Below are 105125 nucleotides of genomic sequence, written 5' to 3' on the forward strand. Positions count from 1 at the left end.
TGATCGAAGTGGCCGATCCGTCGGCGCGCCTCGAATTCGCCACGCGTGCCGAGCTGCATCTCGTCTGGCGCTATCGCAGCGAATCGGCGTATCGCGGCGACGCATTGCTGCAAGCGGTGCGCGAACTCTATCTGCCCGAAGACGGCGAAGGCTACGTGTGGGCCGCCGGAGAATCCGCGACGATGCGGGCGGTGCGTTACCACTTGTGCACCGAACGCGGCATCGAGAAGTCGCGCATTCGCGCGGCCAGCTACTGGAAACAGGGTGCAGAAGCGGTTCACGAGTCGCTCGACGATTGAAGCGCGCCCAGCCATAGCGCCGCAGGCTACGTGGACTGTCAGAGCGAACAGAAACAGGGATTTGACGATGTATTCGATTAGCACAAGGCACGAGCGCCGTTTGCTGTGGCTGCTTGCGCTGACGCAGTTCACCATCATCATGGACTTCATGGTGATGATGCCGCTCGGGCCGCAGATCATGCACGCCTTCAGCATCACGCCTGCCGCGTTTGCGACTGCCGTGTCCGCGTATTCATGGTGTTCCGGTCTGTCGGGGCTGTTTGCCGCGACTTACATCGACCATTTCGACCGGCGCCGTTTGCTGCTGACCGTGTATGCGCTATTCGCGCTGTCGAACCTTGCGTGCGCGTTGGCCGGCAGCTTTCCGCTCCTGCTTGCCGCGCGTGCTTTTGCCGGCATCACCGGAGGCGTGTTGGGTTCGGTGATCATGGCGATTGTGGGCGACGTGATTCCGGTGCAGCGCCGCGGCGCCGCGACCGGCACGATCATGACGGCGTTTTCGCTGGCGGCGATTGCCGGCGTACCGGCCGGCGTGATGCTGGGCGCGCATTTCAGCTGGGCCGCGCCGTTCGTGTTGCTGGTGGTGCTGTCCGCGATCGTCTGGTTTGCGGGATTGCAACTGGTGCCGTCGCTCGCGGAGCATCTGAGCCGCCGGCAGTCCGCGCTTGGTGAAGTGCTGCCTGATTTGTGGCGGATATTGAGCAACCCGCGTCATGTGAATGCGTTCGCGCTGACATTCATGATGATGGTGTCGCACATGCTCGTGATTCCTTTCATCTCGCCGATGCTGGTGGCTAATCACGGTGTGGCGCCTGCGCAGTTGTCATGGTTGTATATGGCCGGCGGGGCCGCGACGTTTTTTACTTCCCGGCGAGTTGGCCGGCTTGCAGACCGGTTTGGCACGCGGCGCGTGTTTCGGATCGCCGCGGTGCTATCGGTCGTGCCTGTGCTGTTTGTCACCCATCTGCCTGAGTTGCCGTTTTATGCGCTGGTATTGTTCTTTCCGTTTTTCATGGTGCTGATGTCCGGGCGGATGGTGCCGATGCAGGCACTGCTGACCACGGTGCCGGAACCCTCCCGGCGTGGCGCTTTTCTTAGCGCCAATAGCGCGTTGCAGGCGCTCGGTACGGGGTGCGGGGCATGGGTCGGAGGGCTCATGCTCAGCAATTCGCCCTCCGGGGAGATTTTGGGGTATGGGACGGTGGGGCTGGTCGCTGTCGCTATTGCCCTGGTCGGGGTTGCCTGGATTTCTCGCGTCCGCGGGGTTCACGTCGAGTTGCCTCGCGCAGAGGGTTTGCAGGCTGAGGTTGCGGGAGAAGGCTGAGGTTGTTGCCTGCGGCGCAGCGTCTATGGTGTGTTAGCCTGGACCGGACCTGACAGGTAGTCGGCGACGCGAAGATGACCACGGCATGACTTAAACCCCACCGCCAAAGGCAAAACTATCACGCCAGCGAAACCAGAGGATGCCCCTCCTTTTTCCACGGCGAAGCCAGAAACCACCGGACTCTTTCTGCGCGGACTTCCGCCAGCGAAGCCGGCGCCCACCTTGCGCGCCGGTCCTTATCGATCAACTGTGCCCTGACGCCCTCACAGAAATCCCCTTCCTCGATCACCCGCCTGACAATGCCCAGCTCCATCCGGAAGCACTCAGCCAGCGTCATCTGCCGCCCACGCAATAAAGCCTCACGCGTGACACACAACATCGTGGGCGAATGCCCCACCATTGCGTCATAAGTGGCCTGTAGCCACTGCCGCACCTCCCGCGGCGGCTCGCGCTCCAGATCATGCCGCAACGTCGCGACCATCCGCTCGACACTCGAGCGTCGATCGAAATGCCGCAAAATCAACTGCGTAAAAGGACCCAAGCCAGCATGCGGAATAATGTTGCACGGCGGCTCGAACACGCCTCGCAACGCCGCCAGCAAATCCCCCGCATGCGACATGCGCTGCAAGCGCTCCTCGAACGTAGCAAGCCACTCGGCCGGCACGCATAAATCAGCCAGTTGCAGCCGCAATGCATCAGCCCCGGAAAGCGTCACACCCGTCAGGCCGACATACAACTCGACCTCCGCCGGCATCACGCTCAAAAACCGCGTCGCTCCGACATCGGGCAAAAAACCAATGCGCGTCTCCGGCATCGCAAGCCGGCTGCGCTCTGTGACGACCCGCAGCCGCGCCGCCTGGCCGAGGCCCATGCCGCCTCCCATCGTAATGCCGTCGAGCAAAGCGACTACCGGCTTCGGAAAGGTATGCAGCGCGTAATCGAGCCGGTATTCATCGACGAAAAATGCCAGCCACCGGCTGTCGCCGCCGTTCGCCAGCCGGTGCACCTCGCGCACGTCGCCACCGGCACAAAAACCCTTGGCGCCCGCGCCTTTCAGCACGAGCGCGACAATACCGTCATCAGTGCGGCAATGTTCGACCAGCACGGCAAGCTCGCGCACCATCGCGTGCGACAACGCATTAAGCGCCGCCGGCCGGTTCAGCGTGATGATCGCCACACGGTTGACGACGCGAAACAGAATCTCCCGCTCCGCCTCCGCGCTCGCCTGCGCTGCCACGCTCTGTGCCGCGCTCATCGATGCGTCTCCTGCTCCATGTGTTCAGCCTGCATAACCTGCGAAAGCTGCCAGCGCGGTGCGCGCTTCTCGAGGAACGCGTTGACGCCTTCGCGCTGATCCACGCCGTCGAACAGATCGACGAAACGTTCGCGCTCCACGGCCAGCGCCGCCGAGCGCGGCACGCCGTCGCGCGCCTGATGAATCAGCGTCTTGCTGAAGCCGACCGCCTGCGGGCTCAGCGTCGCGACGCGCGCCGCCATCGTCAGTGCGGCCTCGCGCGAGGCGCCCTTGTCCACCACTTCTTCGACCAGACCGATGCGCAACGCAGTCGCCGCATCGACACGCTCGCCCGTCAGAATCATGCGTTTGGCCCAGCCCTCGCCGACCAGCCACGGCAGCGTCTGCGTGCCGCATCCGCATGGCAGCAAGCCGACCGCCGTTTCGGGCAAGGCGAGCAGCGCGTGCTGTTCGGCAATCCGGATATCGCAGGCCAGCGCGCATTCGAGACCGCCGCCCATCGCATAGCCGTTGATCGCCGCGATCACCACCGGCCGCGCATTCTGCAAGGCTTCGAACGCGCTGCCGAAACGCATCGCCACGCTGCGCGCGACTTCGCGATTGCCGTCGGCGAACGTGTTCAGGTCGGCGCCCGCGCTGAAGAACTTCGGGCCGTCGCCGGTAATCACGATGGCACGCACGCGCGCCTCGCCGTTCAGGCGCTCGACGGTTCGTTGCAACAGCAGCAGACCGTCCGGCGTGAATGCATTGGCCGGTGGCCGCTTGAGCGTCAGCAGGGCGACGGCGCCTTCGTGCGCGTAGTCGAGTTCGATCATTGCGCATCTCCGTTCTTGCCGTCGTTACGGTAAAGCTTGATCACCGCCGAAAAGTCCAGCCGTCCCGCGCCTTTGCTGCTCATCGTCTGATAGAGCTGCTGCGCCAGTGCGCCGAGATACACCGGCTGACGCGCGAATTTCGCGGCGTCGGTGGCGAGGCCGAGGTCCTTGAGCATCAGATCGGTGCCGAAGCCGCCGGTGTAGCCGCGCGTCGACGGCGCGGTGTCGATCACGCCGGGCATCGGGTTATACGTGTCCGAACTCCAGCAGCGTCCGGTCGAGGTATTGATGATGCCGCCGAGCACCTTCGTGTCGATGCCGAGCGCCTCGCCGAGCGACATGGCCTCGGCCACCCCCGCCATCGTGATGCCGAGCACGAGGTTGTTGCAGATCTTCGCGACCTGCCCGGTTCCGGTAGCGCCGCAATGCACGATGTTCTCGCCCATCGCCGACAGCACCGGCTTGACCTGTTCATACGCGCTCGCGCTGCCGCCGACCATGAATGTCAGCGTGCCCGCCGCCGCGCCGCCGGTGCCGCCCGACACGGGCGCATCGACAAACGTGTTGCCGTGTTGCGCGGCCAGTTCGGCGAATGCCTTGACGCTCGCCGGGTCGATCGTGCTCGAATCGATGATGGTCACGCCTTTGGCAATGCCGGCGAATACGCCGTCGTCCGCCGTCAGCACGCTGCGCACGTGGGCGGCGGCGGGCAGCATCGTGATCACGCATTCGACGTCGCTCGCCGCCGCTTTCGGCGAACCCGCCGCCTTGGCGCCCGCCTCGACGAGTGCCTGCACAGCCTGCGCGTTGAGGTCGAACACGTTGACCGCGTGGCCCGCCTTGAGCAGGTTGAGCGCCATCGGCGCGCCCATATTGCCGAGTCCGATAAAGCCTATTTTCATGGTGTCGTCTCCTGTGTCGATGGGAGTTAGTGCTTCAGCACTTACTCCCATCCCATGCAAAGCTCGATGGGAGTTAGTGCTTCAGCACTTACTCCCATCCCATGCAAAGCTCGATGGGGGTTAGCGCTTCAGCGCTTACTCCCATCTCATGCAAAGCTCGATGGGAGTTGGCGCTTCAGCGCGCTACTCCCATCCCATGCAAAGCATTAGACCTCCGTATTAGCGCAGGCTGATGGTCGTGTTGACGCCGTCGTTGACGGTGTCGTCGTCGAACCAGCGGGCGGTGACGGTCTTCGTCTGCGTATAGAACTGCACGACCTGCTTGCCATACGGCCCAAGGTCGCCGAGCTTCGAGCCGCGCGAGCCGGTAAAGCTGAAGAACGGCACGGGCACAGGAATCGGAATGTTGATGCCCACCTGGCCGATGTCGATCTCGCTCTGGAATTTGCGCGCCGCCGCGCCGCTCTGCGTGAACAGGCCGACGCCGTTGCCGAACGGATTGCGGTTGACGAGTTCGATCGCATCGTCGAGCGTGGCGGCGTTCAGAATCAGCAGCACCGGCCCGAAGATTTCGGTGCGGTAGATTTCCATCTCGCGGGTAACGCCGCTGAAAATCGTCGGGCCGATGAAGTTGCCTTGCTCGTAGCCCGGCACCTTCACGCCGCGGCCGTCGAGCGCGAGCGTGGCCCCCTCCTTCACGCCGGCGTCGATCAGGCCGAGAATGCGTTGCTTCGCCGCGCGTGAAACCACCGGGCCGATGTCCGTATTCGGTTCGTTGCCGGCGTTCACCTTCAGCGTCTTCGCCTTCGCGACCAGATCGGGCAACCATTGCTGGGCCGCGCCGACCAGCACCACCACCGAAGTCGCCATGCAGCGCTGCCCCGCCGCGCCGAAGCCCGCCCCGGCCAGCGCGTTCAAGGTCTGCTCGCGGTTCGCATCGGGCAAAACGACGGCATGATTCTTCGCGCCCATCATCGACTGCACGCGCTTGCCGTGTTCGCTGCCGAGGCGATAGACATGCGTGCCGACCGCCGTCGAACCGACGAACGAAATCGCTTTCACGAGTTCATGCGTGCAGAGCGCGTCGACGACGTCCTTGCCGCCGTGCACGACATTCAGCACGCCCTTCGGAACGCCGGCTTCGAGCGCCAGTTCGACCAGCTGCATCGTCGACAACGGATCCTGTTCGGACGGTTTCAGCACGAAGGTATTGCCGCACACGATCGCCATCGGGAACATCCACAGCGGAATCATCGCCGGGAAATTGAACGGCGTGATGCCGGCGCACACGCCGATCGGTTGGCGCAGCGTGTAGGTATCTACACCACCCGCCACGTTCTCCGCGAATTCCCCTTGCTGCAACGAGCCGATCGAACAGGCATGCTCGACCACTTCGAGACCGCGGAAGATATCGCCTTCGGCATCGGGAATCGTCTTGCCCTGCTCCGCGCTCAAGGTCTTCGCGATGCGTGGCATGTGCTCGCGAATCAGCGCCTGGTACTTCAGCATGATGCGCATGCGCGCACCGATCGGCGTGTCTTTCCAGGTGCTGAACGCAGCGTGCGCGCAGCGGATTGCTTCGTTGACTTCATCCGCGGTGGCGAACGGCACGCGGGCCAGCACCTCTTGCGTGGCCGGATTCACGATGTCGCGCCACTCGCGGGTCGTCGATTCGACGAACTCGCCGTTGATCAGCAGTTTGACGGTCGCGGTCTGATTGCTCTGATTGCCTTGATTCCCTGCGTGGTTCGAAGCAGTTGCGCTCATGTTGAAACTCCTGTGCAGTGGCCGCGGGGCGGCCGGACAGTGACTGAAAATTCGAAATGGAACAATCAACGCAGGTCCGGGAAGTCCTCTTCCCAGTACTCGCCCGGCAGACGCGCGGGCTCGGCCTCGCGTTCCATTTCGCGGCGCCGCAATTCGACGCGGCGGATCTTTCCGGAGATGGTTTTCGGCAGCTCGCTGAATTGCAGGCGGCGAATCCGCTTATACGGTGCGAGTTTTTCGCGCGAAAACGCGAACACGGCGCGCGCCAGTTCCGGACCGGCCTCGTAGCCTTGCCGCACGGTCACGAACGCCTTGGGCACTGACAAACGCAGCGCATCCGCACTCGGCACCACGGCCGCTTCGCCGATTGCCTCGTGTTCGATCAGCACGCTTTCGAGTTCGAACGGACTCAGCCGGTAATCGGACGATTTGAAGACGTCGTCGGCGCGGCCGACGTAGACGTAGTAGCCGTCGTCGCGGCGCAGCGCGACGTCCGACGTGCGGTACAAACCGTTGCGCATCGCCTGCGCGGTCGCATTGGCGTTATTCGCGTAGCCGGTCATCAGGCCGAGCGGTCGTGCGGTCAAAAGCAGCGCGATCTCGCCTTCGGTCACGGATTGATCGTCGGCATCGATCAGTTCGATCCTGTAGCCCGGCAACGGGCGCCCCATCGAACCCGGCACCACCGGCTGGCCCGGCGAATTGCCGATCTGGCAGGTGGTTTCGGTCTGGCCGAAACCGTCGCGGATCGTGATGCCCCACGCGTGCTTCACCCGCTCGATGACCTCGGGATTCAACGGCTCGCCCGCGCCGACGATCTCGCGCAGCTTCACCGGATAGTCGGCGAGATGCTCCTGCACCAGCATGCGCCAGACGGTCGGCGGCGCGCAGAGCGTGGTGACGTTGAAGCGCACCAGCACGTTGAGCGTATCTTTCGGCACGAAGCGCGGGAAGTTGAACACGAATACGCAGGCCTGCGCATTCCACGGCGCGAAAAAGCAGCTCCACGCGTGCTTGGCCCAGCCCGGTGAGCTGATATTCCAATGGATGTCGTTCGGTTGCAGGCCGATCCAGTACATCGTCGACAGATGACCGACCGGATAGCTCTGGTGCGTATGCTCGACCAGTTTCGGCTTGGACGTCGTGCCCGAGGTGAAGTACAGCAGCAGCGGATCGGTGGCGCGCGTGACGCCTTCGGGCGTGAATTGCGGCGATGCGTCATAGGCGGCGGCCAGGTCGATCCAGCCGTCGCGCGGCGCGCCCACTGAAAGACGGGTGAGCGGCACTTCGAGCGTGTCGAACTTGGCCAACTCCGCGCTATCCACCACGACGAATTTCGCGCCGCCGATCTGCACACGGTCGCGCACATCGTCGGCGGAAAGCTGGGTGGTGGCGGGCAACACGATCGCGCCGAGCTTCATGGCCGCAAGCATCACGTCCCATAGTTCGACGCGGTTCGGCAGCATCAGCAGCAGGCGGTCGCCTCGCCCCACGCCCACACCGCGCAGAAAGTTCGCCATGCGTGCCGAGCGCTCCGACATCTGCGCATAGGACAACCGCAGACCCTCGCTCGCCGGATCGTCGACGATCCAGAGCGCCGGATTGTCGTTGTTTCGCGCGACCACGTCGAAATAGTCGAGCGCCCAGTTGAACTCGTCCAGTACCGGCCACGCGAATTCGCGGTATGCACGGTCGTAGTCGGTTCGATGGCGCAACAACAGGTCACGCGCGTCGAAAAAGCTCTTCGCTGCAGTCATCGTCGTCTCCTTGTCGACCGGAGTTGGCGCTTTAGCGCCTACTCCGGTCCCATGCTGAGGCTGCCTGGAGTTAGTGCTTCAGCACTTACTCCAGGCCCGCAGCTGTCGACCGGAGTTGGCGCTTTAGCACCTACTCTGGTCCCATGCAAAGCTAGGCGCGGCGTGCGCACCGCTATTGCGTTATCTGGCAACCCATTCTGCGCTCAACGGCCCGTGTTTTCCTTCAAACGTGGCGCGCGATCACCATACGCTGGACTTCGCTGGTTCCTTCGTAAATCTGCGTAATGCGAGCGTCGCGGTAATGGCGCTCCACCGCATAATCCTCGAGATAGCCGTAACCGCCGTGAATCTGGATCGCGTTCGAGCAGATCTCCTCGGCCAGCTCCGACGCGAACAGCTTCGCCTGCGACGCCTCCGACAAGCACGGCCTACCTTCCGTGCGCAGCCGCGCCGCGTGATGCACGAGCAGCCGCGCGGCGTTCAAACGCGTTGCCATATCGGCGAGCATGTTGGCGATGGTCTGGTGATCCTTCAGCGCCTTGCCGAACTGGATGCGTTCGTTCGCATAGAGACGCGCGGCGTCGAACGCGGCCCGCGCAATGCCGACCGCCTGGGCGGCGATGCCGATGCGCCCGCCTTCGAGATTCGACAGCGCGATGCGCAAGCCCTCGCCCGGCTCGCCGAGCAGATTGGCTTCGGGCACGGTGCAGTCGTCGAGCGAAATCGGGCAAGTGTCGGACGCACGAATGCCGAGCTTGTGTTCCGGCTTGCCGACCTTGAAGCCCGGTGTATCGGTCGGCACGATAAAGGCCGACAAGCCACGCTTGCCGCGCTCCGGATCGGTGACGGCGAACACGATCGCAATGTCGGCGCGCGCGCCGTTGGTCACGAACTGCTTGCTGCCGTTGAGAATCCACTTGCCGTCGCGCAGCACGGCGCGGGTGCGCAGATTGTTCGCCTCCGAGCCGGCTTGCGGCTCGGTCAGGCAGAACGCGCCGATGCGGCGGCCGGCGGCGAGATCGTGCAGATAGCGGTCTTTCTGCGCATCCGTGCCGAAGTTCAGAATCGGCCCGCATCCGACCGAGTTGTGCACGCTCATCAGCGTCGCGCACGCGGCGCAGCCGGCGGCGATCTCTTCGAGCGCGAGTGCATAGGCCACGTAGTCGGTATAGGAGCCGCCCCATTCGGACGGCACGATCATGCCGAGAAAACCGAGCTCGCCCATTTGCGCAACGACCTCCGCGGGCAGCTTCGCGTCGCGGTCCCACTGCGCGGCGTTCGGTGCGAGGCGCTCGGAGGCGAAGTCGCGCGCGGCGTCGCGGATCATGCGTTGTTCGTCGGAGTAGAAATGGTCCATGGGCTCGATCCTGTCTTTTGCGTCTGCTCGCGCCTCCGGTGTGGCCTCCGGCTCGCGAAAAGGTTGAGGCAAGTGTAGGCAAGCGGCTGGACAGGTTCGATGCTCAGCCCGATCATTCTGGCTGAGCGCATTTGCCATACTGGTACTATGCAAGCCCGATTCGGGACGCCACTTCAACGGCCTGGCGACTCGCCACAGGGAAAACACTGAGCGCAATTGCCAGATATGCCGGATGCGCCAGACACGCCAGACCAGACACGCCGGACACTCATGAGAAACGATAAGGGCACGATTTCCGTCAGCCTGGTCGAGGAGACGCTGGCGCTGGCGCGCGCCCGCGGTCTCGATGCGCTGCCGATCGCCGAAGCCGCCGGCATCGCGCCGCCGATGCTGGCGTCGCCGAAGAGCCGGGTGTCGTCGGCGCAATACGGCGCGCTGTGGGCCGGCATCGCCCGCGCACTCGACGACGAATTCTTCGGCCAGGACTCGCATCCGATGAAAAGCGGCAGCTTCATCGCGATGACGCAGACCGCGCTCACCGCGCGTAACGGCGCGCAGGCGCTCGCGCGCACGGTCGGCTTCATGCGGCTGGTGCTGGACGACCTGGGCGCGCGGATCGAGACGAACGCGCAACGCGTGCGGCTCAGATTCACGGAACGCGAAGGTGCGCCGCCGCCCAGGATGTTCGCCTACGCGACCTACTTCATCGTCGTGTACGGCCTGTTGTGCTGGCTGGTCGGGCGGCGCATTCCGCTGCTCGAAGCGCGCTTTCGCTGCGCGGCGCCGCCCGCCGCGCATGAATACCGCCTGATGTTCTGCGACGACATGACGTTCGATCAGCCCGAATCCTATGTGGACCTGGCGCCGGCGTTTCTCGAACTGCCGGTTATCCAGACGGCGAAGTCGGTGAAGCCGTTCCTGCGCGACGCGCCCGGCAGTTTCATCGTCAAGTATCGCAATCCGGGTTCGGTCGCCGCGCGTGTACGCAAGCTGCTGCGCGCGCTGCCGATGGCCGGCTGGCCCGCCGCCGATCAGATGGCGCAGCGCCTGAACGTCGCCGAGGCCACGATGCGGCGGCGTCTGAAACAGGAGGGCTACACGTATCAATCGATCAAGGACGACTTGCGGCGCGACATCGCAATCGGCGAATTGCAGAGCACCGGCCGCACCATCGCCGACATCGCCGCCGCGGTCGGTTTTGCCGAACCGAGCGCGTTTCATCGCGCGTTTCGCAAGTGGACCGGCATGCGGCCGGCCGATTACCGGCCGGCGCGCACGGACTTCACGCGCCGCGCGGAATCGGACTAAGCTGTAAGAAGCAGGCCAGCCTTTTAGGGGTTCCGGCCCGCGCCGGTCGATACCCGTCGACGCGGCGTGACGGCCGTCAGCGATGAGCACGTATCAGCGTCTCCCGTTCCGGCAGTCCGGTCCACATCGTCCGCTTATCCGCGGCGCGATCGTGGGCCGGTTGGTGCGCGGCATCACCGCGTTCGGCGTACTGTTGGCGTTTGCAGCCGCGCTCCCCGTCGCCCACCCGCCGCTTCAGGCCGCCGCAGCGCCCAATGAAATCGTCGTGATTCCGGTGAACGGCGCGATCGGTCCGGCCAGCGCCGATTTCATCGTGCGCGGCCTGCAGCGGGCAGCCGACGAACACGCCCAGCTTGCCGTGCTGCAACTCGACACGCCAGGCGGGCTGGATACGTCGATGCGGCAGATCATCAAGGCCATTCTCGGCTCGCCGGTGCCGGTCGCGACCTTCATCAGCCCGAGCGGCGCGCGGGCGGCGAGCGCCGGCACCTACATCGTGTACGCCAGCCACATCGCGGCCATGGCGCCGGGCACCAATCTCGGCGCGGCGACGCCCGTGCAGTTGGGCATCGGCGGTGCGGAGCCGCCAGCCGGAGCACCGGGGACACCCGGCATGCCCGGCACACCCCGAACTGCGCCCGCGACGCCGGCCTCGACCAGTGCGGCAAGCTCGGCCGCGCCAGCCAGCGCCGCAAGCGGCGCGTTGCCGCTCGACACGCAATCGACCGAACTGCGCAAACAGGTCCACGACGCCGCCGCCTACATCCGCGGCCTCGCGCAAATGCGCGGGCGCAATACGGACTGGGCCGAACGCGCGGTGCGCGAAGCCGTCAGCCTGTCGGCGAGCGATGCGCTCGCGCTGCACGTCGTCGATCTGATTGCGCGCGACGTGCCCGACCTGCTGCACCAGGTCGACGGCCGCACGATCAACACGATCCGCGGCAACGTCAAACTCAGCACCACCGGCGCGCCGGTCGTCACGCTCGAAGCCGACTGGCGCAGCCACTTCCTCGCGGTCATCACCGACCCGAACGTCGCGCTGATTCTGCTGATGCTGGGCATGTACGGCCTGTTCTTCGAATTCGCCAACCCGGGCTTCGTGCTGCCCGGCGTGGTCGGCGCGATCAGTCTGCTGATCGGGCTCTTCGCGATGCAAATGCTGCCGATCAACTACGTCGGCTTGAGCCTGATCTTTCTCGGCATCGCGTTCCTGATCGCCGAAGCGTTTTTGCCGACCTTCGGCTCGCTGGGCTTCGGCGGCGTGGTGGCGTTCGTGATCGGCGCGATGATGCTGATCGATACCGATGTGCCCGGCTACGGCATTCCGCTGCCGATGATCGCCGCCGTCGTGGTGTTCAGCGTCGCCTTCGTGTTCGCGGTGTCGAGCGTCGCGTTGCGCGCGCGACGCCGGCCCGTGGTGACCGGCTCGGAAGCGATGGTCGGCAGTCTCGGCATTGTGCTCGACGGCGGCCTGCTGCCGGACGGCGGCACGGTGGCCGGCTGGGCGCGTGTGCACGGCGAACGCTGGCGGGTGTCCAGCGCGGCACCGCTCGCGGCGGGTCGGGCGGTGCGCGTCACCGCGCGGCACGGACTGACGCTGACCGTGGAGCCCGCGGAAGCAATACAACAAGGAGAACGCTCATGATCGGTTTCACATTCGGCTTCAGCAGCATTCTGATTCTGCTGGCGATCATCCTGATCGCTTCGGCGATACGGATTTTCAGGGAATACGAACGCGGCGTCGTCTTCATGCTCGGGCGCTTCTGGAAGGTCAAGGGGCCCGGGCTCGTGCTGATCATCCCGATCGTGCAACAGGTGGTGCGGATGGATCTGCGCACCGTCGTGTTCGATGTGCCGCCGCAAGACGTGATCACGCGCGACAACGTCTCGGTGAAGGTCAACGCGGTGGTGTATTTCCGCGTCGTCGATCCGGAGAAAGCGGTGATCCAGGTGGCGCGCTACTTCGAAGCGACCAGCCAGTTGTCGCAGACCACGCTGCGCGCGGTGCTCGGCAAGCACGAACTCGACGAACTGCTGGCCGAGCGCGAGCAGCTGAACGCCGACATCCAGAAAGTGCTCGACGCCCAGACCGACGCATGGGGCATCAAGGTGTCGATCGTCGAGATCAAGCACGTGGACATCAACGAAACCATGATTCGCGCGATTGCGCGCCAGGCCGAGGCCGAGCGCGAACGGCGCGCCAAGGTGATTCACGCGGAAGGCGAATTGCAGGCCTCGCAGCATTTGCTGGAAGCGGCGCAGACCCTCTCGAAGCAGCCGCAGGCGATGCAGTTGCGCTATCTGCAAACCCTCACGACGATTGCCGCCGACAAGAACTCGACCATCGTGTTTCCGCTGCCGGTCGATCTGCTGACTGCGGTGCTGGATCGCCTCGGCAAGCCGTCGCAGTCGTGAGCCGCGGGTCGCTTTGGGTCGCTTTGGATCGCTGGATGAAATAGTCCATTGCCTTGCATCGCCTTACTCGAAAGGCAGGTGAAAACTAGAATACGGGGGTCTTGGATAACCGCTCCACAGGAGCCAGTCATGAAAACCGTTTCTCGAGTTGGACTCGGCGCGCTGCTCGCCGCCGTTTTTATGAGCGCTGCGGTCGCGCAGACCTCGGCGCGGCCTTACGATCCGTCGGCGCCGAAAACACGTGCCGAAGTGAAAGCCGATCTGGCCGCATGGCGCGCCGCCGGCTACGATCCGCTCGACTGGATCAACTACCCGGACAACGCGCAACGCGCGGGCCGCATCGTCGCCGCGCGGCGGGCGCAGGGAGCAGGTGGGAGCATGACGCAGTAAATGAGGCTTGACCGCGGCATACCGGGCCGCCCGCGATTGCAATGACCGCGGGCGACATCGGCCTTGCGTGCCACGCGGATGAGTTTTCGTTTTGCGGCTTTCGTTGCCGTTCCGTTGCCGCTTTCCTTGCCGTTCCACTTCCGCTTTCCTTGCTGCTTGCCTGCCGTTCGATTGCCGCTTTCCCTGCCGTTCCGTTGCCGCTTTCTTGGCCGCCTCCCTGCCGTTTTCCCTTGTTTTCTCTCCCGCCTTCCCCGCCGCCTCTCCACTTGAATCCGTTTCTGCCCTAACGCCGCGCAACCGCTCCATCCGGCTTCATCTTTTGCCGCTCGTTTGAAAGCCGGCCGCGTCGCGCCGGAACATCGTAAATTTACTTGCCGCTCCGCCCGACGCGCTGGCAAGGTATCATCTCGCCCCTTTCACCCCGCAGCCGGAATCCGAACGATGCCAATCTGGGTAGACGCCGACGCCTGTCCGGTCGTGATCAAGGAGATGCTGTTTCGCGCGGCGCGTCGCACGGGCATGACACTCACGCTGGTCGCCAACTCCTTTTTGCGTGTGCCGCCGTCGCCGCTGATCCGCGCGATCCAGGTGCCGGCCGGTTTCGACGCCGCCGACGATCTGATCGCCGAGCGCGTCGCCGCCGGCGACCTCGTGATCACCGCCGATATTCCGCTGGCCGCCGCCGTGCTGGCCAAACACGCCCAGGCGCTCGACCCGCGCGGCAACTGGTTCACACCGGGCACGATCGAAGAACGGCTGCGCATGCGCTCGATGCTCGACCAGTTGCGAAGCAGCGGCGTCGATACCGGCGGCCCGCCTGCGTTCAGCCCGCGTGACAGCAAATGCTTCGCGGGCGAGCTGGATCGCTGGCTGGCGAGGCAAAAGCCGCAGACCGATGCGCCGCCCCCGCCCACCCGCGATTGATCCGCTATACATCGCACGCCCCAACAACAATCACTTTTGAAACGACGAGAGACGCGCCTCATGGACTCGATAAATCGCTACTTCGGGCTCGACGCCGCCGGCACCAACGTCCGCACTGAAGTGCTGGCCGGGCTGACCACCTTCCTGACGATGGCCTACATCATCTTCGTCAACCCGGCGATTCTCGGCGACGCCGGCATGCCGAAAGAAGCGGTGTTCGTCGCGACCTGCATCGTGGCCGCGCTGGCCTCGCTGATCATGGGCCTCTACGCGAACTATCCGATCGCGCTCGCGCCCGGCATGGGCCTGAACGCGTACTTTGCGTACACGGTGGTCAAAGGCATGGGCTTCCCCTGGCAAGCCGCGCTCGGCGCGGTGTTCATCTCCGGGTGCCTGTTCCTGATCGTCACGCTGATTCGCGTGCGCGAAGTGATCGTCAACGGGATTCCGCATTCGATCCGCATCGCGATCACGGGCGGCATCGGGCTCTTCCTGGCGATCATTTCGCTGAAGACGGCCGGCGTGGTGGTCGGCAATCCGGCCACACTCGTCACGCTCGGCGACCTGCACAACCCGCATGTGATTCTCGCCATCGTCGGCTTCTTCGCGATCGTCACGCTCGACTATCTGCGGGTGCGCGGCGCGATCCTGATCGGCATCGTCGGGGTGACGGTGCTGAGCTTTTTCTTCGGCGGCAATCAGTTTCACGGCGTCGTCTCCGTGCCGCCGTCGATCGCGCCGACGCTGTTCCAGCTCGACATTCGCGGCGCGCTCTCCACCGGCGTGCTGAACGTGATCCTCGTGTTCTTCCTCGTCGAGCTGTTCGACGCAACCGGTACGCTGATGGGCGTGGCCAACCGTGCCGGCCTGCTGGTCGAAGGCAAGATGCACCGGCTCAATCGCGCGCTGCTCGCCGACAGCACGGCGATTCTCGCCGGCTCGATGCTCGGCACCTCATCGACCACGGCATACATCGAAAGCGCGTCGGGCGTGCAGGCAGGCGGGCGCACCGGCGTGACGGCGATCACAGTCGCCGTGCTGTTTCTCGCGGCGCTGTTTTTCGCGCCGCTGGCGGGCGTGGTGCCCGGCTATGCGACGGCGCCGGCGCTGCTGTACGTGTCGTGCCTGATGCTGCGCGAAATGCTCGACCTGCCGTGGGACGACGCCACCGAAGTCGTGCCGGCCGCGCTCACCGCGCTGCTGATGCCGTTCACCTACTCGATCGCCAATGGCGTCGCGTTCGGCTTTATCTCCTACGCCGGGCTGAAACTGCTGACGGGGCAGGCGCGCAAGGTCAAGCTGGTGGTGTGGATCATCGCGGCGATCTTCCTGTTTCGCTATTTCTACCTCGGCAGCGAGTGAACGCGAGGGCTCGCGGCGCGGCACGAAGGCTCGCGACGCGGTGCGCAGGCTCGCGGCGCGGTGCAGAGGCTCGCAGCGCGATGCGCATTCCCGCGACGCGGCACGGAGGCTCGCAGCGCAGCGCGCAGGCTCGCAGCGTGGATCCGATTGCGCCGCCCTTGCCAAGAACAGCGCATGAGTGACTCGGCAACGCGTTTTATTGGGTGATCGGCGTGCATGCGCTTGCGGCGCTTGCGCATCACATGGCGTCCAAGTATCGGACGCTGCGGCGGATGGTTTGATGGTTTCTTCGCGCGTGTGCGTGACCACGCGAGGGTACGCGCGCAGCCGTGCGTGAACGGCCGCTGCAGCCTGGTTTTGCTGGCGCCGCGCCCTGGGTTTGCGTGAGTTGCCCTGGTTCGGTTAGCGCGGCTTTCTTCTCTGCTTTTCAGCCAGTCGGCGCGTCTTCCTTCAGTTGCGCCAGTTTGCTTCGTAAAAACGCACGTAGCCGCTGCGCAGGATCAGGCATTGCGCTCTCGTCTCCGACAGCAGACGCCGCGTGGCCGCCTCGATGCGGGCCCGGTGCGCGTCGAATGCGCCGATCATGTCCTCGATGCGCGGCGATGCGGCGCCGAAATGGTCCTCAAGTGCCTCGGCGGTGATCATGCACTCCACCCTCTCTCCATCGACCATCGCCGGGAACGCCAAGGTAAGTTCACGCCCTGAATATTCAGGGGATTCGTTCGGGAATAGGATCTGCATGGGAGGTCACCTAAATGGTTAGTGCCGCACATTCATGGTTGGGTGCTGCGCACGCTAGTCAGACGGAGTCGCGCTTTTTGCCTTGCTTTCCCTCCTTTTCGGATGCCGATGGCGCGGGCCTGTCACCCCCAAGCGTCAATGGCGCAGTTCGCGCCTCGCGGAGGTGATTGGATTCACTTTAGACGAGTTGTAGCGTGGTGCAAGTTTTTCCTTTTTTTGTCTGATTTTCCGGCTTTATAGGGCGGTTTTTGCTGCGCGTAACCCGGCTGTTTCTGGCCTTTCCTCGATTTGCGATTCGCCTATGAGCGTGCTGCCCCGTTATTTTTCCGCGCGGCGCGGTCGGCGCTTCGTCCTGCGCTTCGTCCTGTGTAATATCAGGGTTCAGCCATCGCAGCTTATGTTGCGCTGCGCAACGACAACGGCGGGCAACGTACCCGCCGTGTCCGTATAACCGGAGACATGCCTTGATCCATCGCCCTGCCTCGCCGCCCATTGCCGGTCGGCCGGATGTCATCGCGCAAGCTCACGCGCGCTCGATCGAACTCGGTCTGCGCGCGTCGGAAACGCCGGACTTTCATCCGCTGCGCCGGCCCGCGCTGCGTGAGCTCGTCGATCGGAACCAGTCACTCTATACCCACGCTCTCCCGGTCATGGAGACGCTCCACGCACAGATTGTCGATACCCAAAGCATGGTGGTCCTGACCGACAATCACGGGGTCATCCTGCACAGTCTCGGCGATAGCGACTTCGTCGAAAAAGCCAATCGCGTCGCCCTATGTCCCGGCGTTTCCTGGGCGGAGGCGGATCGCGGGACGAACGCCATCGGCACGGCGCTGGTCGACAGCCAACCCACCGTCGTGCATGCCGAGGAACACTTTCTGCATGCCAACCGGATTCTCACCTGCTCGTGCGCGCCCATCGCAGACCCATTCGGGCGCACCATCGGCGCACTCGACGTGAGCGGCGACACACGCGGCTTTCACAAGCACACGCTGGCGCTCGTGCGGATGTCGGCGCAGATGATCGAAAATCATCTGTTCTCCAATCAATTCGCGGACTCGATCCGTATCCACTTTCATGCGCGTGCGGAATTCATCGGCACGCTGTTTGAAGGGCTCGCCGCGTTCGCGCCGGATGGCACGTTTCTGTCGGCCAATCGCAGTGCGCTGTTTCAGTTCGGCCGGCCGCTCGCCGAGCTGCAACGGCAGCCGTTCGACGCGCTGTTCGGCATCGCCTTCGCCACGCCGCTGCAGCAGACAAGCCGCGCGCCGGGCGAGAGCATCGTACTCACGCTGCCAAGCGGCGTGCGCGTGGTGGCGCGCGGCGAATTTACGGCGCCGCGCTACTTCGCGCCGGCCGACGGCTTCGCGGCCTCGTCGCGTATCGCGGTTTCGGCCGCAACGCGATCCAGCGCCCGTCCGTGCGAACCCGCACCTCTGGCAACGCTCGAAACACTCGACACCGGCGACGCGCAAGTCGCCGCGATCTTGCGTCGGGTCGCGAAGCTGCGCGGTCGCGATATTCCGGTTCTGGTGCTCGGCAAGACCGGCACCGGCAAGGAATGGCTCGCCCGCGCGATCCATCACGATTCGCCGCGCCGGGCCGCGCCCTTCGTCGCGCTGAATTGCGCGTCGTTGCCGGAAACGCTGATCGAAGCGGAGTTGTTCGGTTATGAAGACGGGGCGTTCACCGGCGCCAAGAAACGCGGCAGCGTCGGCAAGATCGTGCAGGCCGATGGCGGCACGCTGTTTCTCGACGAGATCGGCGACATGCCTCTCGCGCAACAAGTGCGGCTGATGCGGGTGCTGCAGGAGCGCACCGTCGTGCCGCTCGGCGGCACGAGGGCGATTCCGGTCGACCTGCGCATCGTCTGCGCCACCCACCGCAACCTGCGCGCGATGATCGAAGCCGGCACCTTCCGCGAGGACCTGTATTACCGGATCAACGGACTCGTCGTGACCTTGCCGGCGCTGCGCGATCGCACCGATCTGGCGGCGCTCGTCACGCGCATGCTGGCGTTGCAGCCCGATCACGAACGCTTGCCGCGACGCGTATCCGAGGCCGTGCTCGCGCGCTTTGTGCAATGCCGCTGGCCGGGCAATCTGCGGCAACTGGCGAACGTGCTGCGCACCGCGAGCATCATGGCCGAAGGCGCACAGCAGATCGAACTCGAAGATTTGCCGGAAGACTTCCTGCAGGACTGCATCGAGGCCGAGCCCGACGGCATCTCGAAACCGCCCGCATCGGTTCCGTGCAACGGCATCAGCGAGCCTGCCGCGGCGACGCCCGCCCGCATGGAGGACTGGCAGGCCACGTTGATCGCGCAGACGCTCGCGCGGCTCGACGGCAACGTGTCGGCGGCAGCCCGTGAACTCGGGCTCGCGCGCAATACGGTATACCGCTACCTGAGGCGTGCCAGCACGCACTGAAAGCGCAACAGCGACGCGTGTGGATTGAGTGTGAGCGTGACGGGCGCAGGGTGAGCGTCGCTCGCACCGTGTAAAGTGTGGCGCAATCCGTCACCGCTCCACACGATGTCCGACCTTACCCGCCCGCATCTCGTTCGTGTCGAACCGCTCGGCCAGACCTTCGAAGCGCCCGACTCGCTGACGATCCTCGAAGCCGCCGGTTTCGCCAACCTGCGCCTGCCGCGCTCGTGCCGCAACGGAACTTGCCGCACGTGCCTCTGCAAAATGACCGCGGGACGTGTGCGCTACACGATCGAATGGCCGGGTCTAAGCCGCGAGGAAAAAGCGGAAGGCTATATCCTGCCGTGCGTGGCCATCGCGCAAACCGATGTGGTAATCGAAGCGCCCGACGCGGTCGAAACGCCGGCGCGCTAAAGACATGCGTCGCGCCGGCCCGCTCCCGCGGCACCGGCATCCACGAGCGCGACGGCGAAAGCCGGCGCCAACTCCAACGCTGGCCTTAACGCCGGCCGCCCATCGCCCGTTCGATTTTCTTGTCGGTGTTGTACTGGCTGAGCGCGTACACCGACCAGATTGCGGCCGGAATCCAGCCGATCAACGTGATCTGCAAGATCAGGCAGATGATCCCGGCAAACGGACGGCCGATCGTGAAGAACTGAAACCACGGCAGAATGATGGCGAGCAATAGACGCATTCAGATTTCCTGTTTTTTTATTCGACCCGGCACGCGCGTATTCGCGTGAGCAGACCTGTCAATCGATCGGCGCAAAGCGCGGCACCTTGCCGCCGTCGTGCTCGACCAGCTCGAAAAATACCGAAGCCGGACGCGTCCAGATCGTACCATTGCTGGCCTTGTAGACGATCATGGTGACCGTCGGGTCGGACTCCAGCGTAGCCTCGCAAAGCAGTTCGTAAATACCGCCTTTGTAGTGCCGGTAACGCGCCATTCGAATCCTCCTTGAATTGAAAACCTCGGCGCCTGCTTCAGCGTCTGCCGGCCGCAATTGCCGCTTGCGCCCAGCCCACTCAGCCGCCCTCTTTCATCTGCTTCAGAATCTTGTAGACGGTCGCGCGTCCCATTGTCAGCACCGCGGCCACGTAGTTCGCGGAACTGCGGCCACGAAACGCGCCTTGCGCGTGCAACGCCTCGACGATCTCCCGCTTGTGTTCGCGCGTGAGCGCATTGATGCCGATTTGCCGCTCGCGCAGCCAGCCGTGCAAAAACGTGTTGATGCGGTCCTGCCAGTCGTCGCGAAACAGCTCTTGCGCGGGCGCGTCCGTCAGATTGCCGCCCTTGATGAACAGATCGAGCGTCGAGCGCACGTCTTCGAACACGGCGATATTGAAGTTGACGCACAGCATGCCGGCAGGCTTGCCTTCGTCGTCGAACAGGATGTTGCTCACGCAGCGCATGCGCCGCCCGTCCCAATTGAGCTTTTCGTACGGCCCGATGGTCCGGCCGCGCGCCGCGAAGTGGATTTCTTCGAGCACCGAGGGGCCGCCGACTTCCAGCTTCGACAGATTGTTCACGAGGTAGGCGATGGTCTGGTCTTGCAGGTCGTGAATCACGACTTCGGCGCACGGATAGAACAGCGCGGCGATGCCGTCCGCGATGGGTGCGTAGCGGTCCAGCAGCAGGTCTTTCACAGCAGAGACTTTGGTCTTGCGCATTGGGAAATCGCGGTCGTCGAGGTAGGCGGCGCCGCTGCGCACCGGTGAGCCGATACGGGAGCGCCGAGGTTAAAGCCAGCAGACCGGCCCGGCCCGACAAGGTCGGCCGGCCCGGCACGTCAGCTCGCCATTGTAGCCACCCCGATCCGCGGCGGCGACCGCGGCGGTATTGCGCAAGCGCCGCGATCCGCGCTATCGCGGGCGATGGTTCGTGTCCGGCCACAATCCGGTGTGAGCGCGCCGGCACGCGGCGAATTTTGTCCGCTTGGCGGGCGATTTTTTTTCGTGCGATAAAAGAACCATCTATTTCACGGAGCAACAGATGGCCACGCTCGAAGCGTTCCGCGCCGTGCTCGATGACAAAGGCACGCCGGAAATCATTCGCAATCACATCATCGATTCGCTGCAATACACGCTGCGCAATCACGGGCAGATTTTTACGTCGAAGGAAGTCGAATGGCTGGCCGGCTGGGATGACGCGCGCATTCCGCTCGCGGCGTCGCGCGAGTTGCAGAAGCGCGTTGCCGAAACCTCCCGCTGAGCGCCGCCCTGCCGCTTCGTTGCCACCACCGCCCTGCCGCTTCATCGCCACTGCCGCCCGCCACCGCCTCAACCAGGCCACCAGGCCATGCCGCTGACGGCCTGCCGGCAAACCACCAGGCCATGCCGCTGTCGACCTGCCGGCAAACCACCATCCTGCTGACGGCCTGCCGGTGATCCGCCGGCGCGCCGCACGCGGACGGTCTTCCCCGCCCAAAGCCCCGTCGGCTGGGCGGCGTGCCCTTGCGCGGAACTTTTCGCTATCCAATTAGCCCCATTTAGGGCATCATATTGCAATAGCTGTATCCCGCATCTGTTGCACCGCAGTCTCAAATCGGCTTCTCCGCACCAGCCCCGACTGTTCGACCGCCGCCTGTCGGCGATCCCGTCACTCCGGCAATGCGCCGCATGCATTCGCCGTCGCGAGTTGTGCAGCTGAGTTGTTCAGCTTTTACGCGCCCGATGTCTGCGCGACATCAGCGTGTTTCTTCTCCATCGAATCCGCGATTTTGCGCGGCCGCGCTCAAGCCCTTGCCATCGGGCCTGTGCCAACTTTTTCCATGGCGGCGCGCCCCAGGGCGCAGCGCTGCCCGGCCTGCCGTACCGCACGTAACACGCGTGACACGGCAGCCACGTAATACAGGACATGTGCTTCATGAATTCAGCTGTCAAGACCTACAAGGGTTACGAAATTCACCCGCTCGTCTATCCGCGCCGCCCGACCGACGCGCAGACGGGCCGCAATCCGGACGCGGGCTACGACGCATCGGTGCGCATTTGCCGCGTCGGCGCCAATCCGGCAGCCGACGGCCGTGTGTTCCGCCTGCAGTATCTGTTTCCGTTCGACGGCACGGGCAAGGCACGCATTGCGTGCATGGCGCACGCCGAGCAGTTGATCGACGGCCGTATCGACGGCCAGTCGGTCGCCGATCTTTGAGCGGCAACGTCAGCGCCTTCGCTGCCGTTGCCGCACGGCGGGACGCTCACGAGCCTTCCGTCATACGAATTGAATGTTGTGCCGTCCGGCAACGCCGATCGGCCAACCCCCATTTATCCCATCGACCAGGAGTTATGCATGGCGAAAGAAGAACTGCTTGAACTTGACGGTATCGTCGACGAAGTACTTCCGGATAGCCGTTACCGCGTGACGCTCGACAACGGCGTCGTGGTTGGCGCTTACGCGTCCGGACGCATGCGCAAGAACCACATCCGTATCCTCGCGGGCGACCGCGTGACGCTGGAACTGTCGGTTTACGATCTGACCAAAGGCCGGATCAATTTCCGCCACAAGGACGAGCGCGCCAGCGGTGGCGGCGGCGCTGCCCGCAGTTCGCAATTCCGCCGTCGTTGATGTCGGCGGTACGCTGACCGCGCATTCCGACTGCTTTCTTATAGCTTTCAGATTTGTTTCCGACCGCTTTCCGAGCGGTTGCCGCGTGACGATTGCGCGGTGATTGCTGCCAGTTGTTCGCGAAGCCCTTCGCGCGCCTTCTCCGGCTTGGCTCGAGGATTTCGACTTCGATGAAGACTTCGAATCCGGCCTGAGCGGCGCGCCGCGGCATCGCGTGAGTTGCGTTTTTTTTACCTCTAGCGGGCGTTGCGCCCCCGTCCGCACTACCCCGCCTTTTTACACGCCGAATACCGCAACGGGATCCTCTCCTGCGGCGCTCCTGCGCGCCTGTTCGACCACGCGCTCGTCCAGTTTCGACAAGATGCCCATGCATTGCCCTCAGCGCCGCTTACAGGTCACTTGCGGCGAGCGCTTCGATGAATCGAGCTTGACCCGCTGTGCGTCCGACGCAAACGATGACTTGTTCGCCGTGGCGCAAGCGGCGCGCGTCGACCGCGGCGCGCTGTGACCGAGCACGTCGATAGCCTTACGCATTGAGTAAGTTATCCGACGAACAAATAGAGATCGCCGATTGCTTAAACCAGTCAGGCTATTTATTCTCTTATTAAAGTTACAAGCTACATACAACGATCACAAAGACGTAATGGGCTGACTCCCAACTGCGCAAGGCAACGCATTTCGCCGCTGTCGCGGATAGCTGTTAATTAGGATTCTTAAAACAACAGAAACATAGTCAGCGCCGAAAGAGTAAAGATTGGCGCGCGGATCACTATCGAGGCTGATGGCCGCACTACGACTACCAGATAAAAACAGGGGCAATCATTTCTATATGTCGTACAAGAAATATGCAAAAAGAGAGATGTCGGGGCACGCGGGATGATGCCTGCAAAGCCGGTACAGGAATCAGTGGGTTGCAGCCGAAAGTAACAGCGCGCCGCGTGCTTGCCGGCGCAGCCTGTCTATCCCTTTCGCTGGCGCTCGCAGCATGTGGTGGAGACATCGGCAGCGACACGGCTGCCGGAACAACGCCGACGGTTGAAAAGATGGCGGCATTGGCGGCGGCGTCGAGCACCGTTCCGCTGTCAATGTCGCTGAAAATGAATACGAGCGGTTTGTCACCGGATGCCTCCGTTGACCGCTTCATTATCAAGTACAGAAACGGCACGTCGGAACGCGGATCAACTTTATCGGTCCAGTCGAGACTCGACCGGCTGGCAGGTGCCTTTCCCGCGAAGGCTCGTCATGTCCGCCGAACGGGCGTCGGCTCCGACGTAGTGACGACTGAGCGCAAGCTGAACGGCAAGGACGCCAGGGCTTTCATGCGCGCTATCGCATCGGACCCGAACGTCGAATACGTGGAACCCGACACGGAAATGTCCGTCCTGATGGTTCCGAACGATCCGGAATACGGCATGCAGTGGGGCCTGACCTCCAACCTGAAACCCGGCACCACAACCGCAGGAATACGCGCGGAGGGCGCCTGGGATAACGCTAACGGTGCCGGCTCTGTAATCGCCGTGGTCGACAACGGTGTCACCAGCCACAGCGACCTGAATGCCAACTACCTGCCTGGGTACGACTTCACCACCAATCCCCGCGGCGGCAACGGCATGAACCCGGGCATCACCACGGAGAAATGCTCAGTCCTGTGGCACGGCACGCACGTAGCGGGCATTGCGGCAGCGCAGACGAATAACGGCGTCGGGATAGCCGGCGTGGCCCCCGCAGCGAAAATCGTCCCGGTTCGTGTCTTGAACGCCTGCGGACGAGGCTACACGTCCGATATTGCCGACGGCATTGTGTGGGCCGCCGGCGGGACTGTTCCGGGCGTCCCGGCGAATTCGTATCCGGCGAAGGTCATCAATATAAGTCTTGGCGGGTCCGGCTCCTGTGAAACGACTTTTCGGAACGCCATTGACTACGCAGTCCGTCGCGGCGCCGTTGTTACCGCGGCCGCGGGCAACGATCATGCTAGCGCAACGAATTTTTCACCAGCCAATTGCCCAGGCGTAATCAGTGTGGGCGCGACCCATCGCGGCGGTTTGAGGTGGGTTCGCTCGAACTTCGGTCCGATTGTCGACGTTGCCGCGCCCGGCGACTCGATCTGGTCTACCTACAACGACGGGACAGCAGCACCGGGCACCGAGCGCTATTCATACATGTCGGGCACGTCGATGGCGGCGCCGATGGTGAGCGGAGTCGCCGCGCTTGTTCAATCCGTGGCGCCCACGCCCCTGACCTCGGCGGAAATGCGGACGCTGCTCGCACAGCATGTTCAACCGTTTCCCAGCGGCCAGCCGGATCGCCCCATCGGTCCCGGCATTCTGGACGCTAACGCGGCTGTTGCTGCCGCCAGGTCCGGAAAGATTCCAGCGGCAGCGGATTTCAAATGCTCGCAAAGTCCGAACCTGATGCACATTTCATGCACGGACCTGTCGAGTGCCAGAGGCGCACCCATCAAGTCATGGGCATGGAATTACGGTAGCGGCAGTGGCGACGCGCTCTTCACGCAATCCGTCAATCCCGAGATCGACTTCGAACAGCCCGGGACCTATGAAGTTACCCTCACCGTGACCGATATCAATGGGGCCGTCAGCAAGGTGACACGCCCGGTTGAGGTCAAGCCCCTTCTTGTTACGGACATCAACGACTATCAGTATGGGCTGCGAATTGGACTGCAACCCTCCGAGGTTCTGTACTTCTCGGGCACGGTCGTACGAAGCCCGATTCATAGCCTGAAGGTCCCCACGAACGTGAAGTATCTGACGTTTACCCTTTCACCGGACGCACCCGGCCAGGTTGCAACGCTGTCTGTCAAAGGCGGCACGGCTTCCATGGTCCAGCCCGACTGTACATCCGTCATGTCGGCGGGCAGTGCCGCCATCTGCAAACTCATGTGGCCTGCCCCCGGGACTTATTACGCCATGGTGACCACCCGCACTCCGCTTAACGGCATTTCCATCAAGTACAAGGTGACCTGGCCGTACCAGGATCCAGACAGTTAGCCAGCGGTGTGCCCCCGTGCCGCAGCTACGGTCACAGGGGCACACTTTCCGGCGCCATCCACCGGCCGGAGCGCATCGACATTCAACGAATTCCTTGCAACGCCTATGTCACCTATCGATAGCGATGGCGCGAACGCGCTTGTTGCGCAGGCGGACGCGCATTTCTCCATTCAGCGCTTCAGCGACGCGATGAGCGGTTACCAGAACGTGTTGGCCTTGCGCCCGCGCGATGCGCACGCACTGCACCGGATTGGACTCGTCTGCGTCCATCAGAACGAATTCGAACAGGCACGCGAGTATCTGAAACTGGCGGTGCAAGCGGCCCCTGATCGGGCGGAACTGTATGAACACGCGGGACTGCTGGCAGCGCTAAAGCATGACTATGCAGAGGCCGAACGGTGCTATCGCTGCGCGATCGGACTGGCGGGCGGCACTGTCAGTCTGCACAGGAATCTCGCCGACTGCTTACGGCTGTCCGGCCGCCTGAGTGCGGCCATGGAGCACTATCGACACGCCGTTGAAATCGACCCGGCATTGCATCACGCCATTCGTGCAATGGCACGGATCAGCACGGAACTCGGGGCGATCGAAGACGCTGCGCACTATTGGCTACGCGCGTGGGAGCTCGCCCCGTCCAGCCTGCAAGACGGGCTCGATCTGATTGCGGCACTGGCAAAAGCCGGCCGCCCCAGTCAACTGGCGAGCACGCTCACAGAGATAAGAACCCGTTTTGCCGACAATGCTGCAGCACTCAAATCGCTGTCGTTCGTATTGAACACACACGACCGTTTCAGCGAGGCGCTCAGCGTAGCGAGGCAGGGACTCGCCATCGATCCACGCCATCCCCTCCTGTATCACAACGCGGCCCGGGCGCTTAGCATAAGCGGCAAAACCGCCGAAAGCCGACCATACAGCATGGAAGCCGCGCGGCTTCTGCCGGACAACCCTTACATGCAACTCCACCTCGCGGGCGTGCAACTTGCCCTCGGCGAATTCGAAGAAGGCTGGAAGCGATACAGATGGTTTTACGAACTCCTTGATAAGAGAACGGAACTAGTTTGTCCCAGCTTTCGCGAGTGGAAAGGCGAACCGGTTGCCGGCTGCCAATTCCTGCTGGTGGGCGAGCAAGGGCGCGGCGACGAAATACAGTTCATCAGATTCGCTGAATGGCTGCATCGGCAAGGCGCAACGGTGGATGTGCTGGTCAGCGAGCCAGTCGCAGAACTGGCCGCCAGCATGACAGGCGTGCGCAACGTATTGACCAGGTTGCCGTCCGGCCCCTATCACTACTGGTGTCATATGTTACGAATGCCTGAGCACATGAAACTCGATCTGCCGATGCTCCCCATCGTCATGCCCTATCTCGCCGCAAGGCCGGAAAAGATGCGGCATTGGGCGGCTTGCATCGACGCCATGTCGCCGCCCGGAATGCCTCGTCAACGCAGACGCATTGGTGTTGTTTGGGCGGGCGGCCCATACCACGTTCTGGACCGTTACCGGTCCATCCGCCTCGAAGCACTTAAGCCACTTTTTGCGCTCCATGAGGTGAGCTGGTATTCCGTGCAGAAGGGCGAGCATGAGCATGAAAGCAAAGGTCTGGCGAATGAATATGATTTGCACACGCTGGGACCCGCAATCAATGACTTCACGGATACGCTCGCGATTCTTCACTCACTCGATCTGCTCATCACGGTCGATACCTCAGTCGCTCATCTGGCGGGTGCGGCTGGACTGCCTGTTTGGGTACTCATCCCCGCCTGCTCGGATTGGCGATGGCTCACCGATAGAACCGACAGCCCCTGGTATCCGTCGATGCGGTTATTCCGGCAACAGGAACTGGGCAAGTGGGACCCGGTAATCGAAGAAGTCCGCAGTGAATTGTCGAAATGGTTTGACGCGTGATTCACCGGCACGCCGCGGTGCTTCTCGCCGCGCTTCCCGTCGTGCTTCTTGCCGTACTTCCCGCCGTGCCTCTCGCAGCGCTTCGCACTCTACTTCGTCATCGCATGGCGACTCACGCCATGCGCCGGTTCGGTGCATAGCGATGCCGTGCCCCGTCAGAGTGCAGCCGGTTCCGTACGCCGCTCCGGCAACGCTATGATTCGCCTAGCCTTTATCAGCCGCGCCTATTCTGGCACAGCCGTTGCTTAATCGTTTCGTCCTGCAACGAGGCAGGACACGATGAAGCCACGATTGTTCCGGCTTCTCCCTACGATACGATTCGCTGGCCCGCCACGCACACGCTTGCGCGCTTAAGCACATAATTTGTCGAACAACGACGTTCGACTTCGCCGTAGCGGGCCCCACACCTGCGGCGGTCCGATAAGCCACACTCATGCTGCGCGTCCTGCTCGTCACCGATACCGATAAGCCCATAGGCGATCTGCGCGATGCCCTCGCGCGGCTCGGCTACGACATGCTCGCCGGCACCGCGACGCCACAGGCGCTGCATCGCGTGGTCGAAAGCGAACGGCCCGATGTGATCATCATCGATACGGAATCGCCGTCGCGCGACACGCTCGAACAACTCGCCGTGATGAACGCCACCGCGCCGCGCCCGGTGCTGATGTTCAGTCACGACGCGAACCAGCAACTGATTCGCGATGCGGTCGGCGCGGGCGTGACCGCTTATCTCGTCGAAGGCCTCGAGACGGAGCGGCTCGCGCCGATTCTCGAAGTCGCGCTCGCGCGTTTCGCGCAGGAATCCCAGTTGCGCGAGCGTCTCGCGCAAGTCGAAAACGAACTCGCCGAACGCAAGCTGATCGACCGCGCCAAACGCCTGCTGATGGATCAGCAGAAAATCACCGAACACGCTGCCTACGCCAACCTGCGCAAGCGAGCGATGAACCAGGGTGTCAAACTCGCCGAGGTCGCGCGCGCCATCGTTGCAGCGGCAGACTCGCACAAATGAAGCGCTGCTCATGAACTCTCCTGCTCCCCTCACCTCGGCGTCCGCGCCTGCCCGGCTCGAGAAAACGCATTTGCGCCTCGGCTTCGTGTCGCTGTCCGATGCCGCGCCGCTCGTCGCCGCGAAGCTGCTCGAATTCGGTCACGCACATGGTTTGACGCTGGAGCTATGCCGTCAGCCATCGTGGGCCGCCGTGCGCGACAAGCTGCTCTCCGGCGACCTCGACGCCGCTCACGCGCTCTACGGTCTCGTCTACGGCGTGCAGCTAGGCCTGGGCGGTCCGCGAACGGACATGGCCGTGCTGATGGTGCTCAATCGCAACGGCCAGGCGATCACGCTGTCGAATGGTCTCGCGGATGCATTGGCGGAACATGGCACCTTGCCGAAGGCTTTGGCGACCCTCGGCCGCAAACCGGTGTTCGCGCAGACCTTCCCCACCGGCACGCATGCCATGTGGCTGTACCACTGGCTCGCCTCGCAAGACGTGCATCCGTTGCGCGACATCGAAAGCGTCGTGATTCCGCCGCCGCAAATGGTCGCCGCGCTCGCCGAAGACAAGCTCGACGGCTTGTGTGTCGGCGAGCCGTGGAATGCCATGGCCGAAGCCGAAGGCGTCGGCCGCACGGTCGCTTATACGAGCGAGGTTTGGCCCGACCATCCGGAGAAGGTGCTGGCATGCCGGCGCGATTTCGTCAGCGCCAATCCGAATGCAGCGAGAGCACTCGTGCAGACGATGCTGGAAGCGTGCCGCTGGCTCGACGGCGCCGGACATCGTGCGGAGATCGCGCGCTGGCTCGCACGGCCCGAATTCATCGGTATCGACGAGGCGTTGATTGCGGCACGGCTCGGCAATGAGATTGCAGCTGCAACACCGCGGCGTCTGCCGGTCCGGTTCTTCGACAACGGCACGGTGAATCATCCGCACGCGATAGAGGGCGCGTGGTTTCTCACGCAGTTCGAGCGCTGGGGAATGATCGATAGGCGCGCGGATTACGCGGAGATTGCGGCGAAGGTCAATCAGACGCAGTTGTATTGCGAGGCCGCCGCACGCGTCGGCGTAGCGGTGCCGGGCGAAGGGGTTGCGCCGAAACCCATCGACGGCCACGCGTAGCATGTGACGCCGCGCTCGATGGGCGCGGCGATCCTGGCGGGTCAGAAATTGAAGTTGTCGATGTTGCTCGCGTCGAACGTGGTGGGCGGTCCGAGAATGATTTCGCCTTGCGGCCCGATCGTGCGCTTGCCGAGCTTGCCGGCATCGAACGATTCACCTTCTTTGCCGCTTATCGCACCGGAAGACAGGTTCGCCGCAGCATAAGCAGCCAGATAACCGAGCTGGTTCGGATCCCACAGCTGGAACGCCTTGACCGTGCCGTTCTTGACGAACGCACGCATCTGGTTCGGTGTGCCCAGACCGGTTACCGCCACCTTACCCTTGCTCGACGAGCTCGATATATAACGCGCCGCCGCCGCAATGCCGACCGTAGTCGGCGCGACAATCGCCTTCAGATTCGGATATGCCTGCAACAAGCCCTGCGTTTCGACGAATGACTTCTGATCATCGTCGTTGCCATAGGCGATTTTGACGAGCTTGATCTTCGAGTACTCGGGCTTTTTCAGTTCCTCCTGCATCCATTTGATCCATGTGTTCTGATTGGTCGCGTTAGGCGTGGCCGACAGCACCGCGAACTCGCCCTCGCCGCCCATCAGCTTCGACACCAGTTGAATCTGGCCACGGCCGATGCCCTCCGCGTTCGCCTGGTTGACGAACAGTTGCCGGCCTTCGGGCGCCGTGTCCGAGTCGAAGGTCACGACCTTGATGCCCTGCGACATGGCTTTCTTCAGATACGGCACGACCGCGTTGGCATCGTTCGCGGCGATCACTATCGCGTCCTGCCGTTGCGTGATCAACGTATTGATGTACTGCACTTGCGACGAGGCACCCGCATCCGAGGGGCCCACTACCTTGCCCACGCCGCTGAATTCCTTGATCGCCGCCATGCCGCCGTCATCGGCGATCACTTCATAGGGGTTGTTGATCTGCTTCGGCACGAAAGCGATCTTGAGCCCGTTTTTCAGACCCGCAGCCGACGCCGCGCAACTGATAGTCACCAGAGCGACGCAGAGCGCGGCCGTGACGGTGTGACGTAGAGATTTGAACATGAAGTGTCTCCTGCTTTGTCGTTGGACGAGATGCTGTCCGGGTTGTCGGTAACTTCTCTTGCAGACAGTTTTTACGGGGAAGTTATAAGGAAGACGTGGACTTCGCGATGAAACGCCGGTCGCGCGCCGCGCGCCAGCGGGCGGCCAGATTGGGAATCAGCACCGATGCCAGCAGCAGCACGCCCGTGACGATCGTGAGCGTTTCGCTCGACACGTCGTCGAGCGTCAGTGCGTTTTTCAGCACGCCGATGATCAGCAGCGAGAGCAGGACGCCGATCATCGAGCCGCGTCCGCCGAAAATACTCACGCCGCCGAACAGCACGGCCGCGATCACCGACAACTCGAAGCCTTCGCCGTTGTCGCCGCGCGCACTGGTAAAGCGCAGCGTATAGACGACGCCCGCCAACGCGCTCATCGCGCCGGACAGCACGAACAGGCGCAGCCTGATCTTCGCCACTTCGATGCCCGAGAAAGCCGCGGCGATCGGATTCGCGCCGATGGCATACAGGCTGCGGCCAAACGCAGTGGATTGCAGCAGGACGGTAAACAGCACCGCCGCGGCGATCACGATCGAAAACGGCAACGGAATGAAGGTCGCGCCCACGGTATCCATGCCGAACGCCGTATAAGCCGCTGGAAAATCCGCGACCGCCTGGTCGCCGAGCAGCACATACGCAAGCCCGCGAAACAGCGCCAACGTGCCGATCGTGACCGCGAGCGAAGGCAGATTGAGCTTGACGATCACGAGGCCGTTGAGCAGGCCGGCAAGCGCGCCGGCAACCAATACGAGCACGATCACCACCGGCATCGGCAAGCCCATATGCCAGAGCACGCCCGTCAACGCACTGGATGCACCCAGCACCGACGCCACCGAAAGATCGACTTCCGCCGCGACGATAATCAGCGTCATCGGCAACGCCATCAGCGCGATCTCGGTCAGATCCGCCAAAACGTTGCTCAGATTGGCGCCGGTCAGAAACACGGGTGACAGGAACCTTCCAAGCGCGAGCGACAAAACCAGCACGATCACCAGCAATACTTCCCATTGCAGCGGCGTTTCGCGTTTGCGCGTGAGCCGCGCGGAATCGGGTTTAGCCATGATCGCGTTTCCTCATCATGCGTTTGGCGACGGAACGGGCCAGCAAGGTATCGGCGGCAATCGCGGCGACGATCAACGCGCCTTCGATCGCCTGCTCCCAGAATGGCGACACGTGCAAGACGACGAGCGCGATGCTGATCACGCCGAGTACGAGCGCGCCGAGCGTCGCGCCGAGAATCGTGCCAACGCCTCCGGTAATCGCCACGCTGCCCACCACCGCTGCCGCCACCACCTGCAATTCGATACCCTTCGCGGTGCTCGCATCGACGGTGCCGAAACGCGCAAGCCACAGCGCGCCCGCGAACCCGGCGATTGCGCCGGACAACAGAAAACCCGCCATCATGCGACGCTCGACGTTCACGCCGGCAAGCCGCGCAGCTTCGGGGTTCGAGCCGATTGCATAGTGTTCGCGGCCGCCGCGAAACTGTTTCAGATACACGGAGAGGCCGGCCAGCACGACGACGGCGATCAGCGCGAGCGTCGGTATGCCCAGAAAAGCGCCGGTCGCGAGACGGGAAAACGCGTCGGGCAAACTGGTCGCGTTGATCTGTCCGCCGTGCACCCACGCATAATCGGCGCCGCGAAAGATGTAGAGCGTGGAGAGCGTCGCCACCAGCGAGGGCACGCGTCCCACGGCAACCAGCAGCGCATTGATGCCGCCCGCCACCAAGCCGATCGCCAGGCCCGCAAGCAGAGCTACGATCACTGGCATATGGGGAAACGCGACATACAGACTGCCGACCGTATAGGCGCTGATGCCGACCGTCGATCCCACCGACAGATCGATATGCCGCATCAGGATCACCACCGTCATGCCTGCCGTCAGCAGACTGATGATCGACACGTTCAGCAGCACGTCACGCAGATTTTGCAGATTGAGGAACTGCGGCTTCGCTAGCCCGGTGCCGGCGATCAGCAGGATGAGCACGACGAACAGCGTCGTCTCGCGGCTCCTGGCGAGACTCGCGAGGAAGCCGCCGGCATTGCCGTTCGAGCGCTTCGCGACGCTCGCCTGGACCGGCACCGGATGGGTGGAGGAATGGCGCATCATGCGGCGCCCCCCAATCCCCCAAGGGGACGTCCTTCGGGGCGGGGGACTTCCTTCGGGGCGTGCCCCAAAGGCGGAAGCGGTTGGCCGAGCGCGGCGCCCATGACGCGCTCTTCGTCGGCCTCGGCGCGCGCTATATCCGCGCTGATACGTCCCTCGTGCATCACCAGCACGCGATCGGCCATGCCCAGCACCTCGGGCAATTCGCTCGAAATCATCAGCACCGCCATGCCGTCGCGCACCAGTTCGGCGAGCGCGCCATACACTTCGGCCTTGGCGCCGACGTCGATGCCGCGCGTGGGTTCGTCGATGATCAACACTTTCGGGTCAGTCGCGAGCCACTTGCCGAGCACGACCTTTTGCTGATTGCCGCCGGATAGCGTGCCGACCGGCGCATTCGGGTCACCGGCTTTGAGGCGCAAGCGCGTGCCCCATCGATCCGCCAGTTGCGTCTCGCTGCGCGCGGAGATGAGACCATGTTTGACGAGCCGCCCGAGCACTGTCATCGATGCATTGCGCGCGATGCTCAACTCCAGCGCGAGACCTTGCTGCCGGCGATCTTCCGGCACCAGCGCAAGACCGGCTCGCACGGCCTCGGCGGGCCGGCCCGCCGTAAGACGCTGGCCGCCGATCCAGATTTCGCCGGCGTCGAGCGAATCGATGCCGAAGATCGCCCGCGCCACTTCGCTGCGGCCTGCGCCCACCAGGCCCGCCAGCGCGACGATCTCGCCAGCGCGGACGTCGAACGAAATGTCCTTGAACACACCCACGCGCGTGAGGCCGCGCACCGACAAGCGCACTTCGCCAGGCGGACGATCCGCCTTCGGATAGAAAGTCTCCAGATCGCGGCCAACCATCTTCGCGACGATCGCCTCGGTCGTGAGGTCCGCCGTGAGCGCGTCGAACACTTTGGCGCCGTCGCGCATGATCGTCACGCGTTGCGTCAGCGTAAACACTTCATCGAGCCGATGCGTGATGAACAGAATCGCCACCTCGCGCTCGCGCAGCTTGCGCACGATCGCAAAGAGCCGCTCGACTTCCGGCAGCGATAACGCGGCGGTCGGCTCATCCATGATCAGCACGTTCGCGTTCAACGACAACGCCTTGGCAATTTCGATCACCTGCTGATCCGCAATCGACAAACCACGCACCAGTTGGTCGGCGCGCAAATCGACACCGAGCGAGCCCAGCAGGCCGTCCACCTCGCGGCGCATCGCGTCGTATTGAATGCGGCCGAGCCGATCGACCGGCTGCCGCCCCATAAAGATGTTTTCCGCAATCGACAGATCGAAGAACAGCGTCGGTTCCTGATAGATGACCGCGAGGCCTGCATCGCGCGCTTCAGCCGGCGTTGCAAAGCGGCGCGCAACGCCGTCGATCAGAAGCTCGCCGGTGTCCGGTTGATATACGCCCGCGAGAATCTTGACTACCGTCGATTTGCCCGCGCCGTTTTCGCCGAGCAGCGCATGCACTTCGCCCGGCCATAGCGCGAGATCGCCGTCGGATAGCGCGCGGACCCGGCCGAAAGATTTGCTCGCATGCCGCAGTTCGAGCCTGGGCACCGCGGATGTCGGTTGCTGCACTGCGTGTCTCCTTCTTTGTGCTCACTGGGTGAGGCTTTCTTCAGATGCTCGGATGCTCGGATGCTCAGATGCGATAGAAACGCTCCGCGTTCCGGCAGAACAGCGCGGCTTTCTCCGCTGCGCTCGCGCCGCCCACGATCGACGCATACGCGTGCCACAAATCCGCGTACGAACCGAACAGGCGATCGACCGGAAAGTTCGACGCGAACATCGCGCGTTCCACGCCGAACGTATCGATCGTTTCCAGCACATAAGGCCGCAAGCTTTCGACAGTCCACTGATGATCGAACATCGCCAGTCCGCTGATCTTCACCGCGACATTCCTGCAACCCGCCAGCAAACGCATGCCGTCACGCCATGCGCGATAACCGGCCACACTGTCGCGATCCACGAACATCCCCGCATGGTTGACGATAAAGAGCGTGTCGCCATGCGAGCGCGCCAACGCAGCCGCCTCTTCCATCTGCGACGGATACAGTTGCAGATCGAACGACATGTCGTGACGGCGCAGCAACCCAAAATGCGCGCGCCACTGCGGCTCGCGCATGAAATGACGGCCGACGTAATCGAACAGCTTGTTTTCGTGCACGTTCAGGATCTGCCGCACGCCGCGCGTATTGGCGAACGCCGCATGCGCTTCGAGCACCTGTGGCGCGTTCGGTGCCGCCAGGTCCACGGCCGCGACGATCGCATCCGGCATGCCGCGCGATTCGGCGCGATCCGCGATCGACTGCAACCAGCGCGTTTCCTCGACCGGAGCGGCGGGATCGTGATTCGCTTCGACGTGCACCAGTTTCAGCACGTCGATATCCCCTGCTTCGCTGAGCAAATCGGTAAGCAGATAGTCGTGCTTCAACTCGCGAGCGTCGCCCACGAACGACACGCCCGGATTCTCCAGCCAGGGATAGCGATGCGTTTTCAGATCCCACAGATGGACATGCGAATCGACGACCTGCATGCGACACCCTCCGCCTTCTGTTGGAAAAAGTCAGTAATCTCAGCTCAGCGAACTCAGATGAAAGACCAGCTCTAGCGGTTGTTGAAGCGGCGTGTGATCGGGGGCCGTCTGCATGATGTCGGCCATGTAGTCCCACCATTTACGCATCACGTCGAGTTGCGGCAGCTCGTCCATTCGATGATTCGTGTTGCGGGTCAGAACGGCGAAGAGATAGTGCGAGTCCGCGTCGAAGAAGATCCGATAGTCGCGCACGCCCGCGTTGTGCAATGCGTCAACCAGCTCGGGCCAGATTTGCGCGTGACGCCGTTCGTATTCCTCGCGCATGCCGGGGTTGAGCACCATCCGGAAAGCGATTGTTTCCATTGCGGCCTGTCTCCCATCGTCTTCGGGCGCTTTCCTGGCGAAGCGTCTGAAGCGACTATAATTCCTGCGTCGATAGCATCTCAATCCGTTGTTGGGATTGGGCGATCCAGAAACCGAATCGCACCGGAACCATGAGCCAACACTCAGCTGCCGTCGCCCTCGTCAATCGGCTCAAGTTCAAGCACCTCGCGCTGCTCGTCGCGCTCGACGACGCGCGCAATCTCCACCAGGCCGCCGAGGCGGTCAACGTCGCGCAACCCAGCGCGAGCCGCATGCTCGGCGATATCGAAGAAGCGCTCGGCTTCCTGCTGTTCGAGCGCAACGCGCGCGGCATGACACCTACTCCGCTCGGCGTCGTCACGCTCGCTTACGCAAGGCGCGCGCTGGCCGAATTGACCCGTTTCGCCGAAGACCTCGAGGTCAAACGTCGCGGCGGACACGGCCAGTTGACCGTCGGCGCGATCATGGGCGCCGCGCCCGATCTGCTGGCCATGGCGGTCGCCGCGCTGAAAACCGAAAGCCCGTTGCTGAACGTGCGCATTCTCGGCGAAACCAGCGATCAGGTCGTGCAATTGCTGCATCGCCGCGAAGTCGATCTGGCGCTTGGGCGCCTGACCAGTCCGCTGCAACACAACGATTTCGGTTTCGAGCCGCTCGCGCGCGAGACTTTGCTGCTGGTCGTGCGTTCGGTGCATCCGCTGGCGCAGCGCGCTTCCATCACCTTGCGTGAACTGATCGACTGGCCGTGGGTCGCGCAACCGCTCACCAGTCCGGCACGTGTTCTGTTCGAAGAGGAACTCGCGCGCGCGGGGCTCGCCACGCCCGTGAACCTGACCGAATGCGCATCGATCTTCGCTACCCTTCAGTTGCTGGAAAACTACGATGCCGTGGCGATGCTGCCGGAGTCGGTCGTGCGCGATCATCTGCGCGGCAAGCTGCTGGTTGCGCTGCCGCTCGAAATCGGCAAGAGCCTCGCCGGCTTCGGCATTCTCACGCGCAAGGAAGAAGCTCTTGCCGAACCGGCGCTGCGTTTCATCGATCTGTTGCGCGGTTTTTCGCGCAATCTCGCGCGCGACGGCTCCGCCTCCTCCTCGCCGGGTTCCGTCAGCGCGTTCGCACCGGTCAATTGACATTGGCATCGGCGTCGCGCGTCACTGCAAATTGACGAACAGACCGCCGTCCACCAGCAACGCGGCGCCGGTCACATAGCGCGCGCGATCGGACGCGAGGAACACCACGCAATCGGCGACGTCTTCCGGACGGCCCAATCTGCCGAGCGGGATGCGTTTCTCGAAGTAGGCTTTCTTCGCTTCGTCGGCGAGGTCTTCTGCGTTCAGGTCGGTCGCGATCGTGCCCGGCATCACCGAATTGCAGCGGATTCCGTATGGCCCCAAAGCGATCGCGCACGATTGCATCAACGAATGCACGCCTGCTTTGGTCGGCGTGTAGTGGGTTTGCATGCCGCCGCCCACCAATGCGCTAATCGAACTCGTCGCGACGATCGCGCCGCCCGTGCCTTGCGCTTTCATCTGCTGCGCCGCCGCCTGGGTGACATAAAACGCGCCGTTCAGATTGACCGCCACTGTCGACTCCAATACTTCAGGCGGCATGTCGAGAAACGTATGGAACGGACAGATGCCCGCGTTGCTGGCGAGCACGTCGACTTTGCCGAATGCTTCGACGGTACGGCGCACGAGTTGCTGACCGGTCTCGCGCGCGGCGACGTTGCCCTCGATCGCAATCACGCGCCGCCCTAGTGCCTCGATTTCGCCGACTACTTCTTCGACGGCGGAACGGCGCCCGTATGATGCGTCGTTGTCGCCCCAGTAGTTGATCGCCACATCCGCGCCTTCGCTTGCGCACGCAACGGCTATCGCGCGGCCGATGCCACGCGAGCCGCCGGTGACGATTACGACCTTGTCCTTGAGCAGCACGTCATTCTCCTTTGTCGACCGGAGTTAGCGCTTTAGCGCTTATTCCGGTCCCATGCAAAGCTGTCGACCGGAGTTAGCGCTTTAGCTGTCGGTCGGAGTTAGTGCTTTAGCACTTACTCCGGCCCCATGCAGAGCACTTACTCCGGTCCCATGCAAAGCTGTCGACCGGAGTTAGCGCTTTAGCTGTCGGTCGGAGTTAGCGCTTTAGCACTTACTCCGGCCCCATGCAGAGCACTTACTCCGATCCCATCGATCAACACGGTGCTTGACCGTTCATGAGCGATCAACGAACGATCAATCGGTATTCAACGCGGGTAAGGCCGCACCAGCGCGCATTCCGGATTCAGGCGCACGCCGAAACCCGGTGTGTCCGGCACTTTCATTCTTCCGTTGACCGGCACGGGTTCATCGAGCAGAAGCGGCGTGAACATCGGCACGACCTCGTCCGCTTTCGGCGCCATCATCAGAAACTCGGCGAATGGCGAGTTGTGCCGCGTAACGACGAAGTGATAGCTATACACCGACGAACCGTGCGGCACCACCATCACATTGTGCGCGTCGGCAAGCGCGGAAATCTTGATCAGCTCCGTCATGCCGCCGCACCAGCCCACATCCGGTTGAATCAGATCGCAGCACTGCATGTCCAGCAGCATGCGAAAGCCCCAACGCGTCGCTTCGTGTTCGCCGGTCGACACCATCATGCCGCGCGGCACGTTGCGGCGCAGTTCGGCGTAACCCCAGTAGTCGTCCGGCGGCAGGCATTCTTCGATCCACTTCAGGCCGTATTCGTGCGCCGCCTGGGCTAGCCGCGTTGCATACGGCACGTCGAGACTCATCCAGCAATCGAACATCAGCCAGAAGTCGTCGCCGACGCGGCTGCGCATGTCGGCCAGCCTGGCCAGATTCTGCTCGAGGCCCGCATCGCCTTCCGCGGGGCCGTGCTGCAGCGGCAACTTGCCGCCGATGAAACCCATGTCCTTCGCGAGGTCCGGGCGCGCGCCGGTCGCGTAGAACACGAGTTCGTCGCGCACCGGGCCGCCCAATAGCTGGTACACCGGCTCCTTGCGGACCTTGGCGAGCAGATCCCACAACGCGAGATCGACGCCGGAAATCGTATTCAGCACCACGCCCTTGCGGCCGTAATACAGCGTCGAGAAGTACATCTGATCCCACATCTTCTCGATGTCGGTGACGAGCTGGCCTTCGAGAAAGCGCGCCAGATGTTTCTCGACGATGAACGCGCCGATCTCGCCGCCCGTGGTCACCGCGAAACCGACGGTGCCGTCGCTCGCTTCGATCTCCACCACCAGCGTGCCGAGCACATTTATCCCGAATGACTGGCGGCTTTGCCGATACTCCGGGTAACGCGCCATCGGCGTTGAAATGTGATCGTCGATCCAGTGTCCGCCGGGTTGATCGTGATAATCCGCACCGCCTCCGCGGACGATGAAGGCACGCACGTGCCGGATGATAGGCATGGCCATGACGAGGACTCCGTTATGGATGCGCCGGGAGCGCAGCCGAAAACGCGCCTGGCGGGCGCGGTGCAGTAAATGATTCGTGCCTGTCGTGACTTCAGTACGTCGCGCGTCCGCCGGACAAATCGAACACCGCGCCGGTGCTGAACGCGCAATCTTCGGACGACAACCAGAGAATCAGCGACGCCGCTTCTTCGGGCAGCAGGAAACGGTTCATCGGGATCTTCGAGAGCATGTAGTCGATATGCTGCTGCGACATCGAATCGAAGATCTCGGTTTTGGCCGCAGCGGGCGTGACGGCATTGACGAGGATGTTCTTCGTCGCGAGTTCTTTGCCGAGGGATTTGGTCAAGCCGATCAGCCCGGCTTTCGACGCGCTGTAGTGCGACGCGTTCGGGTTGCCCTCCTTGCCGGCCACCGACGCGATATTGACGATCCGGCCATAGCCTTGCTTGAGCATGTGCGGCACGACCGCGCGGCAGGTGAGATACGGGCCGATCAGATTCACGTCGATCACGCGGCGCCAGATGTCGGGTTCCAGCTCCCATGTCGTGCCGTTACCGCCGGTGATGCCCGCGCAGTTGATCAGCACGTCGATCGCTCCATGAGCCGCGACGGTTTGCGCCACCGCCTGGGTGACCGCCGCTTCCTGAGTAAGTTCGACCGTGATGGCGGACACCTTGCCCAGTTCGCTCAATTCGCGTGCGCTGCGCGCGAGGCGCTCGGCGTCGATGTCCCACAGCGCGACCGAGGCGCCCGAGTTCAATGCCCGTTGCGCCACCGCGTAGCCGATACCGCGCGCACCGCCGGTAATGACGACGACGCGCCCCTCCAGATCGATTCGATTCATCGCTGTGCTCCTGTGGCACGCTTGAGCGGCGTGCTTTTCAGTTGTTGTATTTCTGCTGGCTCTGTCTTCTGTTCAGCAAATATACGAGCCGTACGATGCGCTAACAATCCGAGTATTGGAGGGGGCGATAACAAAAGTGGATCGGAGAGAGGAGTGAGGTGCGGCAACCGGTTCCCCCCGGTTCGTCGTAAATGAAACCCGTTGCGCCCAGCCGAACTTAAGCTCGATGACTGAGGCGCGCGGAACGCACCCCAGTCGACGATTCCTTAAACCCCCGACGCCGCTTTCCTCGGTTGGGTCAGCATGGCGGGCTGCAAAATCTCATCGAGCTGAGACTGACTCAATAGCCCTTTGCCAATCACTATCTCCGCCACGCTTCGACCGGATGCAAGGGCTTCCTGTGCAACCTCCGTCGCATTCGCATACCCAATGTATGGGTTAAGCGCTGTCACGATACCAATCGAATTTTCGACGATTGACCGCAGCCGGTCCCGATTGGCTGTGATTCCGTCGACACATCTGGACGCCAGCGTCAAGCATCCTGCCCGCAGATGGGCCACGCTCTTGAAGAGACTGTGCGCGATGATTGGCTCGAACGCGTTGAGTTGAAGCTGCCCGGCCTCCGCAGCAAAGCTGACGGTCACGTCATTACCGATGACCTCAAACGCGATCTGATTGACGACCTCCGGTATGACCGGGTTGACCTTGCCCGGCATGATGCTGGAGCCGGCCTGTACCGGCGGCAGATTGATTTCCCCGAGACCTGCGCGGGGGCCGCTCGAGAGAAGGCGGAGGTCATTGCACGTCTTGGAAAGCTTCACCGCGACTCGCTTCAACACACCGGACAACTGCACAAATGACCCGACATCCTGGGTCGCCTCTACCAGGTTGGGAGACGTCGTGAGCGGAATGCCGGTGACGTCGCTCAGGTGACGGCATACGAGTTGCGCATACTCGGGATGAGTGTTGATGCCCGTTCCAATGGCTGTTGCGCCCAGGTTAATCTCGCAGATCAACTTTGAGGCTTCCCTGAGACGCTCCTCGTCTTCACCGAGCATGACCGCAAACGTGCTGAACTCCTGCCCCAACGTCATCGGAACTGCATCCTGCAGCTGGGTTCGTCCCATCTTCAGGTCGCCCTTGAACTCTTCGGCCTTGCGTTCGAACGAGGCACGAAGCACGGCCATTGCGTCGATCAGCTGCTGGATTCCCGCGTACGTCGCGATTTTCAATGCAGTTGGGTAGACATCGTTCGTGCTTTGCCCAAGGTTGACGTCCTCATTGGGATGAAGGATGTGGTACTCGCCTCGTTCGTGCCCGAGGTGCTCAAGAGCAAGATTGGCAATCACCTCGTTGGCGTTCATGTTGGTTGAGGTGCCGGCGCCGCCCTGAATGACGTCGACGACGAAGTGCTCGTGTGCGACACCCGAGCGGACCTGCCTGCAGGCTTGCACGATAGCCGACATCTTGAGCTCGCTGAGAAGCCCAAGGTCGTAATTCGCTTGTGCAGCCGCCTCTTTAACACTCACAAGCGCGTTGATGAGATTCGGATAAACCGAAATAGGAATTCCCGTGATGGGAAAATTCTCGAGTGCGCGCAGCGTGTGGACGCCATAGTAGGCTGACGCCGGTACGGCGAGATCGCCGAGGAGGTCGTGTTCGATGCGTTCGATGGCCGTGAGCATAGCTTCCTTGATAGGTAAAAAATACGGGCGATGTTCGACATCCGACGCCCATGTACGTCACGGGGTCGGGGGAAGAATGATCTGGTCGGGCGCCTGGGGGCGCTGCGATTCCGCTGCCGCAGTGGCGTACGCCACGCACTGCCGGGCAAGTACGTCTGTGGGGTCCACCAGGCGGACGGACCTGCCACTCGAACCGACGAAATCCGCCTGCGGAAGTAGTAACGGCAGTTCGGTGCAGCCAAGGATGACGACTTCTACGCCTGCGGAAATGAGTCCATCGATCGCTGCAGCGATATCGGACTGGCACTGCCCGGTCGTGAACCCTGCTTTCACGCCTTCCTTGCCGTAAATTGCGTTCATAACTCGTGCCTGCAAAGCCGGGCCCGGAACGACCTGTTGCAACCCTTGTGCGGTGAGCGCCTTTTCGTAGACACCGCTTTCGACCGTACCCGAGGTCGCCAGCACGCCGACTGAACGCAGCGAAGGAAAGGTCTCGCGAAGGTAGCGCACAGTAACCGTCAGCATGTTCACGATAGGTATGCCGAGATACGGCTGGATACGCTCGACGAACGCGTGAGCGGTGTTACATGGGATAGCAATGATGTCCGCGTCGCCCGATTCGAGCTTCTTGCATGTCGCGTAAAGGGAGATGGTCGGGTCAGGTCCGTCGCCAATCAGGCTTTCCGTGCGGTCCGGAATCTGCGGGTTCTGCTCGACCAACAGTTTGATGTGGTCCTGGTCCCGTTTAGCGGGCGTGTTGCGCACTATCTTATGGATGAAATCGACGGTTGCCGCTGGTCCAACTCCGCCGACTACACCGACCTTGAACAGCGTTTCGGGCGAAGAATACTGACCCGATACGACGTATTGCGCATACGCGAGATTCGAATCGAGCAGCGGCACCCGCAGCGGACCCATCTCCTCGGCTACCAGAGCGATTTCGGTCAGACCCGGGACAATGATGTTGACGCCCTGGGAGATGAGGTCCTCACACGCCTCGCGCAAAAGCTTCACCGGTCGGCCACTCAGGTTCCCGCTCTTGACGCCCTCAGACCCATATACCGCTTCTGTGACGAGGTCCAGGTTCTCCCGCTGGCGGGGATAGACCACCTCAAACTCGGGCGGTGCGAAATACTTCTCAAACAAACCTTTCCTGCGCGTGTAATCGGACGCCAGCACGCCCACCCGACGCACGGTCGGAAATTTTCGCCGAACGTGGCTGCGCACAGCCTCAACCATGTTGACGATCTGCAGCGGCGAATTTGCCTTCAGCTCATCGATGAACGTGTGACTAAGGAAGCAAGGAAGCACGACCGTCGTCACGCCTTGCTTCTCGAAGCGGCTAATGAGGTCGAAGATATACAGCTTGCGTTGCGTCGTAGCCTCAGTCGCAGTACCCGAGCTGCCGAAAGGGTGCTGCTCGAACACCACGTCGAAGTGCTCCGCGTCGCTGGTTGCGGGAGTCGATTTGACGAGCTTGAAGAATACGTCCGCGCTTGCCAGAGGCCCCAGCCCGCCCACGACGCCGAACTTGCGCACGTTCGATTCCCGCGCGGCTGTCATTTCGTCTCGCCTTGCAGTTGAACAAAAGCATTGTCGCTGGTGCGTTGCGCATGCCTGGCTGTGCGCTTGGCCTCCCACTTTGCGATGGCGGCCGTTGCGATGCTGTTGCCAATCACGTTGGTGGCGGTTCGCCCCATGTCGAGGACCTGGTCGATGGCGAGGATGAGCACGACTCCGGACGGGGGCAGATGGAACATCGGTGCGACAGCGGCAACCACGACGACCGAGCCTCGGGCGACACCTGCCATCCCCTTGCTGCTGACCATGAGTACGAGCAACATCATGATTTGGGCGCCCAGTGGCATGTCAATGCCGAAAGCCTGTGCGATGAAAATCGCAGCGAACGCCTGGTACATCATCGAGCCGTCCAGATTGAACGCGTAGCCGAGCGGCAAGGTGAACCCAACCACCTTTTTGTCGACCCCGAACTCTTCAAGCTTTTCGGTCAGGCGGGGGTAAGCCGCCTCACTGCTTGCCGTCGAAAACGCGAGCATCGCGGGTTCGCGAATTGCCTTCAGCAGCGTCCAGATCGACTTCCCGAGAAAGAAATAGCCGACAAGGATGAGAAGCGTCCAAAGGAGCACGAGACCCACATAGAAGCTGCCGATGAGCTTGCCGTACGTGGTCAACACATCCAGCCCATGTACGGTAATCGCTGAGGCCAGCGCACCGAACACACCGATCGGCGCGAGACGCATCACATAGTCTGTCAGCTTCAACATGGCTGGGACGAGCGCATCGACGCCGGCGATCAGCGGCGCCACGCGTGGGTCGGTCTTGATGACACTCAGTACGACACCGAACAGCACGGAGAAAACGAGGATTTGCAGGATGTCGTTGCGGGCCATCGCGTCGATGATGCTGGTCGGAAACGCATGGGTCACGAAGTCTTTAAAGTTCAGGCCGGCGGTATTCAAACCGGTCGTCACGTCAGCGCTAGTCTGCACCATATGTAGCCCTGCGCCCGGTTGAAATACGTTAGCCAGCACAAGACCGAGGGCGAGGGAGCACAGAGACGCGCACAGGAACCATCCCACCGACCTGAACCCGATTCGGCGGACATCGCTGGTCCCCGCCATGCCTGCAAGTCCGGAGACCAGCGTCGCAAAGACCAGCGGCGCGATAATCATCTTCACGAGACGAAGAAAGATATCGGTGATGATCGAGAAGTAGCCGGCGATGGCTTGCGCTTGTGCCGCATCCGCAACTGACCGATGACAGATGTAGCCGACGAGCACGCCGAGCAGCATGCCGGCAAAAATATAGAGCGTGAGGCGATTCTTCATTGGGATCCGTCCAGGAATAGCAGACTGCGGTCGACTGCACCGCCGTGCGCATGAGTGGCAAAAACGTCGCTGAATCAGCAGGTTTTTGTGTTTGGACGGATATTAAGGAAGGTCAAAAATACGTTGATGCCAGTACTGCATGCGGCTATGCGAATTTCGCATAACCCGTGAAAACCCTACCGGGAGGGCTGCGAAGCGGCGCGAATATGTCCCCAGAGCGTCTCCAGAAACTCGCTGCGATTCGAGGCATCGCGGTACACGCGCAACTCGACCTCCAGATGCCATTCGGAGCGCCCGGCAGGCACCAGTTCGCCTGACTCGAGTTCGGCAATGATGGAACTTCTGGGTAGCCATGCGACCCCTTCGCCTTCCATCACGAGTTTCTTCAGCACTTCCGCCATGTCCGATTCGTAATGAAGCTGCAGCGCCGGGGCAGCCGTTGCTTGTCCAAGCAAAAGCGCAAGGCAGCGGCCGAAATAACTGGTTTCCGTATAGGAAATGAGCGGAAGCGGATGGTTCGCCGTCCCCGGCAACCGGAACGCCGGGGCTGAGCGTTCATTGGGGCGGCACACCGGCATAAACGTGTCGACGCCTACGGTCAGATGCTGGTATCGCGCCGGGTCCAGATGCAGCGGCAACTCGGGATGGTGATACGCGAACATCAGTTCGCAGTTACCGTTGACGAGCATCAGAATCGAATCGTGTACGTTCGTCGGAATGACCCGGGCGCGCACCTCGCCAAAATGCGCGCTGAGCGTCTTCAACCATGCAGGCAGAAAGCTCAGCGCGATTGTGTGGCCGGCCGCAATCTGCAAGCCTTTGCCGGCCATTCGTTGCTCGGTGCGGATGATGGCCCGCGTGTCGAAAAGCTTTTCGAGAATGTCTTCGGCTGCTTCCTGGAACAGTCGCCCTGCCGGCGTTAACGTCGGGGGAAAGCCGCTTCGGTCGATGAGGTCGGCGCCCACCCATTGCTCAAGCGACTGGATTCGCCGGCTAAAACCAGACTGCGTCACATTCCGAAATTCCGCTGCCCGTGAAAAGCTTTGATATCGGGCAAGCGCAATGAAGTCTTCAATCCACTTGATTTCCATATCGGGTCCTGGGACACGCCGTAGCGCCGGCGAGAGCGGGAGATTCTACGCCGGGCCACTTTGCCGGTAACGTCGGAGGACGCGGATGTCATCGCGCCGGGAAAGGCCGGCGCGCTCCAGCGATTCACGCCTTCAGGTACAGATATGGCGGGAGGTGCCGCAGCGCCCTCGCGCCTGGTTGTCGCTGCGATTTCCGTTTGACACACAGGTCAGCGCTGACCCGCGCTTACCTCGTCAGCTTCACGACGTTGGACACGCCGCGGCCAGCAGACGTACCGAAGCGGTATGTCGAGCGGCCCGCCTGCTTGGCGGCGTACATGGCCGTATCGGCGACGTCGAGCAATTGCGCGACGGAGTCGGCCCGGTCGGGACAGGTGGCAATGCCGATGCTGACGCCGATCTGGAAACGTCCGCCATATTCCTTGTCGCCGACCTCGCGAACGCGCGCAATCAGGCGGCCCGCCAGCTCACGCAATTGTTCGTCGTCGTCGCAATCGGCCGCGAGCAGCACGAATTCATCGCCGCCGACACGCGCCAGCATGTCCTGCTCCGGCGTCGCCGCGCGTAGCGCTTCAGCGAGCCGGCGCAACAACGCGTCGCCGGCGCTGTGACCGAGCGCGTCGTTGACGCTCTTGAAGCCATCGATATCGAGGTACAGCAGGCCGGTGCGCTGGAAGTCGTCCGGTGAGGAAGGCGCCAGCGCGTCGATCGCCGCCAGCAAGCGGCGACGGTTCGGCAAGCCGGTCAACGAATCCTGCGCGGCCTCCAGATCGAGCGCTGCGGAATACGCATGAACTCTCGCAAACGCGCGCCGCTGAATGAAGAGTGTGTAGACCAGCAGACAGCACACGAAAACGGCGACGGCCGCCAGCGCGGCCGTGCCATACACCAGCCGCACGTGCGCATCGCGCGTGGCGACCCGGCGCTTTTCCCGCCACGCATTCAACAACTGGCCGAGGTCGCCGCGAAGGCTGTCCATGTACTGCCTGCCTTCGTTGGTCTGCACCAGCGTGATGGCCGCGGCACGGTTACCCGAGTGCGCGAGTTCGATGCTGCGCGCCAGTTCCGTCACTTTGTCCGTCTTCGAGTGTTCGATTCGCTGGACCAATTCGACTGATTTCTCGTCGTTGGCGACGACCCGCTGCAGGTGCAGCACGGTATCGTCCAGATCATGCACGCCCTGACGATAAGGCAACAAATAGCTTTCATCGCCCGTCAGCAGATACCCCCGCTGTCCGGTCTCGGCGTTTTCGAGGTTGTGCAATACCCTGTTTGCCGCACCGAGCACGGCGAACGCTTCTTCGTCGCGCAAGCCGTCGTCCACGATGATGCGGGCTTCGTAGAGAAACATCCCCGCAGCGACGAGCAAGCCGACGACTATCGCAGCGTAAAGTGTGACAAAGCGATTACGGTCGGCATTCGCTGAGCGGGATAGGCGCGAAAGCAAGGGTTCTCCGTGAGGGCTGCCAGTCGAAAATGCTGTCAATGATAACCGCTCACAAAGTCCCTACACACCAGACTTCCATGGCCAGGAGGGATAAATACGCTCGCTGCTTTCAACACTCTCCCGCGGATCTTCGGTTCGCCCACCATTGCGTTCGACGTCGCCGGCGGCCTCCTCCTCGTTCAACTGCTCGCGTCCAGCGGCGGCTTCAGGTGAGTCCACCTCTACCTGTACATCCGCGCCGGCCTTCAAAGACGGCAGGCCCACGCCGAACCACGGAACTTCACCGCTCAATGCGGCGACATAAGCCCGCCATCCTTGCGTGTTGCCGGCAAACAGGTTCCGCTGGACCGTGGACGCGAGACGCTCGCGATTCAACTCGGGCTCGAGTAATTCCCCCGGCCATGCAAAGAAGGCGCTCGTCGCGCGTTGTACGAACTCCTTCGATGTCATCCGTCGCGAGACCTGGGTGAGTAGCGCCAGGCGGGCAAACGAAGCGTTGGCTGCCGCCAGTTCGTGCACGGTCTTCTCGCCGTCACATTTCAGGAGCCAGTTCACGGCCTCCAATACCTCTCCGAGGTGCAACAACAGGGCGCGGCGTTCGAATGCGTCTTTCATCTGCGTATTTCTTTGCGTAAGTTCGACGCACAATTCTAGCTTGCCGGCCGCGCGGCGCCACGAAAAGAACGGCGTGCGCGCCCTCGCGGGCGGACAGCGCGCGCTCCGTATCTGTAGCGGCAATGCCCAAGGAGTAAGAGGTGCAAGAGGTGTAAGAGGCAGGTGTAAGCAGCCAAAACTCAGTCGAAAGCCTTGTCGTTCGGCGTTGCATAGAGCTTCTGCATCGCGTCGCTCATCGGGAAATCGAAGTTGATATTTTTCGGCGGCACCGGCTTCATGAACCACTTGTCGTACAGGGTTTTGATTTCACCGCTCTTCACCACCTGGCTCATCGAGTCGTCAACCAGCGTCTTGAATTCGGGGTCATTCCTGCGAAGCATGAAACCGTACGCCTCCGACGACTGAGGCGCCCCCACGATCACCCAGTCGGCGGGCTGTGAGGTCAGCGAACGCGCGCCGGCAAGCAGAACGTCATCCATCATGTAGGCGACGGCGCGTCCTGTTTCGAGCGTGGCTCTTCCTTCGCCGTAGTCTTTCGCGCTGATGATCTGCATGTTCATCTTCTTCTCCTCGTTCATTTTCCTGAGGAGACGCTCTGACGTCGTGCCCTGATTGGTCACCACGGTTTTGCCGGCGAGGTCGGGAAAGTCCTTGATGCCGGAGTCTTTGCGCGTGAGCAGACGGGTTGTGGCAACAAAGAACGTATCGGAAAACGCGACCTGATTTTGCCGCGAGGTCAGGTTGGTCGTGACGCCGCACTCGAGGTCGACCGTCCCATGCCTGCGAGAAAATCGCAACCGTTGCGAGAGTCAATAGCGACGCGTATTTCATGACAATCCCCTATCTGTTTTGAAAAGCTATAGCTCGCGCCGCCCGTCCGCGCGCACTGGCGGGCTCTCGGGGTAAAGCGGCCTGGAACGGGGCGCGGACCGGAAGACGATGTTGACGAAACGGATCAACGCGGAAAGCGCAGATATCGCGCGGCCGGCCACGCCGACGTTTGAAACAGGAGAAGGGCGGCGGATGGCCAGGAGGAACCAGGCGGCTCGTGCCGTGGGGATGTGCCGCCCTCACCATCCCCACTCTGCCGCGGGGCATGGTTTGCCGGCGGATTATCTTCCATCGACATGGTATTGGTTGCGAGTAACCGAACAACGGGTGGGATTGCAATAGTTGCACCGGCCCCATCAAATCCGCAGCAATAGCCACAACAATAGCCACAATAAAAAAGCAGGCGATAAACTGCCTGCCTGTGACTATGGGTTTAAAACTCACCCAGTGAAAACCTAAGCCGGATACACCACAACATCGTATTAAATCGCTCGCCGACGAGCCGATAAAATTGGACTCGCGGGCGTGGGTATTCGATTGCCTTAAGTGTCATTGACCAAAATAGATCCTGCATTGAGGATTGGCCTCGCACGACCGGCCTTGCCGGCTCCCTGCCTGCGAGCGGCTGTCCGCCACGCCGCCGTAGGCGGCGTCCTGTCCAGTTTCACCGAGCGATATGTCGGTGGTGGATTGCGCTGTTTCGTTCGCGTCATGCTGCATGAGTGCACGGCCCTGCTGGCTGTCCAGCGCGGCGGCTGTCATCGGCGCAAAAAACAGAACCAGAACCGCGCCCGCCAAAGGCACCACTAAACGTAATTTCATGTCCAGACTCCTCGAATGCGGCGCAGCAGCGTAGGCACCATCGGAAGAATTTTCATATTCCAATGTCCTATCCGCGAAAAAACGCCTTGTAGCCAAATCGAGCTGACGGACGAACGAATGCCCTAATACGGGCTGCTGCGGCGAGTCACAGAACTAAATAAATATATAGTTGCCAGTCCTTCGACTGATGTCGACCGCGATTTCGCGATGTGCCGGAATCAGTATTCACACGGCTGGAGATGCAGATTGTTTGCCCTGCGTTCTTGTTTTATAGGTCGGGGGCTCAGGATTTCAACCGGCGGCTTGCGGGCTTCTGCGAAAGCCGACGCAACAAGGCGTGCGGCGACCGTACAGTGCGCTATGATATCGCCATAACGCAGAAAATTGGCCCGCGCCAGGCACCGCCGAGGTGGCGGTGCCTGAATATGAGACCGGGCGTTCGCAACCCGTGCATTGTCAGCACCGTCTTTTTCATTGCGGCCGTGACGCTCATCCAACCGTTTGTAAAACCTGTCCCCGCAGGCCGCCCCCATTACGTGGGCTCGCTGTCTTCGAGGCCCCTTGCAATCTGCACCTGACAGAAAGCCCGACGATTTAGAAGGACGAATATCTTATGGACGAAAGGAAGCGAGATAGCATGATTGCGTATCTCCGCCGCCGCATGGAAGAGTTTGGTATCAAGCCGGAAGACCTGGCTTCGGCGCTGGCGTCCGAGCAAGCGGGGCAAAGCGCCGGACAAAATGCGGGGCGCTACCGGAGCGCCACGGGAGATACCTGGGACGGCCAGGGCGAAATGCCCCAATGGCTTAAACAGGCAATTAGTGCAGGCCAAACAATCGACCACTTCGAATTGTCGACGACACCGGCGGCCACGCCGCCTGCAAAAAAGCGCGTCGATTGGCAAAACGACCCGTTTGCGGGAAGCCCGCTCGCGCGGCAGAGTCCGCGATCCTGATCGACCGCAGACGTAAAGTAAAAGACAAGTCGGCCTCGGTTGCCAGGCCGCGGCGAAAATTCGATTCTGCGCCGGCGCACAGGCGAATCTTTCAGTACGCGGTCATCCACGCGTCCGGCTATGCGCCCTTCCTCCTTCCATGAATCACTTTTTCATGGAGGTGCGTCAGTTGTCGCGATTCAGGCCGGCGCGCGCGGCGATTGCACTTCGACGGTGACATGCGAGAGCCCCTTGAAGCGTTCGAGCACCGCGTGATAGAAGCGCGAATCCCGCTGAGACTCACTGCTCGCAACCGACACGACGGCGCTCATGTGACCGGGCCCCACTCGCCACACATGCAGATCGACAACCTTGTCGCCACGGTCCTCGATGGCATGACGAACGTTGTCCTCCATGCGCCTGTCGGGATTCATGTCGAGCAGAATCGCGCCGGTGTCGCGCATCAGGCTATAGGACCAGTTCGCAATCACGAGTGCTCCGATGACGCCGGCCAGCGGGTCCATCCATAGCCAGTCGAACGTCCGCGCGAGCACGAGGCCCACGATGGCCAGCACGGAGACCGCCGCATCGGCGATCACGTGCAGGTAAGCAGAGCGAATGTTGTGGTCCCGCGTAGCCGCCTCGTGCATCTCATGCGCGCCGTGACCGTGCTCATGTTCCTCGAACTCGATCTCGTGCTCGCCGTCCGCCATCCGCACAATGGCTTTGAAAGCGTGCGGCTCAGGAATGTCTTCCTTCGACTCCAGATAGCCACCACGGTCCGCCAGCGCAAATACCTGCCGCGCACCGTCCAGCCGGATGGTGGTGACAGACGCGACCGACGGGTCCAGCGCCGAATTCTCCGTCGCCGGCGTGATGCGAAAAACGGGCGGCACGCCGTCCTCGAAAATGGACACGGCAAACACGCCGGACGAAGCAAAAACCTTCTGCCCCTCGTCCTCGCGACCGTGCTCGTCGTGACCGTGGCTGTGGCCGTGCCCATGACTATGGCTATGATCGTGACCGTGGTGGCCTCCGCTCAGCAGCCACACGCTCGCGAGGTTGACCAGCAGGCCCACTACGGCGATAGGAATCGCTTCACTGAAATGAATCGGTACGGGTGACAGAAAACGCGCAACCGCCTCGTAGCCGATGAGCACGGCAATCATGGCCAGCACGATGGCACTCGTAAATCCCGCGAGATCGCCCAGCTTGCCGGTACCGAACACAAAACGGGAATCGGTGGCATGCCTGCGCGCATACGTATAGGCGAGCGCGGCAATCAACATTGCGCCCGCATGCGTCGACATGTGGAGACCGTCGGCCACGAGCGCGAGCGACCCGAACACACTGCCGCCGACGATTTCAATCAGCATCATCGCGCTGCACAGCGCGATCACCGCCCACGTCTTGCGCTCGTTCTTCTCGTGACCGGCCCCCAGAAAGATGTGGTCATGCCCTGCGCCAAACGCGGCGTCCTTAAAATCGATCTGATTCATTTTCCGGCCGGCTCATTTGAAATAGGTGTGAACAACTTCAATGACCTGTTCGGTCGCGCTGCCACCTGACTCCTCGCCGGTATCCGCGTCGACCAGGTGGTTCCTGATGTGGTCCTCGAGCACAACGGCGAGCAGGCCGTTCATGGCGCCCCGGCAACTCGTAATTCGTTGCAGAACATCCGAGCAGCCGTGTTCCTGCTCGAGCGCCCGCTCGATGGCTTCGACCTGCCCCTTGATGCGGCGGACGCGGTTGAGGAGCTTCTGCTTATCCTGAATCGTGTGAGCCATTCCATTCTCCGTGTATAGCCCGGGGGACTATATACCTTTTGGAGAATTTGTATAGGGGGGTGGGGTATACGGATTCGCGCGACGAATCCGTTTTCAGGCGTTTTCTGAGGGGAATTTCGGGGGAAGTGTTTGCGGGTATCCGACGTATCGGCTCAACCGTCTCTCTTCAGACAGATGCCTCGCTATCGCGACGCTCAACGAGAATCCGATTGGCCGCGTCCGTCCCGTCGTAAGCGGCCGGAGGCGAGGTGTCGAGGCGCATGGCCGCCGGAGGCGAAGTCACCGCTTTAACTCCATTGGCAATCCCGGGCGCGGCAACATAAGGAATAAACGCCGCTAGCGCAACTACAACGATGAAAGTAACCATGGCTGTCAGCCTCTCTGAATCCACCTTGTGAAACCCGGCGAAACAGGTTTTGCGCCGGGGACTCAAGGTCCATCGTGTGCCGGCCCCCGCAAAAGAATGCGCAGCACATATGCTTTGATTCTAGAAGCGGATACCCCAGCGCTAAAGGCTGCTACCTCGATCAATTCGGTCTACGTCCATCGTCTGCCGGACAAATGGGGGGACGTCAAGAAACCGATTTTTTCGTACGTTACGACGCCTTGCCTCCAGAGCGCGCTATTCGAATATTCCGCCGCGCCAGCCGCCTTTTCTGATGTGTCTGATCCCAATAGCGTTGCGGCACCACGTCCGGGAGACGCATTGCCGGCTGCCCAGAAGGCCGGAGCGGCCAGGGCGCTGAGGAGCTCCCGGGAGCTTCGCCGCCGCGGCAACCAGTCCGAGCGCGCGATTTGAAGTTCCGCTGAGCGCCATGGGCAGAGGGTCAAGCGCACCACCGTGGATGCCTGTCAATCAAAAAGAATATTTGTAAATTACTCTACATTTACGTAGTTTACTTTACATGGATACCTTAACGACCTGGGCCGTACTGGTCCTGACCTTTCCTACCGAGAACGCCACCGCGCGCATGCGGGCGTGGCGGGCATTGAAAGCGAAGGGGTGCGCCGTCCTGCGTGACGGCATTTACCTGCTGCCGCATACCGCGGAACGCGAGGACATGCTGCACGAACTCGCTGGCAGTATCGATGAAGCCGGCGGCACCGCGCATCTGCTCCGTGCGCAAAGCCTGAACCCGTCGCAGGAAGCGGACTTTCGCGCGCTGTTCGATCGGAATGGCGATTACGCGACCTTTGTCGCGTCACTGGGCGCCTCGCGGAAAACGCTGGGAGGCCAGCCACCAGCGGAGGTTGCCCGCCTGTTACGTCGCCTGCGCAAGGACTATGACGCGATCCGGACAATCGACTACTTCCCGGGCGCCGCTTCGACCGACGCCGAAGTCGCCTGGGAAGACTTCCTGGCGCTCGCGGATACGGTCCTGTCGCCGGGTGAGCCGCATGCAGCCGAGCGGACCATCCGGCCGTTACGGCGCGACCAGTACCAGGCCCGCACCTGGGCAACCCGGCAACGGCTATGGGTCGACCGCGTCGCGAGCGCATGGCTGATCCGCCGCTTCATCGACCCGACGGCACGCTTCCTCTGGCTCGCTTCGCCGGGGGCCTGCCCACCGGATGCACTCGGCTTCGACTTCGACGGCGCCGCCTTTACACACGTGGGCGAGCGCGTGACGTTCGAGGTGCTGGTCGTGAGCTTCGGTCTCGACGACGACGCCGCGCTTCTTCGGCTCGGTGCAATGGTGCACGCCCTCGATGTCGGCGGAGCACCGGTGCCCGAGGCGATCGGCTTCGAAGCGGTGATGGCCGGCGCGCGGCAACGCGCATTGGACGACGATCAACTGCTCGATGAGATGGGTCGCGTGCTGGATTCAATCTACGCACACTTTACGGCGAGCACAGGAAACAGCAACGTAGGGGGCCGGTCATGACCACCGCGCCGGGCTTCAAGCTAGGCCAGATGATCCTTTACATGCTGCGGCTCGGCACCTTCGGTTTTGGCGGCCCGGTGGCGCTGGTCGGCTATATGCACCGCGACCTCGTCGAGCGCCGGGGTTGGATCGGCGAACAGGACTACAAGGAGGGGTTGGCGCTGGCTCAAATGATGCCGGGCCCTCTCGCCGCACAGCTCGCCATTTACCTCGGCTACGTACATTACCGCATCGTCGGTGCTACGGCGGCCGGCATCGCTTTTGTCCTGCCTTCGTTCCTGATGGTCGTGGTACTCGGCTGGGCCTACGCCCAGTATGGCGGCCTCTCCTGGATGCAGGCAGTGTTCTACGGCGTGGGTGCAGCGGTGGTCGGAATCATCGCGATGAGCGCGTACAAGCTGACCAGGAAGACCGTCGGCAAAGACAGACTACTGTGGGCGATATTCCTGACGCTCGTGGTCGTGACCGTTGTCACCGAGTCCGAAATCGCGTGGTTGTTTATCGCGGGTGGCCTGCTCAACTGGTTCTGGCGTGCTCCGCCAAAATGGCTCGGCAAGGGCGGATTGAACGCGCTTGCCGTGACGCAGGTGCCGGGTGTGAGCGGCGTCCTGAGTGGTCTCGATCTGCCACTGCTCGGCCAGATCGGCCTTTTCTTCGCCAAGGCCGGCGCGTTCGTGTTCGGCTCAGGACTCGCGATCGTGCCGTTCCTCTACGGTGGCGTCGTGACCGAACATCACTGGCTCAACGACAAGCAGTTCGTCGACGCAGTCGCCGTCGCGATGATCACGCCGGGGCCGGTCGTCATCACGGTCGGCTTCATCGGCTATCTCGTCGCAGGATTTTCAGGCGCCTGCATCGCCGCGCTAGGGACCTTCCTACCGTGCTATCTGTTCACGGTGCTGCCGGCGCCGTACTTCAAGAAATACGGCAAGTTACCCGCTATCAAGGCGTTCGTCGACGGCATTACCGCCGCCGCCGTGGGTGCGATCACCGGCTCGGTGATTGTCATTGCGCGACGCTCCATCGTCGACTGGCCGGCCGTTGCGCTTGCCCTTGTGACGCTGGTGCTTCTCTGGCGCTTCAAGAAGCTGCAGGAGCCGGTGATCGTCGTTGCGGCGGCCCTGTTCGGTCTTGCCGTTTATCCGCTCATCCATTCGCACGCGATCTAACGGCACGCGCGTGCGCGCAATCCACGAGGAACGTCATCATGGCAACACGTCGTACCTTCCTGCAGGACACCGCTGCTGCCGGCGCAGGAATCTTGCTGGCCCAGGCGCACACCGCACGTGCCGCAGAGGAACCCGGTTTCACCGACAAGCTCACAGACGCGGACGGCAAATATGCCGCAGCACCACTGCCATTTGCGTACGACGCGCTTGAGCCCGTCATCGACGCGCGCACCGTCGAACTGCACTACAACTTTCATCACAAGCCGGCTGTGGTTGCCGCGAACAAGGCCGAAGACGGCCTCGCGAAAGCACGGTACTCAAACGACTTCGCGCTGGTGAAGTTCTACGAGAAAGAACTTGCATTCCAGCTATCCAGCCACATCCTGCATACCATTTACTGGACCAGCATCTCGGGAAAAGGCGGTGAACCGAAGGGCGAGCTGGCAAAAGCAATCGACCGGAATTTCGGCTCCTATGCGAAGTTCAAGGCACAACTGGTTGCCGCGACGATTGCTGTCGAAGCATCCGGCTGGGGTGTCGTTGGCTACCATCCTGCGACGGGCAAACTCATGATCCTGATATGCGAGAACCATCAGAAGCTCACCGCCTGGGGCATCCAGCCCATCCTCATCCTCGACGTTTTTGAGCACGCGTACTACCTGAAGTACCAGAACCGGCGCAACGAATACGTCAACCAGCTTTTTAGCCTCATCAACTGGGACAACGTCGCGCTCAGGCTGCAGGCGGCGTTGCCTGTCCGGAGACTGACATGAAATGGATCACGCGCGAACGTCCCAAGGTTGACCGGATCGCCTGCCCGTGGCTGATCGTCAGGTTCATCGACAGGGACGCCGAGTTCCTTTACGTGCCGCGCGATGAGGTACTGCGGGTGGTGCAGGAGACAGGTGCCATTCCCTATGACGTGCCGAACGTCGAACTGGGTCACCACGGCGAACTGTGCAGCTTCGACGCGTTCCTGCACAGGTATCGGCTGACCGACCCGGCTCTGCTGAAGCTCGCGCAGATCGTACGTGGTGCGGATACCAGCCGGCTCGACCTCGCGCCCGAGGCGAGCGGCCTTTACGCGATTTCCGTGGGGCTGTCGCGCCATTTCGCCAACGATCACGAACAGCTACGTTACGGCATGGTCGTCTATGACGCTCTCTACGCGTGGTGTCAGGGCGATGCGCACGCCTAGGACAGCGGCCTTGACCGCAAGCCACAATGCGGCAATACGCCTGATGCTGCCGGCTGGTGCCGACGCAAGCGCGTTACGGATCCTCATCGGTCGCGGATTGCGCGGTTTCTGTGACGGATTCGTCGCTGTGCTGCTGCCCGCGTACCTGCTTGCACTCGGTTTCGGTCAACTGGACGTGGGGCTGGTCAGTAGCGCCACGCTGATCGGCTCGGCACTCGCGACGATCCTGGTCGGAATCTTCGCCGGGCGCCATCCGCTGCGTCGCATGCTCACCCTGGCGGCAGGCTTGATGGCCGCGACCGGCATGGGCTTCGCCGGACTGTCTGCGCTGTGGCCGCTGCTCATTGTCGCGTTCGTCGGGACGCTCAACCCCAGTTCGGGGGACGTCAGTCTGTTCTTGCCACTGGAACTGGCGCGTCTCGCTGGTTCAGCCGCCGGCGATGCCCGCACGGCGATATTCGCCCGTTACAGCCTGGTGGGCGCGGTATCCGCCTCGGTAGGCGCTTTGGCGGCAGCGCTCCCGGGCTGGCTCGCCGCGCATGCGGGCCTGTCTTTGCTCGCATCCCTGCGTGCGATGTTCGGCGTTTATGCGCTAGTCGGTGTCGCACTGTCGTTCCTCTATCGCAGGTTGCCCGAACCTCAGGCGCACGACCGGTCGCGCAGCGCGCCGCTAGGTCCGTCGCGCGGGATCGTCACGCGCCTCGCGCTGCTTTTCAGTGTGGACGCATTTGCCGGCGGTCTGGTCGTGAACTCGTTGCTGTCGCTGTGGCTGATGCAGCGCTTTGGGCTTTCCCTCGGCGCGGCCGGGCAGTTCTTCTTCTGGGCGGGTCTGTTGACCGCGGGCTCGCAGCTCGCTGCTGTGCCCCTGGCGCGCAAGATCGGTTTGCTGAACACGATGGTGTTCACCCATATCCCGTCCAGCCTCTGCCTGATCGCTGCTGCGTTCGCGCCGTCCTTGCTGCCGACGCTGGCGCTATTGCTCGTGCGCAGCGCGCTGTCGCAAATGGACGTGCCAACCCGGACCGCCTACGTGATGGCAGTGGTGACGCCGCCCGAGCGCCCGGCGGCTGCAAGCTTCACGTCGGTACCCAGAAGCCTCGCTTCGGCGCTCGGCCCCACGCTGGCCGGCGCGCTACTGGCAATGGGCTGGGTCGGCGCCCCACTTGTCGCCTGCGGCCTGCTGAAGATTGCCTATGACCTCACGCTACTGGGGGCATTCCGACGGGTGAAACTCACTGATTGAATTTCGCACCATGAATACACTTTGGTCTCGGCCTGTTGCTCGTTGGCTGCTTCCTGTCGCGTGCGCTATCGCTGCTGCGCTGGGGGCCGCTGTGTTTCCGGCGTCAGGTGCGGACGACGGTGTCGAAATAGGCGGCCTTCCGTTGAAACAAGTCGCCGACGTTCCGCTGGGCGGACGGCCGACCCGACTCGACTACGCAAGCTTTGACCCGGATCGTCACCTGCTGTTCATCGCCCATCTGGGCGACGGCGAGGTCGTCGTGTTCGACACGCGCGCTGCGCGCGTGATCGCCAGGATTGCGGACGTGGCCTCGGTCCACGGCGTACTCGCCATTCCCGAGCTGTCCCGCGTGTATGCGTCGGCCACCGGCTCAGATGAGATCGTCGCGATCGACGAAACCACGCTAAAAATCACCGCGCGCATGCCGGGCGGCAGCTACCCGGACGGCATGGCCTACGCACCCGACGCACACAAGCTCTATGTCTCCGACGAAACGGGTGCGACCGAGACAGTGATCGACGTTCGCTCGAACGCACGGATTGCGACGGTGCCGCTCGGCGGCGAGGTCGGCAATACCCAGTACGATCCGGTTTCCCGGCACATGTTTGTGAATGTGCAATCCCGAAGTAAGCTGGTCGAAATCGACCCGGCCAACGACCGGATCCTCGCACAGATCAATCTGCCGGGCGCGCGGGGCAATCACGGCCTGCTGATCGATCCGCAGCAACGACTCGCTTTCATCGCCTGCGAAGGCAATGACAAGCTGCTGGTGCTCGATATGCACACGATGCACGTTACGTCGTCCTTCGACGTCGGTCGGAATCCGGACGTCCTGGCCTTCGACCCACAACTGCATCTGCTTTACGTTGCTGGCGAAGCCGGCATTGTCTCGATGTTCAAAGTCAAAGCGGGCCAGGTCTCGAAGATCGGCGACGGCCGCATCGGGCCCAATGCGCATATCGTCGTGGTGGATGACTCGACGCATCATGCCTACTTCCCGCTCGAGAATGTTCAGGGACGGGCGACGTTGCGCATCATGGCGCCGCAAGGCTGAGGCCGCCGTGGCGCGGCCGAACAGTCGAACACTTCGGCAAACGGCGAAATCGCTCCCTGCTCCCCGGGAAGACAGGCAACGTGGTAGAGGAAGGCATTTCAAATCCATTCGACGGGCGAGACTTCCAGTTGACCGTACTGACGCCATTACGGCCTCATGGTCGCTTAATCAGGGAGGGTATCGCCGCCGACGAGCCACACGCGTTGGCGGCGTGGAGTAGTGACACGGGGCGCGGCATCGCACGACGGTGAGTCGTTTGTCGAGGTGCCGGCGCGCGTTTGGACATGGCTTGATGCCTTGGGTGGTACGGGCACCGTCGTCGCGATCACGCATGCTTCGATAATTCGTGCTGCTGTATTTCATGTGCTGAATGCGTCACCCGCAGCGTTTTCGAGGATAGAGGCCGCGCCGCTCCCGGTTGTCGAATTGCGGCGTTCGACTCGCAGATGGGCGTAGTGGCCGACGCAGTCGTGATGCCATGCCTCGATCCCGGCCGGCTGATGGGTGTCTGCTTCGGCGGCGATCGACTGTCTCCTTCACGGTCTGGAATAGTCCGGCGTGTTCCATCGTTTACTCATCGGGCAACCACGTCCCGAGCGGCAAGTCTCTACCGCCGCGGCGTGAATTTGCGCAAGCAAACCGATGTGCTGGATGACGCCGGTGACGCCGCGCGTCGAAACGTCGGGGATCCAGTCAGGACCCCATCATGGACAAATTACTTCGTTTCGGGACATTAGCCATCTGTCTCGGCTTTTCTGCGCCGGCACTCGCGCAAACCTACTACGATTCACCCGTCCCGGCCGACAGCTCCAATTGCCGCGCGGTCGCCGGGCAGGCAGAAATTGACGGCACGATGCAGCAGATCATCGGACGTGCTTGCCTGCAAAGTGACGGAACATGGCAGATCGTGCAAAACCCTGATGGCAGCGTGCTGTGGTACCCGGTCACGGCCTACCCGTATCCTGACCCCTGGTATTGGGGGCCGCCGCTTTTCATCGGCGGGGGCGTGAGCTTTATCTTTGTCGATCGTTTCCATCGTTTCCATCATTTCCGTCACTTCGATCATTTTCACCAGATGGATCACAACCACTTCGGGGTGCCAATGGGAGCCGGCTTTCACCGCAGACCATTCCCCGGCGGTGGCATACGCGGGTCCGGAGGCATGAGTCGCACGCCCGTGTCCGGTGGCATACCCGTGTCGGGTGGTATGCGCGTGTCCGGTGGCATGCCCGTGTCCGGTGGCATGCCCGTGTCCGGTGGTATGCGCGTGTCCGGTGGTATGCGCGTGTCCGGTGGTATGCGCGTGTCCGGTGGTATGCCCGTGTCCAGTGGTATGCGCGTGTCCGGTGGCATGCCCGTGTCCGGTGGTATGCACGGGTTCGGCGGGGTGCGACGGCACTAGCCCGACCTTTCCTGTTCCCGCCTTTTATCCGGGATAGCCCAAAGGGGCCACTGAAGAACGAACTACGTAGGCCGCTTAAGGATTCGGCAGTGCTACCGGTCGCTGTTAGCCGGTGGCCAGGTTGGCGTCAAGCTGACGGCAAAAACGTCCAGTGAGGAGTTCGTCGTGAAAAGCTTGAAGATTTTCGTCACGCTGGCGGTGCTGGCCGCCGGCTGCGTATCCGGGTCAGCAGATGCTGGGCACGCGCGGGTCTTTGTCGGCGTGGGCACCCCCTTCTTCTATCCGGTCGCTCCGCTCCCGTACTACTACTACCCGCCCGTCGTCGCCGTGCCGGCCGCTCCGGTGACCTACGTCGAACAAGGGCAGCCGTCAGCCGGCCCGAGGCAGTCCAGCGGCTCCTGGTATTACTGCGATGCGTCCAGGGCCTACTACCCGTATGTGAAGCAGTGCCCCGGCGGGTGGCGTGAAGTGCCTACGCAGCCCGCATCTTCCCATTGACGATCAACTGGCTGTTCAAAGCGCCATGAATTATTCAAGACTTGCCCTGCTTGCCTCGCTGACCTGTGCCAGCGCATGCTCCGTCCTGCCGCCCGGTCCCAGCGTTATGGCGTTGCCCGGCACCGGAAAGACGTTCGACCAGTTTCGCGCAGACGACGCCTCGTGCCGGCAATTTGCGTTCAATCAGGTGGGTGGAGTATCAGCCAACCAGGCGGCAACCGCGAGCGCGGTTGGCAGCGCCGCCATTGGAACGGGACTCGGCGCGGCTGCGGGTGCGGCATTCAATGGAGGCTCCGGCGCGGCCGTGGGCGCGGGTGTCGGCCTGCTTGTCGGGAGTGCGTTTGGCGCGGGCGCCGCGCAAGACTCGGCCTACGGCGTGCAGCGCCGCTACGACTATGCTTACCTCCAATGCATGTATGCCGTCGGTGATCGCATTCCGGTCCGCGGACGCATGATGATCGCGCCGGGCACACGGCCCTATGCACCGCCGCCCCCAGGCTTGCCGCCACCACCGCCTCCAGCGAGTTGAGGCTGAAGCTCGCCGTCAGTTGCCATGTAATCCTTATTAACTCATAGCGCAACGTCGCCTCACATCGCACTCACGCTCGCCTCTACGCCCTTCCGTCGACAAAGCCACGGAAGCGGGCTCGCCGTGGTTAGAGGTAGTCGCACCTTCCGCGGAAAATCTGGCGGTTAGATTCTGAAAATCCATCTGGATCAAGACAACTTGCAAGATCGCCCAACGCGGAAAACTTGCCGAGTGGCCGAGCCTTGCTGCAAGCAGCTCTTCTTGAAACGAACCTTCGTGCTCACGGAATAAAAAGCGAGCGCGAGTCGTTTAACTGTGAGTGGATGGCGCTGCGCCTGGTCATGCAGTGGCGTCGATCCAAAAAGCAGTGACGGCGGTTGGAGGTTCGCGACATGAAAAACGTGACGCGATTCATATCGCTTGCGACGTTGCTGGCGGGGTCGGGCTGTCACGACCTCGAACGGTCCCGGTCGATCGACCCGGAAGTCGCCGGAAAGACAATCGCCCTGCAGGTTTGCTCGAACTGTCATGGCGCGAACGGCGTCTCGGTGTCGCCGATGTTTCCCAAGCTGGCGGGTCAACAACGGCAATACCTTGTCGATCAATTAACGGACTTCAAGACTCATAGCCGAGCCGACCCGAATGCCAAACGATACATGTGGGGCTTTACTCACCTGACCGAGTCGCAGATCGAGGAGATCGCAACATATTTTTCGGATCAGCCCGCGGCTCGGGGTGCGTCTGGCGATCGCATGCTCATCGACCAGGGGCGGACGATATTCGCATCCGGCCTGCCGGACAGGAACGTCGCGGCATGCATTTCATGTCACGGACAGCACGGCGAGGGGGCGGGTCCAAATCCTCGCCTCGCTGGTCAACATGCGGATTATGTCGTGAAGCAGCTGCTGGTCTACCAGCGCACCGAAGACAGGCCCCGTGGTGCAACCATGAAGGCGATCTGCATCAACATGTCGGAGCAGGAATTTCGCGCAGTCGCTGCTTACGTGGAGGCGCTTCCGCCAGAGCCCGGAATGACGACCGACACGCCCACCGATCGAAGAGCGGTCCATAACTAGGGGTGCCCAAGGGCGCCAGGCTGCCCCGTTACTTCAGTCCGTCTTTATAGGCCCGCCAGATTGTCACCCCGAACGATAGCGTCGGCATGCGGTGCCGGCGCTCGGCGTTGTGTCTGCCCGGCATTGAATTCCGGCAGGAGTTAACAAGCAGAAGTTTGCCTCACAACCTTCCCCGGATTCCGATCCGCGCGCCAACGCCGTTGGCGACTCGCCGCAGGCGACCTATAGTGTTGGGGAACACCGGATAGTCCACGGACGACGCCCCAGCAGATGACTTGACGAAGCCGGGAATAGCCAGGTCCGATGCGTGCTCAGTCCGGTGTCGCGGGTGCAGACACCTCGAAAGGATCATCATGACTTTCGGAATGCGAAGCGCGATCCACGCGGGACTTGTATTCGGGTATGGGTGTCTTTTTCCGGTCATCGCATTCGCGCACATCGGCCAAGGCGACATATCCGGCGGCCTGCTCGCCGGTTTCAGACACCCGATTTCCGGCCTGGATCATGTCGTCGCAATGGTTGCAGTTGGATTGTGGGGTGCGCAGCTGGGGAGACCGGCGATCTGGGTGCTGCCGGTCACGTTCCCGATCGTCATGGCGTTCGGCGCTGTTCTCGGCGGCCTGGGCGTCCCGATTCCGGGGATCGAGGTCGGCATTGCGCTATCGGCACTGGCGCTCGGTGCGGCGGTGGCACTTGCGTTGACGCCGCCGCTCTGGATTGCGGGTCTGCTGGTTGCCCTGTTCGCCATCTGCCATGGACACGCGCACGGGGCGGAACTGCCCGGGTCCGCGAACGCAATGACCTACGCGATCGGCTTCGTTGCGGCCACGGGCACACTTCATGCACTTGGCATCCTGGCCGGCACAGTCAATCGCTGGAAGGCGGGCGGCTATGCACTGCGGGCAGGCGGAGCCCTCATCTCCGGCTGCGGTGTCTATTTCCTCACGTATGCGATTCGGGGAGCGTGACGCATGCGCGCATTGCACCGGGTGGTCCGGCAAGCCGCTGCCGGTCTGAGTGCGCTGATGTTGCTTGCATCAGCCGAAGCACACGCGGTGTACCAGGGCGCGGGCGACTTTTACGCCGGGATGCTGCATCCGTTGACGTCGCCGGAACATGTCTTGCCCATGCTGGTGCTCGGCGCGCTGGCAGGGCAGAACGGCCTGAAACGATGTGAATTCGTGCTTTGGGCATTTCCGGCTGCCATGGCGGCCGGCGCGTGCGCTGCCCTTTCAGTTCCGGATCTGCGTGGTGTTCTCCTGCTCAATGTTGTCTCAGCCGTATTGCTGGGTTCACTCCTTGCGGCTGCCTTGACGTTGCCGTCATGGCTGATCCTGATTCTATCGGTCGGGTTCGGCCTGACCCACGGGTATGCAAACGGATCAGCCATCATCGGTCAAATCCGCCCAGGCGTTTTCATCGCAGGCATGGCGGTCGCGAGCTTCATCCTGATCGCCTACACGGTCGCGGCGACCTCGTTCCTGCTGCGGCTACGGCCCACGTGGATCGCCATTGCCGTGCGCGTCGCGGGCAGCTGGGCCGCAGCAATCGGGCTTCTCGTGCTCAGTCTCACTCAACGTGCGTTGCTTCTCTCCTAGGTCATCTCCGTGGCCGTCAATGGCATCTAAAGTGCAAGCACTGTCAGCCCCGTCGTTCGTTCATAAATCCACAGGGTTGCGAAAACCGTGATGGCTGCTGATCCGCCGTACAGGGTAGCCAGGCGAAACCAACGGCTTGACCGATAGATGTAAAGAATGGGTAATAGCAGCAGGACCAGCGAGATCTGCCCCAATTCCACACCGATATTGAACCCGGCAAGGGCAGCCGCAAGCAGGGATGTCGGGAGGGCCATATCGGTCAGCACGCTTGCAAAGCCGAAGCCGTGGATCAAGCCAAAAGAAAACGCGACCAGCCAACGGCGCCTGCGCACCAGCGGAACAATATTGTTGAGCGCGGAAAGCAGGATCGTCACAGCGATCGCGACCTCCACCCACCGCGACGGCAACGCCACAACGTGCAACGTGGCAAGAGACAACGTGATTGCGTGTGCCGCCGTGAACGCAGTGACGAGCTTCAATACATCGATCGACACGGCCCCCGGGGAGTCGGCAGGACACCACTTTTTCCCGCGCAACACGCAAGCTGCCGGCAACATCAGTGACAGGAGAAACAAGGCGTGGTCGAAGCCGCGCCAGATGTGCCACATGCCCTCCCCGACGAAATCGATGAAGGCGCGCCCGACTCCCTTCCCGCGTATGTCCAGGATCTCGGTCGGATGACTGAGCCCAAGAATAGCCGTTGTTGTAGCGCCGTTGCTCACGACGTGTACGAGTCCTTTGTGCAGCGTGTCGACGTCGGCAAACAAGCGGTAATCGATGCCAAGCCGGGTCGGTCGAGTTGGACAGGTCACGTCGAAATCGAGCACCGCGTACGCGCCGTCGCTGTGGTGGTCGATCAGCAGGTCGCCTGGATGAATCGTGCACGCTCGCCCGTCACCCGTAAGCTTGATCCGCGTGAAGGCATACGACTTGATGTCCGCTTCGCGGACGCGGACCTCGCCCCACGTCAGCACGCCGTCCCCGTCCGCATCGAGGATAAGCGGATTGTCCAGGTCGCGAAGTGCGATATCCCATCGGCCCACAATCGTTTTGTCGCTGACCGTAAGCGTCAGGTAACTGTCGCTCGGCTTGTGCGCCTGCACCGCGGCAGCCCAGCACAACATGAAGAGTGCCAGCCACCCGTGCGCTCGCCGTTTCATGCAGACGGGCTGCTGTGCGTTGCCCGCATCGCAGACCCGGCTCCAACGACAAGGCTTGCCAGCCGCGCCTCGAGTGTCGTCAAGACCGGATAGCGCAATCGCGCGGTCTTCAGCCATGTCATCGCGGGAGCGGCGCGGGCAGGCTGCCGGGCGGCTATCGCCGCCTCCATCAGGATCCGGCAATCCGCGACCTCTTTTTGCACCTGCCAATCAGCCTCGGCCAGACTAAGCGCTTTCTCCGGGTCGTTAAGGAGTTTCAGGTTGAAAATCGCTTCCTCACGCAGATGCACGCGATCACCCCGCTCGGCGGATGCCGCAAACCGGCTTCGTAAATCTTCGACATGAGGCGCCAGCTCAGCATTCAGCCCTGCCTGTTTCTCTGCCAGCGCCAGACGAAGGAGCAGGTTGTCGTTCCGGACGTCGGCCGCGAGCAGAGCGAGGACCTCCCTGGGCCGTTTCCGGTCGAGCAGGAAGTCAGCCCAGGCTGCTTTGAGGTATGCGTCGCGCGGACTGGCGACCAGCGCCTTGCGGAAGAACTGTTCGGCGGTTTCCTCCTTGTCCATCCAGACCGCCGTTTCGGCTTGACTGACCACCAGCCAGGTGTAGAGCGAATCGGTCGGCGGTATCTGCGCGGCAAGCTGTTGCAAAAGGAGATAAGCCTGCTCGGGCCTGCCGCTGACCGCTGCCACATTGGCGAGGCATATTCCCGCGATGGCGGTATTCATCAGGATGAGCCGACCGCAACTCTGCCGGGCCTCCAGGTAGCGGCCTTGCACTTGCAGGATATTCGCACGGATCAGCCACGCCTCCACGTTGTCCGGCTGGGCGTGAATTGCGTGATCGAGATCGTCGAGCGCGCTCGCAAAGAAATGGTTGCTTTGCCGAACGCTCGCACGCAACACCAATGCGCGCGGCGGTGGGTTTGACTGCCGGAGCCACGGTTCGATTGCGGCTTCGGCCTGGCCCAGGTCGCGCGGATCTTGATCGCGCCGAAAACGCTCCAGGTGGCGCTTCGCGAGATCAGCCGCCAGGTCGAAGTTCTGACCGCCCGCAGCCAGCGCTGCGTGCATGCTCGCAATGGCCGAGTTAAGTGCGTCGTGCGCACGGGGCGGGAGCGTTTCCAGCACCTGTGAGTCCTGTTGCGGCCGCACGGGAGCCGCGTTCACCAACGCGCCTGCCAGTCCAACGATGAGGCACGATACGCACAGGATGCGGCGCACATTCGCTTCCCTTTTAACGACACGCGTCCGGTTCGAACGATAGGCCCGCAGCACCTTGAGGGCGGTCGATCTTTTTAGCGCCATGGCCGCCTCGGTCTGCCATGCGGCGACAGGGTGAACCCCGCGCCGCATCATGGTCTGCTGCGACTCATTCAGGTTGCGCTTGCCCGGTTATCAATTCATCGCGCCCGGGATCGGCGTGGTCAGATAAGGAAAAGAATTGTCAAATACGCTGTCGTCGATTGCTGCGCCATCTGTCAGAGGAGCCGCTCCGGCCGGAGCGTCGGACGGCGAGCAGCCGAAGATTCCAGGCTTGTTGAATGTACACAGCACCCCTATCACCACCCTGAGCGATGCCGTGACGACATCGTCCCCTGGCCGCCGTCCGTTTGGAAAGCCCGCGTTGTCACCGGCGAGGACCCCCAGATTCTTCTGACTGCCTTTGGGTGTGGGCGGAATAGACGTGTTCAGACGCAACATTTCGGATGGTGTGACCGTTCTCAGCTGATTGAGTCCCTGAAATCCAGTGAGGAATGTGAAAACCAGATCGAGGCGCGGGAAGTTTGTCGGCGCTTTGGCCCCGGGGAAAAGGCTCTCGATCAACGCAGGAAGCGTGGGATTCGTCACATAGTCCGCAAACTGCCCATCGTTCGCGGGCTTCGAATTGTTGAATTTGTCCTTGTCCTTCAAGCCGATCACGAGTTCGTTGACCAGTGGCATCCCGAGCCGGGAAACTTGCGTCCAGCCCCTCTCCGATATACCTGCGGCGTCGCTATCGCTCAGCCTCTCCTTGCGAATGCTTGACGTCGTCCAGCCACCGATAACCGACGTGCCGCGCTCGCCAACCAGACACTGGGCCGGAACCTCGAGCGCGATCGAGGTGATGTTCTTGTCGGACAGATCGTTCGCATTGCCGTTTCGGGGACCCAGCGGATTCAGGTTGAGTAAGTCGAACGTCTTGCCGAGCGCCACCGCAAACGACTCCTTTCTCTGGCCCACAAAAACGCGCCCTGGAGCTCCGCACCCGGGAATGTTGATCGTGTACACATATTGCCGCGCGTAGCTGGCATAGCCACTTACGCTGCCGAACGTCTTGGTCCCTATGAAGTCCGTTGGTTTGGTGAAGGTAGTGATGCCGCCCGGACCCGTGACCACGCCCTCAGAATCTTCATGAGAGGCACCACGCAATACCTTGAGCGTGTACGTTTCGTTAACGTTCAGCTTCGATGAGTCGCCTGCTGACACCGGGCCCGCCTGAACGAGAGGAATCGCCACCTGCTTGCCGCCGACGTTCAGTGCGACGTTGCTCACTGTATTCCTGAAACGAAACTGAAACGTCAGATGCGCTTTACCGTCGCCGACGTTGTCGATATGAATTTCGTACAGCGCATTGGGGTCGAGGGCGAAGTAATTCGGGCCGCCGTAGGCGTCTTCCAAAGGCGAGTAGTTCGCAATCAGCGTCACATAGCCGCTTCGGTTCGGCTCATAGCTGTTGAACATGTAGAAGTCGGTGCCATCCACCTTCGGCATCGTCGCAATCAGCGGCGCCTCGCGATGGCTCGACGCGTAAGCAACGCTCGCGGCGGCACACAATAGAATTCCGGCGGCGAGTACCAGCTTCGAAGCGAAGTAGACCGGTCGAAGATTAAATCCTGAAGTAAGCATGGCAACTCCTCAAAGATACGACGCCGGAACGGCGGTTCGTCACAGGAAGGAGGACACTTTCTCAATATAGGCAAGATTCTTTGCTGTGATATGGATTTCACGCAGGCGAGTGCTGACCGACGCATCTCATCCCTCGATATATAGTCTGGAAAATCCGGTAACCGGTGATGCACCCGCGGAAATGTTCTTCGATGCCTGTCCATGGTTCACGTGGTAGTTCGCGTGTCGCGAAGTGCGGCCATCGTTCGTACTACCTGCCACCCAGGCACTCATCGCTGCGTGCCACGTGCGGCGTCACGTTGCGCGCGGCAATGTTGGACGAAGGGTCGTACGCCTTGCCGGCATCGACCGTCATGACGGTCGGTGGTGTTCGGATGGGAATACGAAAGGGTTGTGACGCAAATATCTGGCTTGCCAACTCCTGCCGGAGTTCGATGCCTAACAAACATGAACCCGCGGGCCTTCACCACATTCCGAAGATGGTGCTCGGGGCGCCCCCATGACGCAAGCGGGTCAGGGCATGACGACCAAAGACGCATGCAAGCCCATCGAGTAATGGCCAGGTCTGTTGCAGATCAGTACGTAGCGGCCGGGTGCCAACTTGAGCGTCATACGCTTGCCCTTACCGGGCACCAAGTCCTCCACCTCTCCCATTTTTTTGAACTGGCTCTCTGGCACTTGTCCGTTTTTAACCGGCAGCTTATCGGCGGCCAGGTCCGTTTTGAGGACCACCAGTTCATGGGTCTGAGCGGTGTCCGGTGCGTTGCTTACGTCGAACGTGACTGTGCCTGCCTTGACGCGACTCGTATCAAGCTGGATCGTGTTATTTTTTAGCAGGGTGGCTTTAATCGTCTCCTCTGCATAACCAGGGCTGCAAACGAGGCCGAATACGGTCACACCAAGGAAGACCGCGGTGCGTGGACTGGAGATCATGACGTTTACCTCTGCAAACCGTCGCGAGCGTCCGCGTGTGGCGGGTTGCGCTACGCGTGATGCCATGTTCGGGCGCTTCATTGAGAAGGGCCGGACGAAACGCCTGCACCCGACGCGCGGTCTATCGACATCGGCACCAGTCGACAGATAACGGTCGAGCGTTGCTTAGGCCACCGTCCGAGTCGTAGTCGTCGCCAGAGGCAATAAACTCCAGGCTCGAATGCGCTTCGAGCGCTGATCACTCTGCCGGCCTGCTCACACTACATTACTAAAACGTCAGCGCGGCGGGGTTATTCCAGCGTCCAGGAAATATTTTCATGTCCGTCGCTATCCGATAAAAATGCATGCTCGACGATGACGTACTCCAGTGAATCGGAACTGTACGTGCAGGCTCGAGCAACGCCAACGACTACCGCGCGCGCTGACACGAGCGACGGCAGCCAGCCAGGCCACATGCCGTTCCCGCGTGCGGGCAGCGCTCGGGATGGGCGTCGCCGCCGTAGGCCCTTACGCGTACGCGAACCTCAGCCGCCGGCGCCCCCCCCGACGCAGATCATTGGCACGCTGACACTGCAACGCGCAACCAGCGCTGACGAACCCGAACTTATTTCGTTCGCGCGCGTAGCGGGTCGACGAAAGGTCGAGCCCGACCGCAAGGTCGGACGTTTGTGGCGAAAACAATTTCGGCGCCGTCACGCCAAACGCTCATCCCGCCCGACTGGAATATAACGGTCCCGCCGCACGTTTATTAACTGCAGTGGCGCGCGGCGCTCCGAGCCCCCGCCGTCCCAGGATGCCGTTCCTGACCGGGAAGAGGACATCATCCGCGGAACCCCGAACGTGCTGCCAGCGTGCGCGAGCCTTGCCGCTCCCCCGCTGGCCGAAGGGCTCAGGGCCGCCCTCGGCAAATGGGTCGACGAAGACGGCAACACCCGTTACGGCATTGACAAGGACACGCTTGCCCGGCCAGGGGGCGCGAGACTGCGCCCATGCCGCGGACTGGCCGCCGACGAGTCGCAGATGACTATGACAAGGCGGCCCGGCATACAAAGGACGCCGCCTGTACCGGTTTGCGACGGACAGCAAGTCCGGCGATATGAACAGTGACGGCTTCAGGGGCATGCGGCACGTGGCGAAACCGTAGGTCAGGCAATGAGCGCGCTGGCCGCGCTCACTGGAAACGAGGATGAACGCGACTCGACTATTTGTAGCATTCCTGATGGATTTAGCGGTCGCCATGGCGAGATGCTCATCAGACGGGAGCATGCATTGCGTCGGCGCGACATCCAGCGGTGGTAGCAGCAATGGAGGTGGCGGATATCGATGGTGGTGACGATGTCGTAGGGGGCGCGATTGCCTACACGCTTCGAGACCGACCTGGCAGCCCTGGGCGGGACGACGAGCGGGTCCTGCGCGACGTGCATCGCAGAGTGTTTTGCTGCCAGCCCGTCGCGCAGCGCCCGGACCTTGCTGATGGTTGACTCACGAGGTTCAGGTATCACGAAGGGTTGAACCAGGGTAGCGGGAGACGAGCCATGAACGACGATAGTGACCGGAGGAATCAAGGCTCTGGCGAGTCGGATCTGTGGCTGCTATCGTCGCTTGCCGACAATGAACTGTCTGCGACGGAACGCGCGGCAACGCTCGACTGGCTAGCCAACGACCGGGAGGCAGCCACCCGCGTGGCCGATTACCGCGCGCAAAAAACTGCGTTGGCAGCGCTGTTCGGGGACCCGCGAGAAGACGTGCGATGCATCGTCGTGCGACGCCGTCCGCCCTGTTGGCAGCAAACGGGCGTGGCGGCCTGCTGCATGGTCGTGGGCGTGGTGCTCGGGTCTGCACCCGGCTGGATGTTGGCGGGCTTCCCGGTCGATCAGCCTGTGTTCGCGAAGCGAGCCGACATCGCTTACGCGGTGTACGCGCCCGATCAACGCCACCCCGTGGAGGTCGCCGCGGCGCAGGAGGATCATCTCGTCAAGTGGCTGTCCAGGCGCCTCGATCGACCGTTGTTGGTGCCTTCGCTCCGGGAATATGGCTATTCGCTTGTCGGCGGTCGCTTGCTGCCGGACGACTCCGGTCCTGCAGCGCAATTCATGTACCAGAACTCCGCCGGAGCCCGGATCACCCTGTACGTGGCCGCGGTTCCAAAGAACGTGGCCGCGTTCCACCTGTTTCGTGACGACAAACGCAGCACGTTCTACTGGGTCAGTGAGGGAATGGGATGCGCGCTGACTGGCCACGTCTCCGAGGCGCAATTGCGCGCTATGGCGATCGACGTATGCAGCGCGCTTGGGGGGCTAGTCAGAGGCCTGGCTATCGGCGGTGATTCGAACCCGTGATGCTTTACAGATTTCGCATTTCTGACCATCCAACAAGCCGGAGCAGCCAGCCTGCTGCGGGACGGCACGCAACCGTGCACACGTCGTTTCGCGCGCTCGTGTTGACGTGCCTGGTCGTCACAGGCGGCGCTCTGGCTCAATCGAGCAGCCCAATCGCGCCGGCGTCATCCGGCACGTCGGCGCGATGCGCCGGTGCCGCTACGTCGGATGCCGCAAGCGCGGACGTCGCCCCGTTCCGGTGTCTCACTGCGGACGAACAGGCGAGGTCGTTGCGAACACGGATCGAAAACCACACGCTGTCCTCCCTGACCGACGAGCAGATTCTGTCCCTGATGGACGCGATGAAGCCGGAAGCCTTCGTTGAGTACGCAAGGTCCGAGATGGTCCCCGATGGTGGCTGCGAATACCGGATGTTTCGGCAGGAGCGCGTGTTCGGCAGATGGCCCGACCGGCCCGATCACATGGTTGTCCGTTACCAGGACAACCCACGAAAAGTCTACGCGAAATGGCTGCCTGACGGCGACCATGCGGGACAGGAGCTTCTTTACGACGAAACGTCGGACCGGGATAGCATCTTCGGCCATCTGGGCGGCTCATGGCATTTCGTGTCAGGCAAGATCGCCCTGGACGGCCCGCTCGCGCACACCCAGTCCCGACATAGCGTCCGCGATCTTGGTCTGCAGTTCATCGCACGCATCGTCGAGCACGACGCACGCAGCTTTCGTGAAGAGGGTCTTACTGAAAGGCCGACCCGCATCGAACTCGTGAACGTGCGTGGCATGCGGTTGCTTGCCTGGACGTGGACTGCTCCGTCGGGACCGCCTGCGCATTATGCGCAGCGCGTGCGACTGCTGTTCGATCTTCAGCACCCCTGGCCCCGCGGCGAAGCCGCGTGGGACGAACGCGGCCGGCCATTGGAACTGATCCATTTCGAAGACGTCGTGCCTCACCGCTGGAGCGAAACTACGTTCGATCGGCGAAACCCCGAATACGGCTTCCAGTGACACCGAGTACGGCGAAATGTTCGCGCACCGGTCTATCAACTCGATAGAGCATAAGTCCGATCGCCGTCACGCCACGCTGCTTGCTATCCTGCCCGACACTGCTTCCAGCGGTAGAACAGCCCAGCGACTATGGGAGCCGACACTGTGCCCGGCAGGGTCCTGGCGAGCGGTGTCGTCGTGCGCCTGACAGCGCAGCTCCGAGGAGCGCCTTGGAGGCAGCGTTGAAACGCGTATTCATAGAAGTGTGTACGCGGTGTCGGGCGATTACCGCGTCAATGTGAGGAAAAGGTAGCCCAGATAGAGCAATCCGTTCATCAGCAACGCCCGGACCGCCAGGCCGCCCGCTCGCGCGTTAATGCGCAACCAGGCAGCAGCAATGAGTGTGATGATGACGCCTGTTAGCACCTCCACACGCGGCTCCCATGGCGTCAGCATGATGCCGATGGCGGGTAGCAGCGTGCCCTGAAAGACCATCGCTCCGGTGATGTTGCCGAATGCCAGAGTGTCCTTTTTGCGTCGAATCCACAGAATGCTGTTCACCTTCTCGGGCAGTTCCGTCGCAATGGGAATGATGATGAGCGACAGCAGGAGTGCCGATATGCCAAGCGCACGCGACACGCCTTCCACGCCGTGGATGAAGCCTTTGGCTCCGCCGACAAGCAGCGCCACACCGACTGCCAGTTGCACGAGGATGGTCAGGAGGTTGGTCGGAACCCCAAGTCGCGCCAGAAACATGGTGCCCGGCGCCTCCGTGCCATGTCCGCTTTCGACGAGCTTCTCTGACGCACGGAATGTCATCACGACATACAGCACGTAGATACCGACCAGCCCGACGCTGAATAGCGCGCGCACATACCACTCGTCATGCGGTACGAACATCGCCACAGCAGCGAGCCCGAACGCAGCAAGAAAATAGTTCATGTCGCGCACGAATCCGCTTCGCTCCGGCACGACGGAACCGCGCAAACCGCGCGTACGAACGATGGCCAACGTCATCAAGAACGTGGTCAGTGTGGCCAGCATCAGCGGCGCACCGAGGATGGCGCCGACACCGATTTCCTCATTGACGCGCTTGCTCGATGTGCCGCCGGCCAGCGCGAGCAGCGGCACCATCGTCTCGGGCAACGCGGTCCCCACAGCGGCAAACAGTGAGCCGGTCACGCCTTCGGAAATCTTGAGCCGCTCGCCCAGATGTTCGAGAGCGTTCGTGAATACTTCGGCCGCGACCAGAATGACGGCCAGCATGAGGAGCAGTTCGAAAAACAGCCGGGTCATGCGGCACCTCCGCCAGCAGAGAGAGCGGGCGCGAGTGCATGTGCGGTGTAGTTGAAGCAGGAAATGGGGAAGAACATGGGCCCTCCGAGGTAGGACGTCGACGAACCATGGCGCATCCGCCGCCGTCCGACTAGGAACGACGCAATGCACCCATGGTCTCGCCAAACCGAACCGGTCGAGTGCGCCACGGCCGCAGGCCGAGTATGTTGACGCGCTCTCCCAAAACAGCCGTCGGCCGTTGCAAGTATGCACAGCCGAGACCCAAAGGAGATATGGCTACCGCTGCGCGCCGAACGGAACACGGGCCAGTTTGATGTCCGCTACCAAACTCGCGACCTTAAGCCCAGGAGCCGATCCCGTCACCTGACAAAACCATCGGATCGTGTCATATAAATCGGGTGGAAGTCGGTGTTCGCCTTCTTGAACTCGTCCGAGGGCGTACCATAAATCACCCAGCGAGTGAGCTTGGCCACAGCGAAGAACTCGTTCGACAATGGGGCGAAGCTTTCCGTTTGGTGGAACAGCGCCGCCTTCGAATCCGAGTAGCGTTCGAAGATGTCAACCGTCTTCTGGTCGTCCGCGATGTTGAACTCGAACTGCAGCGCGCCCGGCTCCTTCTCTGTCGCGGCCTCAAGCTTTGGTATCAGCGGCGTGAACTTGTCCATCTGATCGACGGCAACGGTGAAAACCCAGTACACCTGTTCGCTCTGCATCCCTGCCTCCATGGTACGGTGCCTCGAGGCTCACACGACGCTGACAATCGGCGCAACTGCCAACTGCGGTACTGGACCATAGTCCAATAAGAGTAGCGGCCGCGATGCTCGCGCTCAGGCCCGCTGGCACTAGAACTGCGCAACCAGTTTTCGCATGGCCGCACGTCGCTTCAGTATATGTGCGATCTGGCAGCGGGCTCAACAATGTGGGGGTGCAAGCCGGAACCGCCGAAAATTCCGTCGCAAAACGTTATGAGTGACGTTTCTGGTTATCACGCCTATCCGACACTGTTTGCCGTACGCGTTTTGCCCGAGAGCTAACGTCAAGAGTGGTGTATGGGCAGCTTGATAGCGTTCGACTTCAGGCGGCGAGTTTCTGCTGAACCGGTTGATCGCCTTGCACCGGTTCGTGTCGAAAAAATCCGTAATCTTGAGAGCACCCCAAATGAGCCGGACTCGCTCTCCTCGCGCACCGGCATGCGCGAGCTAAGGCCGCGGATCAAAGCCGCAGGCCGTTCAGAAACTGATACCAGAGTCCACTTAATGCACCGAGCGGATGCGCGTCGTTTGAAGTTTCTTCTGGCCTCGCGTGATTGACGGGGCTGGCGGCTTCGTCCTTTGCGGCCGCCGCCTCAGCCTGGGTGGAAGCCACCGGAGTCTCAGGCGTCTCGGAGGCCTCAAAAGTCGCAGCAGCCGCCACACCCTTTTCCGCCTCGCGCCGCGACGCCTGCAATGCCGCGACGCTGTCGGCGATCTGCGCTGCCCGCCGCGCCTCGCATTGGCGCCCGAGCAGCACGCCGAACAGGACGTCGCGATTGTGGCCTTCGTCGGCGAAACGCATGGCCAGCGAGACCATTTCCGCATACGCGGCTTCGTCGGCCGCCCGCGCAGCGGCCTCGCGCTCGGCTTGTGCCTGCTGTTGACGCGCGTGCTGCGCTTCCCAGCCGCGCATCTGCTCGGCGTAGACCGCGTCGTACACCTTGCGCTGCGCGGCGTCGGACAGGATCGCGTACGCGTCCTTGATTTCCTGGAAGGTGGCGCGCGCCACGTGTTCGGCGCCGGCATTGCGGTCCGGATGCCATTTCATGGCGGCCTTCCGATAGGCGCGCTTGATTTCGTCGGGAGTGGCGTGCGCGTGCACGCCGAGCGTGTCATAGAGGGTTGCCATCGCTTGCTCGGCCTCGGCGGGAATCGCTTCGCGGACCATCGTAGCATGCGGAAGACTGCTTTATTGTGAAGCGCAAGCGATTGCGCACCTGCAACGCCGCAAAAAAATGGCCCCGCCACTGGCGTAGCGAGGCCGAGTCCCATGTCAAGGAGATGTCATGGAGGAGACGATCCGATCATAGCCGCGCGTCATCGCGCCCCCAAACAATCGTTCGCCATATGCTTATCCGACGCGGCCTGAGCTGCATTGCACGGCGCGCAACGTCGGAATCGAAACGCCCGCCGGGGCGCCTGTTGCGATGCCTGCCGCAGCACCAGCCGACAAGGCGACGACCTCGAGCGGTTATATCGTTAGAACAAAAAGTCGCTTCGCGGGGCTGGCGGGCGTCATTAAGATGACACTTCAAAGTCCGGTTCGCCCCGGTTCCTCTGCGCGCAGCCCCGCGCCAGCGTACCGGCAGCCGCTACCGAAGGAGCATTTCGTTGACCAGTTTCGATCATCACCGCCGGCCTCTCGTGATCGGCATCGGCGGCACGACCCGCGCCGCGTCGTCGACCGAGCGCGCGCTCGGCTTTGCGTTGCGTGGCGCGGAAGCCGCCGGCGCGAATACTCGCCTGTTCGGCGGCACCTTCCTGCATAGCCTGCCCCACTACGCACCGGAAAACCCGCAACGCACCGACGAACAACTCGAACTGATCGAAGCCGTGCGCCGTGCTGACGCCTTGATCATCGCCACGCCCGGCTATCACGGCGGGGTGTCGGGTCTCGTCAAGAATGCGCTCGACACGCTCGAAGAGCTGCGCGCCGATGAGCGTCCATATCTGGACGGCCGCGCGGTCGGCTGTATCGTCACGGCTTATGGCTGGCAGGCCGCGGGCTCGGTGCTGACCTCGCTGCGCTCGATCGTGCACGCGCTGCGCGGCTGGCCGACACCGTTCGGCGCCGGCATCAACACGCTGGAAACCCGCTTCGACACCGTCGACACGTGCTCGGATGCCAAGGTGGTCGAGCAGCTCTCGACGGTCGGCCAGCAAGCCGCGCAATTCGCGCTGGCGTTCAATGCGCACCGCGCGCCGGCGGCTGCGCCGCTCGGCAACGCGCTCAAGGAAACGCAACCGGCAAGGCTCCTGCACGCGGTTTGACGCTTCGCGCACTGCGTCGTGGTCCGAAGCCGGTCCACGGTGCTTGCCGCATCGCGACGCGGCCAACTGCTAAAGTCCGGGGCTCGTCGCGTCGTTCTCGCGTGCCACGCACTCAAGCCGCCCCCCACGGCGCGTCTCTTCCCAAAGGTTCATCGAAGCCAAAATCCCGCGCGCGGGGGGCGCCTGATCGCGCGCTCAAAGCCGCCCGCTACGCCATTGCGCAAACCGTGCGCCAAACAACAGACTTTCCGCCGCCAGCGCCGGATAGTGTGTGCGAATACAGCGACGATGGCCCGATCCGGCCTCCTGAAGACGGTTCCGGGACCTCGCTGATTTGCTTACGACGAAAGATTGGTTTACCCGCTGCGTGGCGCGGCCTACGCTTCCCCCTGCCCGCTTACTCATCGGCCACCTGACGCACAGGGTTGCACCTCGAACGCCGGTTTCCCCTAGCAGAGCGGGCATACACACTGCCACGACCATGAATTCACATATCCGCTACAAGGGCTACGAAGTCGCACCGGTTGCACAACGCCTGCCCAACGGCCTGTTCGCCGCCAACCTGACCATCGAGAAAACCACCGCAAACGAGGGCCAGGCCTATTCGTTCGACGCGCTCGATTACTTCTTCGACGAAGAACATGCGCTCGCCTATGCGTTCCGCTGGGGACGCATGTGGATCGACAGCCACCAATGACGCAGTAGACCGGCCCGCCGGCGCGCAGGCTGCCGGCCCCGGCGTCGGCGTCGGCGTCGGGATTTACATGGTTGTGCCAGAATAGGCGACACACCCGTTCGCTCTCTGTTCGCCTGCCATGTCCGACACCCTGACAGACGCCGCCGAAGATCGCACCCTGCGCCATTGGACATTCCGCGGCCCCGCCCGCGTGAAGATCGGTTCAGACGCTCACAAGCAGATGTTTTGCCGCATGCTGCTTGAAACCCACAACCCCTATAAACCGGCCGTTATCGAATGGCCGCCGGACGCGCTCGAACGCCTGTGCTCGCTGCCGATCTGGGACATCGCGGTGCAGACCGAGGGCCGCGCGTCGATCGATGTCAGCACGTATGCCGCGCGCCTCAGCGATCCGCTGCTGCGCGACGCGCTTACGATGGATGCCGAGGAGGAAGCGCGTCACAAGCGCGTGCTCGCGAGGCTGATTGCCGCGTACGGCATCGAGATCGCGCCCGAGCCGCCCTACCCGGCTCCACGCGACGCCGAGTGGGCCTGGATGCGCACCGGCTACAGCGAATGCATCGACAGCTTCTTCGCCTTCGGCCTGTTCCGCTCGGCGCAGCAGTCCGGCTACTTTCCCCAGACGCTGGTCGAAACATTCGAGCCGGTGATTCAGGAAGAAGCGCGCCACATTCTGTTTTTCGCCAACTGGATCGCGTGGCATCGGCGCACAATGCCATGGTGGCGACGGCCCTGGCATGCGCTGCGGGTCGCCGCGATCTGGGCCGTGCTGATCTGGCAGCGCGTCGCCATCGCCAAAGGTCTCGACGCCCAAGGCGTCGCGCACGATTCCAACTTCCTGCCCGAAAGCAGCAAAATGATCGGCGAATCGATCGAAGTGCGCGAACTGATCGAACTGTGTCTCGCGGAAAACGACCGACGTATGAGCGGCTACGACGCGAGACTGCTGCGCCCGAGGCTGGTGCCGGCCCTCGCGCGCTTTGCGCTACGCTTCATCACACCATTGCGCCGAAACCGGCAGCACTAGAGAAGGAGACGTCGGCCATGACCTGGACTGTCGATGCACAACTAGCTTTGACGTCGACTCAAGCAGTCGAGGCAATCCAGTCGGGCCGGCTCAAGGCCGCAGACTATGTCGCCACGCTGCTGGCCCGCGCCGCCGCACTCTCCAGCCTGAACGCGCTGACCACGCTCGATCTGGACGGCGCGCTGGCCGCCGCGCGGCGCGTCGACGCGTTACCGCCCGAAGCGAAAGCGCAATTGCCGCTCGCCGGTCTCGCGATCGTCGTGAAGGACAACATCAATACGGCCGGCCTGCAGACTTCGGCGGGCACGCCCGCGCTCGAGAACTTCGTGCCGAAGACGAACGCGCCTTCGGTGCAACGGCTCATCGACGCCGGCGCGATCGTGCTCGGCAAGGCCAACATGCACGAACTCGCGTTCGGCATCACCAGCACGAACCTGGCCACGCACGCCGGGCCGGTACGCAATCCGTACGATCCGACGCGGATTCCGGGCGGCTCGTCGGGCGGCACCGCCGCGGCGATCGCCGCGCGCATCGCGCCTGCGGGTCTGGGCACCGATACCGGCGGCTCGACCCGGATTCCGGCCGCATTGACGGGCATCGCGGGCTTTCGTCCGTCGGTGGGCAACGGCGGCGCCGAGCGGCGCTATCACGATCCGAACGCTGTGGTGCCGATCAGCCATACGCGCGACACGGTGGGACCGATGGCACGCACGGTCGCCGACATCGCGTTGCTCGACGGCGTTATCACCGGCGCGGGCCCGTTGCCTGTGGTTGGGCTGAACGGTCTGCGCATCGGCTTGCCCGCGCCGTTGTGGGCGGGACTCGAAAAGCAGGTGGAAGGTGTCGCGCGCGCCGCGTTGAACCGGCTCGAGGCGGCCGGCGTGAGCATGGTGCCGGTCGAGATGAGCGAACTGGAGACCTTGAACGGTTTGGTCGGCGGCCCGATCGCGATCCACGAGGCGCGTGAGGACGTGCGCGCCTGGCTCGTCGCCAACGACGCGCCGGTCAGGACCGTGGCCGAACTGGCGGCCCGGATCGCGAGCCCGGATGTGCGCGCCATCTACGACGCCGTGCTCGCCGATCAGCTCGGCGCGCGTTACGAAGCGGCGCTGAACCAGTGGCGGCCGAGCTTGCAGCAGTATGTCGCCGCAACCTTCGCTGACCATCGTCTCGACGCGCTGCTGTTTCCCACCACCCGCCTCGCCGCGGTGCCGATCGACGACGTGCACGGTTCGTCGACGGTATCGATCGACGGCGCCGCGCCGATCGATACGATGGAGGCGTTTCTGCGCAACACTGATTCGGCCAGCACGTCGGGCATTCCGGGGTTGTCGCTCGCGGCGGGGATGACGCGAGGCGGCTTGCCGGTCGGCCTCGAACTGGATGGACCACTGGGCAGCGACCGGCGGCTGCTGGCGATCGGCGTCGCGTTCGAGGAGTTGCTCGGCGTGCTGCCCGCGCCCGCGATTTGATGCGCCCGTCAAACCGCATGCAGCGAGGCCTGCTGCGCAGCCCGTTGCGAGGCACGCTACGAAGCGCACTGCAAGGCCCATTGCGAAGCGCCGCGATGGTCGCGGCCGCGGTCACGGTCGTCGCGCTGGTCTGCGCGTGCGCGCGCCTCGCCGCAGCCGATTCCAACGCGCTATGGAAGATCGTCGACCTCCGCTGCGTGCCGTCGCAACAGGCCAGCGGCACGCCGGGCCAGTGCACGGCTGTCGATCTCGACAAGCGCTATGTGATTCTGAAGGACATCACCGGCCGATCGCAGTATCTGCTGATTCCGACAGATCGCATCACCGGAATCGAAAGCCCGCGTGTGCTGGACGCCCAGGCGCAGGACTACTGGGCCGATGCGTGGGCGTCGCGGCACTATGTGGAGACGTCGGTCAAGCGGTCGCTGCCCGACAATCGGCTCGGTCTCGAGATCAACTCGGTTTTCCGGCGCACGCAGCACCAACTGCATATCCATATCGATTGCATGCGCGGCGACGTAAGCGACGCGCTCGCGCGTCACACGCATGACGCGCCCGGCACGTGGCGCTGGGACACGCTCAACGGAAACCGTTATCGCGTCATGCGGATCACCGCGCTCACGCAAGGAAGCGATCCGTTTCGTGTGGTCGCGCGCGACAACAAGGGGGCCGACGCGATGGCCACGCAAACCATTCTCGTGACGGGCGCGGGACCGTCGGCCGAGCGTGACGGCTGGCTGGTGGTGAATAGCGGCACCGAAGCCGACAACGGCAGCGGCACGGCCGAAGGCTTGCTCGACCATGCCTGCCGGATTGCGGATGGCGGCTGACGCACGCCGATTCGCGCTAATGCACAAATTCGCAGATGCATTGCTCGACAAAATGGTTCTAGTGGTGCGGATTGGTCCGTAGGATCGGCCTGAACGTACACTCCGACCGATCCAACCAATGGCGATATACCTCGACGATACCCAACGCAAAACGCTCGCGCGGCTCGCCGCGAGTTGGACATGGCGCACACAATGGCCAACGTGGGCACTGATCGGCACGATCTACGGTGGATGGGTCGGCGTCGCGACGCACGCGCGCAACCTCGGCTTGCCGCTGACCATCATGCTGCTCGCGTTGCTGGGCGCATGGTACATGTCGCTGCAACACGAACTGCTGCACGGTCATCCAACCCGTTCGCCTTTCGTCAACGCACTGTTGGGCTTCCTGCCGCTCGCGGTGTGGTTTCCGTATGGCATCTATCGCGACTCGCATCTTCGGCATCACGACGATCCACATCTGACGCGCCCCGACTACGATCCCGAGAGTTACTTCGTCAGCCACCGGGTGTGGGTTCGTGCGGGTCGGCCGATTCGTGCGCTGCTGATATTCCGCAATACGTTCATCGGCCGCCTGCTGGTCGGGCCGGCGTTTGCGATTGCGGCAACCGGCGTGGACGCACTTGCGAAAATCAGGCGAGGCGATGGGCGCGACGTGCCGGTTTGGCTTGCACACTTCGCCGCGCTGGCCGCGCTGACGATCTGGCTCCAGCGTACTTGCGGGATACCCGTGTGGCTGTTCATTGTCGGCGTCGGTTATGGCTCGCTGGCGTTGGGCAAGATTCGCTCGTTTCAGGAACATCGCGCGGCGCATGCTCACGAGTATCGCACCGTCATCAATGAAGCGGCGTGGTTCTGGCGTTTGCTGTTCCTGAACAACAACTATCATCTGGTGCATCATGACTTGCCGCATGTACCCTGGTTTGCACTTCGACAGGTGTATGTGACCTCGCGCCAGCAATACATCAAGCGCTCCGGAGGCTTTCTGGTAAAGGGTTACGGCGAATGGTTCAGGCGATATGGAATCACTGCGGTTGCGCATCCGGTGGCTGATGCTGGGTCCGACAAGTTCCCGGAAAGTCCGCCTGCTTCCGTCGGTTTTGCAGGTTAATTGTACGTAAATTGCAGGTAAAACTCATGGTAGTTGTCCGTGACGGAGCTCGCCATGACGCTCACCTATCCGCTGGACTGCACCTTCGCATACGGAGCAGTCTTTGTGAAACCGCCCCTTAGAACTGCTGCAAGTCGAATATCCGCTGCATCGGCATCCACTTCTGTCCGGTCGGCGTCCAGGGCGTGGGAGCCTGGAACCTCCACATCAGATCCTCCCACTGTCGAACCGCCGCATTGATCTCTGCGGCACGGGCCATTCTGTCGGCATCGAATATGGCGTCGTCCGTTTCCATGATCATGAGTAGTCGCGTCCCCAAGCGATAGATCTCCATACTCAGGACTCCATGCTCGCGTATGTGCCTGACGACATCCGGCCAGACCTGGCGGTGAAACTCCTCGTAACGCGCGATCAGATTCGGATCATCTCTTAAATCCAGGGCAAAACAGTAGCGCATAGCCGTTTCCTTTTACGATACATTCGAACCGACAACGAACGGATTGGGGGCGAAGCGCGTCATTTGCCAGACATTACCTTATGCGAGCCTGGCGAATAGCCCACCGTCATGCCTTCGAATTTCCAGAGCCGTCTGGCATTGTCAAATCAATCATGCTGGCCGCTGAACTGCCTTTGCAGCTCGATGATTGCGGGAAGGTGAAAATCGAGAACATCGGGAGCCGCGTTGCCTTGTCGGCGGCAGACCTCCACTGCAAGTTCCAGCGCCCGGGCGCGCGTGATCATCAAGAGGGATAGCGCCTCCCACAGTAAGCCCTTCTGTAACGCGGATAGCCGAAAAGCTTGCTTGGCCTCGACAACTGTAAGTTCAAACGCTTCAGTATCCATTGGCAATTGTCCCCGACAGTTCACATCCACTCCTTGAGTGCGACGCTCATCTTTACCTCCTGGCGCTTACCGTTACATGACTGCGGCACCGCGCAGCCACGGCACGAACTCGCGTTCGCCGATGCCGTTTTCCTCGCTGCAGGTTTTGCCGCCCGAGGCGAAGGCCAGCATCAGCTGAAACAGCCGCGCCCCCGCCTCTTCAATACTGAGCGAGCCGTCGAGGATCTCCCCGCAGTTGAAGTCCATGTCCGAACGCATACGTTCAAAAAGCCCTGTGGTTGTCGCGACCTTGATCGTCGGAACCGGCTTCGAACCAAAGACAGAACCTCGCCCGGTGGTGAAGCAGATCAGATTCGCCCCTCCCGCAATTTGTCCGGTTGCGGACACTGGATCGTAGCCCGGCGTGTCCATGAACACGAGGCCACGTTCGGATACGGGGTCCGCATAGTCGTATACGGCCATGAGCGCGGTACTCCCTCCTTTCGACACCGCGCCCAGCGATTTTTCCAGGATCGTCGTGATGCCTCCCGCCTTGTTTCCGGGCGACGGGTTGTTGTTCATTTCTCCACCCGCATCGCCTGCGTAGTGCTCCCACCACCGTAGCTTCTCCAGCAGCCGATCGGCCACCCCGCGCGACGCGGCTCGCGCCGTCAGCAGGTGTTCGGCACCATAGATTTCCGGCGTCTCGGAGAGTATTGCGGTTCCACCATCGCGTACGAGCAGGTCAACGGCTACACCAAGCGCGGGGTTAGCGGTGATGCCGGAATATCCGTCGGAACCGCCGCACTGCAAGCCCAGCTTCAATCGCGCTGCGGGTACTTCCGTGCGGGTCGCGCGGTCGGCCGCATCGAGCAGCTCGCGGACGATCACGACCCCGCGGGAGATCGTCTCGCGTACACCGCCCTCTTCCTGTATGACGAGCGTTTTGATCGGGCCTGGATTGAGCGGACCCAGCAATTCGGCCAAATCGTTCACCTGGTTGACTTCGCAACCGAGTCCAACGAGCAACACGCCTGCGAAGTTCGGGTTGCACGCGTAGCCAACGAGCGTGCGGCGCAACAACGCAATACCGTCTCCCGTGGCCGACAGGCCACATCCACTCTGGTGCGTGATGGCAACCACGCCGTCGACCCTTCCGTAGGCCGCCATCGCGTCGCCCTTGAACGCATCCGCTATCGCGTGACAGACACTCGCCGAACAGTTGACGCTCCCGATTACACCGACGTAATTGCGTGTTCCGACCTGGCCGTCCGGTCGCTCGAAGCCGAGGAACGTATCCGAGCGATCCACTTCGACGATTCGATACGTCGCATCGTCCAGCAGCCGCTCGCTCTGATGATGTTCCGGCATCCCGACGTTATGTATGTGGACGTGCTCTCCCGCCGCGATGTCGCACAAAGCAACGCCGATCGTCTGCCGGTACTTGACGATGTGCGCTCCGCGCGCGATATCCCGGGTCGCGACCTTGTGACCGGCAGGAATGGGAGTCAGGATTCGCAATGGCTGCCCGATCGCGTCAATCCACACATCCGCGCCCAATGCGCCAAGCGCCACCGCTACGTTGTCTTCGTCATCCAGTTTCACGACAGTCTGGTCTTTCATGATGCCTGCGCCCCTTGCCAGGTCTGCAGCAGTCCGTGCCTCGCCAGGGTGCTCCGCAAACGCGGCTGATCCGCTTGCAACGAGAGCGAATCCGCGAGCTCGATCAGCGGCAATATCCGCCTCCTGACCTTTTCGACATGGTTCTGCGCGATATCCGCGATTCGATGATTGAGATACGGGTTGAGAAACCGCTCACGCACGCTCGCGATATAACACTCGGCGCGACTACGCAAATCCATCGCGGCGAATACCTCAAGGACTTCTTCCTGCCACACTGCCTCAATTCCATCACGCAGCCGTACATCGTTCATCGCGTCGAGAACCGTTTCGGACGAGGCGCGGCGCTCGTTGAGCCACTGCTCGGCCAGCCAGGTATGGACCAGATTGAGGAAGAACAATTTCAACCGCTCGTAACTGCGCAAATCGTCCGTGAGTATGATGTTCTCGTGTGCGCATGGAAGTTGCATGCCGTCGCGGCGTTCGATTGCCCACAGCGCATAGGGCTCGGCTACCGCGCCGACCGGATCGATTGGCTCGGATACGATCCGGTCGACCAGGGAGTTCACCCAGACGCAGTGCTCCTGCAAATAGCCCACGAAGGCTTGAGGGAGCGCCCATTGTTGGGCCAGACCGAGCACGACGTCCCGAAGGGTGTCGCCATTGTTCGCAACGAGTTCACACGGAAAGACTGACACACCGGCACCGGGCCTCTCGCGCCATCGTGCATGAAGCAACGTCAGCAGTTTGGCGGGATAACTGTGCGGCGCCTGCGCAGTGTTCGCCAGTACGGCTGCCGAATCACGCTCGTCGAGCCGATAGCCTGTATCACCCGTGTTCGATACGATTACGCGGACGTCTTCGATCGTCGCGCGTCGGACCGCAGCCCAGTCTTGATCGGCAGCCCATGCCGTGCGTATGGCGTGGCATTCGATCGTCTTGTCCACGACCGAGCCGCCTTCCACGCCGCGAATTTTCACGGGGTAACTGCCCGCTTGCGAGAGCGCAGCGACTCGCACGCGGCTTGATGGATTCCCGGTCGTCTGCACGACACTGATGCCGCCGATCGCATCTCCACGCTCGAGTGCCTGAGACACGAACAGCGCGACGTGAGCCAGCAGGAATCGGCTCGTGCCAAACTGAAGTATAGGTTCGCTCATCCTTCCCGTCCTGATTGGTCCGACGCCACCGGTCAGCACTCCACCAGCGCCTTCACCACGGTTTGCCCCGGCTCGAGCAGACGCGGAAACGCGTCCGGCACTTCCGCAAGCTGCATGCGGTGCGTGTTGAGTGCCTGGTCGGGAATGTGTCCCGCGCGCATCGCCTCGAGCACGGTTTCGAAGTCGACGGTCGTGGCGTTGCGGCTCGCGAGCAAGGTGGTTTCGCGCTTATGAAACTCGGGGTCCGAGAATGCCACCTGGCCAGGAACGATCGAGATGAGCGTGTATTTGCCGCCGTGCGCGACAAAGCCAAAGCCGCGGTTCATCGCGTCGATGTTCCCCGTCGCATCGAAGACAGCATCGAAGAACTCGCCGTCTGTCAGCGACGCGAGCTGCTCCGTATCGTCCGTGCCGACCGCGACGGCGGCGTCCACGCCGAGTTGCGACTCGCAGAATGCGAGGCGGTCGGCACGCGTGTCGAGACAGGTCACGGTGGCGCCGCGAAGCTTCGCGAAGATCATCGCGGCCATCCCGATCGGACCCGCTCCGACCACCAGCACCCGCTGGCCAGCCAGGACATCCGCCCGTCGCACCGCATGCGCCCCGATGGCGAGGAATTCGAGCATCGCTGCCTGATCGAGTGTCACGCCTTCAGCCTTGTGCACGAACTGGGCCGGCACGCTGAGATACTCGGTGAGCGCGCCGTCGCGATGCACGCCCAGCACCTTGATGCCGACGCAACAGTTCGTTTTACCCTGGCGGCATGCAACGCAATGCCCGCACGACAAATATGGCATGACGTAGACGCCGTCGCCGGCGGCAAGTCCCGAGTCGGGCTCTGCTTCTACGACCACCGCGGAAAGTTCGTGGCCCATCACGCGCGGGTATTCCAGATAGGGCTGATTGCCTGTAAAGATGTGAAGGTCGGTGCCGCAAATTCCGACGCGACTGACTCGCAACAGCACTTCGCCCTTTTCGCGCGCGGGTACGTCGCGCTGTTGTACGCGCAAGACGCCCGGGGATTCGCAAATGACGCTAAGCATGGTGGTTTCCTTTTGATCAAGTTAAGTGCGGCGGGTCATACGCCGATGCGATAGAAACGGCATGCATTGCCACCAAACACGTCGGGGGGTGCGGCAGCGCCAAAAAGACGCTCGCAGTCGTCTTCGCACGCGGACAGCCACTCGCCGTAATCACCGCGGATTGCTGCGAGGCGCAGCACGGGCCAGTCGCTGCCCCACATCAGCCGTTGCGGGCCAAATAGATCCGCGAGGATGCGAACATACGGATGAAGGCGCGCGCGAACCGCTTCGACGTCGGCTGCGGGCCCTGCCTCGGTCCATAGCCCGGAAAGCTTGCAATGCACATTGGGCAGGTGCGCGAGGCGCGTCATGGCCGAACACCAGGGCTCCCTTTCGTCCGTCGCGATGTGGGGCTTCGCCGCGTGATCGATGACGATCGGCAAATCAGGGTAACGTCGCGCAAACGCGTACAGCGAGTCGAGATGACGTGGCATGACCAGCGCGTCGAAGCTAAGATCGTGCTCAGTCATCGCCGCGACCGCGCCGTCGAGAGCGGGGTCATCGATCCACGCATCGTCGGCGAGATCCTGAAGCATCGGCCGTAGAGCGCGAGCCTTCGGATGCGCGGCGAATGCCGTGATCCTGGTCGCTGCAACAGCGGCCTTCAGATCGACCCAGCCGACGACGGCGAGCACGGTCCCGGTTTCATCGGCGAGGTCGAGCAAATAGCGCGTGTCTTCGACGGTGGGTAGTGACTGCACAAGTACGGTGCCGTCGATGCGGCCCGCTTCGAGTTCCGGTGTCAGATCGCCGGGGCCGAAATCACGGTAAATCGGGCTCAGTTCTCGGGGAGGCCAGTGGCCCGCACGCTCGCTGATTCGCCAATAGTGCTGGTGAGCATCGATACGTGGCGTCACGCGTCCCCCTCGGATACCGGCGCATTCGCTGCAATCAACCCTTCGTTGCTGAGCGCGGCCCAGAATCCGGCGGGCACACGTTGCTCGAGCCACGCGATGTTCTGCTGCAACTGGGCGACACTGCGTACGCCCACCACGCACGAGACGACGGCAGGATGTGCGAACGGAAATTGCAATGCGGCCGCCGGAAGGGGAACGTCAAAGCGCTCGCACAGCGCGGACAACCGCTGGACCTTCTCGACGACTTCGGCAGGCGCGTCCGCGTAATTGAACTTGCCATTGCCCGCAAGCACACCTGAATTGAACACGCCACCTACGACGATGGCCGTCCCCACGCGCGCACAGCGATCGAGCAGCGGTTCCAGCGCTGTCTGTTCAAGCAGCGTGTAACGGCCGGCGAGCAGGATCGCGTCGAGTGGCGCCTCGTTCATCGCATCGACCGCGATTTCCCACTCGTTGACACCGAGACCGATCGCACGCACCTCACCACTCTGCCGCAGTTCAGCCAACGCGCGTAATCCGCCGCCCGCAACCAATTGATCCCAGAAGTGAGGGTGACGGTCGCCATGTGTCATGGCGCCGATGTCGTGCACATAGAGAACATCGATCCGCGACGTCCCGAGCCGCTGCTGGCTATCCTCGTACGAGCGCATGACGCCACCGTAGCTGTAATCGAAGATTGGCCGGAAAGGAAGCGGTTCGGCCCAGCCATCATCGCCGGGTCGCACGCTCGCGTCGGGCCGCATCAAGCGGCCCACTTTCGAACTTAAAGTGAATGCATCACGCTCGCGCAGCGCGAGTGCCTGCCCCACGCGCCGCTCGGAGAGCGTATAGCCATAGTACGGGGCGGTATCGAAATAGCGCACGCCCGCGGACCATGCCGCCTCGACAAGCGCCGTCGCGTCGGCGGATGACATGGGACGGTAGAGGCCGCCAAGCTGGGAACAACCCAGACCGAGGGCGGGCAACTTCAGCCCGCTGCGAGGCAAGGCGCGCAATTCATGAGCATTCATGGGCCGGGGGTGCAATATGAAGGAATATAGGTTGCCGAACGGGACCGTGAAACGGACCTGCATCGATCCGGCGTAGCATCGCCGCAGGTCCGTGGCCTCGTCAGTAGAGGACGTTCTTTGCTTCCGGGGAATCGAGGTTCTGCTTGTCGACCATGACGACGCCCGTATCGACCTGCTTCGCGACGGGTTTGTGCTCGATGACGCTCACCACAGTCTGAATACCCTTGTATCCCATCTGATAGGATCCCTGAACGGCGATCGCCTGAATCGTGCCGTCGCGTGCGAAGTCCTGCAGGTCCTGGTTGCCGTCGAAGCCGATAGCCACCAGTTTTCCTGCCTTCCCGGACTGCTTGAGTGCGCGGCCCATCCCGACGGCCGTGGGTTCATTGGCGCCGAAAATACCCTTCAGGTCGGGATTGGCCGAAAGCACGTCGGTCGTCTGATTCAATGCAGTAGCCATCTGCGACTGCGAGTAGTATGGCCCGACAATTTGCAGCTTCGAGTGGGCAGCGATGTACTTGCGGAAGCCCCCAACACGCCCGATTTCCGATCCGGCTCCAGGCACATAGGACATGATGGCGATCTTGCCCGTCTGACCGACGCGATCGATCAGCGACTTCGCGCACAGTTCCCCGGCCTTCTCGTTGTCGGTGGACAGGAACGACTGGTAGTACTGCTTGCCTGCATCCGAAAGTGCCGAGTCGATCAGCACGACCGGGATGTGCGCCTCCCACGCTTTCTTGATGGCCGGCACGAGGGCATCAGGATCGGACGGCGCGAGCACGATGCCCGCGACGTGCCGGTTGACTGCGTTCTCGACCATATTGACTTCGTCGGCGATGGCCGATTCAGCAGCCGGTCCCTGGAAGGTCATCGTATAGCCCTTCGCCTCGCCAAGCGCGGCATTCGCGCCTTTCTGCACGTTTTGCCAGTAGTTCGAATTGACCGTCTTGACAATCACTGCGACCTCGCCGCCTGCTGCATACGCCCCCGTCGTGAACATCGTGCAAAGCAGTGCCGATACCGCCATTAATGGGAACTTCTTCATGTCTCGCTCCTATGTCGCGTGGTTAAACTTCTTGTGGTCACCGCTTCCGGCTTCGCAACTGGTCGATCCAGACGGTGCCCAGAATGACGACGCCGATAATGATCTGCTGAATGAAACTGGACACCCCATTCATGTTCAGACCGTTGCGAAGAACGCCGATCACGAACGCGCCGATCGCCGTGCCGGACATCGCGCCCACGCCGCCCATCAGGGACGTGCCGCCGATCACCGCGCTCGCGATCGCATCGAGTTCGTACATGACGCCTTCGTTGGGCTGGCCGGTCACGAGCCGGGACATCAACACGCATCCCGTCACGCCGGCCAGCACACCGGAGAACACGTAAGTGAAAAGCTTTACGCCCTGAACGTTGACGCCGGAAAGTCGCGCTGCCTCCGCATTCGAGCCGACGGCGTGGATGTGACGGCCGAGTGAAGTCTTCGAGAGCAGTACTGAACCCGCGACGAATAGCACGATCATGATGACAACGGGGTATGGAATACCGGGAAAGGTCGTGTCCGGAAAACCGTCAGAACCGATATGGGAGAGGCGAAACAACGCACCGTTGCCAAGCACGCCAAACGCATCGCCGAGGTCGGAGACGGGACGTGCCCCAGTGATCTCCAGTGCAAGGCCGCGTGCGACCAGCATCATGCCGAGCGTCGCGATGAAGGGCGGCAAGCCCATGCGCGTCACGCAGATGCCGTTGACGAAACCGCACAGCCCGCCCACCGTGATCCCGCTGAGCATGGCGACCGGCACCGGCGTACCGGCTTTCACGAGCAGCGCCGCCGACACCCCTGCTAGCGCGAGCACCGAGCCCACGGAAAGGTCGATGCCGCCCGTGATGATCACGCAGGTGGCCGCGACGCCAAGATACGCGATGGAGGTCACCTGCAAGCTGACGGTCATCATGTTGCCGACCGAGAAGAAAGCCGTGCTCGTGATGGAGAACGCGATCACAAGTGCTACGAGGCTGCCCAATGCCGCGAACTTCTGGATGAGCTCGCGCCGCCGCTGACGTGCCGTCCGATCCACGGCCTGGGTCCGATCCGATGTCATTTCAAGCATGTGTGTGTCCCGAAGCAAAGTGCATGATTTCCTCCTGACTGGTCTGTTTCGTTTCGAGAACCGCCGTCATCTGGCCCTCGTGAAATACGGCAATTCGATCTGTCATCCCAAGCAGCTCCGGCAACTCCGAACTGATCAGCACGACACCGACGCCGTCTGCCGCGAGCCTGTCCATCAGCCCGTAAATGGCGAACTTAGCTCCCACGTCGATCCCGCGCGTGGGCTCGTCGAAGAACAGGATCTTCGATCCGCGATAGAGCCACTTGCCGATCACGACCTTCTGCTGATTGCCGCCGGACAGGTTGCGTACGATCTGGTCGACAGATGGCGTGCGGATAGCCAGTTCCTGCACGTAGCGCTGCGCAACCGCAGCCTCGTCGCTAAAACGCAGGAAGCCGGCGCGCGACGAGATGGCCCGCACATTCGCAAGCGTGATGTTCGCGGCGACGGGCATCGCGAGCGCGAGACCGTCCTGCTTGCGGTCTTCCGACAGGTATGCGATGCCGTGACGGATGGCTTCGCGCGGCGAGCGTATCGTCACGGGCTGACCGTGAAGCGTAATCGCGCCGCCGTCGAGCCTGTCGGCACCGAAGATCGCGCGGGCGACTTCGGTACGGCCTGCGCCCATGAGACCGGCGAAGCCGAGGATCTCGCCTTGGCGAAGCTCGAATGAAACCGGACCGAAGACGCCTGCCCGACTCAGGTCGCGCACGCGCAGCAGCACGGTGTCGGTGGGCCGCGACTGCCGCGGCGGATACGCGTCTTCGAGCGAACGTCCCACCATGCGGGCGACGATGTCGTTCACGCTCAGCGCGGAAAAGTCATCGGTGGAAATATGGCGACCGTCGCGCAGCACTGTCACGCGGTCGACGATTTGCGCCATTTCGTCGAGACGGTGCGAGATGTAAAGGATCGCCACGCCTGCCGCCCGTAACTCCTTGATGATCCGAAAGAGCTGAACCGTTTCCGATTCGGTGAGCGACGAGGTGGGCTCGTCCATGATCAGCACAAGGGCGTCGAGCGACAGCGCTTTCGCGATTTCGACCATTTGCTGCTGCGCGATGGACAGCGCGCCGACCGGCATCGTCGGGGCCACGTTCAGGCCGACGCGTGCGAGACAACGCGCCGCGTCGGCGTTGAGCTTGCGGGAGTCGACAAACGGCCCGCGTTTGGGTTCACGTGCGAGGTACAGGTTTTCCGCCACCGTCAGGTGCGGTACGAGGTTGAGCTCCTGATGAATGATCGCGATACCGGCCGCCTGTGCCTCGGACGTCGAATGAAACCGCACCGGCTCGCCACGATAACGAATGGTGCCTTCGTCGGGCGAGTACTGACCGCTGATGATCTTCATCAGCGTGGACTTACCTGCCCCATTTTCACCACAGACGGCGTGGACCTCCCCACGCCGCAGATCGAGGTGAATGCCGTCGAGGGCGATGACGCCCGGAAAGCGCTTGCCGATGCCCTCCAGGCGCAGGATTTCCCGGTCGGGGAACTCGTGGGGCTCGGCAGCGAGGCTGGACGGACCGTGAAGCATTGTCATTGCGTCTCCTGTGGAAGGCCGATCTGGCGCTGCGCGCTGGTCAGTCCAATTTGGTTTAATTAAACAGAAATTTCGCCAATTGGTCAAGCCAATACGAACTTTTGTAACTGACCTTACCAAGATGACAAAACCTTTGACTGGGGCAGATCGACTGTCAAGTATGGCTTTCCCCGGTTATGCTAGAGTTACCGAATGGCTCCTGATGCCACCTATGACTGGCAACGACCTGCAATATGAAATCGACAGAACCAAAGCGGCTTTACCAAACTGTTGCCGCACAGATCCTCGCGCTGATTCGTCAGGAGGAATTTCCCGCTGGAGAACGGCTGCCGCCTGAGCGTGAACTGGCCTTAAAGCTCGGCGTGTCACGTCCGTCGCTGCGCGAAGCACTCATCGCGCTGGAGATCGGCGGTCAGATAGAGATCCGGATGGGGTCGGGCGTTTATGTGCGCGATGCAAGCGCGGACGACGTGAGCGTGATGGGCGCGCTTGGCGACAGTCCGTCGGAGCTGATGCAGGCGCGCGCTGCTATAGAAGGCAGCGTGGTCGTGCTTGCTACGGCGCGCATGACGGCGGCCACGCTGGATCGTCTGCGCCGCATGATCGAGCGCATGCGTCGACTCGCTGCAGCGGGCAAATCGCCCGTTGAAGCGGATCGCCAATTCCACATGCTGATTGCGGAAACCGCAGGTAACTCGGTGCTCAGCCGCTTTGTTGGAGAGCTGTTCGATAGCCGCCACGATCCCATTGCAGCCGCCATGCGGGGTCACACGGAAAGCGCGCAAACCTGGACCGCAGCGGTACGGGAACACGAGGACGTACTGAAAGCGCTGCAGGCTGGCGACCCCATCGCCGCTCAAACAGCGATGCGCGCGCATTTAAGGGCTTCCGAAGAACGATGGATTAGCGGCGCGTTGAAGCAACGCACGGATTGAGGACAGACGTTGTACGCGAACGTGGCCAGATCATCGAGCAAGGTGCGGAAGCTATGCACCGGAAAGCCATCCTCGCCAAGCCTGGAGGCGTCCTTCGCTTTCGCCTGGTCCGAACGACAAAATCTCTGGAACACCTATCTGACGGAGAGCCACAGTACGCCGACCGCGATGGTCAGGACGGTCAGTGGCGCGCCCACTTTGAAGTAGGTCCCGAAGCCGATCTTGACGTTCTGCGCGCGTGCCCGTTGCACGACGATCAGGTTGGCGACCGATCCCAGGATCGTGAAGTTGCCAGCCAGAGTGGACGCCATCGCCACCGTGAGCCAGGCGTGCTGCTGGTTCTGAAGATGGGCGATGAAGGGTTTCAGCACCAGGACCGCGGGTACGTTGCTTACGATGTTGGAGAGCACCGCAGTGATGCCGCTCAGGACCGGCAGCCGGTCGAGCTGCAGGCGGCCCACCGCCGCAATGATCTCCGGCGACAGGACCGTCTTCTCGAGTCCGGCGACAACGATGAAGAGTCCGGCGAACATGATCAGCAACGATCCGTCGATTTCGCGATAGACCTTGTCGGCCTTGACACGTCGGGTGAGCAGCAGCAGTGCGCCCGCGACGATCGCCACCTTGGCCGACGGCACACCAGCAAAGAACCCCACCACCATCGCGAGCGTCACCATGACCGACTTGATCACGAGCGGCGAGTTCGCGCGCGGCGCCTGCGGTTCTGCATGGAGCCTGTCGCGGGTCCAGAATTCGCGCCGGAATGCTAGTGCGATCAGGATCACCGTGAGCAGCAGCCCGATTCCGGCCACCGGTGCGAGCGTGGCCGCAAACGTCCCATACGGAACCTGCGACAGGCTGCCGATGATGATGTTCTGCGGGTTCCCCGTGATCGTCGCCGTGCTGCCGATATTCGACGCCATTGCCACCGCCAACAGGTAGGGCACCGGATTGCGCCGCAACTGCGTCACCAGCCCGAGGACCAGCGGCGTCAACACCAGGCAGATCGTGTCGTTGACCAGAAAGGCCGAGAAGAAACCGGAAACGAAGGTCACCGCAGCGAGCAGGATGACCGGATGGCGTGCGCGCGTCACCATCCACGCGTTGACCAGCCGGAAGAAGCCGGAAAGCCGCAGATTGGCGACCACGATCATCATGCCGAGCAGCAGCGTGATCGTGTCGAAGTCAATGGACTGGTAAGCCTCCTTGAGCGTCATGATCCCGCAGACCACCATCAGGCTCGCGCCGACCAGCGCCGCGCCGGCCCGGTCAAGGTGCAGGCCAGGAACCCGGCCGACGGCGACGACCAGGTAGGTCGCGGCGAAGATGATGATCGCTGCCAGTTCGGGCGCGCGATGGTGAATGCCCAGCACGGCAGTGCGTGCCGGGCCGGGATCGGTCCTGAACAGGAAAGCCGCGATCAGACCAATCAGACCAACTAGGACGACTGCCACGAAAAGCCAGCCGGCCATACGGAGGGGCGATCGTCGTCCCGTACCTTCCGGTGGGACTGTAGTCGGAGAAACAGGGGGCCGGAGGTCAGATGGCATGGTGTCAGTTCCCAGTGGAGGCAGCCGGAGCCCGGGTGAGATCCGCGACCACTATGAAGAACAGCGCGCTAGACGGCGATTATGGGCGACGACTGGAGTACTCCGCAACCCGCCATTCGCTGAAAGCGGGCACGAGCGGCCGGGATGGGTCGACGAAAGTGGCCGTGTTTCGCCGATTGACCGCAGCACGCCGTCGTCTTACTCGATCTTGAACTGTCCGACGGTGGATGCTAGCGCGCTGGCCTGTGTCTGCAACTCGGTCGCTGCCGCTGCCGACTGTTCAACAAGCGCCGCGTTCTGCTGCACCATCCCGTCGAGTTGCGTGACCGCGCGATTGACTTCCTGAATCCCGCGCGTCTGCTCGTCGGCCGCACATGTGATCTCGGAGATGATCGTTGTAACATTCGCGACATTGGTGACTATCTCGTTCATCGTCTCACCCGCCAGACGCACCTGGCCCGAGCCCGCTGCGACGCTTGCGACCGTCGACTCGACCAGTTCCTTGACTTCGCGCGCAGCCTGCGCGCTTCGCTGCGCGAGGCTGCGCACTTCCTGCGCGACGACTGCGAAACCCCGGCCTTGCGCGCCCGCGCGCGCGGCCTCGACAGCAGCGTTCAGCGCGAGAATGTTGGTCTGGAACGCAATGCCGTCGATCACGCCAATGATTTCACCGATCCGGTCGGACGCTTCTTCAATCGTTGCCATCGTCGCAACCGCGGCAGACACGACCTCACCGCCATGCGACGCGATCTTCGCTGCGACCGCCGCACGCTCGTCGGCCTCGCGAGCCGCCGCGGCAGACTGATCGACCGTCCCGGTAATTTCCTCCATCGATGCCGCCGTCTGCTGCAGGCTCCCCGCAGCCGACTCGGTGCGCGACGACAGGTCGTGGCTTCCCGCTGCGATCTCGTTCGCGGCGGCACGCACCGATTCGCTCGCATCTCGGATCTGAACCATCACGCGTTGCAGTTTGTCGACAAAGCGGTTGAACGAGCGCGCGATGTCGGCCACTTCGTCGCGCCCGTCGGCCGGCAGACGCTGGGTCAGGTCACCGGTGCCCGAACCGATAGCCGCCATCGCATGACAGACATGCAACAACCGGCGGAACGCAGTCGTCGTGATTGCGCCGACGAATAGCGACGCGATGCCAACGATCACGATGAGCGACACGAGCGAGGCAGTCAGTAGCGACCGCATCCCGGCGGTCGCCTCGGACTTGTCAAGAGCGATGACAACGTGCCAGTCCGTTCCCGGTACCGATTGGGCGCGCACCAGTTTCGCTTTCTCACTGACCGTCAGCTCGATGGGCGTTCTGGCCGCCGCGAACGAAGCGGGAGCCATCCTGCCGAAATCCGCCGCGACATCAGTGACAGGCTTGAATATCAGTTTCGGTTCCGGATGCGCGATGATCCGGCCGCTGTCATCGATCAACATGCCGAAGCTTGCCGGAGTCGGATGGATTGTTTTCACATTCGCAACCACGCTGTCCATCGCGATGTCCCCCACTACGACAGCCTTCACCACACCGTTGCGCACGACCGGAACTGCGATCCCGACCAGTAATGCGCCGCTGGTGCTCACGTAAGGCATGGCGATCGGCTTACCGGCCTGCACGGCCTTCCTGTACCAGGGGCGACTGGTCGGATCATAGTCGGCCGGGATGTTGGGCCAATCGGTGAATTTCGCCGTCTTATCGGCATAGCCGACGCCAACGTCCCAGAATTTACCCGCGGCAGCGACCTGCTTGAGCGCGGGCATCGGATCGGACGACAGCGCCACATCCTGCAGCGACGAAATCATCCGGGTGTTCGAGGCGACCCATTCACCGATCGCGACAGCATGGTCGCCTGCAACCGAGGTCAGGTTGCGGTCAATCGTCTCGTCATTGTTCGCCTTCGTGATGACGTAGTTAGTCGCGGTACTGGAAACGACTGAGAAGACTACCAGGGCTATGCAAGCGCAAAGAATGCGAGCGCGAATCGACGATAACATCGTAAAGCCTCTTTTATTGATAACTGATCTGCGTCAAGTACACTTTTTTGGGTGGACGACACGATGGACGTTACCCACGGGCCCTTGTTTTATGTCGCCCCTTCCTCGTACAAAGGGAGCCAATGTTATCGCCCGATCCTGCGGCGGCTCTGGAAGATGCTCCACGCGCCGTTATGCTGGCGAAAGAAAAACATCTGCGCGGAATTTCACGTGCGATCGCGCCCGCCGACCAAAGGACTCGCCGATCATCAAGCCCGGATTTTTGAGCTATCCATTCAGGTATCCTTTTGATTCGTTCCGTGACGACAAGATCGTACGCCTCCAGGGCCCGCACATTTCACCGGCTAGTGGCACGATTCAGCAGATTGCACGCGTTTTTCACTCCCTGACACAGCACTTTGCATTGATTCCGACGGTGCACGGCCAACGTTGAAAAGACACGCCGTGAGCGGGCCGGTCAGCCGATGGCGGAAGTACGCCTGACCGAACGGGCATCCAGTGCTTGAGGCCTTGATCGAAGCGCACTCATGTCAGTGCTACTCGAAGCCGCCAGGGCGGTCTTCGACAACGTCGTCCACGATCCAGCACGTTTCCCGATACGCTGTCAGCGCCGGCCCCGGGGCGACGGAACGGTGGTTGAGCGCTCGCAGCAGAAAATGCCGGCAGCCCATTGCAAATTGCGACATGCGCCTTCTTTCGGCATGTATTTGACGACGCAATTGCGCGCCGTCAGTCAGTACTATGGAACGATCTACATCCCTTTCGCGACTTCAGGATCTATGTCGACCCACTCGCCGATCAATGCCGAGCGCACGCATCTCATCGGAGATAACCGCAATGAGTCACGGCTGCAAGCCGGACGGCATCGATCTGAGGATTCCTTCGCGACTTTGAATGAGAAAGCCGAATCATCACCGCCGAGCTTGCCGACGCATTGGTTTTGGCGCCGGGTCCATTAGTCATACTTATCGATATTATGAGCATTCGATGACGACATCGGAGAGGATTTCGGACCTCGCTCAGCAGGACTTTCTGCGCTTCGCGATGAAACAGCTAGGCATGGGCCGTGATGACTTCGCGCGGCGCGTCAGCCTGGCCAGGCATACGCTCGACAGGCTGCTCCTGCCCAGCGAGTCGCCTGAGTTTCGAAGCATGCCGGAGACGGGACGGTCCTACATCGGAGAAATCCTGAAGTGGAATGGGAAAAGACCTGATCATTCCATTGGATAAAATCTCGATGCCTCGACTAGCTGTACGACCCTTGCCGAGAAGTGTCTGAGGGGCATTACCGCGAATCCGGCACGGATATTACGCTCTCGACGATACGGGCGAAGGTCTGGACAGCGGGACGGATGGCTTCGATATCGAGTGCGCCGAACCCCAACAGAAATCCGTCACGAAATCCTGGATCGCCTTGATTGAACGTGTGCAGCCTGCGAAGGTAAATTCCCTGTTCAAGCGATCGCGATACAGTCGTATCGAAGTCAACCAGATCCCGGATCCTGATTGTCATATGCAGACCCGCCGCGTTCCGTGATGTTTCAAGTGCATCGCCAAAGCACTGGTCCAGACATCGGAGCAATTCCGATTGTCTTGCACCGTAGATATCGCGCATCCGCCGAATGTGCGTCGAGAAATGACCGTCCGCCATAAAGTCTGTCATTGCTGCCTGCAAGGAAAGGTGCCCTGGCCTGTATAAGCGCAACGAAGCGGCTGCGAAGGAATCGACCAGGTCGGGCGGAACGACTATATAGCTGAGCCTCATGCCGGGGTACATTACCTTACTAAACGTTCCCATCAGAATGACACGGCCGTTTTCATCGACGCCTTGAAGAGACGGAAGCGGACGCTGGTCATATCGGAATTCACTGTCATAGTCGTCTTCCAGAACGAATGCGTCCCACCGCTCAGCGGCCGCACGCAGAAGAGCACGCCGTTCGTCCGACAACGTCACCCCCATTGGAAACTGATGCGATGGTGTGATCACTACGAGTCGAGGCCGGCGCAAACATCGTTCGAGCTTCATACCGTTACTGTCGACAGCAATAGCCTCCACTTCCAGCCCGTTGGCGCGCAACAGGATTGGCGTTGCCCAGTGGCAAGGGTTTTCAACATAGGCCAGTTCACCCACGTCGGCCAGAATGCGTGAGCAAAGGTCAATCGACTGATTGCTCCCCATTGTTACGATGATCTGTTCCGGGGAGGCCCGAACCGCGCGCGATACGCGCAAATACTCCGACAGCGCGCGGCGCAACGGGAGATATCCGCCCGGATTGGAGTAGCCCATGAGGTCCGCATGCTGCTCCCCGAGATAGCGATTCTGGATACGCCTCCATATCTGATAAGGAAAATAATCCGTATCGCAGACGCCCGGCACGAACGCCCCCTTGCGTTCCTGGATGCCCGCAGGAGCGCGTATCAGTTGCTCCCCGCGCTCGGACAGGGTTCGTGCGGTTGATTCCCGAGGCGCCGACTTCATCGATTGCGGCAGCTTGTCGGAGACAAGCGTACCGCTCGTGGAATCGGTATGGAGATAGCCGTCGGCCGACAGCCTGTCATAAGCCGTTACAACGGTTATTCGGGAGACCCCTAATGCCGCCGCGAGCGTTCGGGAAGACGGCAAACGTGCGGAAGCCTTCAGCGTGCCGTCGGATACCGCGTCTCGGATCCCGTTCGCGATCTGGATCTGCAGGGGTACGGACCCGTCCCGACGGAGACGCCCGATCAGGAGGTCAGCAAGTAACGAGTCAGCCATTGGACCTATCAAACTTTTTGAATTGGACTCATAGGTTCGCCGCGGGTACGCGTACTGTCAAGTCTCGCCATCGACCCAAGCCTTAAGTCGAAGTGTGCCGGGAAATTCATGGATCTTACAGATATTAAGCATCATGGAACGTTATTTTGGAATCCTCTCTTATCGGGTTTACTCCTAACGCACTTTTTGGGCGGCATCTCGGTGGGAGGCATGGTTACTAATCGCAGGAAATTCGCAACGATGATACTGCCGGGCGTTGATCATCTGCCTCATACCCACAGCCTTCCAGACATGGCCTTCTCCAAGAACCGGCCCACGTGGGGCGCTCACCTCGCATCTGACCTCGAGCGACTGGCGGCGCCGCACGACGCCTCATCCATCGCAGCAGTCATCGTCGAGCCGATGACTGGCAATCAAAGCCAACGTCATTCCAGTTATTGGGGGTCCTATGCGTGTATCTCTACGTGAGCGTATTCTTCAGTTACATCGCGTGATCGGCCTGAGCATCGGTCTATTCGTCGTCATGGTGGCGGTTACCGGCGCGGGCATGCTGTTTCGGGCGCCACTCGAACCCGTCATCTACCACGATCTGCTCAAAGTAGCATTGTGCAAACAGCGCCTACCGCTCGATACGTTGATTGCCAATGCCAGCGCTTCCAATCCAGTCGCAGGCCGACCAAAGCAGCTGCGCATATACGACGATGCGGATTCCAGCACGCGTGTTCTACTCAGCGACGACCGGTGGTACTACGTCAATCCATGCACTGGCGAAGTGCTTGGAAGCGAGCATCGTTACGGCGGCCTGTTCGGTACGATGGCCAGACTACACAGCTTTCAGTTTCTGGAGAATGGAAGCGTCGTCGCTGGAACGCTTGCGCTGACATTCGCGATTGTCCTGGTCGGTGGCGGCTTGGCTGTGTGGATTCCAGGGGCGTTGCGTAAACGCAGGCGCGCCGTCACGATCAAGCCCAACATCACCGGTCGCGCGCGCTGGCTCAATCTGCACAAAACCCTTGGCGTCTATGTCAGCCTCATCCTACTTGCGTCCGCGCTCACCGGCGCGCTGCAATCGTTTCAATTCGTGAGGGATGCGCTCTACACACTGACGGCCTCGAAGCCCCCCGCACCCTCTCCTAGATTGGTCGTGCAGGCCGATGCGCAACGCCTGCCAGTCGAGGCCCTCTGGCAACGCGCACAGGCATTGGTGCCGCAACCAAAATATGCCCGCATTCGCTACCCTGGCAAGCCCGGGGATGCTTTCAACATCGATCTTGTCGCACGCGACGCATCGCATGTCAATGCGTTTTCCTATGTCAGTCTCGATGCGAGCACAGGCAAAGTGTTGCGTTTTACGCCATATGCCGAGAACAGCTTAGGTCATCGAATTTACCTGACGGCGCTTGCGCTGCATTACGGATGGTTGAGTGGCGGATTTATGCAAGTGCTGCAACTGATCGGCATGCTCTCTGTACCGGTATTGGCTTGCGCCGGCATCGGCAGTTATCTGCGCGGCAAACGCCGTCGGCCGGCTCCCGTGTCGCCCCGAACGACGCTCGCGTTGAAAGTGGCCAGGAAAACGGCCGAAGCGGAGAACATTCAATCTTTTGAACTTGTCGACCCTGCCGGAAAAGCGCTGCCGCCGTTTTCGGCCGGTTCCCATATTGATATTCATGTACCCGGCGGAAAGGTTCGACAATACTCACTGTGCAATCCTCCTGGGGAAAGACATCGCTATCTCATTGCCGTCATGCGGGCGGAACCGACGCGCGGTGGGTCGAGGGCCATGCATGAGCAGGTCAAGGAAGGCGACTTAATTGACGTCAGTGCTCCGAAAAATCACTTCCCGCTCGTGGAATCCGCGAAGCATTCCCTGCTCATCGCGGGTGGTATCGGTATTACGCCGATTCTTTGCATGGCGGAAGACCTGGCGGATCTCGGAGCCGATTTCAAAATGCATTACTTTGCGCGCTCGCCGGCGCGCGCAGCCTTTGTCGACCGCATCAAGCGCTCGAAATTCGCCGACCGCGTTTTCTTCCACTTCACGGAAGACCAGAAACAGCAACGGCTGGATCTAGCCGCGCTTCTCGAAACGCACGATGCCGAAACGCACTTATACGTATGCGGCGGCGAAGCATTCATGAATGCAGTCATCGACACCGCACTGCAAAAACGCTGGCACAAAAACCGGATTCACAGGGAATATTTCAGCGTTGAACGCAGGGAATCCGACAGCAATGTCGAATTCGACGTCACGATTGCAAGCACAGGCAAGACTATTTGTATCCCTGCAGACAAGACGGTAATGGCTGCTTTGGCGGATTACGGAATCCACATTACGACGTCGTGTGAGCAAGGCGTCTGCGGCACTTGTGTAACGCGCGTGCTGGAAGGCGAACCGCAGCATCGTGACGTGTTTCTCTCCGACGACGAGAAGAATAGGAACGATCGCTTCACTCCCTGCTGTTCGCGTGCCAATAGCCGGAGGCTAGTACTCGATCTGTAGATGGAAAAGCCGGCACTGTCGGCAAAACTGTGAACAAACCGTTTTTTGCCAACCACTGAAGGAGACACAAATGAGGATCACGGGAAAGCTTGCTATCGTGGCAAGCATAGTTGCAGGCATGGGCGCAGCCAGCCTGGCGCAGGCCCATGGCATCTGGTTTGCGCAGCGCTCGAACCAGCTGGCGCTGATCTACGGCATCGGCGGCGACGACCTGGATGTCATCAAGCGCCAGCAAAAAGTGAAGAGCGTCACGGCCTACGACGAGCAGGGCAAGGAGGTCTCCACGCAGCTCTCGCCCAGCGGCCCGCTGCTCGTGGTGAATACCGACAACCAGCCGGCAATCGTTGCCGGGATCATGGACAACGGCCTGTGGAGCAAGACGGCGGACGGCAAGTGGTACAACAAGGGCAAGGACGAGGTGCCCAACGCCACGATCAGCTTGCACACATTCAAGTACGGGGTGCATCTGCGCCGGCCTCTGGATGGGGCGATGCCCGTACTGCCCGGGCAGAAGCTGCAGATCGTGCCGGTCGGCAAGCGGCTGCCGGATCAGATGGGCCAGCCGCTCACGGTTCGGGTGCTCTACGCCGGCAAGCCCGCGCCCGGCGCCGAGGTGCAGCCAGACCTCCTCAACGACCCCGATTCCGAACCGCTGAAGACCGGCGCCGACGGCACCGTGACGATCAAGGTGCGCAACCAGGGCCTGAACGTAGTCGTTGCGAAACTCGATACGCCGCCGACGGAACCCGCGAAGACGAACAGCGACGAGCATGAGGCCACACTATCGTTCGTGCTGCAGCACCTGCCCGAGTGATCAATCGTTATCTGCTGGAGCGCCTCCCATGAAACGAATTTCCGGCCTGGCCGCACTTGCTGCGGCCGCTCGCGGCGTGAAGCTTGTCAAGGGCGACAAGGTGATCGCTCTCGTGACGATGGAAGACAAGTCGACGAGCAGCGCGCGCTTCGTCATCGAGTAAGGAAGGCGTCCCTGGACGCCGGCAACTCTGGTTGCCGGCGCTTTCATCTTTCCCGGAAGCGCTGCACTGCAACCAGCGTGACGAAGGGGTTTGCACCTGCTTTCGGCAGGCTCTCGACTGTGCGCGGCGATCCAAAAAGAGTCGTCCAAGGGCAGGCCGCGTGACCTCGCTGACTGTCTAAAAGATTGGAGTGAGACAGTGAAGATTTTTTTTATCCAACCACAAGACATTCATATGAAAAAGTCCTTGATTACGGCGGCCTTCATAGCCTCGTTTGCATCTACGGCACATGCTCAGAATAGCGTCACACTCTACGGTTTGATCGACGTCGGCATGAACTATGCGAACAACATTGGTGGCCACAAGCAGTATTCGATGGTCGCCGGAAATCTCAGTGGCGACCGTTGGGGGCTGCGAGGCGCTGAAGATCTCGGCGGCGGACTGCAAACACTTTTCGTGCTTGAAAACGGCTTCAGTGTTGCGAACGGAAAGCTCGGTCAAGGGGGCGACGAGTTCGGACGCCAAGCCTATGTCGGTTTTTCATCATCGAACATAGGTACCGTTACGTTCGGGCGTCAATATGATTTGATTAACGACTTGACCTACATGTTCGTGGCGGCACAGATGTGGGGCGGATACGCCAGCGCCCATCCTGGCGATGTAGATAACACAGATGGCAGCAACCACGTCAACAACGCGATCAAGTTTCGCAGTGTGTCGTACGGTGGATTGTCGTTCGCGGGCCTCTACAGCTTCGGCGGTGTCGCTGGGACATTCAACCAGAACCAGATCTGGTCAGTCGGGGCGAACTACAATTTGGGACCGCTCACGCTTGGCGCCGCCTTCGTCGACGCGCGGGATCCTAACTTCTCCTATTTTGGCAATACCGCGGCTTCAAGCACTACGGGGTCCAACATGACTGCAAGCCGCGTGTATTCCGGCTATGCGTCCGCGAAAAGACAGCAGATCTTCGTCGCAGGCGCTTCTTATGCCGTTGGTGCCGCTACGTTTGGCGTTGACTACAGCAACACGCAGTTCAAGGATATCGGGACGCTACGGGGTCTCCCGGCTACCGGCGCAGGCGGCGATGCAAGATTCCACGACATTGAAGTCAATGTCGGCTATCAACTCACGCCGGCCCTCCACCTCGGCGTCGCCTATAACTACCTGAAAGGATATGGCGTCAACGGTGCAACTTACAATCAAGGCACGATCGGGGCCGACTACTTCCTTTCCAAGCGAACTGACCTTTACACAGTCGCTGTTTACCAGCATGCGTCGGGCACTGATTCGACCGGTGGGAAGGCGGTCGCAAACCTCACGGGCCTGACCGCCTCCACAACTCAGAGCCAAGCGCAAGTAGTTATCGGCATCCGGCATCGCTTCTAGCAGAGCTTGAGGCAGGCTCGATCTCTCCCATTGTGCCGACCGCATCAGACACGATCTCACCACCGCGCGAAGCGATTTGCGTCGCGATGCTCGATCGCTCGTCGGCCTCGCGGTCCGCCGCGGCCGACTGGTTGACTGTCCCCGAGATTGGTCCATCGCGATGCGGCCGTCTGCTGCAGGCTCGAATAGTCGGTCGCGGTGCTGGAGACGACGGAGAAAACTACCAGCGCTACGCATGCAAGAACAACGCGTGCACGAATGGACGATAGCATCGTATGGTCCATCGCTCTTATGACTGAACTTGCATCCGCGTGAGTGCACCCACACGTGGCGCGCCAAAAAAAGCCCGCAGACATGGACTGCCTGCGGGCGAAGCTACACCAAGGACGTGATTCGCGGACGATTGGCGGCGTTATACCGGACGATAAATCGCGTATATCTTTGCGACGTGCTCGCGACTTTCCCAACTGCACTGCGCGCCTTGCTCAACGAGGAAAATGTCACCGCGCTCGAAGGTGTCCGTTCTGCCGGATTCGTCCACGAATGTGACACTGCCTTCCAGGAGATACATCAGTTCGCAATGGCGATAAAACATTGCACTACGATGATAGGGTGTTGAATCCCAAGTGCCGCAGACAAATTCTCCATCCGCAGAGCGGTAGTCCGTGAAGTTACGGCAGACCGGCGCGGGCGTGAGTAGCAATTCCGTGGGCGGCGTGCCCGACGGCTCCAATTGCGGCGCTGGCTGGATCGGGACAATCTTCCCGTCAGCATACTGACTGCCCTGGTAACGCATGAAGATGACCGATACGGGCCCTCGCGCCGACCAAGAAAACTCCGCGCCATGACCCAGCACCGCGCTGTCGCCTGGCCCCAGCGTTAGCGCACGCTCGGCTTGCGTCAACGTGATCTCCCCTTCCGCAACGATGATGAATTCATCTGCCGGCTGAGGCGGCACCACACCGCATCCTGCGTCGAGCGCTATCACGCCCGCGCTCACGGGCCCCGGCGGCCAATCTAGAACGCGGCGACTAGAAAGGAAGCGACTCTCGTCGGCCGAACCAATCGCCTCAATCCCCTGGCTTTTATCCGACGCGAACTTCCGTAGATCGATAAACGATCGGGAGCTGCAATGCTCCGCTACTGCTTGCTGCAATTTGGACATGTTGTGTTCCAGTCGTTCAGATTCTTTTTGTCAGACGCAGGTTGTGTTGGGTCGCACCTGGACCTAGCAGGCTGTTGAAAAGCGCCCCGTCACGATGACCGAAGCAGTGCTCACGAGGTCTGCGCATGCGATTTGCTGCTGAATTGCGGGTTCGCCGGGTGGTTTTTGCAGGCAATGCGCATGCG

Annotated in this window: 97 protein-coding genes and 3 pseudogenes (1 of these 100 only partly in view); 49 read left to right on the forward strand and 51 right to left on the reverse strand. The window is 61.9% G+C overall.

Annotated features, from left to right (window positions below; translation table 11 throughout):
- A protein-coding gene (locus DLM46_RS07975; RefSeq protein ID WP_115100214.1) for a siderophore-interacting protein crosses the window boundary here: on the forward strand, positions 1–299 show its 3' portion. It extends 553 nt beyond the left edge of the window; 299 of the gene's 852 nt are visible here — the last part of the coding sequence; the start codon falls outside the window, past its left edge; the stop codon is at positions 297–299.
- A 67-nt stretch (positions 300–366) separates the two neighbouring features.
- A complete protein-coding gene (locus DLM46_RS07980; protein WP_115100215.1) occupies positions 367–1623 on the forward strand; it encodes an MFS transporter in 1257 nt (418 codons plus the stop codon).
- A gap of 118 nt (positions 1624–1741) precedes the next feature.
- On the opposite strand, the gene DLM46_RS07985 is transcribed toward DLM46_RS07980, so the two are convergent.
- The 6 genes from DLM46_RS07985 to DLM46_RS08010 all read right to left on the reverse strand — a co-directional run bounded on the left by DLM46_RS07985 (position 1742) and on the right by DLM46_RS08010 (position 9476).
- Positions 1742–2878 (reverse strand): enoyl-CoA hydratase/isomerase family protein, encoded by a 1137-nt coding sequence (locus tag DLM46_RS07985; RefSeq protein ID WP_115100216.1) that lies wholly within the window; start codon positions 2876–2878, stop codon positions 1742–1744.
- On the reverse strand, positions 2875–3693 hold the full coding sequence (locus tag DLM46_RS07990; protein WP_115100217.1) for an enoyl-CoA hydratase: 819 nt from the start codon (positions 3691–3693) through the stop codon (positions 2875–2877). The genes DLM46_RS07985 and DLM46_RS07990 overlap by 4 nt, the downstream gene beginning before the upstream one ends.
- Positions 3690–4595, reverse strand: coding sequence for a 3-hydroxyisobutyrate dehydrogenase (mmsB, locus tag DLM46_RS07995; protein ID WP_115100218.1), 906 nt, complete (start codon positions 4593–4595; stop codon positions 3690–3692). Before mmsB ends, DLM46_RS07990 begins: the two co-directional genes overlap by 4 nt.
- 219 nt (positions 4596–4814) lie before the next feature.
- A complete protein-coding gene (locus tag DLM46_RS08000; RefSeq protein WP_115100219.1) occupies positions 4815–6362 on the reverse strand; it encodes a CoA-acylating methylmalonate-semialdehyde dehydrogenase in 1548 nt (515 codons plus the stop codon).
- Positions 6363–6427: 65 nt separating this feature from the next.
- Positions 6428–8119, reverse strand: a complete 1692-nt coding sequence (locus tag DLM46_RS08005; RefSeq protein ID WP_115100220.1) for an AMP-binding protein — start codon at positions 8117–8119, stop codon at positions 6428–6430.
- A 223-nt stretch (positions 8120–8342) separates the two neighbouring features.
- Positions 8343–9476 (reverse strand): acyl-CoA dehydrogenase, encoded by a 1134-nt coding sequence (locus tag DLM46_RS08010; RefSeq protein WP_115100221.1) that lies wholly within the window; start codon positions 9474–9476, stop codon positions 8343–8345.
- 270 nt (positions 9477–9746) lie between these two features.
- Here DLM46_RS08010 and DLM46_RS08015 point away from each other — a divergent pair, with 270 nt between their 5' ends.
- The 6 genes from DLM46_RS08015 (at position 9747) to DLM46_RS08040 (ending at position 15875) form a co-directional block, all read left to right on the forward strand.
- Positions 9747–10784 carry an AraC family transcriptional regulator gene (locus DLM46_RS08015; RefSeq protein WP_115100323.1) on the forward strand — a complete coding sequence of 346 codons (1038 nt, stop codon included), beginning with the start codon at positions 9747–9749 and terminating at the stop codon, positions 10782–10784.
- Between the two features lie 82 nt (positions 10785–10866).
- Positions 10867–12429, forward strand: coding sequence for an NfeD family protein (locus DLM46_RS08020; RefSeq protein WP_115100222.1), 1563 nt, complete (start codon positions 10867–10869; stop codon positions 12427–12429).
- Positions 12426–13199, forward strand: a complete 774-nt coding sequence (locus DLM46_RS08025; RefSeq protein WP_115100223.1) for a slipin family protein — start codon at positions 12426–12428, stop codon at positions 13197–13199. The genes DLM46_RS08020 and DLM46_RS08025 overlap by 4 nt, the downstream gene beginning before the upstream one ends.
- A gap of 129 nt (positions 13200–13328) precedes the next feature.
- Positions 13329–13589, forward strand: coding sequence for a DUF4148 domain-containing protein (locus DLM46_RS08030; RefSeq protein ID WP_115100224.1), 261 nt, complete (start codon positions 13329–13331; stop codon positions 13587–13589).
- Positions 13590–14030: 441 nt separating this feature from the next.
- Positions 14031–14513 (forward strand): YaiI/YqxD family protein, encoded by a 483-nt coding sequence (locus DLM46_RS08035; protein WP_115100225.1) that lies wholly within the window; start codon positions 14031–14033, stop codon positions 14511–14513.
- A 60-nt stretch (positions 14514–14573) separates the two neighbouring features.
- Complete coding sequence (locus DLM46_RS08040; protein WP_115100226.1) at positions 14574–15875, forward strand: NCS2 family permease; 1302 nt, start codon at positions 14574–14576, stop codon at positions 15873–15875.
- A 450-nt stretch (positions 15876–16325) separates the two neighbouring features.
- Here the strand turns inward: DLM46_RS08040 and DLM46_RS08050 are convergent, their stop codons facing one another.
- Complete coding sequence (locus DLM46_RS08050; RefSeq protein ID WP_115100227.1) at positions 16326–16616, reverse strand: DUF1488 family protein; 291 nt, start codon at positions 16614–16616, stop codon at positions 16326–16328.
- A gap of 464 nt (positions 16617–17080) precedes the next feature.
- Between DLM46_RS08050 and DLM46_RS08055 the strand changes: the two genes are divergently transcribed.
- On the forward strand, positions 17081–19045 hold the full coding sequence (locus DLM46_RS08055) for a sigma-54-dependent Fis family transcriptional regulator (RefSeq protein ID WP_115100228.1): 1965 nt from the start codon (positions 17081–17083) through the stop codon (positions 19043–19045).
- 105 nt (positions 19046–19150) lie between these two features.
- Complete coding sequence (locus tag DLM46_RS08060) at positions 19151–19459, forward strand: 2Fe-2S iron-sulfur cluster-binding protein (protein ID WP_115100229.1); 309 nt, start codon at positions 19151–19153, stop codon at positions 19457–19459.
- An 85-nt stretch (positions 19460–19544) separates the two neighbouring features.
- On the opposite strand, the gene DLM46_RS08065 is transcribed toward DLM46_RS08060, so the two are convergent.
- From DLM46_RS08065 to DLM46_RS08075, 3 genes are all read right to left on the reverse strand, one after another.
- Positions 19545–19739: a YqaE/Pmp3 family membrane protein gene (locus DLM46_RS08065; protein WP_115100230.1), complete on the reverse strand. Its 195-nt coding sequence runs from the start codon at positions 19737–19739 to the stop codon at positions 19545–19547.
- A gap of 58 nt (positions 19740–19797) precedes the next feature.
- Positions 19798–19992, reverse strand: a complete 195-nt coding sequence (locus DLM46_RS08070) for a DUF1653 domain-containing protein (RefSeq protein WP_115100231.1) — start codon at positions 19990–19992, stop codon at positions 19798–19800.
- A gap of 79 nt (positions 19993–20071) precedes the next feature.
- Positions 20072–20716 carry a helix-turn-helix transcriptional regulator gene (locus tag DLM46_RS08075; protein WP_115100324.1) on the reverse strand — a complete coding sequence of 215 codons (645 nt, stop codon included), beginning with the start codon at positions 20714–20716 and terminating at the stop codon, positions 20072–20074.
- Positions 20717–21038: 322 nt separating this feature from the next.
- Between DLM46_RS08075 and DLM46_RS08080 the strand changes: the two genes are divergently transcribed.
- The 7 genes from DLM46_RS08080 (at position 21039) to DLM46_RS08110 (ending at position 29631) form a co-directional block, all read left to right on the forward strand.
- The gene (locus DLM46_RS08080; protein ID WP_115100325.1) at positions 21039–21257 is read left to right on the forward strand and encodes a hypothetical protein; all 219 of its coding nucleotides are present in this window, start codon (positions 21039–21041) and stop codon (positions 21255–21257) included.
- Between the two features lie 654 nt (positions 21258–21911).
- Complete coding sequence (locus DLM46_RS08085; RefSeq protein ID WP_115100326.1) at positions 21912–22193, forward strand: hypothetical protein; 282 nt, start codon at positions 21912–21914, stop codon at positions 22191–22193.
- Between the two features lie 138 nt (positions 22194–22331).
- Positions 22332–22607, forward strand: a complete 276-nt coding sequence (gene infA, locus DLM46_RS08090) for a translation initiation factor IF-1 (RefSeq protein WP_115100232.1) — start codon at positions 22332–22334, stop codon at positions 22605–22607.
- Between the two features lie 911 nt (positions 22608–23518).
- Positions 23519–25612: a S8 family serine peptidase gene (locus tag DLM46_RS08095; protein ID WP_165847927.1), complete on the forward strand. Its 2094-nt coding sequence runs from the start codon at positions 23519–23521 to the stop codon at positions 25610–25612.
- Between the two features lie 105 nt (positions 25613–25717).
- Positions 25718–27514 (forward strand): tetratricopeptide repeat protein, encoded by a 1797-nt coding sequence (locus DLM46_RS08100; protein ID WP_115100234.1) that lies wholly within the window; start codon positions 25718–25720, stop codon positions 27512–27514.
- A 433-nt stretch (positions 27515–27947) separates the two neighbouring features.
- The gene (locus tag DLM46_RS08105; RefSeq protein ID WP_115100235.1) at positions 27948–28523 is read left to right on the forward strand and encodes an ANTAR domain-containing response regulator; all 576 of its coding nucleotides are present in this window, start codon (positions 27948–27950) and stop codon (positions 28521–28523) included.
- A 10-nt stretch (positions 28524–28533) separates the two neighbouring features.
- Positions 28534–29631: a CmpA/NrtA family ABC transporter substrate-binding protein gene (locus DLM46_RS08110; protein ID WP_115100236.1), complete on the forward strand. Its 1098-nt coding sequence runs from the start codon at positions 28534–28536 to the stop codon at positions 29629–29631.
- 41 nt (positions 29632–29672) lie between these two features.
- Here the strand turns inward: DLM46_RS08110 and rhaS are convergent, their stop codons facing one another.
- From rhaS to rhaM, 6 genes are all read right to left on the reverse strand, one after another.
- Positions 29673–30680: a rhamnose ABC transporter substrate-binding protein gene (rhaS, locus tag DLM46_RS08115; protein WP_115100237.1), complete on the reverse strand. Its 1008-nt coding sequence runs from the start codon at positions 30678–30680 to the stop codon at positions 29673–29675.
- An 82-nt stretch (positions 30681–30762) separates the two neighbouring features.
- Entirely contained in the window at positions 30763–31779 is a 1017-nt protein-coding gene (locus tag DLM46_RS08120) for an ABC transporter permease (protein ID WP_115100238.1), read from the reverse strand.
- Positions 31772–32830 carry an ABC transporter permease gene (locus DLM46_RS08125; RefSeq protein WP_115100239.1) on the reverse strand — a complete coding sequence of 353 codons (1059 nt, stop codon included), beginning with the start codon at positions 32828–32830 and terminating at the stop codon, positions 31772–31774. The genes DLM46_RS08120 and DLM46_RS08125 overlap by 8 nt, the downstream gene beginning before the upstream one ends.
- Positions 32827–34410: a sugar ABC transporter ATP-binding protein gene (locus tag DLM46_RS08130; protein ID WP_115100240.1), complete on the reverse strand. Its 1584-nt coding sequence runs from the start codon at positions 34408–34410 to the stop codon at positions 32827–32829. The genes DLM46_RS08125 and DLM46_RS08130 overlap by 4 nt, the downstream gene beginning before the upstream one ends.
- 64 nt (positions 34411–34474) lie before the next feature.
- Positions 34475–35368 (reverse strand): amidohydrolase family protein, encoded by an 894-nt coding sequence (locus DLM46_RS08135; RefSeq protein ID WP_115100241.1) that lies wholly within the window; start codon positions 35366–35368, stop codon positions 34475–34477.
- Between the two features lie 39 nt (positions 35369–35407).
- Entirely contained in the window at positions 35408–35731 is a 324-nt protein-coding gene (gene rhaM, locus DLM46_RS08140; RefSeq protein ID WP_115100242.1) for an L-rhamnose mutarotase, read from the reverse strand.
- Positions 35732–35862: 131 nt separating this feature from the next.
- On the opposite strand from rhaM, the gene DLM46_RS08145 reads away from it, so the two are divergent.
- Complete coding sequence (locus tag DLM46_RS08145; RefSeq protein ID WP_115100243.1) at positions 35863–36861, forward strand: LysR family transcriptional regulator; 999 nt, start codon at positions 35863–35865, stop codon at positions 36859–36861.
- Between the two features lie 21 nt (positions 36862–36882).
- Here the strand turns inward: DLM46_RS08145 and lra1 are convergent, their stop codons facing one another.
- From lra1 to DLM46_RS08200, 11 genes and pseudogenes are all read right to left on the reverse strand, one after another.
- Positions 36883–37665, reverse strand: coding sequence for an L-rhamnose 1-dehydrogenase Lra1 (lra1, locus tag DLM46_RS08150; protein ID WP_115100244.1), 783 nt, complete (start codon positions 37663–37665; stop codon positions 36883–36885).
- A gap of 305 nt (positions 37666–37970) precedes the next feature.
- On the reverse strand, positions 37971–39149 hold the full coding sequence (rhmD, locus tag DLM46_RS08155) for an L-rhamnonate dehydratase (RefSeq protein WP_115100245.1): 1179 nt from the start codon (positions 39147–39149) through the stop codon (positions 37971–37973).
- Positions 39150–39240: 91 nt separating this feature from the next.
- On the reverse strand, positions 39241–39993 hold the full coding sequence (locus tag DLM46_RS08160; RefSeq protein ID WP_115100246.1) for an SDR family NAD(P)-dependent oxidoreductase: 753 nt from the start codon (positions 39991–39993) through the stop codon (positions 39241–39243).
- Between the two features lie 266 nt (positions 39994–40259).
- Positions 40260–41678, reverse strand: coding sequence for an aspartate ammonia-lyase (aspA, locus tag DLM46_RS08165; RefSeq protein WP_115100247.1), 1419 nt, complete (start codon positions 41676–41678; stop codon positions 40260–40262).
- Between the two features lie 57 nt (positions 41679–41735).
- The gene (gene cuyB / locus DLM46_RS08170) at positions 41736–43241 is read right to left on the reverse strand and encodes a cysteate racemase (protein ID WP_115100248.1); all 1506 of its coding nucleotides are present in this window, start codon (positions 43239–43241) and stop codon (positions 41736–41738) included.
- Positions 43238–44527, reverse strand: a complete 1290-nt coding sequence (locus DLM46_RS08175) for a dicarboxylate/amino acid:cation symporter (protein WP_115100249.1) — start codon at positions 44525–44527, stop codon at positions 43238–43240. Before DLM46_RS08175 ends, cuyB begins: the two co-directional genes overlap by 4 nt.
- 176 nt (positions 44528–44703) lie before the next feature.
- Entirely contained in the window at positions 44704–45618 is a 915-nt protein-coding gene (locus tag DLM46_RS08180; protein ID WP_115100250.1) for a LysR substrate-binding domain-containing protein, read from the reverse strand.
- A gap of 226 nt (positions 45619–45844) precedes the next feature.
- Entirely contained in the window at positions 45845–47065 is a 1221-nt protein-coding gene (locus DLM46_RS08185; protein ID WP_115100251.1) for a diguanylate cyclase domain-containing protein, read from the reverse strand.
- 60 nt (positions 47066–47125) lie between these two features.
- Entirely contained in the window at positions 47126–47680 is a 555-nt protein-coding gene (locus tag DLM46_RS08190; RefSeq protein ID WP_115100252.1) for a hypothetical protein, read from the reverse strand.
- Positions 47681–47859: 179 nt separating this feature from the next.
- Positions 47860–48462: pseudogene (locus DLM46_RS08195) on the reverse strand (transporter substrate-binding domain-containing protein); the annotation flags it as partial.
- Between the two features lie 598 nt (positions 48463–49060).
- The gene (locus DLM46_RS08200) at positions 49061–49396 is read right to left on the reverse strand and encodes a hypothetical protein (RefSeq protein ID WP_341868578.1); all 336 of its coding nucleotides are present in this window, start codon (positions 49394–49396) and stop codon (positions 49061–49063) included.
- Between the two features lie 550 nt (positions 49397–49946).
- On the opposite strand from DLM46_RS08200, the gene DLM46_RS08205 reads away from it, so the two are divergent.
- Entirely contained in the window at positions 49947–50288 is a 342-nt protein-coding gene (locus tag DLM46_RS08205) for an H-NS histone family protein (RefSeq protein WP_115100254.1), read from the forward strand.
- 179 nt (positions 50289–50467) lie between these two features.
- Here DLM46_RS08205 and dmeF read toward each other — a convergent pair whose 3' ends face one another.
- The 3 genes from dmeF to DLM46_RS08220 form a co-directional block, all read right to left on the reverse strand.
- A complete protein-coding gene (gene dmeF / locus DLM46_RS08210) occupies positions 50468–51766 on the reverse strand; it encodes a CDF family Co(II)/Ni(II) efflux transporter DmeF (protein ID WP_115100255.1) in 1299 nt (432 codons plus the stop codon).
- Between the two features lie 12 nt (positions 51767–51778).
- Positions 51779–52054, reverse strand: coding sequence for a metal/formaldehyde-sensitive transcriptional repressor (locus DLM46_RS08215; protein WP_115100256.1), 276 nt, complete (start codon positions 52052–52054; stop codon positions 51779–51781).
- A 166-nt stretch (positions 52055–52220) separates the two neighbouring features.
- Entirely contained in the window at positions 52221–52421 is a 201-nt protein-coding gene (locus DLM46_RS08220) for a hypothetical protein (RefSeq protein WP_115100257.1), read from the reverse strand.
- A 538-nt stretch (positions 52422–52959) separates the two neighbouring features.
- On the opposite strand from DLM46_RS08220, the gene DLM46_RS08225 reads away from it, so the two are divergent.
- From DLM46_RS08225 to DLM46_RS08285, 13 genes and pseudogenes are all read left to right on the forward strand, one after another.
- Complete coding sequence (locus tag DLM46_RS08225; protein WP_115100258.1) at positions 52960–53940, forward strand: chromate resistance protein ChrB domain-containing protein; 981 nt, start codon at positions 52960–52962, stop codon at positions 53938–53940.
- Positions 53937–55109, forward strand: a complete 1173-nt coding sequence (locus DLM46_RS08230; RefSeq protein ID WP_115100259.1) for a chromate transporter — start codon at positions 53937–53939, stop codon at positions 55107–55109. The genes DLM46_RS08225 and DLM46_RS08230 overlap by 4 nt, the downstream gene beginning before the upstream one ends.
- Before the next feature lie 92 nt (positions 55110–55201).
- Positions 55202–55882, forward strand: a complete 681-nt coding sequence (locus DLM46_RS08235) for a superoxide dismutase (protein WP_115100327.1) — start codon at positions 55202–55204, stop codon at positions 55880–55882.
- Positions 55879–56307: a chromate resistance protein ChrB domain-containing protein gene (locus DLM46_RS08240; RefSeq protein WP_115100260.1), complete on the forward strand. Its 429-nt coding sequence runs from the start codon at positions 55879–55881 to the stop codon at positions 56305–56307. The genes DLM46_RS08235 and DLM46_RS08240 overlap by 4 nt, the downstream gene beginning before the upstream one ends.
- A complete protein-coding gene (locus tag DLM46_RS08245) occupies positions 56264–57550 on the forward strand; it encodes an MFS transporter (protein WP_115100261.1) in 1287 nt (428 codons plus the stop codon). Before DLM46_RS08240 ends, DLM46_RS08245 begins: the two co-directional genes overlap by 44 nt.
- 10 nt (positions 57551–57560) lie before the next feature.
- Positions 57561–58604 carry a beta-propeller fold lactonase family protein gene (locus DLM46_RS08250; protein WP_115100262.1) on the forward strand — a complete coding sequence of 348 codons (1044 nt, stop codon included), beginning with the start codon at positions 57561–57563 and terminating at the stop codon, positions 58602–58604.
- Between the two features lie 264 nt (positions 58605–58868).
- The gene (locus DLM46_RS41210) at positions 58869–59060 is read left to right on the forward strand and encodes a histidine phosphatase family protein (protein ID WP_425273970.1); all 192 of its coding nucleotides are present in this window, start codon (positions 58869–58871) and stop codon (positions 59058–59060) included.
- A 250-nt stretch (positions 59061–59310) separates the two neighbouring features.
- A pseudogene (locus tag DLM46_RS08260) lies at positions 59311–59775 on the forward strand (hypothetical protein); the annotation flags it as partial.
- Between the two features lie 396 nt (positions 59776–60171).
- On the forward strand, positions 60172–60504 hold the full coding sequence (locus DLM46_RS08265) for a hypothetical protein (protein WP_115100264.1): 333 nt from the start codon (positions 60172–60174) through the stop codon (positions 60502–60504).
- A gap of 25 nt (positions 60505–60529) precedes the next feature.
- Positions 60530–61033, forward strand: coding sequence for a glycine zipper family protein (locus DLM46_RS08270; RefSeq protein WP_115100265.1), 504 nt, complete (start codon positions 60530–60532; stop codon positions 61031–61033).
- Positions 61034–61425: 392 nt separating this feature from the next.
- Positions 61426–62109: a c-type cytochrome gene (locus DLM46_RS08275; protein ID WP_115100266.1), complete on the forward strand. Its 684-nt coding sequence runs from the start codon at positions 61426–61428 to the stop codon at positions 62107–62109.
- Positions 62110–62462: 353 nt separating this feature from the next.
- Positions 62463–63077, forward strand: coding sequence for a HupE/UreJ family protein (locus DLM46_RS08280; protein WP_244305971.1), 615 nt, complete (start codon positions 62463–62465; stop codon positions 63075–63077).
- A 3-nt stretch (positions 63078–63080) separates the two neighbouring features.
- The gene (locus DLM46_RS08285; RefSeq protein ID WP_115100268.1) at positions 63081–63707 is read left to right on the forward strand and encodes a HupE/UreJ family protein; all 627 of its coding nucleotides are present in this window, start codon (positions 63081–63083) and stop codon (positions 63705–63707) included.
- 26 nt (positions 63708–63733) lie between these two features.
- On the opposite strand, the gene DLM46_RS08290 is transcribed toward DLM46_RS08285, so the two are convergent.
- From DLM46_RS08290 to DLM46_RS08305, 4 genes are all read right to left on the reverse strand, one after another.
- Positions 63734–64867: a HupE/UreJ family protein gene (locus tag DLM46_RS08290; protein ID WP_115100269.1), complete on the reverse strand. Its 1134-nt coding sequence runs from the start codon at positions 64865–64867 to the stop codon at positions 63734–63736.
- Entirely contained in the window at positions 64864–66222 is a 1359-nt protein-coding gene (locus DLM46_RS08295; RefSeq protein ID WP_115100270.1) for a hypothetical protein, read from the reverse strand. Before DLM46_RS08295 ends, DLM46_RS08290 begins: the two co-directional genes overlap by 4 nt.
- A 39-nt stretch (positions 66223–66261) precedes the next feature.
- The gene (locus DLM46_RS08300) at positions 66262–67752 is read right to left on the reverse strand and encodes a DUF4331 domain-containing protein (RefSeq protein WP_115100271.1); all 1491 of its coding nucleotides are present in this window, start codon (positions 67750–67752) and stop codon (positions 66262–66264) included.
- A gap of 513 nt (positions 67753–68265) precedes the next feature.
- Positions 68266–68685 (reverse strand): cupredoxin domain-containing protein, encoded by a 420-nt coding sequence (locus tag DLM46_RS08305; RefSeq protein ID WP_115100272.1) that lies wholly within the window; start codon positions 68683–68685, stop codon positions 68266–68268.
- A 1060-nt stretch (positions 68686–69745) separates the two neighbouring features.
- Between DLM46_RS08305 and DLM46_RS41095 the strand changes: the two genes are divergently transcribed.
- The 3 genes from DLM46_RS41095 to DLM46_RS08320 all read left to right on the forward strand — a co-directional run bounded on the left by DLM46_RS41095 (position 69746) and on the right by DLM46_RS08320 (position 72028).
- Positions 69746–69829: a COG4315 family predicted lipoprotein gene (locus DLM46_RS41095; protein ID WP_115100329.1), complete on the forward strand. Its 84-nt coding sequence runs from the start codon at positions 69746–69748 to the stop codon at positions 69827–69829.
- A 391-nt stretch (positions 69830–70220) separates the two neighbouring features.
- On the forward strand, positions 70221–71024 hold the full coding sequence (locus DLM46_RS08315; protein WP_115100273.1) for an anti-sigma factor family protein: 804 nt from the start codon (positions 70221–70223) through the stop codon (positions 71022–71024).
- Positions 71025–71293: 269 nt separating this feature from the next.
- On the forward strand, positions 71294–72028 hold the full coding sequence (locus DLM46_RS08320; RefSeq protein WP_165847928.1) for a DUF1571 domain-containing protein: 735 nt from the start codon (positions 71294–71296) through the stop codon (positions 72026–72028).
- Positions 72029–72292: 264 nt separating this feature from the next.
- Here DLM46_RS08320 and DLM46_RS08325 read toward each other — a convergent pair whose 3' ends face one another.
- From DLM46_RS08325 to DLM46_RS08335, 3 genes are all read right to left on the reverse strand, one after another.
- Positions 72293–73303 carry a sodium:calcium antiporter gene (locus tag DLM46_RS08325; protein ID WP_115100275.1) on the reverse strand — a complete coding sequence of 337 codons (1011 nt, stop codon included), beginning with the start codon at positions 73301–73303 and terminating at the stop codon, positions 72293–72295.
- A 359-nt stretch (positions 73304–73662) separates the two neighbouring features.
- Positions 73663–74016 carry a hypothetical protein gene (locus DLM46_RS08330; RefSeq protein WP_133300311.1) on the reverse strand — a complete coding sequence of 118 codons (354 nt, stop codon included), beginning with the start codon at positions 74014–74016 and terminating at the stop codon, positions 73663–73665.
- A 499-nt stretch (positions 74017–74515) separates the two neighbouring features.
- On the reverse strand, positions 74516–75184 hold the full coding sequence (locus tag DLM46_RS08335; protein ID WP_115100330.1) for a J domain-containing protein: 669 nt from the start codon (positions 75182–75184) through the stop codon (positions 74516–74518).
- A 482-nt stretch (positions 75185–75666) separates the two neighbouring features.
- Between DLM46_RS08335 and DLM46_RS08340 the strand changes: the two genes are divergently transcribed.
- The 6 genes from DLM46_RS08340 to DLM46_RS08365 all read left to right on the forward strand — a co-directional run bounded on the left by DLM46_RS08340 (position 75667) and on the right by DLM46_RS08365 (position 81460).
- A complete protein-coding gene (locus DLM46_RS08340) occupies positions 75667–76326 on the forward strand; it encodes an NADPH-dependent FMN reductase (RefSeq protein ID WP_115100277.1) in 660 nt (219 codons plus the stop codon).
- A 481-nt stretch (positions 76327–76807) separates the two neighbouring features.
- Positions 76808–77023: a transcriptional regulator gene (locus tag DLM46_RS08345; protein WP_115100278.1), complete on the forward strand. Its 216-nt coding sequence runs from the start codon at positions 76808–76810 to the stop codon at positions 77021–77023.
- Between the two features lie 118 nt (positions 77024–77141).
- On the forward strand, positions 77142–78050 hold the full coding sequence (locus DLM46_RS08350; RefSeq protein WP_115100279.1) for a ferritin-like domain-containing protein: 909 nt from the start codon (positions 77142–77144) through the stop codon (positions 78048–78050).
- A 17-nt stretch (positions 78051–78067) separates the two neighbouring features.
- On the forward strand, positions 78068–79522 hold the full coding sequence (iaaH, locus tag DLM46_RS08355; protein ID WP_115100280.1) for an indoleacetamide hydrolase: 1455 nt from the start codon (positions 78068–78070) through the stop codon (positions 79520–79522).
- 95 nt (positions 79523–79617) lie between these two features.
- Positions 79618–80352: a CDP-diacylglycerol diphosphatase gene (locus tag DLM46_RS08360; RefSeq protein WP_115100281.1), complete on the forward strand. Its 735-nt coding sequence runs from the start codon at positions 79618–79620 to the stop codon at positions 80350–80352.
- A gap of 118 nt (positions 80353–80470) precedes the next feature.
- Positions 80471–81460 (forward strand): fatty acid desaturase, encoded by a 990-nt coding sequence (locus tag DLM46_RS08365; RefSeq protein WP_115100282.1) that lies wholly within the window; start codon positions 80471–80473, stop codon positions 81458–81460.
- 118 nt (positions 81461–81578) lie between these two features.
- Here the strand turns inward: DLM46_RS08365 and DLM46_RS08370 are convergent, their stop codons facing one another.
- From DLM46_RS08370 to DLM46_RS08415, 10 genes are all read right to left on the reverse strand, one after another.
- The gene (locus tag DLM46_RS08370; RefSeq protein ID WP_115100283.1) at positions 81579–81917 is read right to left on the reverse strand and encodes an L-rhamnose mutarotase; all 339 of its coding nucleotides are present in this window, start codon (positions 81915–81917) and stop codon (positions 81579–81581) included.
- Between the two features lie 146 nt (positions 81918–82063).
- On the reverse strand, positions 82064–82303 hold the full coding sequence (locus DLM46_RS08375) for a hypothetical protein (protein WP_115100284.1): 240 nt from the start codon (positions 82301–82303) through the stop codon (positions 82064–82066).
- A gap of 72 nt (positions 82304–82375) precedes the next feature.
- A complete protein-coding gene (locus DLM46_RS08380) occupies positions 82376–83905 on the reverse strand; it encodes a UxaA family hydrolase (protein WP_115100285.1) in 1530 nt (509 codons plus the stop codon).
- Positions 83902–85062, reverse strand: coding sequence for a mannitol dehydrogenase family protein (locus DLM46_RS08385; RefSeq protein WP_115100286.1), 1161 nt, complete (start codon positions 85060–85062; stop codon positions 83902–83904). The genes DLM46_RS08380 and DLM46_RS08385 overlap by 4 nt, the downstream gene beginning before the upstream one ends.
- A 32-nt stretch (positions 85063–85094) precedes the next feature.
- A complete protein-coding gene (locus DLM46_RS08390) occupies positions 85095–86105 on the reverse strand; it encodes a zinc-binding alcohol dehydrogenase family protein (protein WP_115100287.1) in 1011 nt (336 codons plus the stop codon).
- Positions 86106–86140: 35 nt separating this feature from the next.
- On the reverse strand, positions 86141–87001 hold the full coding sequence (locus tag DLM46_RS08395) for an amidohydrolase family protein (RefSeq protein ID WP_115100288.1): 861 nt from the start codon (positions 86999–87001) through the stop codon (positions 86141–86143).
- A complete protein-coding gene (locus DLM46_RS08400) occupies positions 86998–88014 on the reverse strand; it encodes an aldo/keto reductase (protein ID WP_115100289.1) in 1017 nt (338 codons plus the stop codon). Before DLM46_RS08400 ends, DLM46_RS08395 begins: the two co-directional genes overlap by 4 nt.
- 100 nt (positions 88015–88114) lie before the next feature.
- Positions 88115–89062, reverse strand: a complete 948-nt coding sequence (locus DLM46_RS08405; RefSeq protein ID WP_115100290.1) for an ABC transporter substrate-binding protein — start codon at positions 89060–89062, stop codon at positions 88115–88117.
- Positions 89063–89099: 37 nt separating this feature from the next.
- Positions 89100–90131, reverse strand: a complete 1032-nt coding sequence (locus DLM46_RS08410) for an ABC transporter permease (protein WP_115100291.1) — start codon at positions 90129–90131, stop codon at positions 89100–89102.
- A complete protein-coding gene (locus tag DLM46_RS08415; RefSeq protein WP_115100292.1) occupies positions 90124–91674 on the reverse strand; it encodes a sugar ABC transporter ATP-binding protein in 1551 nt (516 codons plus the stop codon). The genes DLM46_RS08410 and DLM46_RS08415 overlap by 8 nt, the downstream gene beginning before the upstream one ends.
- Positions 91675–91907: 233 nt before the next feature.
- Here DLM46_RS08415 and DLM46_RS08420 point away from each other — a divergent pair, with 233 nt between their 5' ends.
- The gene (locus DLM46_RS08420; RefSeq protein WP_115100293.1) at positions 91908–92609 is read left to right on the forward strand and encodes a FadR/GntR family transcriptional regulator; all 702 of its coding nucleotides are present in this window, start codon (positions 91908–91910) and stop codon (positions 92607–92609) included.
- Positions 92610–92743: 134 nt separating this feature from the next.
- Here DLM46_RS08420 and DLM46_RS08425 read toward each other — a convergent pair whose 3' ends face one another.
- On the reverse strand, positions 92744–94081 hold the full coding sequence (locus DLM46_RS08425) for an ArsB/NhaD family transporter (protein WP_115100294.1): 1338 nt from the start codon (positions 94079–94081) through the stop codon (positions 92744–92746).
- A gap of 276 nt (positions 94082–94357) precedes the next feature.
- The gene (locus DLM46_RS08430) at positions 94358–96151 is read right to left on the reverse strand and encodes a methyl-accepting chemotaxis protein (protein WP_115100295.1); all 1794 of its coding nucleotides are present in this window, start codon (positions 96149–96151) and stop codon (positions 94358–94360) included.
- Between the two features lie 527 nt (positions 96152–96678).
- On the opposite strand from DLM46_RS08430, the gene DLM46_RS38970 reads away from it, so the two are divergent.
- Both DLM46_RS38970 and DLM46_RS08435 read left to right on the forward strand, forming a co-directional pair.
- Entirely contained in the window at positions 96679–97110 is a 432-nt protein-coding gene (locus DLM46_RS38970; protein ID WP_133300312.1) for a hypothetical protein, read from the forward strand.
- Between the two features lie 28 nt (positions 97111–97138).
- Positions 97139–97381, forward strand: a complete 243-nt coding sequence (locus tag DLM46_RS08435; RefSeq protein ID WP_115100296.1) for a transcriptional regulator — start codon at positions 97139–97141, stop codon at positions 97379–97381.
- 55 nt (positions 97382–97436) lie between these two features.
- On the opposite strand, the gene pdxR is transcribed toward DLM46_RS08435, so the two are convergent.
- On the reverse strand, positions 97437–98906 hold the full coding sequence (pdxR, locus tag DLM46_RS08440; RefSeq protein ID WP_115100297.1) for a MocR-like pyridoxine biosynthesis transcription factor PdxR: 1470 nt from the start codon (positions 98904–98906) through the stop codon (positions 97437–97439).
- Between the two features lie 189 nt (positions 98907–99095).
- Here pdxR and DLM46_RS40115 point away from each other — a divergent pair.
- The 5 genes and pseudogenes from DLM46_RS40115 to DLM46_RS08460 all read left to right on the forward strand — a co-directional run.
- Positions 99096–99320 (forward strand): annotated as a pseudogene (locus DLM46_RS40115) (omega-aminotransferase AptA); the annotation flags it as partial.
- A gap of 34 nt (positions 99321–99354) precedes the next feature.
- On the forward strand, positions 99355–101409 hold the full coding sequence (locus DLM46_RS41100; protein WP_115100298.1) for a PepSY domain-containing protein: 2055 nt from the start codon (positions 99355–99357) through the stop codon (positions 101407–101409).
- A 70-nt stretch (positions 101410–101479) separates the two neighbouring features.
- A complete protein-coding gene (locus DLM46_RS08455; protein WP_115100299.1) occupies positions 101480–102223 on the forward strand; it encodes a DUF4198 domain-containing protein in 744 nt (247 codons plus the stop codon).
- 28 nt (positions 102224–102251) lie between these two features.
- Positions 102252–102386, forward strand: coding sequence for a hypothetical protein (locus DLM46_RS40895; protein ID WP_279635172.1), 135 nt, complete (start codon positions 102252–102254; stop codon positions 102384–102386).
- Between the two features lie 234 nt (positions 102387–102620).
- Entirely contained in the window at positions 102621–103775 is a 1155-nt protein-coding gene (locus DLM46_RS08460) for a porin (RefSeq protein WP_115100300.1), read from the forward strand.
- A 412-nt stretch (positions 103776–104187) separates the two neighbouring features.
- On the opposite strand, the gene DLM46_RS08465 is transcribed toward DLM46_RS08460, so the two are convergent.
- Complete coding sequence (locus tag DLM46_RS08465) at positions 104188–104940, reverse strand: cupin domain-containing protein (protein WP_115100301.1); 753 nt, start codon at positions 104938–104940, stop codon at positions 104188–104190.
- Positions 104941–105125: the final 185 nt, after the last annotated feature.

Origin of the sequence: Paraburkholderia lacunae, assembly GCF_003353175.1 — a bacterium.
GTDB lineage: Bacteria > Pseudomonadota > Gammaproteobacteria > Burkholderiales > Burkholderiaceae > Paraburkholderia > Paraburkholderia lacunae.

Bases quoted from the DNA above. Each gene is read 5' to 3' on its own strand.
- DLM46_RS08285 (WP_115100268.1), top strand. From the start codon at position 63,081: ATGCGCGCATTGCACCGGGTGGTCCGGCAAGCCGCTGCCGGTCTGAGT.
- DLM46_RS08365 (WP_115100282.1), top strand. From the start codon at position 80,471: ATGGCGATATACCTCGACGATACCCAACGCAAAACGCTCGCGCGGCTC.
- DLM46_RS08075 (WP_115100324.1), bottom strand. From the start codon at position 20,716: ATGCGCAAGACCAAAGTCTCTGCTGTGAAAGACCTGCTGCTGGACCGC.
- DLM46_RS08215 (WP_115100256.1), bottom strand. From the start codon at position 52,054: ATGGCTCACACGATTCAGGATAAGCAGAAGCTCCTCAACCGCGTCCGC.
- DLM46_RS08465 (WP_115100301.1), bottom strand. From the start codon at position 104,940: ATGTCCAAATTGCAGCAAGCAGTAGCGGAGCATTGCAGCTCCCGATCG.
- DLM46_RS08425 (WP_115100294.1), bottom strand. From the start codon at position 94,081: ATGGCCGGCTGGCTTTTCGTGGCAGTCGTCCTAGTTGGTCTGATTGGT.
- DLM46_RS08225 (WP_115100258.1), top strand. From the start codon at position 52,960: ATGGATACCTTAACGACCTGGGCCGTACTGGTCCTGACCTTTCCTACC.
- DLM46_RS08015 (WP_115100323.1), top strand. From the start codon at position 9,747: ATGAGAAACGATAAGGGCACGATTTCCGTCAGCCTGGTCGAGGAGACG.
- mmsB (WP_115100218.1), bottom strand. From the start codon at position 4,595: ATGAAAATAGGCTTTATCGGACTCGGCAATATGGGCGCGCCGATGGCG.
- DLM46_RS08050 (WP_115100227.1), bottom strand. From the start codon at position 16,616: ATGCAGATCCTATTCCCGAACGAATCCCCTGAATATTCAGGGCGTGAA.
- DLM46_RS08400 (WP_115100289.1), bottom strand. From the start codon at position 88,014: ATGAATGCTCATGAATTGCGCGCCTTGCCTCGCAGCGGGCTGAAGTTG.
- DLM46_RS08025 (WP_115100223.1), top strand. From the start codon at position 12,426: ATGATCGGTTTCACATTCGGCTTCAGCAGCATTCTGATTCTGCTGGCG.
- DLM46_RS08070 (WP_115100231.1), bottom strand. From the start codon at position 19,992: ATGGCGCGTTACCGGCACTACAAAGGCGGTATTTACGAACTGCTTTGC.
- DLM46_RS08390 (WP_115100287.1), bottom strand. From the start codon at position 86,105: ATGCTTAGCGTCATTTGCGAATCCCCGGGCGTCTTGCGCGTACAACAG.
- DLM46_RS08325 (WP_115100275.1), bottom strand. From the start codon at position 73,303: ATGACCCGGCTGTTTTTCGAACTGCTCCTCATGCTGGCCGTCATTCTG.
- DLM46_RS08315 (WP_115100273.1), top strand. From the start codon at position 70,221: ATGAACGACGATAGTGACCGGAGGAATCAAGGCTCTGGCGAGTCGGAT.
- pdxR (WP_115100297.1), bottom strand. From the start codon at position 98,906: ATGGCTGACTCGTTACTTGCTGACCTCCTGATCGGGCGTCTCCGTCGG.
- cuyB (WP_115100248.1), bottom strand. From the start codon at position 43,241: ATGACAGCCGCGCGGGAATCGAACGTGCGCAAGTTCGGCGTCGTGGGC.
- DLM46_RS08420 (WP_115100293.1), top strand. From the start codon at position 91,908: ATGAAATCGACAGAACCAAAGCGGCTTTACCAAACTGTTGCCGCACAG.
- DLM46_RS08065 (WP_115100230.1), bottom strand. From the start codon at position 19,739: ATGCGTCTATTGCTCGCCATCATTCTGCCGTGGTTTCAGTTCTTCACG.
- DLM46_RS08010 (WP_115100221.1), bottom strand. From the start codon at position 9,476: ATGGACCATTTCTACTCCGACGAACAACGCATGATCCGCGACGCCGCG.
- DLM46_RS08295 (WP_115100270.1), bottom strand. From the start codon at position 66,222: ATGATGCGGCGCGGGGTTCACCCTGTCGCCGCATGGCAGACCGAGGCG.
- DLM46_RS08455 (WP_115100299.1), top strand. From the start codon at position 101,480: ATGAGGATCACGGGAAAGCTTGCTATCGTGGCAAGCATAGTTGCAGGC.
- DLM46_RS08230 (WP_115100259.1), top strand. From the start codon at position 53,937: ATGACCACCGCGCCGGGCTTCAAGCTAGGCCAGATGATCCTTTACATG.
- DLM46_RS08345 (WP_115100278.1), top strand. From the start codon at position 76,808: ATGAATTCACATATCCGCTACAAGGGCTACGAAGTCGCACCGGTTGCA.
- DLM46_RS08085 (WP_115100326.1), top strand. From the start codon at position 21,912: ATGAATTCAGCTGTCAAGACCTACAAGGGTTACGAAATTCACCCGCTC.
- DLM46_RS08240 (WP_115100260.1), top strand. From the start codon at position 55,879: ATGAAATGGATCACGCGCGAACGTCCCAAGGTTGACCGGATCGCCTGC.
- DLM46_RS08305 (WP_115100272.1), bottom strand. From the start codon at position 68,685: ATGATCTCCAGTCCACGCACCGCGGTCTTCCTTGGTGTGACCGTATTC.
- DLM46_RS08435 (WP_115100296.1), top strand. From the start codon at position 97,139: ATGACGACATCGGAGAGGATTTCGGACCTCGCTCAGCAGGACTTTCTG.
- DLM46_RS40895 (WP_279635172.1), top strand. From the start codon at position 102,252: ATGAAACGAATTTCCGGCCTGGCCGCACTTGCTGCGGCCGCTCGCGGC.
- DLM46_RS08330 (WP_133300311.1), bottom strand. From the start codon at position 74,016: ATGCAGAGCGAACAGGTGTACTGGGTTTTCACCGTTGCCGTCGATCAG.
- DLM46_RS08175 (WP_115100249.1), bottom strand. From the start codon at position 44,527: ATGAAGAATCGCCTCACGCTCTATATTTTTGCCGGCATGCTGCTCGGC.
- DLM46_RS08205 (WP_115100254.1), top strand. From the start codon at position 49,947: ATGGACGAAAGGAAGCGAGATAGCATGATTGCGTATCTCCGCCGCCGC.
- dmeF (WP_115100255.1), bottom strand. From the start codon at position 51,766: ATGAATCAGATCGATTTTAAGGACGCCGCGTTTGGCGCAGGGCATGAC.
- DLM46_RS08180 (WP_115100250.1), bottom strand. From the start codon at position 45,618: ATGGAAATCAAGTGGATTGAAGACTTCATTGCGCTTGCCCGATATCAA.
- DLM46_RS08120 (WP_115100238.1), bottom strand. From the start codon at position 31,779: ATGGCTAAACCCGATTCCGCGCGGCTCACGCGCAAACGCGAAACGCCG.
- DLM46_RS08245 (WP_115100261.1), top strand. From the start codon at position 56,264: ATGACGCTCTCTACGCGTGGTGTCAGGGCGATGCGCACGCCTAGGACA.
- DLM46_RS08135 (WP_115100241.1), bottom strand. From the start codon at position 35,368: ATGCAGGTCGTCGATTCGCATGTCCATCTGTGGGATCTGAAAACGCAT.
- rhaM (WP_115100242.1), bottom strand. From the start codon at position 35,731: ATGGAAACAATCGCTTTCCGGATGGTGCTCAACCCCGGCATGCGCGAG.
- DLM46_RS08405 (WP_115100290.1), bottom strand. From the start codon at position 89,062: ATGAAGAAGTTCCCATTAATGGCGGTATCGGCACTGCTTTGCACGATG.
- DLM46_RS08020 (WP_115100222.1), top strand. From the start codon at position 10,867: ATGAGCACGTATCAGCGTCTCCCGTTCCGGCAGTCCGGTCCACATCGT.
- aspA (WP_115100247.1), bottom strand. From the start codon at position 41,678: ATGCTCACGGCCATCGAACGCATCGAACACGACCTCCTCGGCGATCTC.
- DLM46_RS08000 (WP_115100219.1), bottom strand. From the start codon at position 6,362: ATGAGCGCAACTGCTTCGAACCACGCAGGGAATCAAGGCAATCAGAGC.
- DLM46_RS08035 (WP_115100225.1), top strand. From the start codon at position 14,031: ATGCCAATCTGGGTAGACGCCGACGCCTGTCCGGTCGTGATCAAGGAG.
- DLM46_RS08080 (WP_115100325.1), top strand. From the start codon at position 21,039: ATGGCCACGCTCGAAGCGTTCCGCGCCGTGCTCGATGACAAAGGCACG.
- DLM46_RS08370 (WP_115100283.1), bottom strand. From the start codon at position 81,917: ATGCGCTACTGTTTTGCCCTGGATTTAAGAGATGATCCGAATCTGATC.
- DLM46_RS08040 (WP_115100226.1), top strand. From the start codon at position 14,574: ATGGACTCGATAAATCGCTACTTCGGGCTCGACGCCGCCGGCACCAAC.
- DLM46_RS08250 (WP_115100262.1), top strand. From the start codon at position 57,561: ATGAATACACTTTGGTCTCGGCCTGTTGCTCGTTGGCTGCTTCCTGTC.
- DLM46_RS08100 (WP_115100234.1), top strand. From the start codon at position 25,718: ATGTCACCTATCGATAGCGATGGCGCGAACGCGCTTGTTGCGCAGGCG.
- infA (WP_115100232.1), top strand. From the start codon at position 22,332: ATGGCGAAAGAAGAACTGCTTGAACTTGACGGTATCGTCGACGAAGTA.
- DLM46_RS08030 (WP_115100224.1), top strand. From the start codon at position 13,329: ATGAAAACCGTTTCTCGAGTTGGACTCGGCGCGCTGCTCGCCGCCGTT.
- DLM46_RS08300 (WP_115100271.1), bottom strand. From the start codon at position 67,752: ATGCTTACTTCAGGATTTAATCTTCGACCGGTCTACTTCGCTTCGAAG.
- DLM46_RS08190 (WP_115100252.1), bottom strand. From the start codon at position 47,680: ATGAAAGACGCATTCGAACGCCGCGCCCTGTTGTTGCACCTCGGAGAG.
- DLM46_RS38970 (WP_133300312.1), top strand. From the start codon at position 96,679: ATGTCAGTGCTACTCGAAGCCGCCAGGGCGGTCTTCGACAACGTCGTC.
- DLM46_RS08290 (WP_115100269.1), bottom strand. From the start codon at position 64,867: ATGAAACGGCGAGCGCACGGGTGGCTGGCACTCTTCATGTTGTGCTGG.
- DLM46_RS08160 (WP_115100246.1), bottom strand. From the start codon at position 39,993: ATGAATCGAATCGATCTGGAGGGGCGCGTCGTCGTCATTACCGGCGGT.
- DLM46_RS08380 (WP_115100285.1), bottom strand. From the start codon at position 83,905: ATGAAAGACCAGACTGTCGTGAAACTGGATGACGAAGACAACGTAGCG.
- DLM46_RS08145 (WP_115100243.1), top strand. From the start codon at position 35,863: ATGAGCCAACACTCAGCTGCCGTCGCCCTCGTCAATCGGCTCAAGTTC.
- DLM46_RS08005 (WP_115100220.1), bottom strand. From the start codon at position 8,119: ATGACTGCAGCGAAGAGCTTTTTCGACGCGCGTGACCTGTTGTTGCGC.
- DLM46_RS08125 (WP_115100239.1), bottom strand. From the start codon at position 32,830: ATGATGCGCCATTCCTCCACCCATCCGGTGCCGGTCCAGGCGAGCGTC.
- DLM46_RS08350 (WP_115100279.1), top strand. From the start codon at position 77,142: ATGTCCGACACCCTGACAGACGCCGCCGAAGATCGCACCCTGCGCCAT.
- DLM46_RS07990 (WP_115100217.1), bottom strand. From the start codon at position 3,693: ATGATCGAACTCGACTACGCGCACGAAGGCGCCGTCGCCCTGCTGACG.
- DLM46_RS08060 (WP_115100229.1), top strand. From the start codon at position 19,151: ATGTCCGACCTTACCCGCCCGCATCTCGTTCGTGTCGAACCGCTCGGC.
- DLM46_RS08360 (WP_115100281.1), top strand. From the start codon at position 79,618: ATGGTCGCGGCCGCGGTCACGGTCGTCGCGCTGGTCTGCGCGTGCGCG.
- DLM46_RS08275 (WP_115100266.1), top strand. From the start codon at position 61,426: ATGAAAAACGTGACGCGATTCATATCGCTTGCGACGTTGCTGGCGGGG.
- DLM46_RS08375 (WP_115100284.1), bottom strand. From the start codon at position 82,303: ATGGATACTGAAGCGTTTGAACTTACAGTTGTCGAGGCCAAGCAAGCT.
- DLM46_RS08385 (WP_115100286.1), bottom strand. From the start codon at position 85,062: ATGAGCGAACCTATACTTCAGTTTGGCACGAGCCGATTCCTGCTGGCT.
- rhaS (WP_115100237.1), bottom strand. From the start codon at position 30,680: ATGTTCAAATCTCTACGTCACACCGTCACGGCCGCGCTCTGCGTCGCT.
- DLM46_RS08410 (WP_115100291.1), bottom strand. From the start codon at position 90,131: ATGCTTGAAATGACATCGGATCGGACCCAGGCCGTGGATCGGACGGCA.
- iaaH (WP_115100280.1), top strand. From the start codon at position 78,068: ATGACCTGGACTGTCGATGCACAACTAGCTTTGACGTCGACTCAAGCA.
- DLM46_RS08335 (WP_115100330.1), bottom strand. From the start codon at position 75,184: ATGGCAACCCTCTATGACACGCTCGGCGTGCACGCGCACGCCACTCCC.
- DLM46_RS08105 (WP_115100235.1), top strand. From the start codon at position 27,948: ATGCTGCGCGTCCTGCTCGTCACCGATACCGATAAGCCCATAGGCGAT.
- DLM46_RS08220 (WP_115100257.1), bottom strand. From the start codon at position 52,421: ATGGTTACTTTCATCGTTGTAGTTGCGCTAGCGGCGTTTATTCCTTAT.
- rhmD (WP_115100245.1), bottom strand. From the start codon at position 39,149: ATGGCCATGCCTATCATCCGGCACGTGCGTGCCTTCATCGTCCGCGGA.
- DLM46_RS08270 (WP_115100265.1), top strand. From the start codon at position 60,530: ATGAATTATTCAAGACTTGCCCTGCTTGCCTCGCTGACCTGTGCCAGC.
- DLM46_RS08415 (WP_115100292.1), bottom strand. From the start codon at position 91,674: ATGACAATGCTTCACGGTCCGTCCAGCCTCGCTGCCGAGCCCCACGAG.
- DLM46_RS08280 (WP_244305971.1), top strand. From the start codon at position 62,463: ATGACTTTCGGAATGCGAAGCGCGATCCACGCGGGACTTGTATTCGGG.
- DLM46_RS08430 (WP_115100295.1), bottom strand. From the start codon at position 96,151: ATGTTATCGTCGATTCGCGCTCGCATTCTTTGCGCTTGCATAGCCCTG.
- DLM46_RS41100 (WP_115100298.1), top strand. From the start codon at position 99,355: ATGCGTGTATCTCTACGTGAGCGTATTCTTCAGTTACATCGCGTGATC.
- DLM46_RS08110 (WP_115100236.1), top strand. From the start codon at position 28,534: ATGAACTCTCCTGCTCCCCTCACCTCGGCGTCCGCGCCTGCCCGGCTC.
- DLM46_RS07985 (WP_115100216.1), bottom strand. From the start codon at position 2,878: ATGAGCGCGGCACAGAGCGTGGCAGCGCAGGCGAGCGCGGAGGCGGAG.
- DLM46_RS07980 (WP_115100215.1), top strand. From the start codon at position 367: ATGTATTCGATTAGCACAAGGCACGAGCGCCGTTTGCTGTGGCTGCTT.
- DLM46_RS08460 (WP_115100300.1), top strand. From the start codon at position 102,621: ATGAAAAAGTCCTTGATTACGGCGGCCTTCATAGCCTCGTTTGCATCT.